Raw genomic sequence first — 111,635 nt, forward strand, 5'->3', positions numbered from 1 at the left:
GACTGATCCCGACGACATCCCCGGCAGTGGCGACCTCGCGGACGTCGCGGCGTCGTATCTGGACCGAGGGGGCGAGTTCCTCGTCGGCGTCCTCCCGGAGCCACTGGACAGTGAGGACTCGGCGGCGATTACGACCCACGACGGCTCCGTCGTCGCGATCGGCGGCTACCTGCCAAGCGAGGCGGGCTACGAGGACGAGCGCACGGTCCCCGGCGCGGCAGAGCTCCACCGCATGCGCGTCCATCCTGCCGCGCAGGGACGAGGGTACGCCCATGACCTCCTCACGGCACTCGAATCGCGGATCACGACGGCGGGATTCGACCCGATACTGGCGACGACCGCCCGCCGACAGCAAAAGGCAATCGCGTTCTATCCGAGCGCGGGGTACGAGCAGGTCGGCGAGTCGACGATGGGCGAGTACGAACTCGTCCACTTCGAGAAACGGATGCGGTGAGGGCTCCGGTTCGCGGGCCCCGTCGATCGTCACGAGGTTTTGACAAACGTTGCGCTGCCGTTCTGTCCGACAGTAATGCGGTACCCCTCGTAACTGAAATCGATCTCCATCTGCGCTTCAGGCGAGGGAGGATTCGAAAAGAGATTGACGAGCACACTGTCCACACAGCTCCAGATCGGAGTTAGCTCCGTCTGCTCCGTTCCCTCGACCTCGGCGACGGCTTCGACAACCTGTGTCGCCGGGTTTTCGACGTCGGTGTCGAACTCTCGATGGATGATTTCGCTCTCGGGGTCGTCTTCCATGATAGCTGTTTCCGCGGCGAGACGGATAACAGTGGCCAGAAGGTGATCTATCCGGACGCTACGTGGCAACGAAGTGCTAGCCGATCACTCGCCCGGCCCAACACTTAGCTCAGGTCGAACTTCTCGGCGGCGGTCTGCATATCTTTGTCGCCGCGGCCACAGAGGTTGACGAGGATCGTATCTTGGCGATCCTCCTCGGCGAGTTTGATCGCGAGCGCGATGGCGTGGCTCGGCTCCAGCGCGGGAATGATCCCCTCGCTCTCGCTGAGTTCCCGGAACGCGGCGAGTGCCTCTTCGTCCGAAACAGCGTGGTACTCCGCGCGCCCGAGCGCCTGCAAGGCGGCGTGTTCGGGGCCGACTGCAGGGTAGTCCAGCCCAGCGGAGACCGAGTGATTCTCGGTGTCCTCGTCGATCACCTTCGTCTTCATGCCCTGGAAGATCTCGGGCTCGTCCTTTCTCGTCTTCGAGAGCGGCGCGGAGTGGTGCGCGTCGTCGATGCCGCCCGGCTCTGCGCCGTAAAAGGCCACATCGTCGTCTTTGAACGCGTGCCAGAGGCCGATGGCGTTCGAGCCGCCGCCCACGCAGGCGACGCAGGCGTCGGGCAGGTCGCCGTGCAGCTCCTTGATCTGCTCGCGGGCCTCCTCGCCGATGACCGACTGGAACTCCCGGACCATCCGCGGGAACGGGTCGGGACCGACTGCGCTGCCGACGAGATAGTGAGTATCCTCGTAGCTCTCGATCAGGTCTTCGAGTGCCGCGTCAACCGCCTCGGCGAGCCCCTCGTTGCCGCGGGTGACCTCCTCGACGTCGGCCCCCATCAGGCGCATCCGGAAGACGTTCATCTCCTGGCGCTGGATGTCTTTCCGGCCCATGTAGACCGTGGTGTCGATATCGAGTAACGCGCCGACCATCGCCGTCGCGGTGCCGTGCTGTCCTGCGCCCGTCTCGGCGATCAGTCGCTCTTTGCCCGCACGCTTTGCGAGCAGCGCCTGTCCCAGCGTGTTGTTGAGCTTGTGCGCACCGCCGTGGAGCAGGTCCTCGTGTTTGAAGTAGATCTCCGCGTCGTAGCGCTCGCTCAGCGTCTCGGCGTAAAAGACCGGCGTGGGGCGACCCGCGAAGTGTTTCAGGTAGTAGGAGAGCTCGGACTGGAACTCCTCGTCGTCGACGAACCGATCGAAGGCGTCTGCCAGCCCCTGCAGGGGCTCTTCGAGCGGTTCCGGAACGTGTCGGCCACCGAACTCACCGAACTTGCCATCGGATGACATACCCCTCACTTGGCGTGGATTACCCTAAATCGTGCGGTAGTGACGCTCACCGGGATCGGTCGTCGAGACGCATTACCCGCCCTTGATCAGCCGTAACACGGTGACGTGCTCCGCCTCCACCGGCTGATCCTCCGGGACCGGGCGACCGTCGACCAGCACGGACGCCTCGTGCGGGCTGACGTCGACGCGCTCCAGGAGCTCCGCATAGGTTTCGTCCTCGACGTCGAGTTCAACCGTTTCCTCGCCCTTTACCTCGACGGTAACCTGCATACATCATGTTTACCCTGTCGAGGGCTTGAGGGTGTCGCCACAGTGGTCGGTTACAGTCTCGGACGTTTTATTGCGCCGAAGGACCGTACAGGGAGTATGAGCGACGCCGAATCCGAGTCAGTGGGGGGCCGCGAGGACGTCTGGACGGAGAAGTACCGGCCGCACACGCTCGAAGACGTAGTCGGCCACGACAATATCACCGACCGTCTCGCGAGCTACATCGAGCGCGACGACCTGCCACATCTTTTGTTTGCCGGACCCGCGGGGGTCGGCAAGACCGCGAGCGCCGTCGCCATCGTCAAGGAACTGTACGGCGACAACTGGGAGGAGAACTTCCTCGAACTGAACGCCTCCGACGAGCGCGGGATCGACGTGGTCCGCGAGAAAATCAAGAACTTCGCCAGCACCGACTGGAGCGGCCGCGCGGGCTCGAAGCCGAGCATCATCTTTCTGGACGAGGCCGACGCCCTGACTAGCGATGCCCAGTCCGCACTGCGCCGGACGATGGAGCAGTTCTCGAACAACACCCGCTTTATCCTCTCATGTAACTACTCCAGCAAGATCATCGACCCGATCCAGTCCCGGTGTGCCGTCTTCCGGTACGCGCCGCTTGGCGACGACGCCGTCGAGACACAGATCCGCAAGATCGCCGATGCGGAAGGGATCACGCTCACCCAGGACGGCGTCGACGCACTGATTTACGCCGCCGATGGCGACATGCGCAAGGCGATCAACGCCCTGCAGGCCGCCGCAGTGATGGGTGAGACCGTCGACGAGGAGACGGTCTTCAAGATCACGGCGACGGCCCGTCCCGAGGAAGTACAGGAGATGGTCCAGACGGCGATCGATGGCGATTTCGTCGCCGCGCGAAGCCAGCTCCGGGACCTGCTCGTCGACAAGGGGATCGCCGGCGGCGACATCATCGACCAGCTGCACCGGTCGGTCTGGGACCTGGAGATCGAAGAGGAGGCCGCCGTGCGGCTGATGGATCGCGTCGGCGAAGCGGACTATCGGATCACGCAGGGCGCAAACGAGCAGGTCCAGCTAGAGGCAATGCTGGCCTCGCTCGCGCTGGAGACTGGCGAGTAGTCCACCGGAAACGTCGCCAGCCGGTCAGCAGTGGCCGCCGTGTCCGGTATGGCGTTCGCCCTCGCCGTTCCCGGCGTGGCGCTCGCTATGCTGGTGACCGGTGTGCTGTTCCCGGGGTTCGTGCTCGGCGTGATGTTCACCGTGCTCGTGCTCGGCGTGGTGCGGACCGTGGGCATGTTCAGTGCCGTGCATTCCCGGGACATGCTCGGTTGCCATACTGTCCATCATCTCGCCGAACTGCCCGGGCGCGTGATCGGCCATCGTTCCGACGGGGCCGTTCGTCTGCGGACTCTGCTGGTTAGTCGCATCAGCACTGACGAAGCCGACGGCTCCGAACAGCGCGACGACGATCGCGAGTGCAACAACGATTGTGGTCAGTGTCTGTCTCATGGTGGGTCGTCCAGTTGTACAAAGTGGGGTCGAGTGGTTATGTCCACGGCCGTGAACTCATCTACGAGAACGTTTTAGAACGTTTTTACGCGGTTTTGAGGCGTTCCTTTCGAAGAGATCGTTCGTCCGGCCAGATATCGGGAGTGTAGCGCTACGGCTCGTCGAGCTCGTCCGACGGGTACACGCGATACGTCCGCCCTTGCGGTTCGCGGTAGAGCAGTCCGCGCTGTTCGAGGTCACTCACCGTCTGGCTCACTTTGCTCTTCGAGAAGTCCGCACGATCACGAAGTTCGATCTGGGTCAGCCCCGGCGAGTCGACGACCGGCTGGAGAATGCGGCGTTCGTCTTCGGGCAGGACGTCAAGCAGGGGGCGTGATGGACGGTCTGGCTCGTCGGCATCACTCGACTCGACAGTATCACCGGTTCCACCGTCGCCTGCCGTGTCCGCAGCCGAATCGACGCCAGCATCAGCCGCCACCGGGTCGTCGGCCATCACCGCACTCGTGGTCCCAGTAGCATCGTCCGCGACGAACTGATCGCGGACCGCGAGGTAGCCACCGCCCGCGAGGGCAACGGCGACGACGGTGCCGAGCAGGTACCATAGCGGGTGCGTGCCGTGCATCGCCGTCGCGCCCCCCATATGCCCGCCCATCTCTCCCAGCGCGAGCCACTGCTGGTAGGACTGCCAGGTGAACGCGAGGCCGAGGACGAACACGGTCCCGACGAGTGCGAGCGCGACGTAATCTGCCTGTCTTGCGTTCACGGTCTTGTGGTAATCTTGCACGCGAACGTATCAAAGCGTTCTGTTTTCACCGCTCACTTTTCCGGGGCCAGTGAACGATTGTATCGACTTCATCGAGATCCTGGAAGTCGGAATCGCCGGTATAGAGCCGATCACAGTCGAGAACGCTCGCGGTTGCCAGATGAATTGCGTCCGCATACGACAGTTCCCGCTCCCGCCGCTCGTAATATTTCGATCGGAGTTCGGACGCATAGATCGCGATCTCCGTCGAGACGGGGACGACGTGAATCGCCTCGAAGTCCTCGATCGCACTCGTCACGAAATCGGCCGTCTCAGGGTCAGTCTCACGCGTCAAAATATAATCGACTTCCGTGAGACCGATCGTGGAAAACGCTCCGCCCGCACGGCGTGCTTCGTCGATCGCATCGGCTGCCAGTTCCCACTGGTCATCCCTGAACCCGAACTCCAGCCAGACCCACGAATCGAGGTAGATCACCGTCCCCAGTCCCGGCGTTCGCGCTCAATCAGTTCGGACGCATCGAGATCGTACGGTGCAGCACGATCCTGTGCCGCTTCGAGACGTTCCATGGGATCACTGGGGACGGCGACGAGGCGAACACTGCCGTCCTCCTCGAACCGGAACAGGATCTTCTCACCCTGTTCGAGATTCAGCCGTTCTCGAACCGCTTTCGGGATCGTGACCTGCCCTTTGCTGGTGACGGTTGCTTCGTAAGACATTCTGTGTTTCTCCTTACAAAATATTTGGTCGCCTTACTCAAAAGCGTACTGCCAGCTCACGCACTCAACCGCCAGATCTCGAAATTCAGCACCGCGGCGAACGTGACCCATGCCAGATACGGCACCAGCAGGGCAGCCGCCCGTCGGTCAACCCGATCGAAGACGTAAATCGTCGCGACGATGGCCGTCCAGAGGACGCCGATGATCACGAGCCCCCAGCCGGGCTCCTGTTGCCCGAAGAATACCGGCGTCCACGTCACGTTGATCGCCATCTGGGCGGCGAAGACGCCAAATGCGAGCTTGACGTCACGTCGCCCGAACCCACGCCGCCAGAGGAGAAAGAGGGCGACGCCCATCAGGGTAAACAGGAGCGTCCAGACGATCGGGAACGCGATCTCCGGTGGATAGAACCAGGGCCGTTCGATCCATGAGGTATCTGCCCCCGCGAAGACGGCCGGCAGCGCGCCGACGACGTTGACGCCGACGATGAACCCGGCCAGGGCGAGTAGATCGCGCCCGTCGAGGTCGTCGAAGCGGCCCCTGATGTCCGCGGAGGTCGAGTGGCTCATGGGTGAATAAAGGAGGCGAAGGCTGGTAGCCGTTTGGGTCGGGCGAACCCTTTTAGTAGAATACGCACCATCTCGCAGATGTGCCAGAGTCCAACGGGTACATGCGCTTTTTCCCCTACGACGAGCCCTACGAGAACCAGCGAGAGGCGATGGACCGCATCTACAACGGGCTCTCCCGCGGGCAGGACGTCCTCTTCGAGGGGGCCTGCGGGACGGGAAAGACGCTCTCGGCGCTCGTGCCCGCACTGGAGTACGCCCGCGAGGCGGACAAAACGGTCGTCATCACAACGAACGTCCACCAGCAGATGCGTCAGTTCGTCCACGAGGCCCGCCAGATCACGAAACGGGAGTCGATCCGGGCGATCGTCTTCCGCGGGAAATCCTCGATGTGTCACATCGACGTCGACTACGAGGAGTGTCAGGTGCTGCGGGACAACACCTACGATCTGGTCGATGCAGAACGCGACAAAGAGCAGTTAGAACGGCGCGAACAGGAGCTGCTGGAAGCCAGTCAGGAGGGCGACGAGCGCGCCACGGAGGCCCGGAGCGCCGTGATGGACGAACTCGACGCGCTCGAAGAACAGGTCGAGAACCTGCAGGAACAGAACACCTGCGAGTACTACTACGAGAACCTCACTGCCGATACTGACGCCTTTTACAACTGGCTCTACGAGGACGTCCGGACGCCCGACGAGATCTACGAGCACGCCGGCGAGCAGGGCTTCTGTGGCTACGAACTCCTCAAGGAGGGGATCGAGGGCGTTGATCTGGTCGTCTGTAACTACCACCACCTGCTCGACCCGACCATCCGCGAACAGTTCTTCCGCTGGCTCGGTCGCGAGCCCGACGACGTCATCACCGTCTTCGACGAGGCCCACAACGTCGAGGGGTCGGCCCGCGAACACGCAACCAAGACGCTCACCGAGAACACGCTCGACGCCGCGCTGGACGAGCTAAAAGAGAGCGACGACCTGCGGGCCGAGCAGGCCGAGAACGTCATCCGAACGTTCAGAGACGCCCTCGTGGAGACGTACGAGGACTCCTTTGGTTTCGGCGGGCGCGACGGGGTCGACGAGAACTGGGAGGACGTCGCCATCGCCAACGAGGAGGGCCGGGACGACCTCACCAGAGCGTTCCTGCAGGGGTACACCGGGCGCGGGATCGACGACGACATCGAGTCGGCCCGAAAGCTGGGGCGCGAGCTTGAGGAGGAGTACGAGGAGGCCTACAAGAGCGGCGAGTCGAGCACGCGCCAGGAGTGTCAGACGATCGCCGCCGCACGGTTCCTGGAGTCGTGGATGGCCGACGGAACGGAACTCGGGAAGTATCCGGTCGTCTCGGTCCGACGTAACGAGGGAACCGGCGAGGTGTACGGCCGCGCGGAGCTGTACACCTGCATCCCCAGAGAGGTGACCGGCGAGCTGTTCGAGGAGGTCCACGCTGCCGTCCTGATGAGCGCAACCCTGCGCCCGTTCGACGTGTTCGAGGACGTTCTCGGACTGGAGAGCCCCGTCACGCTGGCCTACGGGCTGCAGTTCCCCCCGGAGAACCGCCGCACCTACGCCGTCGGGACGCCACCCCTATTCGCCAGCGACCGCGAGGATCCCGAAGTGCAGGGTGCCGTTGCGGACACGCTCGCCGACGCCGCCGAGTTCACGCCCGGGAACACGCTCGCGTTTTTCCCCAGCTATAGCGAGGCCGAGCGATACCACGGACACCTGCAGTCGGCCATTCCGACCGACAGCCTCTACCTCGATCAGGCCGGAACGAGCGCCGAGGAGCTCCGCCAGTCCTTCGTCGACGACGACGGCGGTGTCTTGCTGACCTCGCTGTGGGGGACCCTCTCGGAGGGGGTGAGCTTCGACGGTGACGACGCCCACACCGTCGCCGTCGTTGGGGTCCCGTACCCGCATCTCGACGACCGCTCCGAGGCGGTACAGGAGGCCTACGACGCCGCGTTCAGCGGACGGGCGGGCGTCGACGACGCCGGCTGGCGCTACGCCGTCGAGATCCCGACGATCCGGAAGACACGACAGGCACTCGGCCGGGTGCTTCGCTCGCCCGAGGACGTCGGCGTGCGGATCCTGCTGGATTCGCGCTATACCGCCGAGAAGGAGCGTGACCTCGGGAAGTACAGCGTCAGGGATGCGTTCCCCGCCGAGGAACGCGAGGAGATGCTTGACGTCGATCCGGAGAAACTCAAATTCGCCATGCTCAATTTCTACACCGATCACGACGCATACGATGGCGCGCCGCCGACGCCCTGACGGCCAGAACGGTTTTGTTCGACCGGCGTCCGTGTGCGGGTATGCATCGACGGCGTGTTCTACTCGGAATGGGGAGTCTCGTCGCGCTGGCTGGCTGTAACGGCCAGTCGGGCGACGACGGGAACGGCGAGGAAGAGGATGGAGACGAAAAGAACGGAGAGGAGGAGATCGACCCGACCTATCCCGCTGGCTTCGATGAATACGGCGTCACTGACGCCGACGAGGCCCTCGCAGGCCACGAGGCGGCAATCGCCGACAGGCCGGTTCATGGCCAGACCACGATCGAGCTGACAATCCCAACCGACGACGGCGAGGACCGTGTCCAGCAGCTGTCACTGACGACGCGAGCCGACGGCGCTGGCACGGAGTACTCCCGGATCGACCTGACCGAGAGCACCGCCGAGACCTACCGGGACGGCGACGGGCTCGTCTACACGCGGATCGACGACGGTGAGAACGTCCAGTACGAGGCCGACGAGATCGAGACGCCCGAGGCTGTCTCGCTTGGGACGTTCGGCCCGGCGCTCGCGGCCGCTGATCTCGAACTGGAGGATGTGTCCGACGACGATCCACGACGACTCACCTACAGCGGTTCCGGCGTACTCGACGAGAATACGACGTTCGGTGACGTCGAGGATGTCGAGACGCAGATCGTCGTCGACGAGGAGGGTGCGTTCCACTCCTTTAGCGTCTCCTACACCGTGCCCGACGGTGCGGACGTCGAGGCGAGTTTCGAGTTCACGTACGACGACGTTACTGTCGAGGAACCCGACTGGCTCGACGAGGCACGGGAGTAGCGGAACTCACTTCTCGACGTCCAGCAGCGCGACCCGCTCACGCACGAGCTCCGCGAGCGACGCGTCCGTCGCGGCCAGCTCCGCGGCACCGATATCGAAGAACTCCCGGAGCAGTTCCTCGTTGGCGTGCTCGGTCGCGAGCGTCGGGCTTGGCGTCAGATCGAGTCGCGATTCGAGCGCCGCGATCGCACCCGCTTCGTCGGCCGACTCCTCGTGCCCGTCGACGAGCACGACCGCTTCATTGTCGCCTGCTTCGAGCCCCATTTCGAGTGCCTTGTTGATCTGTCGCCGACCGGCGGCGTACAGCAGTATCTCCACGGACCGATCGCGTGCCACGTTCTCGCCACGCTCAATTGCCCGGTCGGCAAGGGCAAGGGCTCGTTCGAGATGCAGTCGGCCAGCGACGTACCGGCCGTCGAAGGCCTGGATCGTGCAGTCGTACTCATCGCCAATCGCTGCGAGCGTTTCGATGAACGCGTCGAGATCCCCGACGACGAGTTCCCCCTCGAGTAACTCCATTCAGAAATCACCCAGACTGGCCTGTCCGGCGTCCTCGGTTGCCTCGCCGTCCGAGCGGTCGCCGTTTGACTCCCCGTTCGAATCGCTACCGGGCCGAACGCTCTCGTCCGGACTCACCTCGTCCATCGAGTAGTCCTGCCGTCCGGCGTTTTCGAGGATGGTCTCGGCGGTCTTCGTGCGCCCCCGGAGCGCGCCGAGGACGACCGATTTGTCGGCCTCGCGAAGCTGTGATCGGTTCTGGACCCCCGCGTCGTAGAGCCGCCGGGCGCGTTTTCGCCCGACACTGCGGACGCCCGCGAGTTCGAGCAGCTCGTCGCTGACGCCGTACTCCACGCGCTTTCTGGCCTCGCGGATCGACGGCGTGACGTCCAGATCGAGATCGGAAGCAAGCTGTTCGGCCGCGTTGAGCAGCCACTCGGCGGTGTCGACCTTGCCACGAACGTCTCCCGGACCGACGCCGTACCGCTCGGTGATCCGGTCCTCGTCGACCTCCTCGGCCCAGTCTTCGAGCATTCGAGCTGTTTTGAGTGCCGACAGCCAGCTCTCGAAGCGGACGTCCTCGAACTCGCTTGGCATCGGGCCAAGGAACTCGGTCTCGCGCTCGTAGGCGAGTTCGGTGTACTCCTCGCGGTCGCCCGACTTGAGGTAGAGCTCGTACATGTCGGGCGTCCGCGAAACGAGATGGTAGAGCCCGAGCGGAGTCGGCTCTCCCTCGGCAGCGTCTAGCCCATCAACGATCTCGGCGGCGCTCATCGGGTCGAGGTAGAGCCGCGAGACGGTGTGGCCGAGACTGGTGGCGTCGAGGTCGTCGCCGTCACGACCAACGAACTCGTTGCGCTCCAGATACTCGATCACCGTATCGGCGACCTGTTCCAGGCGCTCGGGATCGTCGGCCTGACTGGCGTGCAAGGTTTCGGCGAGGAAGTCAAGCAACTCGTCGCGGGTGCGGGCAAAGCCGCTGGCGATAGTGGCCAGAACGTGGGTCCGCAGGGCGGGTTCGGCGGCGAGCTTCGAACGAACGGGTTCAGGATCGGCGTAGACGTACCGATCGAACAGCTCGTCGAGTTCGTCGTGGCTGCTCGCCAGCAGGACGGCCTCGCCGTACGGGTCCCGACCCGGACGACCCGCCCGCCCCATCATCTGGTGGACTTCGAGGACGTCGAGGGGCTGCATCCCGCCCGCGGTCCCGTCGTAGCGTCGCCAGTCGCGGACGATCACCCGGCGGCTCGGGGTGTTGACGCCAGCAGCCAGCGTCGGTGTCGCCGAAACGACCTTCAGCAGGCGATCCCTGAACGCGTCCTCGACGAGCGAGCGGTGTTCGGGCGCAAGCCCTGCGTGGTGAAAGGCCCCGCCGCGCTCGACGGCGTCCGCGAGGTCGTCGCTGGTCTCGGTGTCGGAGACGTCCCTGATTTCGGCGGCGATGTCGGCAAGCTCGGCCTGAGCGTCGGGCGAGAGCGTCGGTTCGACGACGTCCGCGAGGCGTCGTGCCGCCGCTTCGGCGTTGCGCCGGGAGTTGACGAACACGAGCGAGGAGCCCCCGTCGTCGAGGGTGTCCCGGACGATCGCGGCCGTCTGTTTCTGTCCGCGTTCGACCGGCAGTTCGCGCTGGGTACCATCGTCGAGATGGAGGGCGTTCCCGAAGTGGACGCCCTTCTTCAGATCGATCGGTCGCCACGTGGTGTCGACGAGTTCGGCGTCGAGCCAGTCGGCCATCTCGTCGGCGTTGCCGACCGTCGCCGAGAGCGCGATGGTCTGCAGGTCGGGGTTGAGCTGGCGGAGCTTCGCCATCGTCACTTCCAGGGTTGGCCCACGATTCGAGTCGTCGATCAGGTGGACTTCGTCGGCGACGACACAGTCGATGTCGTCGATCCAGCGCGCGCCGTTCCGAACAAGCGAGTCGACTTTCTCGCTGGTCGCAACGATGATGTCCCTGTCGGCGAGCCACTCCCCGTCGGCCTCGTAGTTGCCCGTCGAGACGCCGACCGAGACGCCGAAGGCCTCGAACGCCTCGAACTCGGCCTTCTTCTCGCTGGCGAGCGCCCGCAGTGGGACGATATAGAGCGCCCGCCCGGTCGACGCGCCGCCCGAGCCCCCGCGCTCGATGGCCGACAGCATTCCAAGCTGGGCGATCAGCGTCTTCCCGCTGGCGGTCGGTACGCTTGCGACGACGTTTTCGCCGTCCAGAATACCGGCCTCGACGGCCGCGGCCTGCGGTGGGTATAGCTCCTCGATCCCCTCCGCAGCGAGATACTCGATGAAGCCGGGAGGAAGACCCGATAGATCCGCCGTTTGCATTACTCACGCGTTGGCTCCTGTTCGGGTTTAAACTTGCGTCCCGCTCGGGCCGACATCTGCCACCTCCGTCACGACTTTATCCTCGTCGCGCGAACGCCGTGCCATGGAAGTCGAGTTCGATCGAGACACCTGTATCGGGATGTTCCAATGTGTCGTCGAGTGGGACGCCTTCGAGAAGGACGAGGACGCCGGGAAGGCAGTGCTCGCGGAGAGCGAGGAAGTCGAAGAAGACCTGTTCCGCCGTGAGATCCCCGACGACGCCGAACTGGACGCGAAGTTCGCCGCACGGACCTGTCCGGTCGATGCCATCGTGGTGTACGACGACGACGGCGAGCAGATCATTCCGTAGCTCAAATCGGGTACGGATCGTACGGCGACGAGTCATCGAGCGGTTTCCGGTAGCACAGTAGCTCGAACGGGCGGGCAAACCGGGTTACCTCGACTCGGCGAACCTCTCGAAACCCGTTCACGCGGTAGAAGTGCTGTGCGGCAGTCTGTCTGTGCGTGGTGTGGAGGACGAACTCCTCGTAGCTGTGGGCCCGGGCACGACGCTTCAGTTCCTCGTACAGCCGGGTGCCATGTCCCTCCCGCTGGTACTCGGGCAAGACGTTGAACCGCTCCAGCTGTGCGGTCGTATCATCCACGTCATGTAGCAACTCCCGTAGCAGGTCCCCCGGCTTCCGGTAGGCGATCGTCCCAACGATATCGCCGTCCAGCGTTCCGACGAGAAACTCACCATCGGAAAAGTACCCGTCGGCGATACTGTCGTGATCGTCAAGACCCGGGATCCACGCATCCGCATCTCGATGGGCAGCCTCCATCACCGCCTCGATCCGGGCTTTCTCACCGGGACGATACCGGCGGACGGTCAGTTCCCCGCTCACAGCAGCAGTTCATCGTCGAGCGTGTTAACAGTCTCGACAGCACGGCTGCCCCCCTGACTTCGAAAACTGTAGTAACAAGCTTCGAATTATGAAGTGTGCAAAGAGAACTGGCCCACGACCTCGAAGCCAGCGCATCGGTCACTGGGCTGTTCATCACTCGATGGGTATGAGAGAAACAATTATTGAAGATGCTGTGGCATCACCGCATGAGAATGGCTCCAGAGAGGTCACACATCTTCGAGTGGGCCGAGTTCGTTGACGCGGAGGTATCCGAGTCAGTACTGATCGACGAGCGCCGGAACCGCTCGGAACACGGGCCCGTGGAGAACTGAGAACGCCCGATCCCGATACGCCGACGCTACTCGATCTTCGCGTACTGCTCGGCGAGTTTGTCGGCCGCTTCGCCCAGCTGTTCGCGCTCGAAGCTGTCGAGTCCCCACTCGACGACCTCCTCAACCCCGTTCGAGCCGAGTCGGATCGGGACGCCGAGTGCGACGTCCTCGTGGCCGTACTCGCCGTCGAGCGGGATCGATCCGGGAAGGACTTCACCAGTGTCCCGGAGAACCGCCTCGACCATGTGCCCGACCCCGGTTGCAGGCCCCCACTCGGTCGCGCCTTTCTTTTCGATGACGTTCATCGCGCTCTCTTTCAGTTCGTCGAGGATCTCGCCTTTCTCGTCGTCGCTAAACTCCGGATCGCGGCCGTCGACGCGGACCTTCGAAAACACCGGTACCTGGGCGTCGCCGTGCTCGCCGAGTATCGTCGCCTCGACGTTCTGGACCGGCGTGTCGAAGCGCTCGGCGAGGACGTACCGGAAGCGCGCGGAGTCGAGCCGCCCGCCGAAGCCGATCACCTTCTCGCGGGCGCGCTCGCCCGTCTCGTAGAGGTGGCGGTTGAGCAGATCCACGGGATTCGAGGTCGTAATCGTCACGAAGTCGTCGTTGTGTTCTGCCAGCGATGAGCCGATATCCTCCATGATCGGCGCGTTGTCGCCCGCGAGATCGATCCGGGTCTGGCCGGGCTGGCGCGGAATCCCGGCCGTGATCACGACGACGTCCGACCCGGCGGTGTCGGCGTACGTTCCCTGCCGAACCGTCGTGTTCGAGTCGTACGCCGTGCCATGGTTGACGTCGGCCGCCTGTCCGATCGTCGTATCCTCCTGATCAGGGATGTCGACGAACACCAGTTCGTCACAGACGTCGCGAAGGGCGATATTGTATCCTGCTGCTGCCCCGACCGTCCCGGCTGCTCCGACCACGCTGACTTTACTCATACCACCTGTAACTGGTCAATCCATGATGAATAAACCTTCGGAACCGTCCAAAGCAGCGCTGTATGTCGGTTTTTACCCGCCAATCAGAGGTACTATTTAATTATACTCCGGCTATGCGTAGCGAGCGCCAGTCTGAGATGTGTTGACATACGTCCGTGATCCATCTACGTGTACAGATGGCAACGACAACCGACACCCGTTCGAATCTGATCGGCACCGTCGCAACGACCGAGCTCGCCGCCGGAGCCGCCGGTGGCTTCGTCGGCAGCGTCCTGTTCGGGCTGCTTATGCAGTTCGTGATTCCCGCGCCCATGCTGGAGATGGCGATTCCCGCGATGTACGGGATCGAGGGGCCGGCGCTCGCGGCCGGCTGGGCGATTCACCAGTTCCACGGTGTCGTCCTCGGTATCGCCTACGTCCTGCTGGTCGGCAACACCGGCCTCAGCGCCCGGGCGGGCACGCTACCCGACGCGATCCCCCTCGGCGTCGCGTACGGCATTCTGACCACCGTACTGCTTGCCGTGCTCGTGATGCCGCTCTGGCTCGGTGCGATGAACTTCGGCGGCGCGCCGCCGTTCCCGAACGTCGCGTTCCCCGCGACGCTGCTGAGTACCGTCGGCCACGTCATGTTCGCCGTACCCGTGGCCGTCGCCTACGCGCTGGCCGCTGGAGAGTAGAGAATTGAACTTGCTGGTTTTTTGTCCGTGCACGTCCTGCCTACTGACATGAGCGAGTTCGACAAGGAAGCCGAGCGCGAGAAGCTACGCGAGAAGTACGGCGAGGAACAGGCAGACCGCGAGGCCACCGAACACATGAGCGAACTGCTCCTGCAGGGCGCGACGATGACGAACAAACACTGTGACGCCTGCGGCGATCCGGTTTTCCGACAGAGCGGCCAGGAGTTCTGTCCCAGCTGCGGCCAGGCGGCCGATCAGGACGTCGCCGAGCGAACCGCCGCGGTCGAGACGGACTCCGGCGACGGGCAGCCAGCGCCGACCGACCGGCAGCCGACAGCCTCCGAGGAGTCGCCCCAGCGGGAAGTGTCGACCGGGCACCAGCAGCCACAGGCCCGCGCTCCCCCGGAGCCACAGGGCGGCGACACCGCCGAAGAGCCATCGACAACACCCACGCAACACGCCGGGACGCCGAGTGGCGACCTCGCGGAGGCCCAGGCCGCACTGGCCGATTCGATCACCCAACTGGCGCGACAGGCGGCCCAGGAGTCGGACCCACGACAGGCAAAAGAACGACTCGCCGCGGCCCGCGAGGCCGCCGAAGCGCTCGACGCCCTGCGTCGGTAGCTACTCCGCGAACTGTTTGCGGACTTTCTCTACTTTCGGCCCGGCGTGCATCCGGCAGTAAGCGTCCTGTGGGTTCTTCTCGAAGTAATCCTGGTGTTTCGCCTCGGCCCCGTAAAACGTCTCCAGGCGCTCGATCTCGGTGACGATCTCGTCGTCGTACGCGTCGGACTGGTCGAGCTCGTAGACGAAGTCCTCGACGAGCTCACGCTGTTTCTCGTCGTGATAGAGCACGATCGAGCGGTACTGCGAGCCCACGTCCGGCCCTTCCCTGTCTTTCGTGGTCGGGTTGTGGATCGTGAAAAACACTTCCAGTAGGTCGACGTAGCTGATCGTGTCGGGGTCGTACGCGATCTGGATAACTTCGGCGTGGCCGGTCGTCCCCTGACAGACCGCCCGGTAGCTCGGGTTCTCGACGTGGCCGCCGGCGTAGCCCGAGGTTACCGACTCGACGCCGTCGAGTTCCTTGAACGCCGCTTCGGTGCACCAGAAACAGCCCCCGCCCAGCGTTGCGTGGGCCAGTGAGTTATCAGTCATCGACTAGACGAAGGGGTGCGAGCGGCTTGTATTCGGTGGTCGTACACGTTCTCGGGACGGTGGGTCGGGGAGTGACCTCGCCCGCACGACTGGCTCTCCTTATACTACAAAATACGAAGTGTTTCACTTCGAATACTGTATCGTTGGGCGACCCCGAAACCCGGGCTCGCTACGCTCGCCGTGGGATCATCTCTACCGGTCCATCGGGTCGGAGCGTGAGCGACGGTGCGAAGGAGAGCTCGTCGACGGTCGACTCGACGGTCCAGTCCTGCAGCATGGTCGCGAGCACCAGTCGGGCCTCCATCATCGCAAAGCGGTCGCCGATACAGCGGCGCGGTCCGCCGCCGAAGGGGAAGTACGCGAACGCCGACAGTTCCCGCTCGAACCCGTCGGTCCAGCGCCCCGGACGGAACTCGAGCGGGTCGTCGTACAACCGGGGATCGCGGTGGAGCACCCACTGCTGGAAGGTAACCGAGGTCCCTTCGGGGATCCGATACCCTCCGATCACGTCCGGCTCGGCGGCCTCCCTGATCAGATCGTACACCGGCGGGTAGATCCGCATCCCCTCTTTGACGACCTGTTCGGTGTAGGGCAGGTCGGGGAGGTCGGCAACCGTCGGCCGGTCACCGCCGAGCACGTCGTCGAGTTCCGCCTGTAACGCTGCTCGTTGCCGTGGGTTCTCCGAGAGCAGGTGGAGGGTATAGGTTAGCGCGAGCGCGGTCGTCTCGTGGCCGGCAAGCAGGATCGTGACGACCTCGTCACGGATCTGCTCGCGGGAGGGCGGATCGTCCTTCGACTGCAACAGCGAGACGACGTCAATGCCGTTCCCGGTGCCCTCCTCGTGCTGGTCGATGATCCGGTCGGCGACGGCGTGGAGGTCGTCCATCGCCCGGTCGAACCGACGGTTCCCCGGCGTCGGGGCCCAGTCGGGGATGTCGATCGGCCGCCGGATCCGCTTTGTCGCCCGATCCATCACGGTCTCCAGGGCGTCCGCGATCGCCTCCTCTTCATCGCGGATATCGATATCGAACAGCGCCTCGGCGGCGATCTCCACGGTCAGGGACATCATATCGTCGTGGATATCGCGCTGGTGGCCGGCCGTCCACTCCGCACAGAGCCGTTCGGTCGCCTCGACCATCACGTCGCCGAACCCCTGGAGGGCATCGGGATGGAACGCCGGCTCGACGGCGTGGCGTTGCGAGCGCCAGAACGACCCCTCGCTGGTGAGCAGCCCGTTCCCCAGCGCTGGTCGGAGGGTGCTCTGAAAGCGTTCGCCCTTCGTGTACGCCTGATTGTTGCGTACCAGCACCTGCTGGACGTACTCGGGATCGCTCACCTGGAGGAACTCGTAGCGACCGATACTGTAGCGGGCGATCGGCCCGTGCGTACGTGCGACACGCGTGTAGAACCCGAGCTGGTCGTCGACGAACTCGGCGGTGTTGCCGAGCAGCGGGTCCCCCTCAGGGCCGGGGATGTCGGCAAACGGACGTGGCGACGACCCGGATGAGTCTGCTGTCGTCATCGTTGCTATGCTAGCAAAGAACGTCCGTCCCGAAGGATGTTCGGGCGATAACGACAACTTGACCCTCCGATCACAGTCCCGTATACTCGCCGCCGATAACCTCTCGGATCCGCTCGGCAGTGACCTTCCCGACGCCCTCGGCCTCCATCAGATCGTCCTCACGGGCGGTCATCACGGCCTCGACGGTGCCGAACTCCGAGAGCAGGGACCGAGCAGTGACGGGGCCGATGTCGGCGATCGACGCCACCACGTACTCTTGCTGTTCGGCCAGCGTCTTCGACTGTTTCTCGCCGTGCACCGAGACCTCGCGGTCCTCGTTTTCCTGTTCTCGCCCGGCGATCACCGCCAGTAGCTCCCGGGTTTCGTCCTCGTCTTCGGTCCGCAGGACGCTCGCGCCGAAATCGACCGCGAGGCTCGACAGGGCCCCCCGGATCGCGTTCGGGTGGACGTCCCGTTTCCCGTAGAGGTCGGCTCCCTCGATGATCACCACGGGCCGGGAGTAGTGGCGGGCGGCGTCGCCGACCTGCTCGAACATCGAGCGATCCCCGCCGGTCAGCGTATCGAGGAAGTCGTCGACGGTCTTTCGCTCGACGGCGACGCGATCCGAGAGGATGTAGTCGCCGACTGCGAGCGTCTCCAGTCGCGTCTGGACGTCTTCCCGTTTCGAGAGCTCCCGGGCGATGTTGGCGTCGAGTTCGCGCTGGTCGGCGACGATCTCGATCCGGTCGTCCTCGGTGTCCGGGGTGGCGACGACCGCGTCGTCGGCGTCTTCTTCGGTTGGTTCGGCATCCCCCTCATCGGCGTCGTCCTCGGGTTCGTCCCCCTCATCTCTATCCTCACCGTCTCCCGCGAACTCCTGTAACCCGGGCTGGACGTCCGACCCCGGATCGCTCGCGCTTGCCCCAGTACCACCGCCATCGGCGGACGCCGCCTCCGCCGAACCCCCGAAGTCACCGAGCTGTTGCTGGCTGTCGTCTAGCTCCTCGACGATCTCGTCGGTCGCGCTCTTTAGCTCCCGCAACTCGTCTTCCATCTGCTGTTCGCGCCGCCGCGAGATCCAGAAGTACGCCTCGTCGCGGGTGTCCTCGGCCAGGAGGACGACGACCCGGCCCTCGTCCTGTCGACCCGTTCGCCCCTTGCGCTGGATCGATCGAATCGCCGTCGGCACAGGTTCATAAAAGAGCACGAGATCGACCTCGGGGACATCCAGCCCTTCCTCGGCGACCGACGTGGAGACGAGCACCTCGAACTCGGCGTTGCGGAACGCGTCGAGCGTCTCCTGTTGTTCCTTCTGGGTCATCCCGTCGCTCCCTTCGCGGTCGCCCTGCCCGACAAAGCGGCGAGCGTCGAAGTTCTCGTTCAAAAAGTCGGTGAGGATTTCGGCTGTGTCCCGGGACTCGGTAAAGACGATGACGCGCTCGCCCTGCTCGATGCCCAGCGTCTCGGCGAGCAGGACGTGCATTCGCGAGAACTTGGGATGGATGTCGTCGTAGGCGTTGACGTCTTTCATCGCCTGCCGGATCCGCGGGTCCGAGACGAGCCGCTGGTCGGCCTTCGACGCCCCCGAAGAGCGGGCGGCGTTCCGAAGCCGGTCGAAGTACCGTTCCAGCGCCTCGACGCTCTGGGTCTCGACGTAGGTCACCGCAGTTTTGAGTTTGCGGATCTCCGCGTGCAGGGACATTCCCTTGTACCCCTCCGACTGGTCGTTGTTCATCAGCTTCTGGAGCTCGGCGCGCATCGACTGGAGATCGTTTTCGGAGAGATCGGCGCTTCGTTTCCCCGTGACACCGAGTTCCCGTAGCTTCTCCAGTCGATCCTCGATCACCTCGTTCAGGGCGTCACGGATCTCGGTGATCTCCTCTGGCAGTTCGATCCGCTCCCACTCGACATCGGTGTCGTGAGTGTACTCGGCCACATCGGCGTCCTCCTCGGTCATCACCTCGACGTCGCCGATTCCGAGGTTCTCACAGACCTCGAGGATCTCCTCCTCGTCGCCGCCGGGCGAGGCGCTCATCCCGGTGACGAGCGGATCGCTCGCGTCGGCGTGATAGCGCTCGGCGATGTAGTTGTACGCGTAGTCGCCGGTTGCGCGATGGCACTCGTCGAAGGTGAGGTGGGTGACGTCGCGGAGGCTGATCCGCCCGCCCACGAGGTCGTTCTCGATAACCTGCGGCGTCGCGATGATGATCGTCGAGCTCTCCCAGAGGGCTGCGCGGTCGTCGGGGCTCACGTCGCCCGTGAAGACGACGACCTCCTCGTCAGCGAGGTTCAGCGCCTCCCGGTAGAAGTCAGCGTGTTGCTGGACCAGCGGCTTTGTCGGCGCGAGAAAGAGCGCTTTGCCGCCGACCTCGTCGAGCCGCCGGGCGGTGACAAGCAGGCTCACCGTCGTCTTGCCGAGTCCAGTCGGGAGACAGACCAGCGTGTGACCCTCCGCCGCCGTTCCGGCGAGCTGGAGCTGGTAGAGCCGCCGCTCGATGAACGATGGGACGAGATTGGGGTGGTCCACGTACTGTGTGTCCGCATCCGTGGAGGCCATTTGCCGATCGTTCGGCGTCGGCGAGGTTAAGGGTTCCCGTACCGCGGTGAAAGTGGTCGAGCAAGAGTTAACACTCTCGCCCGGGTCGAAACGAGTATGCAGGCGCTCGCCGTCGGCGTCGTCGAAAGCGTTCAGGCCCTCTCCGTCTGGCGACAGGTAGCGGTCGTGATCCTCTTTGCGGCGGCGCTGGCGACGGCCGTTGAGATCGCCGCCCGGTGGTGGCTCAGCCGCCGATCACCAGATGACGCGCTCTCGATCGTCTTCGAGGTGTTACACGTCCCGCTGTATCTCTCGGTGATCCTCGCTGGGGCGTACACCGTCGTACAGCTACTCCAGCCACCACGGCTCGGCTTCGTCCTCGAGGCGGCAACGCTGTCGGTACTCGTCATCCTCTGGGCCTGGGGGATCCGACGGCTCGGCGGAGAATGGCTCGCTCGCCTCGACAAGACGAACCCGGTACACGATATCGCGCCCGTACTGAAGAACCTCTGGACGGCGACGATTGTCGCCGTTGCGGCGGGGCTGTTGCTGTCGGTCTGGGATATCGATCTGACGCCGCTGCTTGCTTCCGCCGGACTGTTCGGCATCATCATCGGCTTTGCCGCGCGGGACGCCATCGCCAACTTCGTCGGCGGGATTGCGCTGTTCGTCGACGACACGTACAAACCGGGCGACTTCGTCGTGCTCGAATCCGGCGACAAGGGTACTGTCATCGATATCAGCCTCCGGAGCACGACGATTCTGACCCGGGACCGCGTGATGGTGACGGTCCCGAACGCCGTGTTGAACTCGACGCAGGTCATCAACGAGTCCTCTCCGCACCGGTACAAACGCATGCGTGTCCCGGTCGGCGTCGAGTACGGAACCGATCCGGAGCGAGTCGAGGAGATATTCTACGAGGCGCTCGAAGCGGAATCGGATATCATGTCCTCACCACCGACCGAGGTCCGGTTCGTCGAGTTCGGCGACTCGGCGCTCCAGTTCGAACTGCGGGGATACATCCCCCACTCCACGCGGGAGTCACGGGCACGCCACGCGGTCAACAAGCGCGTCCACAGACGGCTCCGCGAGGAGGGGATCGAGATCCCGTTCCCACAGCGTACGCTGACCTACGGAGACGAAGCGCAGACCGAGTCCACAGAGACGTTCGACGTGACACCCCACGATCAGAAATGACCTGTAGATGCCGAACGACGGACAGCCAACTGTAACACCGATCACTACTGGGTGATGCGCCCGTAGCTTCCCGCTTTTTGTGGATGATTGTTTAATCTCGTTATTTTTAATCGGTGATATCAAACCAGATCTCCAATTATGGAATTCTGAAATTTACATCTGAACAGTTTCCAGAGAGTTTATATACTTATGTAGAAAACGATGGACTGAGACTGGACCAGCCGCAATTGGATGAGTCTATCCACTAAATAATGCCTGAAGAATTAGATCGAGATCTTGGACTCGCGTCGGTCGTAGCGATCAGTATGGGTGCGATGATCGGCAGTGGGATCTTTATTTTACCGGGACTGGCGATGGCCGAAGCGGGCCCGGCCGTAATCCTCGCGTTCGTCATCGCAGCAGTGCTCGTGCTCCCCGCGGCGGTCAGCATCGCCGAACTGGGGACGGCGATGCCCGAAGCGGGCGGGGATTACATTTTCATCGAGCGAGGGATGGGACCGGGCGCGGGGACGATCGCCGGACTCGGGACGTGGCTGATGCTGATGTTCAAGGGAGCGCTCGCGCTCGTTGGCGGAATGTTGTATCTCGGACCGATCTTCAGCAGACTCGGCGTCGACGTCTCCGGCGAACTGGTCGGCCCGGTTCCGATCGAAAACGCGGCGATCGGCCTCTCGTACGCGCTCGAAATTACGCACCTCGAACTGATCGCCGTGGTTATCGGAGCGTTGCTTATTACGATCAACGTCGTCGGCGTCAAACAGACCGGCGGCCTCCAGAAGATCCTCGTCCTCGTGATGTTGTTCATTCTCGGCGGGTTCGTCGCGCTTTCCGCGGGTAACATCGAGGGAGGGAGTTACGATGGCTTCTTCGCCGAGGGGTCGGTCGGCCTGTTCGCGGCGACCGCAATGGTGTTGATCTCGTACGGCGGCGTCACGAAAGTCGCAGCGGTTGCCGAGGAGATCGAAAACCCCGGCCGGAACCTCCCGCTCGGCCTGTTGCTCTCGCTCGGGCTCACGACCGGGCTGTACGCACTGATCGTGTTCGTCCTCGTCGGTACCGTCGACGCCGCAACCCTGGAGGGATCGGAGATTCCGATGGTCGACGGCGTCGAACCGTTCTTCGGATTCCTCGGGGTCATCCTGATCGTCGTTGCGGCTATGTTCGCCCTGATCAGCACGGCGAACGCGGGGATCCTCACGGCGTCGCGATATCCGTTCGCGCTGAGCCGTGACAACCTCCTGCCCGACGGGTTCGCGACAGTTAGCGACCGGTTCCACACGCCCGTCACGTCGATCCTGATCACCGGCGCGGCGATGCTGTTTATTATCGTGACGCTGCCGGTCGAGGAGATCGCCAAGACCGCGGGAGCGTTCCAGATCGTGGTGTACATCCTCGTCTGTCTCTCCCTGATCGCATTCCGTCGCCGGGATCCGGACTGGTACGATCCCGACTTCCGCTCGCCGCTGTACCCGTGGATACAGCTGTTCGGCGTGTTCGCAGGGCTGGGAATCCTCACGCAGATGGACCTGCTCCCACAGATCGGCGGTGTCGGGATCGCCCTGCTCGGCGCGCTGTGGTACTGGGTGTACGGTCGTCAACGGGTCGATCGTCGAGGGATCGTCGGAGAGGCGATCATCGACCAGGTCGAACCGACGACCGAGGCGTCGGAAACGCCGTACAGGATCGTCGTCCCGATCGCCGATCTCGACCGGGAGCGACACCATCTGCGCCTCGCCGCTGCGAGCGCGGCAAACCACGACGGCGAAGCCGAGCTCGTCGTGATGAACGTCATCACCGTTCCTGATCAGACCTCTCTGGCTCAGGAGGTCGGCTACGAGCAAGAACGGATCGACCGCCAGCACGTCCTGCTCGAAGAGGCGGAACATATTGCCGAAGAGCTGGAAATCGGCCTCCGGACACGCGCAATCGTCGGTCGTGACGTTGGCGACACGATCCTGCACGTCGTCGAGCAAGAGCAGGCGGACGACGTGTTGATGGGCTGGTCGGGATCACGCAAACGCCGCGAGCGTGTCCTGGGCACTCACATCGATCGGGTTATCGAGCAGGCGGAGTGTGAGGTCACGCTCGTGAGACATGACGGCGCGGACAACGTCGGTGACGTGGTCGCATTCGTTGGCGAGGGACCGTACTCCTCGGTCGCCGTTCGAAAGGCGGCAGCGTTCGTTCAGTCGGCCGACGACGCGACGCTGACGCTAGTGAACGTACAATCGGGCGATCCGAGCGAAGACACTGCCGACGCTATCGAACGAGGGCAGTCGATCATCGACGAAACGGCCCAGTCCGTCGGCCTCGACGAGTACGATTCCAACGTTGTCGTGACAGACGACATCGAATCCGAACTCGTCTCGATCGCCCAGGGCTACGACACGACCTGTCTCGGTGTGTCGCGAGCGGGGTCGGTCGAGCGCATCCTCTCCGGTGCGATTCCGGAGACGATCGGTGAGCAGGTATCCGGGACGATCGTGCTCGTCCGAAGCGGTGAAAGCACCGATCGATCGCTCCGCTCGGCAATCCTGCGACGCCTCACAGAGTCATAACGGCCCGGACGGCGGTGATCGAGGAATATCGACAGGTGGCTCGTTTCCCGGGTGTTTACGAACCGGGGTTGCTATTGGGCAACTATGGTAGTCCACGAGAGCGACCTTCCCGGGGTCGGCAAGAAGTTCGAGATCGATCTGAAAGGCGAGGAGAAACTCGTTATCGTCATCCACAACACCGGCAAGCGAGAGCTGTTCGTCCGAAAGACGCCCGACGCCGATTCGGAAAAGCTGTTCGAGCTATCGGACAAACTCGCCCGACAGGTCGGGACGATCATGGAAGGTGCGTACTTCCAGCCGATCAAGGACACCGACGTCAGCACCGCGCTGGGCGAGGACACGCTGATCGAGTGGGCAAAGGTGACAGCCGACGCCGAGATTGCCGGTGGGACGCTGGGTGATGCCGCGGTACGAAACAGGACTGGCGCGTCGATCATCGCGATCCAGCGCGGCGAGGAGACGATCGAGAGCCCGACCGCGGAAACGACGATCGAGAGCGGTGACACGCTCGTCGCGCTCGGCGATATGGCGAGCCACGAGCGACTCGAACGGCTCGCGGGAGGAGAACCGCTAGACGAGGAGCAGCTGAACGGCGACGAATAGATGGCGGAGCTAGAGCTGATTCACGTCGGCGTGATGTTCGCAGTGCTCGCCATCGCTGGCGGCCTCGCGAACAGGGTCGGACAGTCGGTGATCCCGTTCTATCTGGTCGCCGGGATCCTGATGGGTGAAGCGGTGCTCGGAAGCGTCGGAACCCTCTCGCTCGACGCGGTCGGACTGACGATCGCCGGGAGCGACCTCTGGCTCGATCCCGACTCGGAGTTCATCCATCTCGGGGCGGAGTTAGGAATCGTCTTCTTGCTCTTTTTCCTCGGGCTGGAGTTCAGCATGGAACGGCTCATCGAGAGCAAAGAGCGGATCGGGAAGGCCGGAACGATCGACCTGCTGAACTTCCTGCCCGGCATGCTGATCGGCTACCTCTTTTTCGGCGGGATCGTGGAGGCCGTCCTGCTGGGCGGGATCGTCTACATCTCCTCGTCGGCGATCATCACCAAGTCGCTGATCGATCTGGGCTGGATCGCCAACAACGAGAGTAGCCCGATGCTCGGCACGCTGGTCTACGAGGACATGGTGATCGCGCTGTATCTCGCCGTCGTCTCGGCACTCTTGCTCGGCGCGGGCGGGATCGAGGGTGCGACGACCGACATCCTGCTCGCCGTCGGCGTCCTGTTCGTGCTCGTCTTCGCCGTCTACTTCGGCACCGAGTACTTCCAGGAGTTCCTCGAGATCGACTCAATCGAGCTAACGGTGCTGCGAACGGTCGCGATCACGGTCTTCGTCGCCGGGGGCGCGCTCGCGCTCGGCGTCAGCGAAGCCGTCGCGGCCTTCTTCGTCGGGATGGGCTTTTCGAGCACCTCGCACGTCCACGAGATCGAGGAGCTGTTGATCCCCATCCGGGACGTCTTCGCCGCCGTCTTCTTCTTCTGGATCGGCCTGCTGACCGATCCCTTCGTCTTCCTCGATACGACCGTCGCTGGACTGATCCTTGCGGCAGTCGCTCTCTCGGGGCCGACGAAGTTCCTCACCGGCTATCTGGGCGGGCGCGTGTACGATCTCGACGAGCGCCGATCGTTCCGGGTCGCCTGCGGGATGACCACCCGCGGGGAGTTCTCCCTGATTATTGCGGCGATCGCCACGTCCGCGAGCGTGGACCAGTGGGGACAGGCCGTCACCGAGACGATCCCCTCGATCGCCGTCGGCTACGTGCTCGTGATGAGCGTCCTCGGAACGCTGGCGATGCAGTACGCCGACCGCCTGTGGCTCATCGCCGAGCCGATCCTCGTCGAGGACGAAGACGTGACACCGGCCGACTGACTGTTCACTCCTCGTCCGCCGGCGGGACCGGTTCCGTGACCGCCAGCACTGCAGCATCGTCAGCATTCGACAGTTCCCCGTCGATCGCGATCGACTGGACCGCGTTTGCTGCGTCCAGTTTGCGGAGCACGTCGGGGCGACCGATCGCGAACAGCTGTTCACCGACCTTGATCGTCCACTCGCGCGCGGGAATCGTCTCGACCTCGCCGCCCGCCGTCCGGACCGCGATGACGGTCACGTCGAGCGCGCTGATCGGAGTACCGACGAGCGGACTCCCAGCGCCGATTTCGACGACGCTCATCGTTTCCTCGCCACGACGGAGCATCCCCGCGAACTCCCGGTCCGGATGGGAGTCAGCCGACACTGTCATCAGCCGGTACTCCGCGGTCGGATCGAGCCGCTCGGCGACCGACTCCTCCGTCGCCAGCGTCGCCACCGGCCCAACGCTCGCGCGCAGCTCCGCCGTGCCGATGCGCGTTTCCTCGCCGTCGAGTACCTGCCACACCTGCACAGTATCGCCCGGCGTGGCACTAAAGGGCGGGTCGGCGCGAATGGCGACCGCCGCGGTCTTCGGGGCGAGCGTGGGGCCGATCCCCGCGACGCGACGGCCGACCGCGAAGTACTCGACCGTGCCGTCCGCCGTGAGATCGACGTCGACGTAGCCGATGTCGTGCTCCTCCTTGAGCCGCGTAATCAACCCGGTTTCGAGTTCGGCGAGCGTCAGGCCACGGGGGAAATCGAGCGACCGCCCGGCCAGAGCCGCTCTGGTCTCGTCCTCGACCGGATCGTACCCCTCGATATCCGCGATTTCGTCGGGGAGCGTGACGGTGATGTACCGCCCTGTTGCCCGGACCAGCGGGCTGAAATCCGGCTGGAGCCGTCCCCAGGAGAACCGCTCTGAGGCCCCGGCCCAGGTGCCGAGTCGGCGTCCGCCGTAGGATGCTACACCCGCCGCCACGAACACGGAGACGTTGAGCAGCGCCTCGGCAACGCTGAAGGGATCGCCCGTCTCGCCGACGAACTGGATGAACACTAGCCGGGTGTTGAGGTAGATCGCGACGACACCGAGGCCGATGATCAGCGTCGCACCCTCCGGCAGTTCCGCCCGTGCCCGGACGCGGTAGACGTACGTCACGAGCGTCGTCACCGCGGCGGCAAGCAGCGACAGTCCGACGATCCGGAGCCCCGCCTCGACCAGCGGGTTCGAGAGGACCGTCGCGAGCAGCGTCATTGGGCCACCTCCTCGAACGCCCGCAGCTGGCTCGGTCGCCCGACGATGATCAACGCGTCGCCCGGCGTCAGTTCGGCGTCGCCGTCTGGGGCGACGATCCGTTCCATCGAACGGCGGATCGCCAGCACGGCAACGCCGTAGGTATCACGAATCCGTTCAGAGCCGATCGTTCCCCCGGCAAGATTACTCGACGCCCCAATCGTCACCTTCCGGAAGCGGTTGCCGTGGGCTTTGAGCACGCCGATCGCCTCGTACTCGCGCTGTTTGCCGCGCGAGTGGACGATCACCGGCGCGAACTCGGCGCGGATAACACGCCGGGCGTCCTCTGCCGACAGGGCGATGGTGATGCGGCCCTCCCCGCCCGTCGTCGTCGGTGCGGGTGGCGTACTCGGCGGCACGTTGGCGCTTTCGTCCCCGCCCATCCCCGCAGTCTCTCCCGGCGACTCCTGTGTCGAGACCGTGTCGTCGCCCTCCGTCCGTGCGCTCACGACCGGACCGGTCACCGGCCCGTCGGGAAGCCGGATCGTCACCGAGTCCCCACGGGCGACCCCACTCGGCAGCAGCGTCCTGATCGAGACGGCGCGTTGTCCGGGCGGGACCCGGCGGGAGAGACCGGCAGCACTGGGCGCGGCGGCGACCTCGGCCCGCCCCTGCTCGTCGATCGCGACCGTGACGGCCGCCAGTTCGTACTCCGTGAGAAGTCGCTCTTCGAGCCGGGATTCCAGTTCCGCAAGCGAGAGGCTCGCGGGGAACTTCCAGGAGCCCTCATGAAGCGTCTCCCGGAGACTGTCCGGCAGCGGTGGATACCCCTCGACGTCGAGAATCTCGCCGACCGGTCTGATCTGTATCTGCCCGTACGAGTCGACGCGTTCGACGAGATCTGCTGACAGCCGGCTCTCTCGAATCGATTTGAGCGTGAGCTTTCGCGGGGTTGCCGCCCCGAGCTTGTCGCCCTGACCATGTGCCCACAGACAGGCCATCAGGATGACCAGCACGGCAGTGATACCGGTCCAGCTATCCGCCAGTTGCGGATCGACCAGCCCCATGAGACCGCCGGAAACGCCCGCGAGCGCCCCACCGAGCACGACGACACCGAGACCGGGCATGGTGACGTCCGTGAAGTACTTGAACCCAAAGCCGATCGAGAAGGCGATAAACGCCGGGAAGATCCCCGCGAGAAGCCCGAGATAGATGCCGACGAGAACGTCAGCAACCTGTGCCGAAGTCATTGCGCGTTGCGAGTCGCCCACGGAGTATAGAGGTGGCGTTTATACTCAGACTTCGAACATTATCCACGACGGAGAACGGGTAACGACACCGATGTTGCGCGCAGCTATCCACAACAAAGCGATGCGGAATACCCACGAGGGGCGTACACTCCCCACAACGCTTATATTTTCAAGCGGGAAAGTGGATGTCATGAACCGATCGGTCCGGGTGCTACACGTCGACGATGAGCCCCGATTTACCGGACTGACGACGACCCACCTGCAGCGGATCGACGACCGCTACGTGGTCGAAACAGCGGAGAGTGTAACAGAGGGGCTGGACCGACTGGCGGATGGACGATTCGACTGTGTCGTCTCCGACTACGATATGCCGGGGAAAAACGGCATCGACTTCCTCGAAGCGGTGCGGGAGTCAGATCCGAACCTCCCCTTTATTCTGTTCACCGGCAAGGGAAGCGAGGAGGTCGCCAGTGACGCCATCTCGGCAGGCGTCACGGACTACCTGCAGAAGGATACTGCCACCGAGCAGTTCGAGCTGCTCGCCAACCGGATCGAGAACGCCGTCTCACAGCACCGGACCGAACACGAACTCGAACAGCAACGGATCGTCCTCGAAACAGTGATCGAGAACCTGCCAGCCGGAATCCTCGTGGAGGACGAATCCCGGGAAGTGCTGACGGCAAACACGGAGCTCCTCGAACTGTTCGGCGACGACGTGAGCGTCGAGGAGTTCGTCGGCGCTGACTGTGCACAACTGGCATGGGAGCTCAAAGACGTCTTCGTCCGGAGCGAGGAGTTCCTGGCCTCGATCGAGGACCACCTCGACGCACGCGAGCCAGTCATCGGTGAGACCTTCGAGCTCGCCGACGGTCGGATCGTCGAGCGCGATTACATTCCGTACGAGCTGCCAAGCGGGGCGGCGAACCTCTGGATGTACCGGGACGTCACTGACGATCGGGAACAGACCAGACTTCTGGAGGGGCTGTTCGAGCAGTCGTTACACGGTATCAGTATCAAGGAGATCATCACGGACGAGGAGGGCACGCCGGTCGATTACGAGTATCTACATGTAAACGACCAGTTCGAGGAGTTGACCGGTCTTGACGGCGACGCGATCGTCGGGCGTCGTGCGACCGAGGCTATCGACGGGATCGAGGAGACGGGATTCATCGAAACGTTCGGGGAGGTGGCGCTGGGAGGCGAGCCGAAACGGTTCGAATCGTACTCCGAACCGCTGGATCGCCACTACGAGATCTCGGCGTTCGCCCCGAGCCACGGGCGGTTTATTACCATCTTCTCTAATATCACCGAGAGAAAAGCGAGGCAAAAAGAGCTCGAGAAGTTCAAGTTCTTCGTCGAGCACACGCCCGATTTCATGATCATTCTCGAGGAGGATCTCACCGTCCGATACCAGAGCCCGATCTCGCCCGCGGTCGAGTACGATCCACTGGTCGTCACGGCAGAGAACCCGATCCAGTACGTCCATCCCGACGATCAGAAAGCGGCCATCAACGGGTTCCAGCAGGCGCTAACGAGCCCCGACGAGGTCGTGACGAGCGAGTTCCGGGCGAAGGATGCCGAGGGTACGTGGCGGTGGTTCGAGACTCGCTCCCAGAACTTCATCGGCACCGAGCCGATCGACGGCGTGCTGGTGACGATCCGGGAAGTTACCGAGCGCAAGGAGAAAGAACGGAGGCTCCAGCGACAGAACGAGCGCCTCGATCAGTTCGCGAGCGTCGTCTCCCACGACCTGCGAAACCCGCTAAACGTCGCGGACGGACGCCTGGATCTACTCGCCGAGGACTGTGATAGCGAGCACGTAGCGGAGATCGAGTGGGCGCTCGACCGGATGGACCAGTTGATCGACGACGTGCTGACGCTTGCCCGCGACGGAGAAACGGTCGGCGAGACGGAGCCGATGACGCTGGATTCGATCGCCGTCCAGTGCTGGAGTAACGTGGCGACCGGGGAGGCGACGCTGACCTGCGAGACGTCGGGCGAGATCCGCGCTGATCGGAGCCGGCTCTCACAGTTGCTCGAAAACCTGTTCAGAAATTCGGTCGAACACAACGCCAGGCCGGTGACGATCACTGTCGGCGACCTGTCCGACGGGTTCTACATCGAGGACGACGGACGCGGGATCCCGGCAGCGGAACGCGAGGCGGTCTTCGAGGCCGGTCACTCCTCGACCGAGGACGGCACCGGCTTCGGACTGGCAATCGTCGCGGAGATAGCGTCGGCACACGGCTGGGAGGTCGACGTTACCGGAAGCACAGCAGGTGGGGCGCGCTTCGAGATTACCGGCGTCGAGCAGGTCGAGTGAATCACCGGCGTAAGTAGTAGACGACGACGCCGGGAACGGTCAATCCGACGAAGACGGAAAGCAGTGAGAGTTCGTAACCGAACACCAGGTACTCCTCGGAGAGCGTGCCGGTCCACGCACCGACCGAGAACACGACGGTGCCGTAACAGCCAGATGCGAGTCCTTTCGGACCACCAGCGATACCCAGGAGACGTTCCCACCTCGACCTCTCGACCCACGGGAGCGCGCTGTAGAGCCCCGACCCCAGTCGGCGAACGACACCGCCGATGGCCGGGAGCGCGATCAGCGAGGGGAGTCCGATTCCGATCCCGAACGCACCCAGCAGTCCATACCCCCCGAGCCGTTTCAGTTTCCCCAGCAGGTACTTGCCAAACGCCAGTGCGACCGCCCCGCCGACCAGCAAGACGCCGAGTTCCAGCACGGATAGTTCCCGACCGCCGATCCCGACCCGATACGCGAGGCTATCGGTGAACATACCGAGCGTCAAAAAGCCGAGTCCGGAACCAACAAGGAGCTTCCCACTCCGGCCGCGGGGCCGTTTCGTCCGGAGCGGCGTCGACCGAAGCGCGCTAGCGATCGTCGACATGACTGATGGTAGCAAGGTCGCACTGAAAATCCCACCGGCCGATGCGACCACGAGAGGATCCGGGACAATAGCCGTCAATCGACCATTACTTCAAGAATGATAGTATAATACTACAAATTCTGAAGTAAAGGCGAACACCAGACTCCACTGGTTCAGCCCGGGCCAGCGGATTTTATACGCCGTCGGAGCGATATGCCGGTATGGCAACCGACACCGCCGACGGAACGCTGCTGGTGCCCGTTTCCAACCCGGAGACGGTCGAGCGGCTGCTGGACACTGCCGTCGACATCGCGCGGGGCCGATCGTTACGCATCCTCGCGCTGCACGTCGTCGAGGTTCCGGCACAGATCCCGCTCTCGGAGGGCCACCAGCTCGTCGACGAGGACGGCGAGGAGCGAGCGGTGCTGGCCGACGCGGAGCGCCGGGCCACGGACGCCGACGTGGCCGTCGAGACGACGCTCCGGTACGCCCGCGACGTGGCGACTGGCATCGTCGGCGCGGTCGACGAACACGACGCCAACGGGCTCTTGCTCGGCTGGCACGGGCGTCCGCGTCGCCGGGATATCATTCTGGGGAGCTTCATCGATCGCGTGCTCGCAGAGGCGGACTGTGACGTCTTCGTCAAGCGGATCCGCCGTCCCGCCCGGCACGTCGACTCGATTCTCGTGCCGGTCGCGGACGGCCCCCACTCCGATCTCGCCGTCGAGCTCGCTGAAGCGCTCGCGACGGAACACGACGCCGATATTCGACTGGTCCACGTCATCGGGCCGGACGCGAACACTGCTGCGGTCGAGACCGCGGAATCATTGCTCGCGGAGAGCGCTGCCACGCTCCCGGACGACTGCGATGTCGGGACGGATCTGCTCCGGAGCGATCACGTGCCGGGTGCGATCAACGACGAGACCTCCTATCACGACCTGACGATCCTCGGCGCGACGCGGGACCCGTTCTTGCGCCGCAAGCTCGTCGGGTCGGTGGCGGAAGGCGTCGGGCGCTCCGCGGCGAGCGCCGTACTGCTGGTGCGGAGCGAACCGGAAGAGTAGGATCTACGCGAGTACAGACACGAGCGCGACCGCGACGTACGCCGCCCCACCGGCCACGAGCGGGATCGAGAGGTTATCGTCGACGACGAACTCGCCGATTCGGGGTTTGACGCCGTCGGCGACCATCGCCCCGAGCGCGGCGACCGCGGCGACCGCCGGGCTCAGGAACGGCCACGCGATCGCGAGGCTGATGACGAACATCGCCGCCAGCGAGCGTGGATGTTTGATCGTCCGGAGCTCGTCGGTGCCCAGGAGTCCGCTCACGGGATCACCGATCGTGAGCATCAGGATGGCTGGGACGGCGATCGCGGGCTCGAAGGCGAGTATGACTGCCGTCATGCTGAACGCACCCAGCGCGTAGCCCGCGACCGTCTCCTGTTCGTACTCGCGGGTGAGCTTCTCGAAGATCCACAGATCCAGCCCGGTCCGTAGTCGGAGCAGTTCGATACCGACGACTGCGGCGCTGGCCGCGAGCATGAGCGCGCCCAGTTGCGACCACGTCAGGACCTCGAGCAGGTAGAGCCCGGGGATGATCGAACTGCTCGCGTGGAACAGCCGCCGCTTGATCTCGTCGGCCATCTACGACAGTTCGTCGAACGACAGGTCGCCCGACCGGAGCGCCGTCAGCGTCTCGACGAGCTCGTCGAGGGCGACCCGGACCTGCTCGGTCGAGTCGCGTTCGCGGACCGTCACCGTCCCCTCTTCGAGCGCCTCGTAGTCCACGGTGACACAGAACGGCGTGCCGACCTCGTCCTGTCGGCGGTAGCGCCGCCCGATCGCACCGGAGTCGTCGTAGGCGACCGAGAGCCCGGCCTCACGCAGGTCGGTTGCGACCTCCCCGGCGAGCTCGCCCAGCCCCTCCTTGTCCATCAGCGGGAAGACGCCGACAAAGGTCGGGGCCACTTCGGGTTCGAGTTCGAGATAGGTCCGTTCCTCGCCGTCGACCTCGTCCTCGCGGTAGCTGTGGTCGAGGATGGTGTAGAGCACGCGGTCAATACCGAAAGATGGCTCGACGACGTGGGGCGTGATGTGTTCGCCCGCTTCGGTAACTTCCTCGACGGCGAAGCCGGTCTTCTCGACCGGGACAGTGTACTCCGCGCCGTCGACCTCGACGGTGACCTCGTCCCCCTCGAACGCGGATCGGTCCGTCTCGGCGAGCGCCGCGAGCGCGTCGGCGATCTCGCCCGCCGCGCCGCCGAACTCCGGCCCGAGATAGCTCATCTCCGGATCGACCGTCGCGCGCTCGACGGTCTTCGGTTCGTCGTACTGCCTGAAGATCGTGAACTCCTCGTCCGAGTACTCGCCGTGTTTGCTCAGGTCGTAGTCGCTCCGGTAGGCAAAGCCGGTGAGTTCTACCCAGTCGCCATCCAGTTCCGATTCGGCGTCCCAGCAGTCCACCGAGTAGTGAGCGAGTTCGCCGGGGAGATGCTGGCGGAAGCGAAAGCGGTCCATGTCGATACCGACGCGATCGTACCACTGCTGGGCGATGCCGAGGTAGTAGCCGATCCACGCGCTGGCGATGGTGCCGTCCTCTACTGCCTCGCCGATCGTCGTCGTGATCGGTTCGCCCTCGTCGGCCTGCTGTTCGGGGACGGGATACAGCGTCACCTCGATGTCCTCGACCCGCGCGAGGTCGGGCTCGTCCTCCTCGGGGTCGATAAACAGTTCGAGTTCGGCCTGCGTGAACTCCCGGGTGCGAATAACGGATTTTCGGGGGCTGATCTCGTTCCGGTAGGCCTTCCCGATCTGGGTGACGCCGAAGGGAAGCTGGTTGCGGGCGTACTCTTTGAGCTGGGGGAACTCGACGAAGATCCCCTGTGCGGTCTCGGGTCGGAGATAGCCCGGCGCGGAGTCGCCGGGACCGATGTTCGTGGCGAACATGAGGTTGAAGTCCTCGACCGGTTCGCCGGCGAGGGCGGCACCACAGGACGGACAGGCAAGGTCGTGCTCTTCGATAAGTCCCTCGACCTCCGCGATCGGGATCGCCTCGGCATCTTCGAGGTCGGTGTTGTCCTCGATCAGGTGATCCGCACGGTGACTTTCCCCACACTCGGCGCACTCGACAAGCATGTCGTCGAACGTGTCGAGGTGACCCGAAGCCTCGAAGACGGGTTCGGGCATGATCGTCGGCGCGTCGATCTCCTGGTTGCCCTCCTTGACGGCAAAGCGGTCCCGCCAGGCGTCCTCGACGTTTCCCTTGAGCGCCGCACCCTGTGGGCCGAACGTATAGAAGCCCGAAACACCGCCGTACGCGCCCGAGGCCTGCAGGAAGTAGCCCCGGCGCTTGGCGAGTTCGACGAGTTTCTGACTACTCATACAGCGCCTCCAGCAGGTCCATATCACGGACGACGCCGATGAGCTCGTCACCGGAGACCAGCGGGATCTGCTCGATGTCGTGGGTGATCATCTGCTGGGCCGTCTCCTTCGCAGTCTTTCGTTTCGAGACCGTCACGAGGTCCGATGTCATCAGGTCGCCGACAGTCTCGTCGGGGAGTTCGACGTTCCGGACCGTCATCGAGCGGCTCCCGACACCCTTGATTCCTTCCCACATCCAGTCGTTGTCCTGATCGGCGAAGCTGTTGCCCGTGCGCTCTTCTTCCTCGACAACGCGGGCCACGTCGAGGATATCGACCTCGGTCAACATGCCGGCGGGGTCGCCTTCCTCGTCGAGCACGACGGCGTAGGGGACGTTCGCGTAGAACAGCTCGCGCATTCCGACGAGCAGCGGTGCAGCCTCGTAGGTCGTGTTGATGTCGGTCGTCGCCAGCTCCTCGACGCTCGTCTCGGCGTCGACGTCACCGGTTGCAATCGCGCGGATCACGTCAGTGATCGTGATGATTCCCTCGAGTTCGCCATCGACGACCGGAATTCGGCGGGCGTTCTCGGTCGCCATCAGTTCGGCGAGTTCCTCGACGCTGGCGTCGCGCTCGACCGTCGGAACTTCGTCCATCAGCAAGGCGAGCTGGTCCTCGTCGGGCTGCTCGATCAGACTCTCGCGGGAGACGAGGCCGCGGTACTGCTCGCCCGCATCGGTTTCTTTGACGACCGGCACCGAGGAGAACTCCCGATCCTGCAGGTATTCGAGGGCGTCGTCCCGGCTACCGGGTATCGATACCGTGACGAGCTCCGAACGGGGTGTCATCGCGTCGGATACATTCATACACCGGCGTACGTGCAAAACCGCAATAAACTCCCTGCTTCACGTGCGCATCGAGACGTGACAGCCGAAAGCACTGTAGCTGGCCCAGAAGTGGACAAGCGTTCATATCAAATCCGACGGACTTATCTATGTATTAAAGATAGTTATAGATATGTCCACGTCAGGCTACAGCGAGTCGTTGGCGGACACGCGCGAGGTCGTTGGAACGATCGACGGCGACGGCCACGAGGGCGAGTACGTAATCGCGGATATCACCCGCGATGGGGCGTGGATTTCCACGGATCTCGCCGATGCGGTGGAGCCTGACGAGATGCGATAAGACCGGACGCACTCCGGATGGTCGATTTTTTGAACGATGGGGCCAAAGTCCCGAGCAATGCCGCCAGAGTCTACGGAGAACCCGTACGTCGAGGAGCCGCCGACGGAGTTCGAGCCGGTGGAATCGCTCGACGAGACCGAGGCCCGTGAACAGGCGGATCTCCTCCGGGAAGCGATCCGATATCACGACCGTCGGTACTACCGAAAGGCGGACCCAGTTATTTCCGACAGAGTCTACGACGCCCTGTTTGCCCGCCTCGAAACGCTCGAAGACCGGTTCGATATCGACAGTGCTGACAGCCCGACCCAGCGGGTGGGCGGCGAGCCGGTCGACGAGTTCGAAACCGTCGAGCACGTCGCGCCGATGCTCTCGATCGATAGCACCGAGGACGCCGACGAAGTGCGTAACTTTGCCGACCGGATCGAGCGCGAGTTCGACGGCGTGAGCTACGTCTGTGAGCCGAAGTTTGACGGTATCTCGATCGAGGTCGTCTACGAGGACGGCCAGCTCGTGCGTGGAGTCACCCGCGGTGACGGTCGCGAGGGTGACGACGTGACCGCAAACGTCCGGACGATCCGGTCGATCCCGCTCCAGCTCTCGGGGGACTATCCGGAGTTTCTGGCCGTGCGGGGCGAGATCTACATGCCACGGGACGCGTTTCAGGCGTACAACCGCGAGCTGGTCGAACGCGGCGAAGACCCCTTTGCGAACCCGCGGAACGCGACAGCAGGGACGATCCGTCAGCACGACCCAACCGTGGTCGCCGAGCGCCCGCTGGACTGTTTCTTTTTCGAGGTGCTCGACGCGAGCCGTGAGTGGGAGAGCCGCTACGCCGAGGACGAGACGCTGCCGGAGTTCGGCCTGCGCGTCAACGAACACACCACCCGCGTCGACGACATCGAGGCCGCAATTTCGTACCGCGACAACATCCTCGACCAGCGGGACGACCTGAACTACGAGATCGACGGTGTGGTGATCAAAGTCGACGGCCGGGCCGAGCGCGAGGCTCTCGGGTCGACCGCCCGACACTATCGGTGGGCGGTCGCCTACAAGTTCCCCGCACGCACCGAGGAGACGACGGTCCGCGATATCGCGGTGCAAGTGGGGCGAACGGGCCGCCTGACGCCAGTCGCACTGCTCGATCCGGTCGACGTCGGCGGGGTGACGGTCGCTCGGGCCAGCCTGCACAACCCCGACGAGATCGCCCGCCTCGGCGTCGACGTCGGCGACAGGGTGCGGATCGAGCGGGCGGGCGACGTGATCCCACAGGTCGCGGAGGTCATCGACGAGGACGGCGACGGTCACTTCACGTTTCCGGACACCTGCCCGGTCTGCGAGAGCGCGGTCGAGCGGGACGGCCCGATGGCCCACTGTACCGGGGGAATCGCCTGTGACGCCCAGCTACGGGAATCGCTGGTCTACTACGGGAGCGACGCCGGGCTCGATATCGACGGACTGGGTGAACGGACGATCCGCCAGCTGCTCGATACGGGGCTGATCGAGCGGCTGCCGGATCTCTACCGGCTCGACGCCGACGAACTGGCCGGGCTGGAGGGCTGGGGCGAGCGGAGTGCGCGGAACCTGATCGAGGCGATCGAGGCGACCGAAGAACCCCCGCTCGCTGACTTCCTCTCGGCACTCGGTGTCCCACACGTCGGCCCGGCGACCGCCCGGGAACTGGCCCGCGAGTTCGGCGACCTCGACAGCCTGATGGGGGCGAGCGTCGACGAGTTAGAATCGGTCGATGAGGTGGGTCAGGTCGTCGCCGAGGAGATCCACGAGTTCTTCGCCTCCGAAGCGAACCGGGCGGTGATCGAGGAGCTGCGTGCGGAAAGTGTCGAGCCACAGGCCGCCGAAACCACCGGCGGCGACGAACTCGATGGGCTGACGATCGTCTTCACCGGCAGTCTGGACGGCTACACGCGCAGCGAGGCCCAGGAACTCGTCGAGGCCCACGGTGGATCGGCGACGAGCAGCGTCTCCGGTAACACCGACTATCTCGTGACCGGCGAGAATCCGGGAACAACAAAGGTTGAGGACGCCGCGGAGGAAGGGGTGACGCGGCTCGGTGAGGCGGAGTTCGTGGACCTGCTGTCGGAGCGGGACGTGACACTCAGTACCGACTAGAGGTCCTGTCGCCGGAACAGCGCCGTTCCCACGGTGAGTGGAACGACGATCCACACGGCGAGGACGGCAAGGCCGGTCCAGCCGTTGATATACCACGCGCTCATGTACCGGGGCTGGGCCATGTCCGTGTAGACGAACCCGTGGAGAATCATCTGGTAGGCGTAGTGGGGATTGATCAGCGAGAGCGGGTACATCCACCAGTCGAACTGGAACGCGATCGTCCACTCACCCGTCTGCAGGCGGTTGACGACGGACTGGATTGCCATCAGGCCGGGCGTCCAGACGAACCGGAACAGGACGTAGAGTACGAACACCCCGACGGCAGAGAGCACCGAGGACGAGGCCACGCCCGAAAAGCCGATTGCAAGGCTCAGATACGCCATACCGATGAGCAAGACGCCGAGGACGAAGACCAGATAGTCGACGATCGAGAACGCATCGAACAGCGCGACAACAACGAGGAGTCCGGCGGCAAACGCCAGCAGGACCGGCACGGCAAGCACGACCGAGCGGCCAATGAACTTGCCGAGCATCACGTCGTCACGGGTGTGTGGCAGCGAGAGCGTCAGGCTGAGACTCCCGGACTGACGCTCCCCGACGACGGCTTTGTACCCGAGCAGAACGGCGATGATCGGAACGAACATCACGGCACTATTAAAAAACGAGACGAGGTTTTCGACCCTCAGTTCGCCCTCCGTGGCCCCGCCCAGCAGAGGAACGGACGCGTACAGCGCAGTCAGAAACAGGGCGAGGATAACGAATAGCCCGGAGAGGACGATGAGCGAGCGCGATCTGATCGAGTCCCGGATCTCCTTGCGGGCAATCGCTTCCCAGCTCATTGGTCCGTCCCCCTCGTGACCTGCTCGAACAGCTCTTCGAGCGACGCCTCTTCGATCGAGAAGTCAGTAACTTCGACACCTGTCTCCTCTACTGCTGCGATAACATCCGCCTTCACGTCGTTGGCACAGTCGACGAGCAAAGCATTTCCGTCGGTCCTGACCCCCGAGACGCCGGGAAGTGATCGCACAGCTTCGAGGGCGCGCTTGTCCGGTTGCGCGACGGTAACCCGTAGTTCGTCAACCGAGTTTGTCGATGCACGGAGCGCATCGATGCTGTCTTCCGCGACGAGTTCACCGCCAGTGAGGATGCCGACTCGGTCACAGACTGCGTCGACCTGCGAGAGGATATGGCTCGAAAAGAAGACGGTCGCGCCACGATCCCGTTCGGCCTCGATCAGCTCGCGCATCCGGCGCGCCCCGTTCGGATCGAGTCCGGTCGTCGGTTCGTCGAGAATCAGCAGGTCGGGATCGCCTGCGAGCGCCATTGCGAGAACCAGACGCTGTTTCATCCCTTTCGAGTAGTTGCTGGCCCGTCTCTCCGCGGAGTCGGTAAGGCCGACACGGTCGAGCAACGACTGCGGGTCGGTGTCGATGGCTTTCGATTCACAGGCGAACTCGAGGTGCTGGCGACCGGTGAGCCGATCGTAGACGCTGAAACCCTCGGGGAGGACGCCGATGCGCTCGCGCACGGCGAGCGGATCTTCCTGACAGTCGATACCGAACACTTCGGCGGTGCCGTCAGTCGGTCGGACGAAATCGAGGAGGACGTTGATCGTCGTGGACTTGCCGGAGCCGTTCGGTCCCAGAAAGCCATAGATCTCGCCGTCCTCGACCTGGAGGGAGAGATCACGAACGGCGGTCAGCGAGCCGTACTGTTTCGTGACCTCGTCGAGTTGGATGGCGGCCATATCCGCCATTCACGACCGCATTATATAATTTCTTTGTGAAACAGCGTGGAAAAGTGTCGGAGCGCACGGTCAATGCTCCCTCTCAGAGTGTGTCGTCAGGGTCGTGCTCGCTCGCCATCCGGTCGGCTTCGGCGGCGTAGCGCTCCCGGAGCGCGTCGTCGTCGACCGGCTGCAGGTCGCTCTCGGGGACCGACCGGGCCGCCGTCACGTCGAGTCGAAAGAGCATGTTCGCGGAGAGGTCGCGCTGGTGATATCGGCTCCCGTCGGGCGTCGCGTAGACGAACGAGACGAGGTTTTCGTCGCTATAAGAGCGTTCGACGAGCCAGCACTGCACCGAATTCTCGGACATACGACCGCGTAGCACGGCGGCCGATTTGTATCTGGCGCGAGACCGGTGTAGCAACGATGCAATCATTCATAATGTTTTTATACCTATAATCGAATCGTTTGCATATGAAACGTAGACAATACCTAGCAGGCATTGGCGCAATCAGCGCAGCAACCGTCGTGGGCGTCCCGTCCGTTGCGGGTGAAGAGGACGACGCGATCGCACACTGGGACGTGCCGGAGGGGACTGACGTCGGTCCCGGTAACTACACGTATCCGACGACCGACGAAATCCCGGAAGGGGAGTTCGATCTTGCCGGGTTCACGATTCGCTCCGAAGACGGTGAGTACCACTTCACACAGGAGTACCATCACGGTATCACGAACGAGTGGGGTGGCGACTACGGCTTCTCCCACCAGTTGATTCAGATTTACTTCCACAACCCGGACGCTGATGGAGGGACGATCGAAGCACGGGAGGGCATCAATGCGACGTTCGAGGCACCACATCATCATCGAGTCGTCGTCTCGCCGTTCGAGGACGATTTCGAGCCCGTCGTCGAGGACGCCGAGGGGAACGTCGTCGACGAGGACGTCGAGATCAATACCGAGGACGGCGACAAGATCACAGTTTCCGTTGACGAATCCACACTCGACTATCTGGAAGACGGTGCGGTCGCCGCGCTCTCTGTTGGCTTCGATGGCTACGCCGAGGGGATGGTCCGTCAGGTCACGGCAGACGGCGGCGAGTGGGAGTTCGGCGGCGCGGAGAACGACTACGCCCCACAGGTCATCGACCTCGTAACGCCCGATGACGTCAGTAACGAGGACGCGCTTGCGTACTCCGACGGCGAGTTCGCCGAGATCCCGCTCCTCCAGGTTGGCGATGAGGAGGTCGACGACGACCACGACGAGGAGGTCGACGATCCGAACGGCGACGATGATGACGCCAACGGCGATGATGACTACGACGACGATGACGCCAATGGCGACGACGATGTCAACGGTGACGACGACCCGAACGGCGACGATGATGACGACGACGAAGCCGACGACGACGGCTCGCCCGGCTTCGGCATCGGTGCGGCCATTGCTGGCGCGGCAGGTGGTGCGCTCGCGAAAAAACGTCTGAGTGACGACGAAGTCGAGGAATAACGGCTGAGATACCGCGATCAGTTCTTCCGATTTTATTGATACAGGAGTGAGCGGCTGGCAGAACGTACCGGGTACCGGTAGGTTCGGTTGACGTGTTCTGCAGGGAGTACTCTTGTAAGCCACCTACTCCGTCCGCTCGATGAGACTGACCGTGTCGTCCCCGCCCCGGATTTCGACGTCGTGACGCGTGTGCCGGGCATGCAACTCGGCCCAGCGTCGCACGCCGTGTTCGGCCAGTTGCTCCTCGCTTGCCGGACACTGTCGGCAGTTCGCCCGCCACGTCGCGACGTCGTCGGGGAAGTGGCCCGTGTGGCGCATGTGATCGAGCGCGAACTGTTCGACGGCCTGATTGCCGAGGCCCATGTCGTCAAGTTCGTAGGCGAGATCCCACTCCCGATCGCACCGCGAGCAGGCGATCGTCGGCGTGTCATCGATCTCGTGGGGCGCGTCGTCGGTCATTGGTCGTTGTTCTCGACCAACGCTTTTGAATCCCGCTGTCGAACACGACGGGTCTCGAAACGATTACGTCGGGGACGCGGCAACTCGAAGCTGTGTCCGACACGACATCGGCCGAGGTGCCGGAGTCCGGGAGTGACAGCCCTGTCGTCCTGGTTACCGGCGCTGGCTCGGGGATCGGCGCGGCGACAGCGCTTGCGTTCGCCGAGAAGGGCTGGACGGTGTACGCGACGGACGTCGAGACGCCGTTGTCCGAGGAGATTCAGGCACGCTGTCGGACGCGCGAGCTGGACGTCACCGACGACGAACAGTGTCGGGCAGTCGTTGCGGACGTACTCGCGGAGACAGGCCGACTCGACGTGCTGGTGAACAACGCGGGCTACGCCGTACCGGGGGCGATCGAGGAAGTGCCGGTCGATGAGACAAAAGCGGAGTTCGACGTGCTGGTTCACGGTCCACACCGGCTGATCAGGGAGGTGCTGCCCGCGATGCGCGAGCAGGGATCGGGGACTATCGTCAACGTCTCCAGCGTGCTCGGGCTGGCCGCCTATCAGGGGCTGGGCAGCTACGCGGCAGGAAAGGCCGCGATGGAGGCGCTGTCGGACTCGCTCCGGCTGGAGCTGCGCGGAACCGGGGTTGACGTCGTCCTCGTCGAGCCGCCGTGGGTCGAGACGCCCTTCGCCGACGACGCCCGGGCGGAGCTCGCCGGGCGCGAGCGCCACGAGAGCTACGCGGAGACGTACGCCGCGCTGGAGGACGGCTGGGCACTGGACGGCGGGCCGCTCGCGCTCTCCCCCGAGCGGGTAGCCGATACGATCGTCGCCGCGGCGACCGACCGCTCGCCACGGGCACGATATCCTGTCGGGATCGTGGCGACGTTCATCAGGTGGACGCGCTGGTTTCCGCCCGCGCTCCTCGATCCGATCCGGCGCGCGTTCGGGTGGGCAACGACCCGGATTGGACGGATTGACGCACGCCTGAGACGATGGCGGTAGTGGGACGGCACGCAACAACCTGAACGCCAACACGCAGGTTTTTGTTCGTGGGGAACGGCCAATTGGCTATGAACTATCGGGAGGTCACGACGACCGGGGAGTACCTCGCGAGCTTAGAGCACGGTGCGGACTGGCGCGAGGAGATCGAAGCCCTCGCGGGCGAGGTCGACGCCGACGCGGCGTGGTTCACGGCACTGGGGGCGGTCCAGGACGCCGAGGTGTGGTTCTACGATCAGGACACCACCGAGTACGAGTGCGTCTCCTTTGACGAACCGCTGGAAGTCGCAGGCTGTGTCGGGAACGTCTCCTTGCTCGATGGCGAGCGGTTCGCTCACACCCACGCCGTCCTCTCGCGGCCGAGCGGCGAGGCCCTCGCGGGGCATCTGGATGCCGCGACCGTCTGGGCGGGCGAGGTGTACATGCGGACCTTCGAAGAATCACTGGAACGGGACCACGACGAACGAACCGATCTGGATCTCTGGTTATAGATGCGAGACGAAGACGAACGCTACTTCGACCGGCTGGAAACGGAACTCGACGCCGCGATGGACGTCGCCAGCGAGGCGAAAGCACGCGGCGGCGACCCGAAGCCGGAGGTCGAGATCCCCATCGCCAGGGACATGGCCGACCGCGTCGAGAACATCCTCGGCATCGACGGCGTTGCCGAGCGCGTCCGCGAACTCGAAGGGGAGATGAGCCGCGAGGAGGCCGCACTCGAACTCGTGACTGACTTCGTCGAGGGGCGGGTCGGCGAGTACGACTCGCGCGACGGCAAGATCGAAGGCGCGGTCCGAACGGCGGTCGCCCTGCTGACCGAGGGCGTCGTCGCGGCACCGATCGAGGGGATCGACCGCGTCGAGATCAACGAGAACGACGACGGCACCGAGTTCGTCGCGGTCTACTACGCCGGGCCGATCCGTTCCGCGGGCGGGACCGCACAGGCGCTGTCGGTGCTGGTCGCCGACTACGCTCGCTCGCTGCTCGACGTCGACGAGTTCAAGCCCCGCGACGACGAGGTCGAGCGCTACGCCGAGGAGGTCGGCCTCTACGACAAGGAAACCGGCCTGCAGTACTCGCCCAAAGACAAGGAGACGAAGTTCATCACCCGAAACTGTCCGATCATGCTCGACGGCGAGGCGACCGGCGAGGAGGAAGTCTCGGGCTTCCGGGATCTCGAACGGATCGAGACGAACAGCGCCCGTGGCGGGATGTGTCTCGTCCTCGCCGAGGGGATCGCGCTGAAAGCCCCGAAGATCAAACGCTACACGCGGAATCTGGAGGAGGTCGACTGGCCCTGGCTTGACGACCTGATGGACGGTACGATCGGCAAGGACGACGGGGACGCCGACGAAGGCGACGAGGACGAGAGTGAGGACGAAGACGGCGGCGAGGCCGGGGCTGACAAAGCCGACGAACCGGCCGAGCGCGAGGGACCGCCGCGGGCCGAACCGAACGGCAAGTTCCTCCGGGACCTCATCGCCGGGAGGCCAGTCTTCTCACACCCGAGCGAGGAGGGCGGCTTCCGCCTTCACTACGGGCGGGCACGGAATCACGGCAACGCGACCGCCGGCGTCCATCCCGCGACGATGCATCTGGTCGATGACTTCCTCGCGACCGGCACCCAGATCAAGACCGAGCTGCCCGGCAAGGCCGCAGGCGTCGTGCCGGTCGACACCATCGAGGGGCCGACGGTCCGGCTGGCCAACGGCGAGGTCCGCCAGATCGACGACCCGGCGGAGGCCATCGAGATCAGAAACGGCGTCGAGAAAGTCCTCGACGTCGGCGAGTATCTGGTCAACTACGGCGAGTTCGTCGAGAACAACCACCAGCTCGTGCCCGCGGGCTACACCGTCGAGTGGTGGGTCCAGGAGTTCGAGGCGGCCGGAGCGGACGTCCAGGCGATGCGGGACGATCCGGGCGTCGATCTCGCGGACCCCGACCCCGAGGAGGCGCTCGACTGGGCCACCGAGTACGACGCGCCCCTGCACCCGAACCACACCTGTCTCTGGCACGACATCGACGTCGAGGCGTTCGAGGCGCTCGTCGCGGCCGTCGAGGACGGGACAGTCGACGCGGACGTTCCGGCGATCGAACACAAGAGCGTCGAGCCGTCGATCCTCGACGTGCTCGTACTGCCGCGTTCCGAGACCGTCCGGGAGGCCATCGAGGCGCTCTTGCTCGAACACACCCAGACTGACACGACACTGCGGATCCCCGTGTGGCGGCCGTTCGTGCGCTCGCTTGGCTTCGCAGTCGATGGCGAGGACCTCACGCGGACGTGGGACGAGCTGTCGGCCGACGCCCGGTCGTGGCCCAACGCCGTCGAAGCCGTAAACGAGGTCGCACCCTTCACTGTCCGGGAACGCTCGCCGACCCGTGTCGGAAACCGGATGGGCCGACCCGAAAAGTCCGAATCACGCGAGCTCAGCCCCGCCGTTCACACCCTCTTCCCGATCGGCGAGGCCGGGGGTACCCAGCGCAACGTCGCCGACGCGGCCAAACACGCCGACTCGATGACCGACACGCCCGGCGAGGTCGAAGTCGAGGTCGGCCGCCGTGAATGTGTCGACTGTGGCGAACACACGTTCAAAACCCGCTGTCCGGAGTGTAACGGCCATACGGAGCCACACTACGAGTGTCCCGACTGTGAAAGCCGGCTGTACCCCGACGAGTCGGGCCGGGTCTACTGCGACCACTGTGAGGTCGAGGGCACCAGCGTGGAGACGCGCGTCGTCGACGTCCACGCGGAGTACCGCAATGCGCTCGAATCCGTGGGCGAACGCGAGAACGCCTTCGAGATGCTCAAAGGCGTCAAGGGGCTGTCCTCGCACAACAAAACGCCCGAGCCGATGGAGAAAGGCGTCTTCCGTGCAAAACACGGCGTCTCCTCGTTCAAGGACGGCACCGTCCGGTACGACATGACCGACCTGCCGATCACGTCGGTCCGCGCGAGCGAACTGGACGTCACGGTCGACCAGCTACGCGGGCTGGGCTATCAGGAGGACATCCACGGCGAGGCGTTAACTCACGAGGACCAGCTCGTCGAGCTGAAAGTGCAGGACGTCGTTCTCTCCGACGGCGCGGCGGAACACATGCTCAAGACCGCGGACTTCGTCGACGACCTGCTGGAGAGCTACTACGGGCTCGACCCCTACTACGAGGTCGAGGACCGCGAGGAACTGGTCGGCGAGCTCGTCTTCGGGATGGCCCCCCACACCAGCGCGGCAACCGTCGGACGCGTAATCGGCTTTACGAGCGCAGCCGTGGGGTACGCGCATCCGTTCTTTCACGCGGCAAAACGCCGGAACTGCTTCCATCCCGAGACGGAGATCACATATCGCTCACCCGACGGAGAGTGGGAGCGAGTCGAGATCGAACAGTTCGTCGAGGAGCGCCTCGACGAGCCGAGAACGGATGACTTCGGGACACTGGTCGAAGAACTCGACCAGCCACTGTATGTCCCATCGATGGACGAAGACGGCCAGTCGACTGAGCAGCGGATCGCGACGATCTCGAAACACCCGTCGCCGAACCACCTGATAAAGATCCAGACAACCAGCGGGAAGCAGCTCCGGGTCACCCCGGACCATTCGATGCTTCGATGGGAAGACGGCGTACAGCGAGTGCCAGCCAGTCAGATAGAAGTCGGAGACTCCATTCCGACCCGTTCTACGGGACCCGCTGACCGAACCGCATCAACACAGGCAGTGTCCGCAGACGGTGGTCAAACGGATACCGAGACCGTCGAACGCGTCGAGATAAGCGAATCCGACGTAGAGCACACGTACTGCCTGACAGTTGAACAAACGAACACTCTTGAAGCGAATAAGTTGCTGTCTGGTCAGTGCGATGGCGACGAGGACTGTGTAATGTTGCTCATGGACGGGCTGTTGAACTTCAGTAAGACGTATCTCCCCGATCAACGCGGCGGAAGTGTCGCAGAGAACTCACGGCTCGTTGCTACTGATCCAACAGGAAACGTACGGTTTCTCACTTTTGAAGAGTTCTGGAACAGACTGGACTCGCCGATCGAATATGACGGCAAATTCCGAAAAAAGACCTGTCGCTCGGAAGGCTGGAAGACCTATGCGTTTGATAACAACCACGACGCATCACTGCAACCCATCGAGAAAGCCATCAGATACGAGACAGACGAAGAGCTGCTTCGGATCGAAACGCAATTCGGGCGATCACTGGAGTTGACGAAACACCACAGCCTGTTCCGCTACGGTGAGAACGGTATCGAAGAGATCGCTGGTGCCGAACTGTCGGAGGGCGATCTCGTTGTTGCGCCCCAACAGCTCGATATCGAACCGACCGAAACGACGATCGACGTAACTGAGTGTGTGGAAAAGCCGTACGTCGTAATCGATGACCACGTCGAGGATCTGCTCACCACGATCTGGGAAACGACCGAGAGGGGGGGTCCAGAACACAGGGCGTTCGACAGCGGGCTGTCGTACCGGCTCTCGAGACGAAAAATTTCGTGGGAACAATTTACGACGATTCTCGACACGGCTGGCTATGAGATCCCGACAGATCTAAAAATCGGGTTCGAGGGTTCGACAGATGGGATCGCACGCGAGATCGACATCGACGAGGACTTCGCCTGGCTGCTGGGACTGTATGTCGCTGAGGGGTCCCGTTCGAGTGTCTGTCCAACCATCCACAACTCGGACGAAGACGTGATCGATCATGCAGCCGATATAATCGAATCGACACTCGGTCACGAGCCCGAGCGACGGTGGTCGAACCGAAGTTACGAACTCCGGTTCCCAGCTGTCTTCCGTGCTGTGCTGACTGATCTCGGCCTCGGTGCACATGATAGCTACAGTTCCAGTGAAAAAACGGTCCCCGAGTGTATCCGCAACGCACCGCTGGACACTGCCCGAGCGTTTCTACGGGGATTCATCACGGGTGACGGAAGCGATAGTACGGACGATAACTGTACGACGGTTGCGTTCCATACGACCAGCGAAGATGTAAAAGATGGAATGGTCTTCCTGCTTCACCGGTTCGGACTTGTTGCGAACATCTCGTATCAGGAGAACCGCCCAGGGAATCGACAGCCGATCTATGCGGTTACCGTTTCAGGCGGAGCAACTGACAATCCCTTGCACCGCGTATTGAACGGCAAGCAACCGTATCAACCAAAAAGTCTCGTTGTGGCAATTCCTGAGGCGCTGCGGGAACTACGCGAAATGGAGATACGAGATATCAAAGAGATCATTCCAAAGTATCTCAAGCGTCGGTCGAACATCTCATTGGCCAAACTTACCGAGATATTCGAAGAGCTCAACAGCCGATCACTTCCGGCTGCTGCCGAATCAAAGATTGAGGATCTTCGCCCGCTGGTGAACGGTGATCTGTCATATCTGAAGATACAATCCGTTGATACTGTCGATTATAATGGATATCTGTATGACCTTCAGGTCGGAGGTGAGCCGATTTTCACAGCTAACTGGCTCTATGCGCACAACTCGATGGACGCCCCATTAGTAATGTCCTCCCGAATCGATCCCGCCGAGATCGACGACGAGGCTCACAACATCGACGTCGTCGACGAGTACCCCCTGGAGTTCTACGAGGCGGCCCGCGAGATGGTCGATCCAGAGGACGTCGACATCGAGATCGCCGAGGCGACGCTGGGGACCGATCGGGAGTACACCGACTTCGGGCACACCCACGACACCGCGAATATCGCGCTCGGGCCGGACCTGTCGGCGTACAAGACGCTCGGCTCGATGATGGATAAGATGGACGCCCAACTGGAGATATCGCGGAAACTGCGGGCGGTCGACGAGACCGACGTCGCAGAGCGCGTCATCGAGTATCACTTCCTGCCGGATCTGATCGGGAACCTGCGGGCCTTTTCGCGGCAGGAGACCCGCTGTCTGGACTGTGGGGAGAAGTACCGCCGGATGCCGCTGAGCCGGGAGTGCCGGGAGTGTGGCGGACGTGTGAACCTCACGGTTCACGAGGGATCGGTCAACAAGTACATGCAGACTGCGATCACGGTCGCCGACGAGTTCGGCTCGCGCGATTACACGAAACAGCGCCTCGAAGTGCTGGAGATGAAACTGGAGAGTATCTTCGAGGATGATACGAACAAACAGAGCGGGATCGCGGACTTCATGTGATAAGAGGGGGCGCCAGAGTGGTTTTTGGCCGGGGTTTTTATCCTGCGCGTCCAACCTACGGACAATGTCGCTACTCGGACGGTTCGTCGACTGGTTCGGCGAGCAGACCATGGGCGTGCAGGTCGGGACGACGACCCTGCTCTTTGCCGTCCTGTTCGTGATGGGTCTGTACACGCTTGGCATTCTTCCAGCGGTGATCCTCGTGGCAGTGCTACTCGAACACTGGTACAGAAGCGATATGGACGAGCTAGAGGGGTGGAACGAGTGAACACCGTCCCCGATCGACTACCGAACGGGGACGATGGGCATCAACCAAGTCCCAGCTCTCGGAGATCCAATCGAGCGGCGACGCCACGTTTTTATCGGGGCTTGCCCCTCGTTGGAGTGTGAACACGGCTGCCGACATCGACGAGCGAGCGAAGTCGCTGCTAGGGTACTCGCGCTGGTGGCAGGTCGCCGCCGCCGCGGTGATGATGGCACTCGTGAGCCCGTACCAGTACGTCTGGTCGTCTCTGGAAGGACCGCTCGCGGCCGAACTCGACGCCTCGCTGTCCGCGCTGGGCTTTGTCTTCACCCTGTACGTCGTTGCGATGTCGCTGATCCAGTTCCCGGCGGGCTGGTGGCGGGACCGCTACGGTCCGCGAGCGGTGACGTTCGTCGCAGGACTGCTCGCGGGCGGCGGCTATGTCGCGCTCGCCTTCGCCACCGAACTGTGGCAGGTATACGCCGCCTACGGGATCGGCGCGGTCGGCGTCGGGATGGTCTATACGGTTGCGGTCAACACCGCAGTCAAGTGGTTCCCAGACCAGCGCGGACTGACCACCGGAATTGGTACGATGGCCTTCGCCGCCGGGAGTGCGGCGTTCGTCCCGTTCGTTCGCTACATGGTCAACGTGGATGCACTGTCGACCGGCCTCTGGAGCATGGGCGTCCTCATCGCGGTCGGTATCGTCGTGGGGACCGTCGTACTCAGGGACCCGCCCGTGGGCTGGCACGAGGCGACGGACGAGGGATCGACCGACGGCGGGATCGAGCAACCGGAGACCAGCCGGGTCCAGTACACCTGGCGGGAGATGGTCCGGACCTGGCAGTTCTGGGTCATGTACTTCATGTTCATCGCGGTAAGCGCTGCGGGGCTGATGATCACCGCCCGGAGCATCCTCTACGCGGAGCAGGCCGGTCTGACGGCTGGCGTCGCAACGGTCGCCGCAACCGCACTGCCGATCGCCTCGGGGGGCGGCCGCCTCGTCGTCGGCGCGCTCTCCGATCGATTCGACCGCGAGCGCGTGACCGCACTCTCGTTTCTGGCCTGTGGCGTCGGAACGGTTGGAATCGTCGTCCTCGCCGGGATCGACAGCGGCGTCGGGTACGTACTGACCGTCTCCATCGCCGTCTTCTTCTGGAGCTCGCAGTTCTCGCTGTTTCCCAGTCTGGTCGGCGACTACTACGGGCCCAAACACTCCTCGACCAACTACTCGCTCGTCTACTCGGGGAAACTGTGGGGTGGCGTGTTCGGCGGCGGCGTCGTCGGGTGGCTCGTCGGCATCATCGGCTGGGATGCCACGTTCCTGGTCGGCGGCGCATTGGCTCTGGCTGCTGGTGTTGCCGGGATCTTCCTGCGTGCGCCGCAGTGAGCCATCTCATCCGGTACGGCGGCCGGTGACTCTCCGCCTGCACAGAAGTATCTCGAGTTCACAGCAGTGCAGTATCAATTCTATATAGCCACATATAGTTTACACCTGTATATCAGTCATACCCAGTTCACTCGTCTCAGCCGTCCGAGAGGCTCCCCTGCGGCGTTTATATCCGATCGTGTCGTACGGTCCCATATGAGCCAGCAAACGAAGTCCGACGTATCGCTTGGATCGGCGGTGTACAACGACGACGGAACCAAACTCGGCACCGTTCGCGGCTTCGACGAGAGCGGGTTCTACGTCAGACTCGATCCGGACGCCGAGGCCCAATCCGTCGACCATCTTCGGTCGGGACAGAGCTACGGCGAGATGGACCTGATGTGGCGGTGCTGGCAGTGCGGGGAAATGGGCCAGATAGAGGACATGCCCGAGGACTGTCCGGCCTGTGGTGCCGGCGGTGAAGAGCTATATTACTGGACGGAGGACTAGCTTTTTCGCCGCGCGACGTGCACGTCGGGTATGGAGATTGTCGTGTTCGGGGCGGGTAGCCTGGGGAGTCTACTGGGTGGACTCCTTGGCAGCGAACATCAAGTAACGCTTGTCGGTCGTGACCCTCACATCGCTGCAGTCCGTTCCGGTGGGTTGTCGATCACCGGGACGTTTGACCAGAAAGTACGCCCCGATGCGACGACCGACGGAACGGGGTTGACGGCGGATCTGGCCGTCGTCACTGTCAAGAGCTTCGATACGGAAGACGCCGCCCGGAGCCTCGCAACTGGGGAGTACGACGTCGCGTTATCGGTACAGAACGGGATCGGAAACGAGGAGACCCTGAGTGAGCATCTCGACTATCCCGTGCTGGCCGGGACGGCGACCTATGGCGCACGGCTCGACGAGCCGGGTCACGTCGACTGTACCGGGAAGGGAAAGGTGACGCTCGGCGCACGCAACGGTGGGACGTCATCCACCGCGGACGATATCGCCGCGACGTTCACCGCTGCAGGCATCGACGCCAGCGCAGTACCGGATATGCCGCGCCGACTCTGGGAGAAACTGGCAGTCAACGCGGGCATCAACCCGGTCACCGCACTCTCACGCGTCCGAAACGGTGCTCTCGGGGAGGAACCGCCAAGTGAGATAGCCCGTACCGCCGCAGTTGAGACGGCACGCGTCGCCAGAGCCGAAGGAGTTGATCTAGCCGACGAAACCGTCCGATCAAGAGTCGATACGGTGGTCGACGCGACGGCGAGAAACCACTCCTCGATGTATCAGGACGTGCTTTCCGGGCGGCGCACGGAAATAGAGGCGATCAACGGAGCAATCCTCGAGCGTGCGGAGGGTCACGGGATCGACGTGCCGGTGAACCGGACGTTGGCGGGGCTACTCGGGGCGTGGGAGCGCGAAAACACGAACAACGGGATACGTTAGAAGGGTGCCTGCGGGCCTTCGTCGGCGTCGGCGTCGTCGCTGCTGGATTCGCCTGGGAAGGATGGGCTCATGCCGCCGCCCCCACCGTGACCGCCGTCGTCGCCCGTTCCGGCGTGGACTTTCTCGATTTCGGGGATCTCCTTGACCATCCGGCTCTTGATCGCCTGAATCGTCATCGGGGAGATACCACAGCCGCTACACGCGCCGCCGAGCTGGATGTGGACCTCACCGGTCTCGCGGTCGATGTCCTGAATGGCCGCGCTACCGCCGTGCATCTGGATCTGTGGGAAGTTCCGTCGCAGGAAGTTCGCCACGCGCTCTTCCAGGTCGTCTCCCTCTGCCGTCTCGGTGCTCATATCCATTCGTACGTAGCCAGCGTCCTTAGACCTTTGGAGTCGGGCCTGCTGGCGACTACTCCGTCAGTCCGAACACGCGTTCGAGCTCTGCCTCGATCTCGTCGAGGTAGATGTCGAGCGTTTGCTCCAGTTTCTCGTCGTCGACGATGATCGCCGTCACGCGCTCGGTCGGATTCTCGGGAAGCTCGATCCGGAACTCGCCATCCTCGTAGAACGGTTCGCTCTCATTGAGGATCTGCTGGTCGATCGCATGGATCAGTTCGGAGTCGTACGCGTCGTTCATCGTCTCGAAGGCGTTCTTGTACGCGCGCTGGAGTTCGGGAAAGTAGTGGACGTACTTGTCCTCGAACTTCTCGGGGTCGAACTCGCTCATACTCGGCGTAAGGCCGTTCGTACACAAAAGCAAGCCGAAATCCCACTGTCTCGTTCTCTCCACAGCACGGGTGAGACGACCCCGTGCGAGCGATATATCCGCACGGCGCACTATATTGAGAGTATGACGGACACGGAGACGACACGGCGGCGAGTCCTCTCGGCGACCGGCGCGGCGCTCGTCGGGGGGCTCGCAGGGTGTGTGAATGCGCCGGAGTCCGAGGAGAGCGAAGCGGCGTCGTCCCCGCAGATAGAATCCGACGCGGAGAGCCCGTACGCGGCAGTCTACGAGGCGGTGATCGATTCCGTCGTACTCGTGCAGGTAACCGGATCGGAGTTCGGACAGGGAGAAGGGACTGGCTTCGTCTACGACGACGAGCACGTGATCACGAACGATCACGTCGTAGCGGGAGCCGACGTGATCGACGTCCAGTTCGAGGGCGGCGCGTGGCGATCGGCATCGATTGTCGGCACCGATCCGCACAGCGACCTCGCGGTGCTCGACGTCGATGAGAAGCCGGAATCAGCGACGCCGCTTCGCCTGTCGGAATCGGATGCTGTCGTCGGGCAGGAAGTCGTGGCGATCGGAAACCCGCTTGGGCTCGACGCCTCGGTCTCCCGTGGAATCGTGAGCGGCGTCGACCGATCGCTACCGAGCCCGACCGATTTCAACATCCCCGACGCGATCCAGACCGACGCCGCCGTAAATCCGGGCAACAGCGGCGGGCCGCTGGTAAACCTCGATGGCCATGTCGAGGGAGTCATCTTTGCGGGCGGGGGCGACAACATCGGCTTTGCCATCTCGGCGGGGCTCGCCCGCCGCGTGGTTCCCTCGCTTATCGAGACCGGCGAGTACGAACACTCGTACCTCGGTGTTCGGTTCGCACCAGTTACTCCAGAAATCGCAGAGGCGAACGACCTGGAGGAGGCCCGTGGCGTGCTGATCGCGGGTGTCGAATCGGGCGGACCAGTCGATGGCAGACTACAGACGAACGGAAATCCGGCGAGTCGCGAGGGTGATATCGTGGTTGGCATCGACGGTACCGAGATTCCCGACGGGAACGCGTTCTCGTCGTATCTCGCGCTCGAAACGAGTCCCGGACAGACGGTATCGATGACAGTGATCCGCGACGGCGTTGAGCAGTCCATATCGGTGACACTCGGGTCTCGAAACGACGCCTGACGGCGTTCTGGATTTCTGCGGTTCGATGGCCCTGACAACTGCTACCGCGACGAAACGTCCAGTAATAAATCACATGTCACGATATAAAATACAGATCACTCTGACGAACTGATCGGAGAGGACGGCGCGTCGCCGAGCCCCAGTTTGAGGAAGACAGGTAGCGTGACGAGGGCGATCAGGACTTCGAGTCCGCCGACGACGAGAAAGGCGAGCGGGTAGGTGTAGGCGTCGGCGATCGCGCCGCCGACCAGAAAGCCCGCGAGAAAGCCGACACTGCCGAAGAGGTTGAATCCGGCCATCGCCGTGCCACGGTCGATATCGCTGGCCACGTCAGTTACGAGCGCCATCGTGGCGGGCGCGAGCAGCGCACCGAGGACGCCGATGAGGACCATCCCCGCCCCGGCGAGTTCGACCGTCCCGGCGCGGCCGATGGCGACGATCCCGAGGCCGTACAGCGATGAGCCGAGGACGATGGGGATCGTCCGCCCGATCCGATCCGAGAGAGCGCCAAGCGGGTACTGCAGCAGGGCGAAGGGAGCGAAAAACAGCGCGAGCATGATCCCGCTCTCACCGGGCGAGAGATCGAAGGTCGCCTCGAAGTACGCGACGCCGACGAGCGCAAAAAACCCCGCCGTCATCCGGTCGATCATCCCGAAGGCGTAGGGGATCGACAGCGTCGGCGTCCGCCGGATCGTCGCGAGCGCTTCGCGCGTACTGCGTCGGCCCTGCGGTGCGCGATCCTCGACAAACGACACGAGCACGCCGACGAGTGCCAGCAGGACGGTCGCCGCATACAGCGGGGCTAGCGGGGAGAGTTCGGTTAGCTGTCCGCCGATTGGCGCACCCATGGCGGTGCCAAGGCCGATGGCAATTCCCGCCGCACCCATGTTGCGGCCGTGGCCCCCATCGAGATCCATCAGCATCGTGATCGCCAGCGAGAACGCGCCGATGGTCGCCGCGCCCTGCAGGACGCGCAAGAGGAGGACGGTCTCGAAGGTGGCAAGCGACAGCCATGGCAGAACGGCCAGCAGGCCGTAGCCGAGTGCGCCGCCGAGCGCGCCGAGGACGATCCAGGGGACCCGTCGCCCCGTCGCGTCGCTGATCGCCCCCCAGACCCCGACAAAGACGATGAACGCAGCGAACTCGGCACCGAGAAACCACATCCGGGGCTGGAGTTCGGTCGTCGCGCCTAGCGTCGCGACGAGCTGGCCGAGACCGGGGTACAGCAACACCTGCGCGAGCAAGACGACGTAGATGACCGCCGCGAGCAGGAGGCGTTCGCGTCGCGTCGAAGACACGCGATGGTATTAGTCTGCGATCAGGTTACCTGTTATGTTTCGCGTCGTGTCCGGCCCGAAATCGTACTCGTGTCACTTGGCGGGCGTTGTGGGACGCTGATCCACATCGGTATTCGTGTTCGCTGACGCGGACTGCTCGGTCCCGTTGTCGGGGTCGTCGTCTCCATCGCCAGCGTCGGCTCCCGTGCCGTGACCGCCGATGAACTGCTTCGTGCGCTCGTGGCTCGGATTCTCGAAGAACGACCGGACATCACCGCGCTCGATGACCTCCCCGAGGTACAGGAAAACAACCTCGTCGGCGATCCGTCTGGCCTGGTTCATGCTATGTGTCACCATGATGATTGTGTACTCGTCTTTCAGATCGACGAGAGTCTCCTCTACGCGCTCGGCCGAGATCGGATCGAGGGCCGAGGTTACTTCGTCACAGAGCAGGACCTCCGGCTCCACTGCGAGCGAGCGTGCGAGACAGAGCCGCTGAATCTGTCCCGTCGAGAGCGACGCCGCGGGCGTGTCCAGACGGTCGTGAACCTCCTCCCAGAGGTTTACCTTCTTCAGATACGTCTCGACGATCTCGTCGAGTTCCTCGCTCGATTCGTACTCGCCGTGGAGGCGAACGCCGTAGGCCACGTTCTCGTAGATCGAGAGCGGGAGCGGCGTCGGCGTCTGCGGGACGTAGCCGATCCGGCGGCGGATCTCCGGGGCCGGGTCGTCGGTATTGTAGATCGACTCCTCGCCGAGCAACACGTCGCCCTCTATCTCGACGTTGGGCTGGATCTCGTGGAGCCGGTTGAGCGACTTCAACAGCGTCGACTTACCACAGCCCGATGGGCCGATAATCGTGGTCAACTGGTTCTCCGGAAACGCGATGTTGACGCCTTTGACCGCCTCGACGTCCTCGTTTCCGGTGTACGTTACTGACAGGTTCTCCGTTCGAATCGCTGGGGGTCGAGTCATGCGTGTCTACCTCCGGGTACGTACTGTGCGAACCGTCCCGCGAGCAGGCGCGAGACGACGATCAGGCCAAGCACGACGACGATCAGGACAAACGACGCCGCGTACGCGTGTGCTCGTACTTCCTCGTTGAACGACATCGAGTTGTCGAAAATCAGGACCGGCAGCGTCGTCGCCGGTTCGAAGAGGCCGTTCGGCATATTGGTGCTGCGACCGGCGGTAAAGAGGACCGTCGCCGCGTCGCCGATGCCGCGGGCAAACCCCATGATGACGCCCGCGACGATGCCGGGCAGGGCCGCGCGTGCAGTCATCTTCGCGGTCTCGAACCGCGTCGCACCGAGCCCATAGGTCGACTCCCGAACGGTGTCGGGGGCCGACCGAAGCGCCTCGTCGATGTACCGGGTCATAATCGGATACTGGAAGACGGCGATAGCGATGATGCCGAAAAACAGGCTCGTCCGGGCACCGACCGCGATGACGATCGTCAGAACGAACACACCGTAGACGATCGGCGGCGTCGCCCAGAGGACGTTCAGGAACATGTTCACCGCGTCCGAGAACCGTTCGCTGGAGTAGTCGCTCTGGAGGTAGGTTGCGGTCGAGATTGCGAGTATCATCGACACGAGGGTCGCCGGGCCAACGATGAACGCGCTCCCGAGGACGGCGTGGAAGAACCCGCCCGTTCCTTCGAGGGCGTAGCGCGATCCCGGCGGGGAGACCACGATCGAGGGGTCGGCGAGCAGGACGCGGCCCCCGCGGAAGATCGTTACGCCGATCACGACCGCCATGACGAAGACGACGAGGCCGGCAGCGGCCCTGGCGAGCACGCCGAAGGCGCGCTGCTTCGCGTAGCGATCCATCAGTACTGCCACCTCCGTCGGAGGCGGCGCTGGAGCAACATCGCGCCGAAGTTGAAGATCCAGACGACGACGACCAGCATCAGCCCGACGAAGATCAGCGCAGACTGCGTAATCGGGATCGACATCAGTTCGCCGAAGTCGCTGACGATCAGCGTCGGCAGGGTCTGGCCCGTCGCGAACAGCGAGTCGGGGATCTGTGTCTGCCCGCCGATCAGCATCGCCGGGACGATCGTCGCGCCGAAGACTCGCCCGAAGCCGAGCAGGACCGCGGAGAAGATGCCGGGGCCTGCGGCACGCAAGAGCACCGACCGGATCGTCTCCCATTTGGTCGCGCCGACGCCAAGCGACGTTTCTCTGAGCTCGTCAGGAAGCGCTTCCAGCGACTCGACCGACAGCGAGATCATAAAGGGCGTAACGACAATCGCCATCACAAGGCTGACCGTCAGTATTCCTAACCCGGTGGCGCTGGCACCAAAGAGGGGCGCAAGGTAGTCACCGACGAGTGGCACCACGACGACCAGCGCAACGAGGCCGAAGATCACGCTCGGAATCGCCGCAAGAACGTCGATAAATGACGAGACGAGCGTCTTCATCCGGCCCTCGGCGTACTCTGCGATGTAGATCGCCGTCAGGATCGCGATCGGGGTCCCCATGAGCATCGACAGGACGGCGACGTAGACCGTACCCACGATCGCCGGGAGGAAGCCGAAGCTGTTCTGGGAGGGATCCCAGTCAGTCGAGGTCAGCATCTGGACCACCGAGTACTCCGAGAGCAGCGGCAGGGATCGGTGGACAAGCGTGAGCACGATCAGGGCGAACAGCGCGATCGCAAAGTAGCCTGCCATCCGGAGCCACAGCTCGCTGACGCGCTCGATTCGGAGTCGCTGTCCGAGTCGGGGTGTGTCAGTCGATTCGGCCATTCCGGATCACGGTCCCTCGTCGAGATTCGTCTGTGCTTCGTCGACTCGGTCCTCCTCCAGCGGGACGTAGCCGTTATCGGAGACGTACTGTTGGCCCTCGGAGAGGACCCACTCGACGAACTCGTAGGCCTCGTCCTCGAACTCGCCGTCAGAGGAGAGGAACATCTCCCGCGCTGGCGGCGCTGGGTAGATCCCGTCCTCGACAGCGGCGAGGAACTCCTCGCGGGTCTCGTAGAAATCCTCCTCCTCGGAGAGGGTGCCGTCCCCATCGAGATCGATCGGGACGGGTCGGATATCACCCTCGAGTTCGCCGCTTTCGAGATCGTAGACGTAGTTGATGTTGTTCAGCGAGATGGCCGACTCGTCGTTGCCGATGGCCTGCGCGACGCGCTGGTCGCCGTCGTGGTTACCGTCGGACCATTCTTCCATCTCGTTTTCCGTGTGAGCGTGGTCCTCACCGCCGAGGAAGTCGCCCCACTGCATGTACGCCGCGGAGGCGTCCGACCGCCCGTAGACGGTGATCTCCTCGTCGACATCGGTGTCGTAGAGCTCGCCCCAGTTGGTGATCTCGCGGGTGAAGATCGCTTCTAACTGTTCGCGGGAGAGCCCGTGTTCCTGAATCTCGTCGAGGACAGGATTGTTCTCGTTGACCGTCCCGACGACCGTATCGATGAGCATGGGTACCGCGAACAGCCCCTGCTCGATCTCGGCCTCGTCGGGCTGGCGGCCCATCATCGCGATGTCGACCTGCTCGTTGAGAACGTCCGAGACGCCGACACCGGTGCCGCCACCGCTGATGTCGAAGGAGACATCGTGGTCGTCCTCGTAGAGGTCCGCCCAGACTTCGACCATCGGCAGCGGGCCGACACCCCCGGAGATCCGCACCGCGGAGTCCGAGTCACCGAAACAGCCCGCAAGTCCGAGAGTAGCGCCAGTACCGAGAAGCCCCAGTGCGTCGCGACGAGAGTAGTCTCGTGTCATCGTTGAGAGTTCGTACAGGCTACACTCATGTATCCCCTCTCACTCCAGCAAATTCGGGCCGTTCATCGTAAAGCCGGAGAAAATTGCGATCCCTGTGAGAAAGACACATTCAGGATCCCGAAACGGAAGCAGATGGCGATAGATCGGCGCTACCCGAAAATGTCGGTGTAAAAACAGTCAGCTGTACAGTCGCTGTTCCTCAACCAGCTGCAGTATCACCTTGATCGGACCGAGTCCGGGCGATACACTGTCGCTAACGGCCGCCAACCCCATTTGGTAGTATTCGCCGGCTCTGCAGTCGGACCATTGCGTGAGGAGACTGCTAAACTGGAGTAAGCAGCCACAAAACAACGGTTTACATGAACTCTTGCCGACACAGGTAGAAGTAAGAATTTCTGGTTCCCAGCACGTAAAAACAGCATGGGTCATGCAAACAAGCGACAATATTTGCGAATATTGCCGTAACTGACAGTTATAGGAGTGTGGAGATATATGCACAGTACACATGACTAACCGGGATCTCTCGAAGTTTCGAACGCGGAGCCTCCACGCGGGGCAGTCGCCGGACCCGTCGACCCGTTCGCGCGCACCGCCGCTCTATCAGACGACCTCCTACGTCTTCGACGATGCCGACCACGCCGCGGAGCTGTACGCGCTGGATCGCGAGGAGGACATCTACTCGCGGATCAGCAATCCGACCGTCTCGATGCTGGAAGACCGACTGGCGTCGCTGGAAGGGGGAGCGGGTGCAGTGGCGACCGGTAGCGGGATGGCCGCGCTCGACGCGGCGACGCTCGTGCTCGCCGAAGTCGGCGACAACGTCGTCTGTTCGACTGACACCTACGGCGGCACCTCGGCGTACCTCTCACACACCGCGAAACGACGCGGCATCGAGGCCCGGTTCGTCCCGACGCTCGACATCGACGCCTACGAGGAGGCCATCGACGAGGACACGGCCTACGTTCACGTTGAGACGATCGGGAACCCCTCGCTGGTGACGCCGGACTTCGAGGCGGTCGCCGAGGTGGCCCACGCCCACGACGTCCCGCTGGTGGTCGACAACACGTTCGGGACGCCCGCGCTCTGTCGCCCGCTCGAACACGGTGCGGACGTGGTCTGGGAGTCGACCACGAAGTGGATCCACGGCTCCGGGACCACGGTCGGCGGCGTCCTCGTCGAGGACGGCGAGTTCGACTGGGCTGCGGGCGGCTACGAGGAGATCGCGGGCCAGAACGCGGCGTATCACGACACCGACTTCACGCGGGATTTCCCGGAGACACCCTTTACCGCTGCAGTCCGATACCGCTCGCTGCGCAGTCTCGGCAACCAGCAGAAGCCGTTCGACGCCTGGGAGACCCTGCAGGGCGTCGAGACGCTGCCGATCCGGATGGAGAAACACTGCGAGAACGCCGCGATTGTTGCGGAGTATCTCGCAGAGCACGACGACGTGGCGTGGGTATCCTACCCCGGTCTGGAGAGCCACGAGACCCACGACAACGCAACCAAGTACTTGGAGGGAGGATACGGTGGCATGGTTGCGTTCGGTCTCGAAAACGGCTACGACGGCGGGCGACGGTTCTGCGAGGCAACGGAGCTCGCGAGCTTCCTCGCGAACATCGGCGACGCCAAAACGCTCGTGATCCATCCCGCGAGCACGACCCACGGCCAGCTCACCCCCGAGGAACAGAAAGAAGCGGGCGTGACGCCCGATCTCGTGCGCCTGTCGGTCGGGATCGAGGACCCCGCGGACATCCTCGCGGATATCGAGGCGGCCATCGAGGAGGCGACCGCACAATGAGTGGGCGCACAGAACGGGAGGGATGCCGATGAACGCCGACGCCGGCGTCCTCTCGCTTGGCGAGTTCGAGTTCGAGTGCGGCGAGTCGATCCCGCAGCTAGAGGTCGCCTACGAGGCCTACGGCGAGTTCGACGGCGACAACGCCGTCCTCGTCTGTCACGCGCTGACGGGCAGCGCCCACGTCGGGCACCGGCGGCTGGACGACGAACCGGCGGAGGCCCAGCCCACGGGCGGGCAGGCCCACGCCTGGTGGTCGAACATCGTCGGGCCCGGCAAGGCAATCGACACGAAGGAGTACTACGTCGTCTGCGTGAACATCCCCGGCTCCTGTTATGGCACGACCGGCCCGGCGAGCACGAACCCCGAGACGGGCGAGCCGTACGGACCGGAGTTCCCGCCCGTAACTGTCGGCGACTGGACCCGCGCACAGCGGCAGGCGCTCGACGCGCTCGGCGTCGGCCGACTGCACGCCGTCGTCGGCGGCAGCGTCGGCGGCATGAACGTGCTCGACTGGGCCAAACAGTACCCCGACGACGTGCGGAGAGTGATCCCCATCGCGACCGCAGGGCGGGTCGATCCCCAGTGTCTCGCGCTCGATGCCATTGCCCGGCGGGCGATCCGGGCGGACCCGAACTGGAACGGGGGCTACTACTACGACGGCGAGCCGCCGTCGGATGGCCTCGCGCTCGCCCGACAGATCGGCCACGTCATGTACCTCTCGAAGGCCTCGATGAGCCAGAAGTTCGGCCGCCGTGCGGCGGGCCGGGACGCCGGCGGCGAGCCGTTTCCGACGGATGCCGCGGCCGCCTTCTTCCCCTACCGTGATGTCGAGTCGTATCTCGATTATCAGGCCGACAAGTTCGTGGACCGCTTCGACGCCAACAGCTATCTGTACCTGACTCGGGCGATGGATAACTACGACCTCGCCTCTGGCTACGAGAACGACGCCGACGCGCTCGCAGCCTACACCGGCGAGGCGCTCGTGATGAGCTTTACCGGCGACTGGCATTTCACGACCGAGCAGGCAGAGGCGCTCGCGGGAAGCTTCCGGGAGAGCGACGTCGACGTCGCCCACCACGTCGTCGAGTCGGATCATGGCCACGACGCCTTCCTCGTCGAACCGGACAGCGTCGGCCCGCCGGTCGCGGACTTCCTCGCGGCAGGCGTCGACGGGAAGGCCGTAACCGATACCGACGACGATGACCCGCGGGAGGAAAGCGAGTTCGCGCCGGTCCACACCAGCCTCTTTTCGGACTGAGCGCGGTCGGTCCCGAACCAGTTTTTACGGTCGATGGCCTGGTGTCGATATGAGCGTTCGCGAGGAGTTCGACGACTGGGCGAGCGAGGGACGCGATCGGGGGATGGAACAACGACACTGGCACACGGCGAGACACGTCCTCTCGCGGATGCCAGTCGAGGACGGCGAGACAGTACTGGATCTGGGCTGTGGGAGCGGCTACGCCGCCCGAGCGCTGCGCGATGCTGGCGGCGCGGGCCGGGCCTACGGCCTCGATGGCTCGCCCGAGATGGCACACAACGCCCGCGAGTACACCGACGACGACAGCGTCGGCTTCCTGATCGGTGACTTCGGGGATCTGCCGTTTGCGGACGACAGCGTGGATCACGTCTTCTCGATGGAGGCCTTCTACTACGCCGCCGATCCCGTCGAGACGCTCCGGGAGATCCGGCGGATCCTCCGGCCCGGCGGCACCTTCTACTGTGCAGTCAACTACTACGAGGAGAACGTTCACTCACACGAGTGGCAGGAGTTCATCGAAATCGAGATGACCCGGTGGGATCGCTCGGAGTATCGCGCGGCTTTCCGCGAGGCCGGGCTTCACGTCGCCGAGCAGGACACGGTTCCGGATCGTGAGACCGAGATCCCGCCCGCAAGCGAATTTCCGACCGAGGAGTGGGACAGTCGTGAGGCGATGGTCGAGCGATATCGTGAGTTCGGGACGCTGCTGACCGTCGGCATCGCGCCCTAGGAACCGTCTGGTTCTGTGTCGTCGGTGCGACTTCGGCCGGGTGTCGTGCTGGCTCGGTCTGGAGAACGTGATTGACACCACGTATCGGATGTCCCAGAAAGCCCTCGGGCCGCTGGCAGTCGCACAGCGACATATCGCCTCCGGCGATAGGGGGTCGCTGTGACGACCAGGTAAATGCCAGCGCCCCTCGCCCTTTCGATCCGCCAGGACAGCACCCACGCCTGCCCTTCCCCGGCTCGCGCGGCCCGACGGCACGCGCTCGCGGCCCCGCAGGGAGTGCGGTGCCGTGGCGGTTGCAGTGGCGCGCGCTGGCTGGCGCTCGTCGCCAGCCAACCTGTGCGAGGTCTTGGCGAGGGATCCGAGCAGAGGCTCGAAGGACGAGCACGTCGAGTCCTTCGGTGGATGTCGCGGAACGCAGTGGAGCGACGAGGGTGGGGAGGGTGAGGCTGTGTCGGGTGGATCGAAAGGGGCCGTGGCGCTCGGCGGGTCCGCGGCCAGCAAGCACCGCAGCGAAGCGAGGAGCGCACGGGCGCAGAGCCGCCGAGCGGCGCGGGGGCTTTCGGGGCGTCTGTACTTCACTCGGTGAGTCAACCGAATACGGAGACTGCGGCGAGGAATTTCGAGTATCGTCGACAACATCATCTCGGTCAGTTCCCGAAGCGAACAGGAGAGCAACCAAATGTGACGTTGTAAATAATGTTACAATGTTACGCCGCGCGCTCCGGCGACATGCGATCAGCGGTATATTGATTTTCGATCGCTCATCGTTCGTAGACCCATATTTTCTATTCATTCATAACAATATAAATGACAGGCCATGTATGTCACAGAGTATGAATAGAATGGTCACGGCGGCAGGATTAGTTGGACTTCTATTGATTTTGTCAACAAACTATTTGCTTCCAGCCGTTAACTATGAAGGGCTGTTCACCCACGCATTTCTTCCAGTAATAGGATCAATAATGGCAATTGGGTGTGGCCTATACCTTCTTGTATCCGCAGTATCTGATTACGCTTCTTGAGCTACCCACGACTAAACTCGTGGGGTTCAGCGTGGAAGCGGGAGAACCGTCACCGATCCTTCTCGCCCGCCGGAATCACGACATCCAGCCAGTTCTCCTCGGGCGGAAGCGGACAGGCAAACGTCTCGCTGTAGGCACAGAACGGCGAGTACGCCAGATTGAGATCGAGGACGATCTCATCGCCCGTCTCCAGTTCGCGGTCGCTCTCGAACTCGATGTACCGACCGCCCTCGTAGGTCTGCTGGCCGGTCGTCTTGTCGCGGAAGGGAACGAAGTAGCCCTCGTCGCCGTCCTGCTGGTAGGCGTGGAGATGCTGTTCGACGCCGTTGACCAGAAACGCGAGCGTCAACTCCCGCAGGTACCTGACCTCGGTTCCCGCGCTGGTGTCCATGGTCACGGGGGCAGGGTCCTCGTGGACGGTCACGGCGGCGTCGACGCGATACTCGGGGTCGGGATCGAAGTACTCCAGCCCGTCGAAGTCCTCGCGCTCCTCGGGGGGAATCGGCGACTGGCGGTGCTCGGCGAGAAAGCGGTCCTTCTCGGCGCGCTGGGCACGCAGCTCCTCCTCCCAGGCGTCGACGTCGAACTCGGTATCGCTCATACCCGGAGTACTCGGCCGAGGCCCAAAGGGACGTTGCCTGCAGCCGGGTCCACAGCCTTTTATTCGAGCGCACGCCGAGAAGAGTCTCGAAAAACAGGTAGACACAGTATCATCGAGCAGTTCAGCTCCGCCGAGAAGTATATCGAAAACCGTGACGAGACGCACTCAAACTCGCCATCAGAGCGGCCGCTGTGAAATCAACAATGTGCTACCCACGAGCGTTCTTTGATTGTGTCTGTACCCCTGAAGGAGTGGGTGCCCGCGCTACATCTGTCTGAAGATCGTATGCGCCGAAATGTATATATAGGCCAATCTTGTTACACGGTCACAGTATGGCTGATCCAAACAGGTACACCGAGATGGTACTCGACGGACAGGAGTACGAACTCATCCGGGCGAGACACGGACTCCTGAGCCGGTGGTCGATCGCACAGAAGGTCCGTGGCTGTAGCTACCTCCTGTTTGCGGGCTCGGCGACCGTACCAGTGATGGCGTTTCTGCCACAGTCGGTCACCGAGACGTACTTCACCGGGAATCCAGCCGTTACCGAGGTGGCGTTTTCCGCGTTGTTGCTGCTCAGCGTTGCGTGTCTACTCGTTGCAGCGGTCGGTCTGGGCGCGATCTCGGCGTATCAGTCGTCGCTCGAGGAGATCTCCGAGAGTCAGGCGTGGTCGCTGGTCGGCTTCGAGGACATCTTTTCTGGCTTTGGGTTCGTCACGGGGTTGCTCGGGATTACGGCGACGCTGGTGCTGGCGGGACTGGGCCATGCCGGTATCGGGACGCTCGAAAGTCTGGCGGCCTCGGGGGTTCACCCGTACCACGACGAGTTCTTCCTCAGCATGACGGTACTGACCGCGGGCGGGGTCGCTTTCTGTACTGGCACGAACATCTTCGTGGTGGGTACCTTCCTCGAACGGCTGGAGTGACGCGTTCGCCGGAGACCAAAACGGTATATCGGTTCGGCCAAGGGTAACGCACGAGTGACCCGAACCTACTCACAGGAGCGTTATCTCGCGGCGAAACGGACGATCGACGACCGGTCACTGAACCGGACCGTCCTCGACGAACTGGCGCCGATACTTGCGGATGCGTCCGACGTCGTCGAGATCGGCGCTGGGATCGGAACGATGTGCCAGCGCCTCCTCGACTGGGAGCTGTTACCCAACCAGTTGACGTACACGTTGGTCGATGTCGATGGGGATTCGATCGCTGCCGCGAAAGAACGGCTCTCCGACTGGGCGGCGTCGGAAGGCTATACTGTCACCCAGGACAGCGGGATTACCCTCCGCCGCGACGAGCAGGAAGTCAGGATCGAGACGGCGGTGGTGGACGCCGCCGACTATCTTGCGACCGAGACACCGGATCTGGTTATCGGATCGGCGTTTCTCGACCTGCTCGACTCCGCGGAGGTCGACGAGCTATTCGACCGTCTCCCAGCGGGCTGTCACTGTTATTTTCCGATCACCTTCGACGGCGGGACGACGTTCCAGCCGACTGTCTTCCCGGCGTTCGACGATCATGTCGTCGAGCGATACCACGAGGATATGATCCGCCGCGAGAACCCGGGAGATCCACACGCTGGCCGACACTTGCTTTCACGTGCGGCGAGCGATCACACGTTGATCGCCGCAGGGGCATCCGACTGGGTCGTCGCTCCCGGCGAAAACGGATACCAGGCAGATGAGGCGTATTTCCTGCATCACATTGTCGATACGGTGGCCGCGGCTCTCGCGGATGATCCGGCAGTCGACGGCGACCGGCTGGCGCGCTGGGACGATCACCGACACGAGCAGATCCTTCGCGACGAACTCGTCTACGTCGCTCACCAGCTAGACGTCTTGCTCACCGTCTGATTGCTTCCCGAGAAACGCCCGAATATCGCTCATCGATTCGCCCCACGTCGGATGCTGTCTCGCTGTCACGAGCGCACGTTCGCCCATCCGGGCAAGTCTCCCGCGCTGGTCGTCGAGTGCCTGCAAGTGTGCTGCGATCCCACCCTCGTCACCCGGCTCGACCACGAACCCGTTGTGGCCATGCTCGACGAACTCGCCTGCGCCGCCGACGCTCCCGGCAATCGGGACGACACCGTACTCCATGGCTTCCAGATAGACCATACCGAACGCCTCGTAGCGCGAGGGGACACAGCAGACGTGGCTCCGTTCGAGAATGGCCTCCAGCTCGGGTGTGTCGATTGCTCCGGTGAACGCCACCCGATCGTCGATTCCGTACTCAGTGGCAGCCGTGACGACCGATGGGGCGTAGTCGGGCTCAGCGTCGTGGCTCCCGACGACGGTCAGCTCCCAGTCCCGTTCCGGGTGACCGCGCGCGATGGCGGCCAGAAGCGTTTTTGGGTCCTTGCGGGGAACCACGTTCCCGACGTAGACGACACGGAGCGGCCCGGTTGTCGCTCGTTTCCTGACACGCTCCAGCGTGACCGCAGCCCCTTCGGTTCGCCCGGCCGGGGGCGCAACGAGAGTGGGCTTTCGGTCCAGTCCGGACGTCAGCTCGCACGCACGGGTCCGGGTGAACTGGCTCGTACTGATCGCAGCGTCGACTGATTCGAGATATCGCCGCTCGAACGGCCGAAACATCCGACCGAACCGTTCGGTCGGATCGTCCGATCGAAGGTGGTGGATGAGCGTGACGATCGCCCCTGGCTTCTCAAGTTGTCCGTTCTGTCGCCACAGGGACGGATGACAGAGACCGTCCTGGACGAGCACGTCGACTGGCCGGTCGAGTTTCGCCCGGATCGACGGGGTGACGCCGTCGAGGAGTCCACGCGGATACGAGCGCCACGGAAGCGAGATCACGTCGACGGTATCGCCCTGGTCCCGGAGATACGAGACGAGCTGTCGGTCGTACCGAAAGCCGCCAGAAGTCGCCCCCAGATCACCGTAGATCACCAGCCCGACGTGCATCGACGTGTCAGTGCTCACGCTCGTACTCAGAGCGTTCGCTCGTGAGTGACGGTCGCGATATCGTCTTCCTGCAAGGCTACCTCGAGGCGCGTCGCCGTCTCGGGCTGCAGCCGTGCGAGCAGGCTATCGCCGAAGATCCGGGCGAAGTGTTCGGCGCTCGGATTTCGCCCCTCGAACGCGGGTAGTTCGTTGAGTGTCTCGTCGCTAAACTCAGCTACTGTCGCCTCCAGAGCCTCGATGACGGCGTCGATATCGACGAGGTAGCCGTACTCGTTTAGCTCCGGCCCCTCGAACGTCACCTCCACGGTGAAGTGATGCGAATGGAGAGTTCCTTCCGGTCCGGGGTCGGGAACCGTCAGCCAGTGCTGGGCGACGAACGAGCGAGTGACGGAGACAGTGTACATGGTTTCCAGTTTGACTGCTGATTCATAAATTCGCCCCTTGTTGTCGTTACGGAAACTTCGAGGCGAAGCCTCGCGCTTTAGCGCGGGGAGGATGTCAATGCGAGCCTGCGAGTCGACCGGAGACGACGAGCCAGTCCCGTGTGAAGTTGAGCAAGAACGGGACCAGCAAAAGCCAGGCGAGTAGCCGGGATAGCGGCGGGGCAGGGATCGGCATAAGTGCCAGCCAGATAACGAGCATTGCGGCTCCGCCGAGTGCCCGACGGAGATTGCTCGGATCGAGTTCGTGGACGTCGCGACCACGGTACCGTCGGTACCTGATGCCTCCGACGAACGCATACCGAGCGACGCCGACCGCAATGAAAATGACCGGAGCGACGCCGTACTGGACTGCGAGCACAGCCCCCACGATGATCGTGAGGGCGTCGACTTCCACGTCGAGGCGCTCGCCTCGCTTCGATTCGCAGTCCAGCCAGCGGGCCACCGCTCCGTCGATGGCGTCTACCGCGGCGGCGAGTGCGAACAGGACGCCGGGCATCCAGGCGATCACGCCGTCTGGCTGTGGAACGACCAAGAACCCGACGAGCAACGCCAGTGCACCGCCTCTGGCGACCGTCACCCAGGTTGCGATCGTGATCCGTTCCGGACCGACCTCGGTTCGAGCAAGCTGAAAAGTCCGCCACGTCGTCGCCGATACCGCGGCAAACCCGGTGATAGCCCCCAGCAGGTATGGATGCGTTGGACCACTCTCCCATGCGAGCGCGATCCCGCTCCCGCCGATGAGCGTGAGCACCGCGATGACGCCGGCGGCAACCAGCCAATGGTGGCGATGGTCCGTCACTGTCCGTGGCTGCTCTGCCGTCATACTGCCTCCACTCCGTCGATGTCCTGCAGATCAGGATGGCCACTATACTCCTCGACAACGGCAACTTGGCCCCGTTCTCGGACTCGGTCCCGGACCCGTTGCCACTCCCGATGGCGACGCTGGACCACCACTGGCACTAGCTCTACGGCCAGCAGTTTCGCAATGGCGAGCCGATGCTGTCCGTAGGCTCGCCAGTAGATCGTCCCGTCCCGTCCGATATCGACGTTGATCTCGTCGGCCCGCAATCCCACTGTTTTCCCCTTATCTTGCAGTTCCGCTTGTTCCCGGTAACCGTCCCGCTGAATCGATTCGTACAGTTGCTCGATCTCCTGACAGCGCCGATCGAAGTCCGCGATTGTGGTGTACTCCCAGGCGTTACCGAACCGCTCTAGTTGGTCGACATACGCGTCGTACAGCGCCGTGTCCTCCCACGCTTTTCCCTCGTCGAACCGCTGTTCAAGTCCGCGCGGGACTCGACGGTCGTCAAACGGCTCCGACCGTTCGTCCCAGTCCCCGTCCACGACACGCCCCCACTGTGGTCGGTTCGGTGCGGTCTCAAGCAGGCTCCGCTCGATCCGTTCTGGAGCGATCCGCAGCACGGCGAGCGGATCGGCGTCGGTGTACCGCTGTGGCCTGACGCGCCGTCGTAGCCGGTGCCACTGACGCAGCGCAGAGAGCGGGATACGTCGGCGGATCGGGGTCGCCACACTGTGGCGAATCGCGACGACGATACGCCCGCGCAGTCGCTTACCGCGGGAGATGGGTTCACGTCTCACGTTGGTAGAGTACGATCAACACGCCGATCAGGACTACCTGTGCGACCTTGTCGACGATGTCTGCCGTCCCGAGCGCCGCCAGACTGTCGGGCTGGACCACCTGGTACCAGGCGATGATCTGTACCAGGGTAAACGGGATCCCGACGAGGTAAACGAGCGTCCGCCGGTAATCGATCAACACCAGCACGATAGCGCCGACGAACCCACCTGTGGCGAGGAGAAAGAGCACGCCCATGTAGTGTGGTAAAAAGCCGATTCCCAGCACGAGATGCACGAGCGCACTCACGAGCGCCATCGTGATACCGAGCCAGTGCAACGGCGTCAACGAGTCGAGCGCGAACGTCCGGTCCGTGGTACTCATTAGCTATGGCTTTGGCTGATACGACAAATCCCTTTGCATAGGGGAATCGAATATATCCCCCGACCGAGGTTCGGGATTCACGCTATCGCATCGTCCGTACGCTCGAACGTTACGTCCTCTAGCAGTTCGCGGAGCCGCCGTTCGCCCCCCTCCGGATCGTATCCTTCCTGTCTAAGATGGGCAATCGGAGCGACGTTCGGATTCAACTCCCAGTGACACCACACGTCGGTTTTTCCATCGGGGGTCGGGAACAGTCTCACGTGTAGCTGCCAGCGCCCAAACCTCCCACCGGGACGGTACGAGCAACTGGCGACCTCGTACAGCACCGTCCCCTCGCGCTCGTATGCGTGGAGATACGCCCGGATCATCTGGTTGAACCCGTGCTCCTCGACCAGCCGATCACGCGCGGTTTCGGGTGGGACGCTCCAGACGCCGACGTACTCGCTTTCCGGTGGGGGGAGGACCCGGAACGGCTTCGGAACGAGCCAGCCGGGGAACCGCCGCGAGAGGCGCGCCCCGTGTAGGCGCACCTGCCAGAAGGAGACGTAGGTGAGGGTGGCCCACGCGAGAATGCCGCCGAGCACGGAGAGCCCTGCGCGTGCAAGCAGGGAGCGCGTCGATCGTCCGGCGCTCATTCAGTAGGTCAACACCACCTGTATCGCCGATTCCGGGCGCTCGTCGAGTAGCTTGTAGGCTCCTTCGGCATCCTCGAAGGGGATCCGATGGGTGATGAGGGCGTCCGTGTCGATCCGTTCGAGCCAGTGCAGGGCCGTGTCCATGCGTCGGTCAGTGTCCCACCTGCCGCGGAGTTGGGGGGCGATGGTACTGACCTGACTGGAGACGAGCTCGATCCGGTGCCGGTGGAATCGCCCCCCGAGATCGATCGGAGCCCGCTTGGTCCCATACCAGGAGCCAACGACGACCCGACCGTCGTATCCGACGACATCGATGGCGTCGTCGAGCACATCGGGCTGTCCCGACAGTTCGACGGCGACGTCGACCTCGGTGACGTACTCGTCGAGTTGCTCCGGATGACAGACCGTCTCGGCTCCGAACTGCGCAGCGAGTGCCCGACGTGCTTCGATCGGATCAACGACGACGAGATCTGCCAGCGGAAACTCGGACAGCAGGCGCGTCGTACACAGTCCGACGACTCCGGCACCGAACACGACGACCTGCTCGTCCAGACGCGGGTCGGTATCGAGCGTCAGGTTCGTCGCCGTCTCGACGGTCGGCAACAGCGCAGCGCCATCTGCCGTGAGCTGTTGCGGGAGCTCGACTACGTCGCTCGGAGGGGCACTGAACCGCGTCTGGTGTGGATTGAACGCGAACACGCACTTGCCGATCCAGTCGGTGTCGACAGCAGGGCCAACGTCGATCACGTGGCCGACTGTCGCGTAGCCGTACTGCATGGGATACGAGAACTCCCCACCGAGGCTCTCGATAGTCTCGTCGACCGCGGTTTCGGGCGGCGTCTCGTCACGGTAGACGAGTAGCTCCGTGCCCGCGCTCACGGCCGAGAACTCGGTCTCGATCAGCAGTTCGTCCGGTCCGGGACCGTCCACTTCGACCTCGCGGGTCTCGACAGTCCGTTCGCCAGTGAAGTACAGTGCGCTTGCACTCATTGATCGATGGTCGCCCGGGGACCGAACAGATCGACCCGCCGCCCGGTTTCCCGGCACTCTTCGAGGGCCAGTTTCGCGCGATACCCCGCCTCGTGAGGTGTCTCTCCCTCACCAATCCCGACCTGTAGATCGATCCCGGTCGTCGTCTTTACGTGTTCTCTGGCCGCCTCGAACGCGCCCTCGTCGAGCGAGGGACAGAGGGCGATAATGTTGTCCCCGCCGACAAAGCGGGCGATTCCCTCGTGTTCCTCGCGCAAGTACGACGCCAGCGACACGGTGGCCCGCTGGATCGCGAGCGACGTTTCCCCGGCGGCTTTCCGGTCGGTAAACTCACCCGTCACGTCGACCACGTCGAAATGGGCGATGGTCAACGATCCGGTGGTCTCTCCGATCTCCCCGGCCGTCGCCAGTCGCTCCGTCCGCTCTGCGTCCTGTGCGCTGCCCTCCGCTTGCAACGCCTGTGATGCGGCCCCCAACGCGTCGGTCGGCGTCTCGCCGACGCCGACCCCGATACTGACCGTCACCGGGAACTGGTTTCTGATCTGCTCTTGAAACCGCTCGTGGTCCGCGACGGTCATCCCGTCAGTGACGGCGATCATATTGTCGAACCGATCGAAGAATGCGTAGCCGTCGTGGGCGCCGACGAAATCGGCGAGGGTCGCGTACAGTCGCGCCTGTAGCGCCTGCAGATCCGTCTCGCGACGTGGCGACGGCGTCACCGTCCACGGCCCGTAGTTGTCCAGTTGGACAAGCGAGATCTGGATCGACTCTCGTGTACTGGTCACAGCCCCATTCAGGATTCTCCTGTAATAACCGGTGGTGTTCCGGCAAAGGTCCTTTTCACCCACTGTCTGTGGTCGATTCGCAATGCCCAACGGCAAGATGGATATACGTTCACTCCAAGACCTCCGCAATGACCGACGAGGCTGGCGAGTCACGGCTCCGATCGCTCGTCTCGATCGCTCGTGGAGCGTCCCTCTATACCGTAGGAAAAATCCTCTCGGATGTTGGGGAGTTCGTGCTTCATCTGCTCGTCTCCCGTTTCCTCGGCGCCGGACTATACGGGCTGTTCGCGTACGGAAAGACCCTCGCCTTTACCGCCCTGCTCCTGACGAACCTCGGCTCGGATACGTCTATTCTCAAGTACATCCCGCAGTACGAAGACGAGCCGTCGAAACGCCGGTTTCTGCTTGGCCTCGCGTGGCTCACCTCGTTTCTGGGCGCGGTCGTTGTTTCGACGCTTTTGTTCGTATTTGCACCGACAGTAGCGTCGCTTACACTCGAGGAACCGGGATTCGTCGCCATTTTGCGCCTGTTCGCCGGCATCCTGTTTCTGGATACGCTCGCGAACCTGCTGTACGCGACGTTCCGTGCGGTCGAGCTGATCGAGTACGAGGTGCTCGCTGACCGAGTCATAAAACCCGTCCTCCGTGTCGTCGCCGTCGGGAGTGTACTGCTCGTCGGAGCCTCGGTGTACAGCGTCGTCGTGGCGATGGTCGTCGCGAGCGCGGTGACGCTCTTCGTTGCCATCGCTTTTTTCCTCAACCGGCTTTCGATCCGTCCAACGTTGCGTGGTCCACACGCGACACGGGAGACGGTCACCGAGTATTACAACTATTCGCTCCCGCTGACGGCCAAAGAAGCGGGGACGGTTATGCAAGGTCGGATCGACGTATTGATCGTTGGTATCTTCCTTTCCTCGACCGCTGTTGGCGTCTATAACGTGTCCGTGCTCGTGTCGAGCCTGCTTTACGTCCCATTGCTCGCGTTTAACCAGCTGTTCCCGCCGATCGCCGCCCGGCTGTACGCTAACGATGAGCGGGCCGATCTGGCTGCGATTTACAGAGCTACGACGCGCTGGATCTTCACCGTCAGCCTCGTGATCGGTATCTTCGCCGTTGTCTTCCGCGCCGAGATTCTGACGCTGTTCGGGCCCGAGTTCACCGCCGGCACGCTCGTGTTGACGCTCTTTGTCGTCAGCCAGCTGTTCAACTGCGCTACCGGGCCGAGCGACTCGCTGTTGATGATGACTGATCACCAGTACGTCGTGATGGCCAACGAGTGGGTGTTTGGAATCGCTAACGTCGTCCTCAACGTCGTGTTAATCCAGCAGTACGGGTTTATCGGCGCGGCAGTTGCCTCCGCCGGTGTGCTCGCCGTCCGCAACCTGACGAAAGTCGCCGAAGTGTGGCACTTCGAGCGTCTTCACCCGTACTCCCGATCCTTTCTCAAACCCCTGTTTGCGGGCGCGGTTGCGGCACTGGGAATGCTTGCTGTCGACGCGTTGCTCCCCTCGTTACCGGCTGTCGCTCTCGGCGCCGTTGTCGGCACCGTTGTGTACGCTGGCGTCCTGTTTTCGTTCGGTATTGAACCGGTTGACCGCCAGGCCTACGAAGAGGTTGCCGGAGCACGTGACTCAGCCGACTGAAGTACCGGGCGGCGTGGTAAAGTCCAAATAAGTAGTTACTCGTCTTTGCTCGGTAGCCATCGTCGGCCGGACTCAATGCCGACTCGCTCATCCGACGCCGGTTCCCGGTAGACCAGCCCAGCGTCCCGTAGTAGTCGCCTGCAGCTCTCCAGCGAGTAGTTACAGCCGTAGTTCGTCACGACGTGGCGTCTAACCAGCTCCGGTGTCCAGGTTTCGTGTCCGTGCCCAGCGCCGCGCGGCGGCGAGCGCAACTGCTCCAGCAGCTCCTCCCGGTCCCCCTCGCTTAGCTTCGATGGACGACCTGACCTGGGGGCGTTTCGAGCCGCTGTAATCGGGCTGTCGGGCCGCTCCTCGAACCGAACCAGCCAGTTGTGTATGGTTTTCCGGCTGACGCCGAACCAGTCGGCGAGCTCGGTCTGTGACACCCCGTGTTGGTATGCGATCACGGCGAGTAGGCGTATCGCTGGCTCGGCGTCGTCGACTGTCCAGAGCGCCTCTCGTAGTGTGTCGATGTTCAGTGACATACAGCCACTTCAGTGAGTAATTACTTCTGTGTTTTCTTAACACCTCGACCGATGCCGTTGCGCATCGGTTCTCCATGGAAAATCAATCGTAGACGAAAATCCAATAAAACACGCAGAAACGTTCACTCGCACATGTGTTCGTATCGTTTTCGTTTTTCTTCCTGTAATACCCGTCAATTCGGCCGATTATCGTGATCTGTTACCCGTCTCAATCAGATCATTACGTATGTACAACTGTAACGATACGGATCGTGCCGTTACTGTACTGTAATTATTTACAAATTTTACACTCAGATAAAATCAAACCCAGGACAGTTCCGTCACTCACCCTTCAAAATCCTGCAACAGTACACAACGATTTTATCAGTCCTCCACCAACTGATTCGGTATGGACCAGGAAGTACGAAAAGAGACGGCCGCAGCGATCGAGGACTGCCGCGAGTCGTTGCCCAATGAACTCGACGCCGAGTCCGTGGTGTTCGGTTTCGATGGCTTCGTCGACCGGGTTCGGCGAATGGTCGCCGAGCGACAGGACGAGGATACCTACGATTCCCTGACGACGCTCGAAGAACTTGGCGATCGAATCAGCACGTCCGCGGCCGCCGATAGCTCACTGTCGATCGAGTGGCTCAACACGGCAACCCGAACCGGGGGTCATACCGCACACCTCTCCCGGGCGTACGGTCACCTCGGATACGATCCGGTGATGATCGGCACCTACGGTAACCCCATCGAGGAGCCCTTCATCGAGGAGTTCGACGAGTTCGAGATGGTCTCCTTTGGCGATCCGGGATACACGGACGCCTGCGAGTTCGACGACGGGAAACTGATGCTGATGGAGATCAACAAGACTCGTGATCTCGACTGGGCGGAGATCGTCGAGAACACCGATCCAGCAGAACTCGCAAACCGTATTGACGGTGCAACGCTGTTCGGAATGGGCTATTTTGCCGACATGCCGAGCTTCCCGGACATCGTAGAGGGCCTACTCGATGACGTCTGGCCGTTGCTCGATGATCCGCCAGGCACCGTCATGGTCGATCCGGGCGACGTCCGAAAGCTTAGCGAGGCCGAACTACGGGAGGGGATGGACGTCATCACTCGTCTGGACGACGTTGCGACGCTGACCATCACCGCGAACAAGTTCGAGTCGACAGTCCTCGCGGAGACGCTCGTCGGCGGGGAGTACGACACGCTCGCCGAGGCGTCCGAGGCCGCCTACGAAGCACTCGGTGTGACACGGTTCGTTGGGCACGGCGCACACGAGTCGGTCGTCGTTACTGCGGATGGGTCGAGCCGCGTTGCCGTTCCACGCGTTGAAGAACCCGAAATCACGACGAGCGCCGGTGATCATTTCAACGCTGGACTCTCGCTTGGCCTGGTCAACGACGTTCCGGACCGTGCCGCGGTCGCGATCGGGAACGCCGTCGCCTCGTACTTCGTCGGGAGCGGCGATCAGCCGTCCTACGAGGAACTCAACGCATACTTCGACGAGTACGAGGCGTTCCTCGAAGAGTAATACTGGGCCCGGGCGAACAAGATACGATACCCAATCATGTTACCACGACAACGGCGGCGGACGATCGTCGAACTCGTCTCCGAACGTGATGGCTGTTCGGTGACAGCGTTGGCCGACGAGCTCGACGTCTCCGAGGCGACGATCCGGCGCGACCTCCAGACGCTCGAAGACGAACAGCTGATCGAGCGCTCCCACGGCGGTGCGCTTCCGGTCACCAGCGTGGGCAACGAGCAGGCGTTCGATCAAAAGGAGGTCCAGAATCTGGACGTCAAACGGACGATCGCAGATCACGCAATGGACGAACTGCAGGACGGACAGGTCGTCTTCTTCGATACTGGGACGACGACGATGGAAGTCGCGAAACGCGCACCGGCCGATGGCTCGATCGTGTCCGTCACTAACTCGCCGTTGCTCGCACTCGAACTCGGTGGCGGGGACAACGACGTCAAACTCACCGGCGGTCGGCTCCGGCAGAGCACACAGGCGCTTGTCGGCCCGTCCACCGAGGCGTTCATCGAACGGCTGCACTTCGATCTCCTCTATCTGGGGACAAACGCAATCGATCTCGAGACGGGGCTCACGACACCCAACGAGGCCGAAGCACAGGCCAAACGCAGTATGATCGACAACTCGACGCGTGTCGTGCTGGTCGCGGACGCGACGAAGTTCGACGAGCGGAGCTTCGTCCAGTTCGCCGACTTCGAGGAAATCGATCTCGTGATCACCGACGAACGGCTCTCCAAACAGTACCGAACCGCGTTCGACGACACCAACACCAGCTACATCGACGACATATGATCCTCACAGTCACGCTCAATCCGGCGATCGATCACACGCTAGCACTTTCGGAACCACTGGTCGACGGCGACGTCGCCCGCACCGGCGAGTACGAACTCAACTCCGGCGGGAAGGGCATCAACGTCTCCCAGTATCTGCGCCACCTCGGCGTCGAAACGACAACAACCGGGCTGCTCGGTGGGATGACCGGCGAGTTCATCCGCAACGAACTCGACGAGGACGGGATCGCCCACGACTTTGTCGAGGTGTCCGAACGTACCCGTCTGAACACGACGATCTCTGCTCCCGACGCGGAGTACAAGATCAATCACCACGGTCCAACCGTCGACGAGTCGGTGATCGACGAGCTGATCGACCTGATTTCCGACCACGACCCGGAGGTCGTCGTGATCGGCGGCTCGCTCCCGCCCGGACTCGACGTCGACGCCATTGACCGCCTCGCGGAAGGTGGCCCCTGGGAAACCGTCGTCGACGTCGGCGGCGAGTCACTCGCCGAACTCGACGCCCAGTACAGCCTTTGCAAACCGAACGAGGTCGAGCTCGCTGCGGCCACCGGCATGCCGTGTGAAACGATCGCGGAGTGTCGCGAGGCCGCACAGGCGCTTCGCGAGCAGGGCTTCGACCGCGTCGTCGCCTCGCTGGGCGCGGCGGGTGCGCTGTACGTTTCCGAGGACACCGTTCTGTTTGCCGAATCCCTCGACATCGATGTCGCTGATACGGTTGGCGCGGGCGACGCGTTGCTCTCGGGCGTCCTCGCTGCCTTACACACGGGCGAGTCGCCAGAGCGCGTGCTTAGCTACGGCGTTGCGGTCTCCGCCCGGCTTGTCACCACCGCGGGGACGGTGGTCGACCACCTCGACGATGTCCCGGAACTTGCCGATCGGGTTCGAATCGTCGAGGACCCGGACTGACCGGTTCTGCCGATCTCTAGCGGCTGACTCCCATCTCGTCGAGGAGAACGAGTGCAGCCTCGTGAGATGACGGCGGCCCACGGGCCGTGATGAGGTCGCCGTCGACAGTAACCGACGTGTCAGCGTCGAGTTCGGCGTCCCAGTTGCCACCGGCGGCGTTCAGTTCATCCTCGACCCAGTAGGGGAGTTTGCGACCGTCGGCCATTAGATCCTGCTCGTCGACGATCCCGTCCTCCCAGGCGTTCGGGAACCCGGTCACGTCCCGACCGGAGACGAGGAACTCCCCTTCGGAGTCGCGGGTAAAGGCGAGAATCCCGACCGCATGGCAGACGACAAGCGCCTTTGTCCCCTCGTTCTCGACAGCCGCTCGGAGTGCGGCCCGGGCGTGGCGGTCCTGGTTTATGTCCCACACGGTGCCGTGGCCCCCCGGAAACACGACCGCGTCATACGCGTCCGGGGTGACGTCCGCAAGGGCCGCTGGATTCTGCATCCGCTCGTCGGTTTCGTGGACCTCGGTTACGTGTGTCGCAGTCTCCTCACCGACTTCGTCAGGATCGACCGATCGCTCGTCGATCACCGGCGGGCCGCCGCTGGGCGTTGCCACCGTAATTTCGATACCGGCGTCCGACAGTGTTGTTAGCGGCTCAATACATTCTTCGCCCCAGTACCCCTCTTCGCTGACAATAAAGAGTGCGTTCGGCATCAGTAACATACTCGGGTCCCAGCAATGAAAAACCCACCATACGAACTACCTGCCACGCCTGTAGACTGGCAACGCTCTCGCTGGCTGGCGGCTCGATAAAAAACGCGTCGGTGACGATCTAGTCGAACTTACTCCGTCCTGCACTACCGGAGACCTCGGTCAGGTCGGCGTGGACGTCCGCGATGCGCTCGCGGATCTCCCGGCCGGTGACGCGGGGGTCGAAGTGATCCTTGTTCGGCGACCAGTCGGTGTCGTTGAAGAAGGTGTCACGCGAGTCCGGCACGCCCTCGGGCGGGAAGATGGCGTCGCGGTGCTCGTCGTAGTAGTCGAAGGCGGTCCGGGTGTACTCGTACTGGTAGCGGGTGTCCTTGTTGACCTTGCAGATGCCATGCTGGAGCATCTCCTGCAGCTGGTCGGGCTGGACGCCCGAGGAGCCGTGCAGGACGAGCGGGGTGTCGAGCCCGTGGTCACGCAGGGCCTGGCGGATGTCGCCCGCGAGATCGGGGCGAAGCTCCAGATCCTTTCCTTTGGCGACGCCGTGCTGGGTGCCCACCGAGATCGCCAGCAGGTCACAGCCCGTCCGGTCGACGAACTCGACGGCCTGCTCTGGATCGGTGTAGAAGGCGTCCTCGACGTCGATCTCGTCCTCGACGCCTTTGATCTGGCCCAGTTCGGCTTCGATGAGGATGTCGGCATCGTACTCGTCGACCATCTCGACGACCTTCTTGCTCTCGGCGATGTTCTCCTCGAACGGCTCGTGGGAGGCGTCGATCATCACCGAGGAGGGGATGTCGGTCTCCATCTGGTACTCGATGAAGTCCATGTCTGTCTGGTGGTCCATGTTGAGGAACACGCCGATATCGAACCCCTCGGCGAGCGCGTCGATGTAGCCACCGAGCGCTTCCAGTCCCGCTTTGGCGTCGCCGTTCCCGGCGAACCGGCAGGCACCGGCGGAGGCCTGCAACAACAGGTCCGAGTCGTTGCGCGCCGCCCCTTCCATCAGGCCGATCATCGTGTTCGGCTCCGCGATGTTCGAGGCGATCAGGCCGAATCCTTCCTCTAGCGCGTCGTCGTACACGGTCTCGAGTTCACTGCCGTCGTAGAATGACATGGGAGTAGTCTACCCTGCTTCGAATTTCAGACGCGCGGCTAATAATGTATTCGGAAACCGTTGCAATCGATCAGCCCCTGCCCAAATTACTTTATTCCGTCCACTGCAGTACCACGCATGGAATTTGGCATCCTCAGCACGGCGGCCATCGCCCGGGAATCGGTTATTCCCGCGATTCGAGCGACGGCTGCCAGTGTCGGTGCGATCGCCTCCCGTGATGACGACCGGGCGGCATCGGTCGCCGACGAACTATCGATCCCCCGGAGCTACGGATCCTACGACGCGTTGCTCAACGACTCTGACATCGACGCGGTCTACATCCCGGTCCCGAACGGCCTCCACGCCGAGTGGACGAAACGCGCGGCCGATGCCGGACTCGATGTCCTCTGTGAGAAACCGCTCACTGTCGACGCCGCGGAAGCCCGCGAGGTCGTCGATCACTGTGAGCGACGGGATGTCACGCTCATGGAGGCGTTCATGTACCGGTTTCACCCCCGGACCGAGCGGGCGATCGAACTCGCCGCCGACCGTCTCGACGACGTCCGATCGGTTTCGGCGTCGTTCAAGTTCCCGCTGTTCGGTGACCCCGATGACATCCGACTGAATCCCGGGCTCGCCGGTGGCAGCCTGATGGATGTCGGCGCGTACACCGTCTCGGCGGCGCGGCAGTTCCTCGGCGAACCGGATCGGGCGTACGCACACATGGATGACTCCCGTGAGTCGGGCGTCGACACTGAGGTCGCCGGTGTACTGGAGTACGCCGACGGCTCCTCGGCACGGATCGCATCGGGCTTCGACACCGAGACCGTCCAGCGCTACCGCGTTGAGGCCCGGAACGGCTGGATCGAGGTCGAGCACGCGTTCAGCCCGCCCGAAGACGAGGCGGCGACACTCCAGTACGAGATCGACAGCATTCGTGACAGCGAGCGATTCGACCCGGTCGATCAGTACCGGCTGCAGATCGAGCATTTCATTGACTGTGTCGAGTCGGGATCCCGACCGCGGACCGACGGTGCGGAAGCGATCGCGAACATGGCCGTTATCGACGCGCTGTACGAGAGCGCCGACCGCCATGCACCTGCTTCGGTCGATACCCGAAGATAACGCCATGACCGGAAACCAGTACCGCGACGACGACTGGCTCAAAAACGAGGTCGAACGGCTCCTCGAGTTCTACTACCCAAACTGTCTCGATGACGTCCACGGAGGGTACATCGCCCAGTTCGACGAAGCGTCCGGCGAGTGCTACGATCCCGATTCGAAGCATCTCGTGGCGACGGCCCGCTTTGTCACGAACTTCGCCGTCGCGGATCAGCTTGGCGGCCCGGAGTGGTGTCGTCCGGCGGCCGAGCGAGGCGTCGACTTCCTGCTCGACGTCCATCGTGACAGCGAGCACGGTGGCTTCCACTGGCTGCTCGATGGCACCGAGCCGGTCGACTCGCGCCGAGTCTGTTACGGTCATGCGTTCGTCCTGCTTGCACTCTCGCGTGCCGCGGAGATCGGTATCGGTCGGGCCCAGTCGGATCTCGGTTCAGTTTTAGACCTCATCGACGAGCGGTTCTGGGAAGCAGACTACGGTCTCTGCGCAAGCGAGTACGATCGGGAGTGGACGAGCACCGACTCCTACCGTGGCCAGAACGCCAACATGCACACCTGTGAGGCGATGATCGCCGCTTACGAGGCCACCAGCGACACCCGGTATCTCGACCGGGCGATGACTATCGCCGACTCGCTCACCCGTGACCTCACCGCCGAGACGGACGGACTTATCTGGGAGCATTATACCGCCAACTGGGAGCACGATTTTGAGTACAATCGCGATGACCCGACACACACGTTCCGCCCCTGGGGCTACCAGCCGGGCCACCAGATCGAGTGGGCGAAACTGCTCGCCATCCTCGACCGACACGCCGACGCATCGTGGCTTGTCCCGCGGGCCGAGGAACTGTTCGACGCCGCGATCGAGTACGGCTGGGACGACAATCGTGGTGGCTTCTATTACTCGTTTGACCTCGATGGCGAGCCGCTGGTCACCGACAAGTACTCCTGGGAAGTCGCAGAAGCGATCGGGGCTGCCACTGTGCTCGCAGGCCGAACCGATCGGGATCGATATCTCGAGTGGTACGACCGTTTCTGGGACTACGCCGACGAGTACATGATCGCACCCGGGGCTCGCAACTGGTACACGAAAGTCACCGAGACCAACGAGCCCGTACCCACGACCCAGGGCGTCGCCGTTGAGCCGGGGTACCACCCGATCGGAGTCTGTTTCGAGGGGGTCCGATCGTTCTCGTAGCCGTACCGCAGCCGCACAATAGTATTTTTACTGAAGATATCTCGAATGTATTTGAATTAATATGTTTTGTGGAGGTCAGAGAGGTATTTTCCCAAGGCGTCGGTATTATCGATCAGTGCTCAGAATTATCCCCGTCTACTCGCTCAGGTGTAACTTCGCTAATCAGACCAACTAACCTCGACGTAATAGCTCTGTGGCTATTGATTAGGTTTTATCATACCGCTACTCCCGATCGTAATTGACTTTCAGGTATATAATTTACAGCATACATCTGTCCATATGATAGCTCTCGCTCATCAAGCTCACCCTCCTCGCTCAAGGATGGGCCGCCCGTCACGCCACCAGACCCCAACCGCGACGAGCACGACAACCGCTTCCAGCCAGTACGTCGTAACTGTCACGCTCCCGAGTTCGCCGAGCACTTTCCGGCCCTGATACTCGGGCATCGACGTGATTGGCCAGAGCAAATAGCCGAGTTCGTCGTACGCGCCGACAAGCAGCGGCCAGAACGCATCGGAGACCAGATGGGAGAGATAGCCGACCGCGAAGCCAACGCCGAGACGTGCTCGTCCCCTGTGCTGGGCGACATACCACACCAGCAGGATCGTCGGCACGGCAACGAACAGCGAGTGGGCCAGCGAGCGCCCGACATGCCCGGCCAGCAGGATTCGTAGCGGCTGATCGACGAGGTCCGGTAACAGCGCACCGATCACGACTGCAACGGTTGGGCCAGCGGTGGGGACCTCACCATCGAGACGTCGATATGCGCTATAACAGAGGTACCCAAAGAACGGATGCACCAGCGGCCACATATTGCACCGTTACCGACCCTGGCAAGTAAGTCCCTGGGTGTGTCAATCACTTCCACCCTCCTTTGGCAAGGTTCTTAGGCGATGGGGCGCTAAGCCCGTGCAATGGCGACAGCGGAGAACACCGAACTCGTCGACGCCTTCGAGCAGTTCTACCGCAACTACTATCGCGAGGAGATCGGCGACCTCGCACAGAACTATCCCGGCGAAAAGCGCTCCCTGTATATCGACTGGGACGACCTCTACCGATACGACCCCGACCTCGCCGACGACTTTCTCTCACAGCCCGAACAGCTCCAGGAGTACGCCGAAGAGGCGCTCCGGATCTACGACCTCCCGGTCGACGTGAGCCTCGGTCGGGCGCACGTCCGCCCGTACAACCTTCCGGAGACGACCGGGATCCGCGACATCCGGTCTCGACACGTCGGCCAACTACTGTCGGTCTCCGGCATCGTCCGCAAGGCGACCGACGTCCGGCCGAAGATTGAGGAGGCGGCCTTCGAGTGCCAGCGCTGTGGCACGTTGAACTACATCCCCCAGTCCTCCGGCGACTTTCAGGAACCCCACGAGTGTCAGGGCTGTGAGCGACAGGGTCCCTTCAACGTCAACTTCGATCAGTCGGAGTTCGTCGACGCACAGAAACTCCGGGTACAGGAGAGTCCAGAGGGCCTACGCGGCGGCGAGACGCCCCAGGCCGTCGACCTCACCATCGAGGACGATATCACTGGCGAGGTGACCGCGGGCGATCACGTCACCGTCACCGGCATCCTGCATCTCCAGCAGCAGGGCAACCAGCAGGAGAAATCCCCGATCTTCGATATCTACATGGACGGCATCACCGTCGAGATCGAGGACGAGCAGTTCGAGGACATGGAGATCAGCGAGGACGAAAAAGCCGAGATCATCGAACTCTCCCAGTCGCCCGACATCTACGAGAAGATGATCGGCTCGATGGCGCCCTCAATCTACGGTTACGACCAGGAGAAACTCGCGATCATCCTCCAGTTGTTCTCCGGAGTCACCAAACACCTCCCCGATGGCTCGCGGATCCGCGGCGACCTGCATATGCTCCTGATCGGGGACCCGGGGACGGGTAAATGTGTTAAAGGAGATACGACTGTGACACTGGCTGATGGACGCGAACGGCCGATCAAAGAGATCGTCGAGGCGAATCTCACGGATCCATCTCCGGTCGACGACGGGGTATATGACTCTCTTGATCAGGATGTCGTCTCTCTGGGTTCTGATGGAACCTCCGAGCTCCGTACTGCGACGAAAGTGTGGAAACGGGAGGCTCCCGACAGGATGTATCAGATCAGGACCGCAAGCGGATACGAACTCGAAGTGACTCCGTCGCATCCGTTGTTCGTCAGCCATCCCAGCGGGTACGAAGCCCGTGTCGCTGAGGAACTCCGGGTGGGTGACTCAGTTGCCATCTCACCCGATCGTCCTGACAAACCGCTGGCGACAGATGGTGGGGCTGTATCGGAAGCGGCGACTGTGTCTCATATTGGCGAGCGATCCGTAGAGAAGGATCAGATCGAGTCTATCGACGCTGTAGACCCGGATTACGATTGGGTCTACGACTTAGAGGTCGAAGGAACTCATAGCTACCTATCGAATAACATATTCTCGCACAATTCTCAGCTCCTACAATACGTCCGAGAGATCTCCCCTCGCTCCGTGTACACGTCCGGTAAAGGATCTAGCGCTGCCGGGCTCTGTGTCACGGGTGACACGTTCGTTCATACGAAAGAGGGTATCCGCCAGATCCAGGATCTGGCGACCGACAAACACCCCGAACCGGTCGACGACGACGAGTCCGTACGCCATCACGAAGAAGTGTACACGTTCGACAGGGAGAGTGGCGAAATGGGGGTGCGAGAAAGCTCTCATGTCTGGCGAATGCCCGAAAAACCCTGTCGCCGTATCGAAACTGCACACGGCAAGGAACTCGAAACATCCGTCAATACGCCGGTTCTCGTGGCCGGAGACACCGGCATCGAGTGGCGGCAGATCGACGCGGTTGAACCAGGTGATCGAGTTGCTGTCCCGAGCTACGACACCGTGGAGTCGTCTTCCCCCTCAGTTCGGGAGTTCCTCGAATTAACGAACGAGAAATTGAAACCCACTGATGAGTCGATCGAATTCCTCAGATCACAGCTCTGTGAGACGTTCGGGACGCTCAGAGATGCCGCACGGGAACTCGATCTCTCGGAGGATTTCATTTACGACTCGCTGTCGAACAGGTTCATTCCGATCGACAGGCTCGACCGGCTGTTGGACGCGATCGACGCCGACCGGAGCGACGTCGAGTTCGATCGAGCGATGCTCCGTCACGGGGATCCGGTCGACCTACCTGATGAGTTCTCGCCGGACCTGCTGTACCTGATCGGTCTCGTATTCGGGGACGGCGACATCTCGCTTGCGCGACGGGGGGAGAATCGGGGAATGGTGCGTCTCTCCAACAGCGACGAGGCGCTGTTAGAGCGTGCGATCGACATCATCGAAGGTGAGTTCGGCAAGACGGTCGAGATCGAACGACAAGCCGATCGTGTGCCCTCTATTCGACTCAACAGCGCGACGGTCGCCCGCCTGTTCGCTAACGTCGGGATGCAGACGCCGAAAGCGGAGCTCTCGCTCGACCATCGACTGACGACAGCGGAACACGCCGATGCGTTCCTCAGGGGACTGTTCGACGCTGACGGCTGTGTCGTGGAACGCGACACAGGAAGCTCCACGATACAGTTTTCGACCATCAGTGAGACGCTGGCAGAGCAAGTCCAGCTTATGCTGGAAACGCTGGGTGTGCGAGCACGATCACGCGAACGCGATCGGCGTGGGACATCCGTCCGGGCAGACGGGTTCGAGATCGAATCCAAAGAGATTCAGACCCATCTGACGATTTACGGAGAAAACCGGGACCGTTTCGCCGAGTACGTCGGCTTCGGATCGGCCGCAAAAGCTGCCGCCCTCGACCGTATCATCGGTGAGTCGGACGCTCCGGCAGATACGGTTCCGGTCGGCGGGGCACTCGAATCGATCGAGGTATCGACCGACCAGCGATACGTGAATTTCAATTGCGGGGACGAAGTCGCACGGTCGACCGCGCGGTCGATGATAGCTACGGCAGAACCGGTCGTCGACACGACCCCCGCTGAGGAAGTCCTCGACGCCGAACTCGTATGGGACGAAGTCGTTGCGGCAGTCGATACCGGACAAAAAGAGGTGTTCGATCTCACCGTCCCAGATACCCACAATTTCATCGGTAATGGAATCGTCACACACAACACAGCTGCTGCGGTCCGCGATGATTTCGGAGACGGCCAGCAATGGACGCTAGAGGCCGGCGCAATGGTGTTGGCAGATAAAGGCGTCGCAGCAATCGACGAACTGGATAAAATGCGGTGTGTGACTGGTAACTCGCTGGTCCATACGCAAGACGGTATCAGACGTATTGACGACCTCGCGGCGGACGCAGCCGAAGACGGTGAGATTGAGACTCTAGAAAACGGACGGACCATCCGCGATGTTGATCTCACCGTCTGGACGCTCACGGACGATGAACGCCTGGTAAAACGACCGGTGTCGGCAGTCCACGAATATGACGCTCCCCAGGAACTGCTTGACGTGACGCTCGAAACGGGTGAATCGCTTGCCGTAACGCCGGATCACCCGTTTATTACGCTTCAGGATGGTGACCGATCTGAGGTGCCAGCAGGCGAACTGAGTGGCGAGGAGTGGGTGTATATTCCGGATAACGTACCGACGGCTGCGGCTGATGGCGGTATCGCTGCGCACAAATCACGAATGGATGTCACCACGGATCTCCAACGACTAACTCCGGAACACGGAGCTATACTTGGCTATCTCGCAGGGGACGGTAACGTGTTCTGTGACCGTGACGAAGGCGTCTACGGGATCCGTTTTATAAATGCCGAACAACAGCTGATAGAGGACTTCGAACGGGCCTGTCGTTTCGCATTCGACGCGGAGCCGGTTCGTCATCCGAGTGACCAGCGTAACGGCGTCATGGTGACCAGGCTGCACGGCAAGGAGTACCTTCAGACCGTTCTCGACGCCGGTATGAACTTGGATGTGTACGACGGCAAATGCTTGCCGGAGGCAGTTACGCGTAGTAGCTCCGACACGAAGGCTGCGTTTGTTCGCGCCCTCGCTGATTTGGACGGCTCGGTTGGAGAGCGTTGCGTGAAAATCCACTCCTCGAGCTATGATCTCCTGCTTGGGGTCAAGATGCTGCTTACCGAGTTTGGCATCACGAGCCAGATTCAGCACCGACCCAACGAGGGGAAGCGGGACATGTACCTTCTCGTGATCACCTCCGATGCATCGCTTCGCCGGTACAACCGCCGAATCGGATTTACGCTCGACCGCAAGCAAGCGGCGCTCGAACAGGCCTGTGACCGAACAACGGGTGATCGGACGATCGTCGATGTGCTTCCGGATATCGGCAGCTATCTGGAGTCGATGCGTGACTCATTGCGTCTTTACGTCTCCGAATGTGGTCTGGACGACGCCACATACTGCAATTTCGAGAACAGCGACGCAAACGTCTCGTTCGATTGTGCCGAACAAATCCTTGCAGCGTTCGAGGAACGCCGTGGGACCGCAGAGAACGATCACGAGCGCCTCTCCGAGGAGTTGTCCTGGGGAGAGCTCGAAGAACTCACGGAACGATATCATGTTTCCCAGTCGGAACTGGCTGCTGAAACTGAGTATTCACAACCACAGATCTCTCGGTACTGGGCCACCGACGATGCGCTGCGACGAATCGTTCAGTCACGGCTCTCTTCGATCGTCGAGTCAATAGCGACGACCGATCTCTCCCGTCTCCGGCAACTGGCCAGTGGAGACGTGAAGTGGCGTCGCGTCGAGAGTGTTTCCCGTGTCTCTCGGGATGACAAAAACGGCAACACGGATGTCTTGCGGGGCCAACTTGCAGATCTCGTAAATGCCTCCCCTGAGGATGCACGTTCGACTGCACAGGCGCTTTTGCAAGAGGAACCGACCCTCGAATCGGGCGACGAGATCGCTGCTGCACTGGATCGCTATGGGATACCACAATGGCGTGTTGCCGAACATCTCGATGTCGATCAGGCGACTGTCTCCCGATGGATCCGGGATCAGACACCCCACGACAGCGAGCGACTCCGAGCGGCCTGTATCGAACTCATCAACCAGCGGAAGTCCCAGCTCCGATCCCAGGTAACAGCGATCGAGTGTCGTCAAGAAACCAAGGTGTACGACCTCACTGTCGAGGAGACGCATAATTTCCTTGCTAACGGGATGGTCGTACACAATTCGGAAGACCGATCCGCTATGCACGAAGCACTAGAGCAGCAGTCCATTAGTATAAGTAAAGCTGGGATCAACGCCACCCTCAAATCCCGCTGTTCGCTCCTCGGTGCAGCCAACCCCAAGTACGGCCGCTTCGATCAGTACGAGTCGATCGGCGAGCAGATCGATCTCGAACCGGCGCTGATCTCACGATTCGACCTGATCTTCACGGTCACCGATCAGCCGGACGAGGAAGAGGACTCCCGGCTGGCCGAACACATCTTGCAGACGAACTTTGCGGGGGAGTTGAACACCCAGCGCGAGGAGCTGAGCGCGCCAAACGTCACGCGTGAGCAGGTCGAGAGCCAGACCGAGGAGGTCGAACCCGTGATCGACGCCGAGTTGCTCCGCAAATACGTCGCGCACGCGAAATCGAACGTCTATCCGACGATGAGCGATGAGGCAAAAGAGGCGATCCGGGATTTCTACGTCGACCTGCGCTCGAAGGGGACCGACGAGGATGCTCCCGTCCCGGTCACCGCCCGAAAGCTGGAGGCGCTGGTCCGGCTTGCGGAGGCCAGCGCGCGAGTGCGGCTCTCCGATACCGTCGAGATCGAGGACGCAGAACGCGTCATCGAGATCGTCCGCTCGTGTCTCCAGGACATCGGCGTCGATCCCGAGACGGGTCAGTACGACGCTGACGTCGTCGAGACGGGGACCAGCAAGTCCCAGCGCGACCGGATCAAGAACATCAAACAGTTGATCGCGGACGTCGAGGAGGATTACGAGGATGGCGCGCCGATCGACGTGGTGCTCGACCGGGCCGACGAGATCGGGATGGACCAGTCGAAAGCCGAGCGAGAGATCGAGAAGCTCAAACAGAAAGGCGAGGTGTACGAGCCGAACCTCGACCACCTGCGGACCGCATAGATGGATCGCATCTCCGCCATCCGGAACGTCGAGGACGCGCTGGCGGCGTTCGAAGACGGCGAGGTCGATCTTGAAACGACCGAGGAGCGCGTACTGGCGACCGTCCGGACCTACGCGACGGACTACGAGGGCGAGATCACTGCGGTATATCGCGTCCAGCCGATCAGTCGCCGGGAGCCGATCATCGTGGTTGCGGCGTCGCCCGACGACGCGGTCGAACGGGCAACGTCCATTCTGGAAGAGAACGTCGTTGCCGAATCCATCGAACGCATTTGACTTCCTCTATCGCGTTAATTTTATACTATATTCTGTACAACAACTAGCCGTGATACTGGTGGTTACCTACTCGATCGGGGCACGACAGACGCTCCGGAACGTCTGCTCGGCCCACGAGGAAACGATCGCACGCCGACTGGGTCGGGCGGTGCTGTTCGAGGAGACGGAACTGGGGGCCTTTCTCGCCCTTCGACTCCGCGAGAAACACGGCTGTGACGTGCAGGTCGAACGGACCCGACCGTTCAACGAGTTCTCGCTGGTCCCCGAGTCAGTCAGGGAGGCTGCACAGGCCTACGAAGCGCGCTCTACCCCAAGCACGTCCTACGCGAAGTTCCAGTCGGGGACGGAGCATCCCCATCCGCGTGATCTTCACGGGCAAGAGCTGACCGAATGACCGCGCAGCGAGAGCCACACGGAGGACAACCGGGCAGCAGGGTAGCGACGGCACCGGATGCGGAGCAATCCTCGCGCCTCACAGTGACGATAGACGGAACCACGCTTCGCGGCGTTGCGGTCGACCTCCGATCGTGGTCGATCGATGCCGAGGACGCCGCGGCGGCGATCCGCGGGCGTACTGGTACGTGCACCGTCGCGTGTCCACATCCTGGATCGCTGTTCGACGCCGTCGGGGTCGTCGAGCCCTCGCTCAACGTATCGCTTCGGCGGGTCCTCGCTGCGGTCGCACGTCGACGCGGCTATCGGGCCGACGTCGTGGACGAACTCCGCTCGGTCAGTGCCGAACTCGCGACACTCTCCCCACCGGACTGTGACCGATCCGAGCAACGGCGACAGGTTGCCGCGGCCGGTACCGACGAGGCCAAACTGGCCGAACGGGTCGCGACGATTCGCGGCGAACTGCAGGCCCGGCGTGACGCCGGTGTGGATGTCAGTGCCACCGAGAAACGGCTCTCGGATGCGGTTGCGGCGCTGACGGACGCCCGGACTGAACGGTTGTCTGCTGAACAGGCGCTCGACCGGGCTCGCGAGGACAGTAGGCCTCCCCGTGACCGACGGGACCGACGCCTCCGGTTGCAGGACCGCAAACGGAACCTCGAACGGGCAATTCGTCGTGAGCTTGCCGATGCAGTCTATAACGAGTTCACGGCTGCAGTTTGGCGCGTTCCTGGTGAGTCCGACCCGGGGCGTTCAGTCGTCGAGTACGAGGGAGACGGCGTGACGGCTGCTCTCGCCGTTCTCCGGATGCTCCGCACGGCGACGCCAGCGGTTCTCGCAGTGGACCGGTTTGACGGGCCGGAACGGGCTGCACACGAACTCGGTGTCCCCATCCTGCGGGTCTGATACTGTCGGCTGTAAGTTCGTAAAGAGATTCGGTACACTGGGGTACCGAATACTTTCGAAATGTTACAGCCGACAGTATGAGCGGGCGGGAGTTCAAGTACGATCGGGCGGCCATCATCTCCATGCCCGAACTGTCGTGGACCCAGCGGCGAGAGAACGGTGTGACGCTCGTCGAAGCGGTAATCGAGAGCACGTCTCCGAACGGCGAGGCGGCAATAGAGCTTCGGAGTACGCTCTCTGGCCCTGTCTGGCCCCCGCGCTCGCAGGGAGTGCCGGTGGCTGGCTGGGATGGCGATCGGTACGAGACGACCGTCGAGAGCGGCTGTCGGGTCGCTGTCGGCTTCGCCTCTCCCGGAGAGCCGTGTGAGCCGCCGATCGAGATCGTCGAGCACGAACCGGTTGCGCGCGTCGATGACGACGAGGACGATGCTGTCGACGCTGCCGACGTGCTCCGGGCGCTCGGCGATCCCACACCACCCCGGAGAGCTATCCCGGCCTCGGTTCCCGATACCTCTGGTCCTGATACCTCGTTGCCAGACGAGTGGCATCTTGCGGAAGACGAACTGGATGTCGAGACGGAACGTGAGCGATGATTCTGGCAGTGACAGGGGGGAAAGGTGGTGTCGGGAAGTCGACAGTCGCACTGAACGTCGCTGCCGAACTCGACGCCGTGGTCGTTGACGCGGATCTCGGGATGGCCGATCTGCCCGATCGGCGTGGGCCCGACCTGCACGACGTCCTCGCCGGGCGTGCTGATCCGATCGAGGCTGTTGACGAGAGCGGACCCATCGACTTGCTTCCCTGTGGCCGATCACTTCATGGGTTGAACGCCGCCGACCCGCCCCGGCTCGTCGAGGCAGTCGAAACCGTCGAGCGAGAGTACGATCGCGTCGTCGTCGACTGTCCAGCGGGGATGTCCGCCGACGCCGGGCTCCCGCTGCACGTCGCCCAGCGCTGTCTGCTGGTCACCTGTGCCGACGAGTTCGCCCTCCCCGACGCCATCCGTGCTCGGGCACTGGCGCGGGTTCTCGACGCGGGGATCGAACGACTGGTGCTCAACATGGCGGGCGAATCGCCACCCGTTGATCGGGTTCGGTCGGTATTCGGGACACCGGTCGCGACCGTCCCGCGCTCTGATGCCGTCGCTCGTGCCCAGCGAAACGGTTGTCCGGTTTCGGCGGTTGCTCCCGGTGACAGAGCCACAACACAGTTCGAATCGCTGGCGGCGAGTCTACACTCTACCTGACAACTCAGTCCATCTCACAAAGCGCCTGAAACACCGATCGGAGCGTGACCGGCGAGACGTCCGCAACGCCCGACGCTTCTTTCTGCGTGAGATCGTTGTCCAGCTCACACGCCGCGGTGTACAGACAGCCTGCGGCGACGCCGCTTGGATCCCGGCCCCCGAAGACGTTCGCGTCGCGGCCCTCGCTCGCCAGTTCGCGTGCGCGCCGCTCGACCGCGCTCCCGAGATCCAGTTTGCTAGCAAACCGGGGCAGATACTCGCGCGGATCGATCGGACCAACTGGGAGTCCGAGCTCCCTGTTGAGCGCGCCGTAAGCGGCTTTGAACTCGTCTCGATCCGCGCGGGCGACCGACCCGATCTCGTCGATGGTTCGTGACACTTCGTTTACACGGCAGGCGGCGTAGGTAGTTGCCGCGGCGAACCCCTCCAGCGAGCGCCCGCGAAGCAGATCCTCCTTCTGCGCTGAGCGAAAGAGCGAGCAGGCACCATCCCGCACCGACTGGGGTAGCGAGAGCGCGGACACCAGCCGCCGGATCTCGGTGAAGCCGTACACCTGATTGCGCTCGACTTTGGTCGAGATCTGTGAGCGGTTGTGCTCCCGTCGCATCCGTGCGACCTGTCGTCGTTTGCGGCCGGTAAGCCGACTCCTGGAACCGGATCCGATCTCGGTTGACAGTCCTCTGTCGTGACGCGAACGAGTTAGCGGCGCGCCGGTCCGCTTTCGGTTCCGGTCGTCGTCCTCGAACGAGCGCCATTCGGGACCGCGGTCGATCCGATCCGCACCGACGACCAGCCCACAGTCCGAACAGAGCGTCTCGTCGCCGTCCGCAGTCAATCCACCACCACACTCGGGACACGCGTTCGCCGTCGTACTGCCACTCATACAGTTGGATCTTGGTCCCGATCAAGTATTTAAAGAAGGGATAGATGCGGAATAAACCGCTGGGTCGTCCGAGTCGAACGTACCGGTTACCGGTACGCTATAGTTCGTTTCAGGAACTTATTTGTGATACCATCGTCAACGAAGAACGATGCTTTCGGAGATCGCCGACGGTATCGAACTCACCGAACGTCAGCACGACCGGGGGATCGCTACCGTGGACGAAACGGACGAAACACTGGCTGAGGGGCTTGTCGAGCACGCCGACGAGCTACCCTGTCAGCCAGCGACAGCCGCGACGATCGTCGATAGCTACACCGCTGGACGGAGCGTCGGCGATGTGGCTCGCGAGGCGGGCGTCACACCGATGACCGCGACCAAGACGCTCCACCTGCTCGGCGTTGACGGGCTGTCGCCGCTCGCCCCGCGCGCAAGAGAGATTGTCCGGGACTGGCAACGTGGCGAGCTCTCACGTACCGACGCGGAGACGCTCGTCCAGGCAAGCGAGACGGAGTTCGCACTGGCCGCATTCATCGAAGCCCACGATCCAATAACGGGGATCTCAGAGATCACCGAGACTGCACTCGCCGAGCACGGCGATGCGGCGGTCGACAAGCGTGATCGGCTGGCCGAGACAATGAGCGGCGTCGGCGAGCTTCGCTGATCAGGGTCGGAGCCGTTCTGCCAGCCCCGGCTCCTCGTATGCGAGATCTAGTGAGCGGTCGAACAACCCCTCCGCCACCGCCACAATCGCCGGTGCAAACTCCGGATCCAGCGCCGTGACGGTCGGTGTGTCGGTCACTGCCGTCAGTTCGCTTTCCGGCACTGCGATGTCGATCGACCCGTCCGGCACTTCCCCGGTCCGGTTCGCGACTGCCAGATCATCGGTCGTTCCCACGTCGGTCAGGCGGGCCCGCGTCCGCTGGAGCGCGTCGACGCCGCGGGTCGTTCCCGGCGCGACCAGTCCGACTCGATCTGCCGCGGTGACCGCCGCCACCGCGGGATTCGTCGCTACTGGCGGCGTGTCCACGAGCACGTAATCAAACTCGGTCGCTAGCTGATCGAGCACGTTCTCGAACGTCGTCGCTGCACCGGCAGTCTTGGCGCGGGCGAGTGCTCCGAACGAGGCACGAGACGGAAGGCATTCCAGTCGTCCCTCGGTGTCGATCGGTAGCTCCTGCGTCGCTGCGAGGGGCTGTGGGTCCTCACCGGTTACGAGCGTCACGATGTCGTCGTCGATCCGGCCCGGGACGTAATCGGAGAGTCCCTGTGTGCCGAACGCGACATCGGTCAGCGCGACATTCGCGCCGTCCATCGCGAGTGCGGTGCCCACTTCCACCGTCATTCGTGTTGCCCCTGCACCGCCGGTGACGCCTCCGACTGCGGCCGTGGTAGGTGCCGTTTCCATGAAATATTGTTTATTTCTCTTCGAGCAAAAATATGTTCAAATATGTCTGGTGCCCTACTCGATAGCGACCGCACACCCCACGACTCCGCCGACGCCGAGGTGCTGGTGTCGCCAGCCGTCGCTGGCTTCGAGGAGGAGTGTTCCCTCTGCGGTCACGACGGAGGTTCGGTCCCCGTATGCGATATCGACCGGTGTCTCGTCGATCGGGAGTTCGACCGGTGCCCACCGGTCGCCGTCCGGGCTGGCCGTGTAGAGTGTACCGTCGATCACGGCGTGACGCTGCCCGCCGCCGTCGCTCGTGACGGCCGTCGCGTCGCCCTCGCGGAGCGCCATCCAGCCGTTGCCAAGTTGGTACAGTCCCTTTGCCGTAGCCGCGAGCGGTGTTCCCGTCGCGTCAATGTCTCGAACGTGATCGAGTCCGGCGGCGACGAGCCCCCCGTCGACGATGCGATAGACGCCGTCCTCGGTTCCGACGAGCGCGCCGTCGATGGCCGTGACCGCGCCCTCCGCGGAGCAAATCTCCTCGACGCCGTCCGCGCTCACCCGTGCGACACGCCCCTCCTCGGTGCCAGCGATCACGTCCTCACCGTCGAACCCGACCGCGCTCGCCGGGCCGACTCCGAGGTCGACCGGGCTCTCGCCCAGCAGCGTGACGTCCTCGTCGGTCGCTACGACGATCCGGCCCGGTGCGCCCGCGATATCTCGGACCGGCGTGCGGTACTCCAGCCCGAACTCGCCGACGCGCGGGCCCGAGAGCGAGGCGACGACGACTCCCAACTCCGTCCCGACGAACAATCGGGTCCGGCCTTCCTTGCCCCCGAAGATCCGTTTCTCCCTGATGTCGTCCATACGAGAGGCCACGGCGCGGTGTCCCGAAAGGATTCCGACCCGACGTTCAAAACTCCGGATCCGACTCTACCGGCACGCCCTCGTCGCCGTCGAGATCGAACTCCTGTCGAAGCTCCCGGATTCGGTCGCGGATATCGGCGGCGAGCTCGAATTCCAGGTTCTCGGCGGCCTCGTTCATCCGCCGTTCGAGCTCCTGGATCTGACGAGCGGCGTCGTCCTCGTCGCTTGGTCCCTCGCCGGAAACGCTGCTGGTGTCGGTCTTGCTGCCGGGCAAGTTCGTCTCGCCGATCTCCTTTTCGATCGTTGTCGGCTCGAAGCCGTGTTCGGCGTTGTACTCTCTCTGAATCTCCCGACGGCGCTGGGTTTCGTCGATCGCTGCGGCCATTGAGTCGGTCACCTCGTCGGCGTAGAGCACGACCTCGCCCTCGACGTTTCGGGCGGCCCGACCCATCGTCTGGACGAGGGTGGTTTCGGATCGGAGAAAGCCTTCCTGATCTGCGTCGAGGATGGCGACCAGCGATACCTCGGGGATGTCAAGCCCCTCCCGGAGCAGGTTGATCCCGACGAGCACGTCGATCTCGCCGAGTCGAAGCGACCGGATCAGTTCGTGGCGCTCCAGCGTGTCCGTTTCGTCGTGCATGTAGGCCACGTCGATGCCCGCCTCTTCGAGATACTCGGTAAGATCCTCGGCCATCCGCTTGGTGAGGGTCGTTACGAGCGTCCGGTCGCCTGCCTCGATCTGGGCGTCGATGCGCTCCATGAGGTCCTCGACCTGCCCGGTGGCGTCTTCTATCTCGACTTTTGGGTCGACCAGATGCGTCGGGCGAACGATCTGCTCGACGATCTGTCCCGAGTGCTCGCGCTCGTAGTCGCTCGGCGTCGCGCTGACGTACATGGTCCGGTCGGTCTTTTCCTCGAACTCCTCGAAGGTGAGCGGGCGGTTGTCAAAGGCCGTGGGCAGCCGAAAACCGTTCTCGACCAGCGACTCCTTGCGCGATTTGTCGCCCGCGAACTGCCCTTTGATCTGTGGGATCGTCTGGTGGGACTCGTCGATCACCGTCAGAAAGTCGTCGGGGAAGTAATCCATCAGCGTGTAGGGCGCTTCGCCGGACTCCCGATCTGCGAGGTAGACCGAGTAGTTCTCGATCCCCGAGCAGTAGCCCGCCTCGCGCATCATTTCGAGGTCGAAGGTAGTGCGCTCCTCGATGCGCTGGGCGGCGAGCATGTCGCCCGTACGCTCGAAGTAGGCGATCCGGTCTTCGAGGTCCGATTCGATCTGGGCGATGGCCTCTTCCATCGTGTCGTCGTCGACCGAGTAGTGCTCCGCTGGGTGAAAGAGAACCGCTGGCTCGTCACTTTCGACTGTCCCCTCCAGCGGATCGACCTTGATCATCCGATCGATCTCGTCGCCCCACAGCTCGACACGGACGGCATAGCGGCCGTACATCGGGTAGATCTCGACGGTGTCGCCGCGCACCCGGAACGTGCCCTGCGTGAAATCGACGTCGTTGCGCTCGTAGTTCAGATCGACCAGCCGCTTGAGCAGTTCCTCGCGGCCGATCTGCTGGCCGACTTCGAGCCGCAGGGACATCCCCTCGTAGTTCGCCGGATCGCCGAGCCCGTAGATCGCCGAGACCGAGGCGACGACGATCACGTCGTCTCGCGTAAGCAGGGAGCGCGTCGCCGAGTGACGCAGTTTGTCGATCTCGTCGTTGATCGAGGCGTCCTTGTCAATGTACGTGTCGGTCTGCTCGACGTAGGCCTCGGGTTGATAGTAGTCGTAGTAGGAGACGAAGTACTCGACGGCGTTGTTCGGGAACAGATTCCTGAACTCCTCGTAGAGCTGTGCCGCCAGCGTCTTGTTGTGGGCGATCACCAGCGTCGGCGTCTGGATCTCCTCGACGGCCCACGAGACGGTGTTGGTCTTTCCCGACCCCGTCACGCCGAGCAGGGTCTGTTCGTCCATCCCCGACCGGTACCCCTCGGCGAGTTGCTGGATCGCCTCGGGCTGGTCGCCCGCGGGATCGAACGGCGCGTCCACCGCGAAGGGGCGCTCCCCCTCCGGCCGGTCGGGCGAGAGCGGCCCGGAGTTCGTCTCACTCATTGCCGGAAACAGGTGCGCGAGGCACTTGAGACGCTCGGCTGTCGAGGCTTTGTACGGTCGCCGGCACACTTTTTCGTACAGACACCCATACACTACACATGAGCAAGAACATCTCCATCTCGGACGACGTGTACCGAGAACTCAAGCGGGAGAAAGGTGATCGGAGTTTCAGCGAAGTGATCAGAGACTCCATCGAGGGTGGCACCCGACTTGCGGACGTGACGGGAGCCGGTGTGCTTGATCCGGACGCTCATGAGGACGTCAAAGCCGACATTGAACGGATGAGCAACGGGACTCTCGATCGGGTCGACGATGAAACTCTGTGATACGTCCGTTCTCGTCGATATCGACCGGGGCGATGTCGCCGACCGTGTCGAACGGCTCGACGACGAAGGTCGGCATGCGATCAGCAGCGTTACCGTCACCGAACTGCGCCTTGAACTCAACAACCGGTACGGTGACGACGAGCCGCCGTCCGACGTCGTTACTGGCCTCGAACGGTTGATCGCACGATTCGAGATTATCGACGTGAGCCGTCCGATCTCGGTCGCTGCCGCGGATATCGTTTCCGAACTCGAACGCAAGGGACAACCGCTCCACGATCTCCATGACGTCTACATCGCTGCCACGGCACAGACACAGCAACTGTCCGTTCTCACCTCGAACGTCGACCATTTCGAGCGGATCGATAGTATCGACGTCGTTGATTGGCGGCGGTTCTAGCGTTTGTCTCTGATCAACGCCCGTAGTACAGATACGAGAACAGCACGAACGCCAGTACAGCGCCGACAATCCCGCCGACGAACGCGAAGGGGAGTTCGAGCGCCCAGAGGGCCCCCCAGCCGGCTCCACCACCAGCGAGCACAATAACGGCGATCAACAGCCCCACTTTCCATCCTTCCCCCGACTCGCCGCTCTGTGTTCCTGCCATGTGTCTACTATCATAGCCGAGATGTAAGGATTCTTTCCTTCGCCAGCGTTTTGGCGGCCGAATTCCTTCTCTCGGACGATGGATCTCTCGCTGTCCGACGTCTCCGAAAGCCAGGCCGCGATGGGTCTCGGCGCGCTCCTTGTTCTTGCCGGATCGGCGCTGCCGTGGTGGGTGACGCCGGTCGAGTCGAGCACCGGGCTGGCAGGCGATGGCGTCTTTACCATGCTCTTTGGCGCAGTCGTGCTTGGCATCCTCGTCTTTCAGGAGGCCAACGAGCGCACCGGCATCGTCGTCGCTGGCTTCGGCGCGCTGACTGCGGTCGTCGCCGGGTGGTTCTGGTACGGGACGGCGACGGATCCGACTCTGGCGGCCGGAACTGGCGTCTACCTGACGTTGCTCGGTGCGGCCACGCTGCTCGCTGGCGGATGGATGAGCCACCGCGAGACGCAGGGCTGACGCACACTGTCGGGAGAACGATTTTGTTCCTCCTCGGCGAACGCTCGTGTATGTCAGACGAACTCGCAGACGCGAGCGACGTGCTCCGGGAAGCGAGCGAGCTCGCCGACCAGCACCGTGAACGACTGTACGAGCGCTCGAACGCGCTTGCCGAACTGGCCGCCGGTGACGCACAGGTCGATCACGGGCGGCTGGCCCGCGAGACGAACAAACTCCACGAGATCGAGGGCGACCTCGCCGACGAGTCTGCGGAACTCGTCGGACAGGCGCGTGAGCTGATCGCGACGTATCGGGAGGACCTGGAGGGCGTCTAGCTCGGCATGCGATCCGCCAGCCGCTCGTAGGTTTCGGTCGGCATCGCGACGCCGGGCGGTCCCGACGCGTTTTCGGCGAACTCCAGACGCAGGTAGGTTATCGACCCAAGCGGGATCGGCTGGACCGACTCGACCGCGGTCAGATCGATTTCCCGACCTTCGAAGGTGATCTGTTCGGCATCGGGATCGTACTGTCCCTCGCCCTCCAGCAGCGCACGGGCGGGGAAGACGACCACTGCGAGAACGAGCACGACCCCCGCCACCGCACCGTTGATCGTGAGTATCGTCGCGCCGAGGAAGTACGCGAGCAGGAGTTGCGCAGCGACGATGTCGGCGACGAGCAGGCCGTCCTTGCGCCCCCAGTCGCGGCCCGACCGGTCGCTCGCGCTGGCACCGAGACGGCTCCGATTGACGATCGGCAGGAGGACGTGCAGGGCGAGCGCGACGCTCACCAGGGCGACGGCACCGTAGAGGGCTGCGGACAGCAGGTTGGCAAAGGGCGTCGCCACGAACGGGTAGACGAGCACGACGGCGAGCAAGGAGCCGCCGATGTAGGCGACAACGCCTGCGGTGAACCACCGCAACAGCGGGGTTTCCGTTAGTACGGACCACTCCACCGGCGCTTCGTCTGTCGGCATCGACTGACCGTTGCCGACGCGCTGCCGAAAAGCTGACTATCCACGTCAGGGGCTCCCTCGCCTTCGATCAGCAGACCGGTTTCGGGTTCACACCCATCGCTTCGAGCCGGTCAGTGTACTCGTCGTAGGCTGCCTGGATCGCCGCGCTGGCGGCGTCTTCCGCGGCCTGCCAGTCACCGTCGTCCGCACAGACCTCGTCGAGCAGGTCCAGTAGGCGCTCCTCGCGCTCGTCCAGCACGTCGCCGTAGCCGCGGAACGTCGACGCCGTGGTGGGATCGGCCTCGCCGACGAAGAAGCCGGTGCGCTGTTCGGTGAGCTTTCCGGCGACGAGCGTTGCGCCGACGAGCCCGCCCAGCCGCTCGACCGTCGCTTCGGCCTCTCGAAGCTCCTGCTGTGCTGGCGGGACCGCCCCCGGTTCGTGGCCACCAAGTTTGTCGAGCAGGTCCTCGTAGTGGCTAGCCTCCTCGCTTGCGATCTCGTCGTACGCCGCTGTGGCTGCCCCGTCGCTCTCCTGTGGGACCCAGCTGGCGACTGTCTCGCTGGCCGCGTGGAGCCGGTTGGCCGCGCTGGTCAGGACTGCCGTTTCGGTCATCTCGCCCTCGGTGTTGGCATACAGGGCTTTCGAGGAGCCGAGCCGCGAGAGCGCCGTCTCGTTCGCGTCGCGGACGCGCTCGTCGAAGTCGTCGTCGGTCATGCTCGTTCGTACGGCGTTCGGTCGCTTGTAACCACCGACTGCGTCGTCGTGCGGCGACAGCCTGCCGTCTCCGGTGTTACATTGTAACTTTGTATACAATGTTACACAGCATGGATCCGATCACACCTCAGTCGGCCCCCTCGATTGCCTCCGCACCGACGAACTCGACCTCCGACTCAAACCGATACCAGCCACAGGCGAGCGCGGCCCCCACGGCGTTGGCGACCATGTCAAGGACGTCGTAGCGCCGGTAGGGGACAGAGGCCTGTGCAACCTCGATGCCGACCCCGTACAGCGTCGCGACGCCGAAGACGAGCAACGCTTTCGTCCGCACAGAGAGGTTGGCTCCGACCAGCGCGTAGGCCAGCAGGAGTCCAAAGCCCAGATACGTCGCGGCATGCCAGAGCTTGTCGAAGCCGATCGCGCCCGTGTCCGGCGTCTCTGGCGGCACGACGAGCAGGGAGGCGGCCGCGATCGCTGCGGCCGCGACGGCGACGGCGCTCCAGCGAAGCCAGCGCGGGACGAGCGGGAGTCGAGGCATCGGCTGTTCGGTAGTGCTATCGGAATAAAAACGTGCAGATGTGTTTCACGGCTCGCAACCGCGCTCGCCGTTCCGCTTCGAGATTCTCGCTCCCGTGGGTCGCTCCGAATCTCGCTACTCGCCCTGTTCCGCGGCTCGCAACCGCGCTCGCCGCTTCACTACGAGGTCGACTCCCTCGCTACGCTTAGTCGTCGCCCTCGCCCTTCTCGATCGGCGCACCAACCAGATTACCCCACTCGGTCCAGGAGCCGTCGTAGTTGATGGTGTCCTCGTAACCGAGCAATTCGTGGAGCGCGAACCACGCAACGGAGGAGCGCTCGCCGATCCGGCAGTACGCGACCGTCGTCGAGTCGCCCTCGATGTCGTAGTCGGCGTACAGCTCCTGCAGCTCGTCGAAGTCCTTGAACGTCCCGTCGTCGTTGGTGACGGCCGCCCAGGAGATGTTCTCCGCGCCGGGGATGTGGCCGCCGCGCTGGGCGGTCTCTTGCAGTCCCGGAGGTGCGAGGATCTCGCCGGAGTACTCCTCGGGCGAGCGGACGTCCACGAGCGGGAGGCCGCGGTCGATCGCGTTCTCGACGTCCTCGCGATACGCGCGGATACTCTCGCGCGGGCCGGACGCGTTGTACTCGACGGCCGAGAACTCGGGGACCTCGTCGGTCGTGGGATAGTCGTTCTCGATCCAGTACTCGCGGCCACCGTCGAGGAGGCGCACGTCGTCGTGGCCGTAGTACTTGAACTGCCAGTAGGTGTAGGCGGCAAACCAGTTGGCGTTGTCGCCGTAGAGGACGACCGTCGAGTCCTCGGTGATGCCGTGGCTGCCCAGCAGATCCTCGAAGTCCTCCTTGGTCAGGATGTCACGGGTCGTCTGATCCTGGAGCTGGCTCTCCCAGTTGAACCCGATCGCGCCGGGCGCGTGGGACTCCTCGTAGGCTTCGGTGTCGACGTCGACTTCCACCAGTCGGTGGGCGGGGTCGTCGCTCTCGAACTCGTCGAGGTTGTCCTCGACCCAGTCGGCCGAGACCAGTACATCGTTTGCGTACTCAGTGTCCGTCATACACCAATTCGTACGATAGCCAGGGTTAAAGGCGCTCTACCCCCGGCAGCAACCGCCCCTCGTGGCGCGTCCGGGCAACCATTGCCGTCACCTCGGAGCGCATTTGCTCATGTACGACGGCCCGGACCCGACACCCACCATACGATGGGTATCGATGACCCCAACACCGGTAGTACTGTCCGGTGGCGACGAGTAACGGTCACGGCTGGCAGTTTCCACGAGTTAATACCGTCCGCCGCCGTACCGGTGTCCATGATCGAATTCGTTTCGGCGGACTGGCTCGCCGACCGGCACGACGAGGTGCAGGTCGTCGACGTCAGGGACGACTGGGAGTACTCCGGGATCGGGCATATCCCCGGTGCGGTCTCGATCCCCTTCGACCGCTTCCGCGCCGAGGACGGCGACGAGGGAATGTTACCTGGCGCGGACGTCTTCGCGGGCCTGCTCTCGGCGGCCGGTATCGAGCCCGGCGATCCCATCGTCGCGTACGACGACACCCACGGCGTCTTCGCGGCGCGCTTTCTCGTCACGGCGCTATGTTACGGCCACGAACCACTCTACCTGCTCGACGGCGATTACAGTGCGTGGAACCGCGAACACCAGACGACGACCGACGAACCGTCGGTCGAGTCGACGGAGTACACGGTTACGCTGCCCGAAACGACGCCGCTGGTCGAGTACGATACTGTGGAGGCCGCAATCGACGACCCGGACGCCGTGCTGGTCGATACCCGTGACGAAAGCGAGTTCGACGAGGGCCACATCCCGGGGGCCGTCCTGCTCAACTGGAAGGACCTGGTAGACGACGAGAGCCGCGGGCTCAGGCCCGAGGCCGAACTCCGTGCCCTGCTCGACGAGCACGGGATCACGCCGGATCGTCGAATCATCCTCTACTGTAACACCGCCCGTCGGATCAGCCACACGTACGCAGTACTGTTGTATCTCGGCTACGAGGATGTCGACTTCTACGAGGGGAGTCTCACCGAGTGGACTGCCGCAGGGGGGTCGATCGAGATCGTCGAGTGAGCGGCAGTTCCGTCGAAAACCTACTGCCGGCTGTTGAATCTCCAGTTGAAACAAAGGGGTATCAGCGAGGCTATCGGATAGTTGCGGATCTGGTAGTTGTTAGACACTGAATATAATACCTTTGGTTTCCTCCAGGAGGCCACCGGAACGATCGTCTACAGCTCCGGGACCAGAACCGATTCAGTCCGAATTCGACCATATCCGAGCTGACGGGGTGGACCTCGTCGGGGCTGCGGATAATAAGGGAGTACGGTGAAAGTAGTCACGTGTCCCAAAATTTCCCGAACTGAGATGTCAAAAAGTCCGGCTTCATCCTCACAAACTCGTCGCGTTCGGTTTCCGGGAAGAACTCGTACACAGAATGCAGAGCGTCAGGAACGAATCGCTCTCCGACGACGATTCGCACACCGCGTTCGTCCGGTCCCCGAATGACTCGTCCGAATGCTTGTCGGATTTGTCGAACGGCGGGAATCGTCAGCGCGTAGGTGAATGAGTTTTCTTGCCCAAACCGGTTACCGTACGCGTATTCGACGGCCTTGACTCTGGGTGATCCGATGTTTACCAATGGGATCCCGAACACAGCGCACGTGTGCAACTCATCTCCTTCGTAATCGACGCCTTCAGTTAACGTGCCACGAGTACTCGTGACGAGGACTTTCGGCTCTCCGTGGACGAATTCGCGTTTCAGTTCTCTGGTCTCCTCGTGGCTGGAGGACTGGTCAAGCAGGACTGGTTTCTCGATCTCCTCTCGAAGCCGGTTCGCCGCCCATTCAGCTTCGGAATAATTTGGCCATGCGAGAAGGATGTTCCCGTGACTGCATGCGATTTCCCGTGCGACGTAGGCGTAGCGCTCTCGTGTCCTGTTTGTGTTGTCAAGAGTTGCTTTACCTCGATTCCGCTTTTTGAACGCTTCAACATCGACGATCCAACTGGCACGGTTCTCCGCAGGAAACGTCAGATCATACGTACGTGAGGAGACAACCCGCGGTTCTTCCTCATCAGTCGCCAGCTCTTCTAACCCGGCCACTTCTTCAAAGATCGAGAGCGGCTCAAGTGTCGCACTCATGAGGACGCCGCCGCCGAATTCATCAAGGATCCCCTTGATTTTCTCCGACGGCATGCAGTTGTACATGACAAGCGACGCGTTGTAGTAGTTCAGCCATGGCTGTTCGACATCACGGGCGTCTGTCTCCGAGTACTCCAGTTCGATCTCACGGAAGTACTCGACGTGGTCTCGCTCCCACCACTGCCCGAACAACGCTCCGACAGCGGTACAGACACAATCCCTGTCGTTCCCCATTTGTTCTAAGGCGTCTTCGACGGCGAGGCCGACCTTGCTCAACATCCGGAACGTGTCCCCTCCGTGACCTGCCTGTTCAGCCCAGCGTGTAAACCCGTCCGGGGAAGCGTCGCCCGGATCACGGAGCGGGATCTCGACATCGTCCTCTGGCACCGCGTTCCATGACAACCCCGACCCGTACTGTTCAAATCGGTCCTGAAGCTCGTCGTCAACACGAGTCTCGAACCACTGTATCACATCGTCGTAGAATTTTTCTGCGGTCTCAACAGCTTCAAATGGGACTTCTTGCGCTGCGAGTCGTGTTTCGATATCACGCTTGTTCTGCGGGCTTTGCCGTGCTGGCCGGAGGATCTGTTCGAGATCGTTCTTTGCGCGTTTGACGGTGTGATAGCCGATCGTGTCTGTGAGGAGATCTCGGACGCGTTCTTCCATCCGGTGTGCTTCGTCGACGATGACGAGCGTCTGCGTATCGAGAATTGGGGCGGTGAGTTGACGGCTGGAAGTGTCGAAGACGTGATTGTAATTCCCGATCACGATATCGGCATTCTGCATGAGCACTGTCATTGCCCGGTGCGGGCACGTACCCGCATCGACGGCGTTCGGGAGGAGTTCCTCAGTGGTAACGACGTGATTGGTGCCTGATTCGAACGGTACCGCCGATGCTTTGTCACGACTGTACCAGTCCGCCTCGAACGGGCAGTACAACTCGCTATTCTCAGATTCCATCATCTCCGGCGTCGTCGAGGGTTGACTCCGTGGGTAGGGCGCAGTTTTCCCGGCAGTGTGAAGCGGATCACTGTCTTCGTTGAGCGGGTCTCGTTGCGCGTTCTCGACCAGCACCCGGCCTTTCGCTGGGTCCCACCATTTGTCCTCTTCAGGAATCGGTGATGAGTCCAGCGTCGCGTCTGTCTCGAATTGCTGGTCCACTTTGAGGGCGCTGTCTTCGGTAACGAGAGTAGCAGTTGCGTCTCTCAGGTCCTCACATCGTTCCTGAACGCTGCTCCCCTCAGGGAACACCTCTTCGCGCCCGTACGGGCATAGATCTCGTTTCCCGACGAGTGCCACGCCAGCAAGCGGGTCTTCCAACTGGTCATTGATCACTCGGAGATCCTCAACGAACTGTTGGCGCTGTTGCTTGACTGGCGTGACGACCATCGCGTTGTCAAACTGGTCAGTCTCTCGGATGAGATAGCTCGCTGCAGTCAGCGAGGCCATCGTTTTGCCCGTCCCGCACGGACCTTCCATCGCCAAATACCCAGAGTCTTTGGCTGTCTCGATGATATTCTCGATGACATCGCTTTGATTCTCGTACGTATCGCTAAAGCCGAAATACGTTTGCCACGACACCTCAGAACTCTCAGACACGGGTTAGTGATATCTGCGTCCCGATGCGATAAAAACCGTTCCACTCACCACTAGCTCGTGTTCAGTTAAGCATGAAGAGTGAGGCGAACCGATTTACAGCAGTTCCGAGATGAAAGCCCACTGATTAAGCGGAGGGATGAAGGCGACAACTGGGAATCGTTCTACGCTCGTAGTAAGTCGGGTGAAGCCTAGGCCGGGATTTGAACCCGGGCTCTCGTCCTTACCAAGGACGCGCTTTACCGCTAAGCTACCCAGGCGCGGGTGCATCCATCGATTGTCGGGATCCGACTTTATGCGTTTCGATTCCCGGGCACTGCGGGACGCCGTACCGATCAGTGATCGGTCGCCGACTGCTGGACGTGATCGTCTGTGCCATCGGACGAGCGCGATCCAAGCATGGTGTCGAGGTCGGTGGGTAATAGCTCTGCTGCAGGGGGAAGCGGGGTATCGGCCGCCCCAAGTTCGCCTGCGAGGTCAAGCAGCCTCGTCGGGACCAGACCTGCCTCTGCAGTCGGCCACGGGCTATCGCCCGCAGTCGCGCCCGCGATCACTGCCAGCTCGAAGACGTTCCGTTCGAGCGAGCGATCTAGGGAGGCGGCGGCGTCAGCGCTTTCGGCGCTTCGGCGGAGCGTCTGATCGCGGCCGAACGCTCGGACGGTCTCGACGGCCTTGTCGGCGGCTTCGGTGCGGGCAAGCAGATAAAACCCCCGTGAGACGAGGACGTCGGCGGCGAGGATTTCGAGATTCGGTTCGGTGTGATCGGCCGGGTCGCGTGTGGCCCATGGCTGTTCCTGGGCGAGCGTCCGGGTCAGGCGCAGCCCCTCGTAGATCAACTGGACGCCGGCACCGCGTTCGGCGACGGAGTCAGCTGTCGCCGAGCCATCAATCGACCGTGCACTGGACAGGGTGAGCGCTCCAGGGGCCATGGAGGCGTCGTCGAGACGGTCGTCGAGAAGTTTGCGGAGGGTAGTCGGCTCGATATCCGCGACTGCGTCGTGTGCTGCCTGCCGAGTCCGCACGGCCTCATCCATCACGCCGGACTAGGGAGAGGAAGGGCAAAGACCTTTGGAAAGTCCGCCTGCGAGTGATTGTGAGAGATCGCATGCAGGCCCGGCGTTAGATGACGAGAGCGAGCAGAGCAAACAGGAGGAGACCGACAACGAGGACAGCGGCTCCGGCGAGTACGGGATTCTCCATCGCTTTGCGGTAAAACGGCATCGCGTCGTACTCGGCACGGAACCGTTCGAGGTTCTCGCGGTTGTAGAAATACTTCGTATTGAACAGGAACGATTCGGTGACCGCACAGCCAGTACAGACCGGTTCACCCTCTACCCGTTCCGTCTCGATGTGATCGGCGCAGTTGATACTACCGCAGTTGGTACAGTAGGTGAGCGGTCCATCCCCGCCACAGTGAACACAGTCGTCGAACGCCCCGTTTGCGACGACAGAGCCACGGGTCCCAGTGAAATATCCGTGTTCGTAGGCGTACTCGCCGAGTTCGAGCCGTGCATCGATCCCCGGAACGTAGACAGGGCGGAGCGAGTCAATCGAAACGTCCGACTCCCGGGGACGACAGCTCTTCGTGTACGTGACGTTGTTATCGCCAGTATACCGAACCGTCGTCTCGAACCGATCACACTGCAGTTCCGTGATCCAGTCGCGGTACTCCGCTTCGGTGCGGCCGAACCGCTCCGTATCGACTGCGTCAAACCGGTCTCGGTATCGGTCGAGGGCAACAGTCTCGGTATGATCGGCATTTTGGGCGACGAGCAGCCTGACGTCGTCGTCAAGCGGATGCGGTCCGTCCCGATCTGCGAGGATGGAAACAGCATCGCGTTCGTCAACCCGGTGGACAACCCCAACCGAGGTCTCAAAGACGGCGTCGACGTGCGTATCGGCGTAGACGACCGGAAGCAAGGTTAGCTCGACCGATGAGGCAGTGACAAGCGACGGGTCGAGGTTGTCAACGTCCCGCGCTGCGGTGCGGAGCTGTTCGGCGACCGCATCCCGATCCCGCGGTGGTGAGAGCGTCTCGTCGCAGACGATTTCGATCCGGCCGCTGTAGAGATCCATCCCGATCTCCTCGCCGACCTCGCGGAGTTTCGCACCGCCGAACAGTTCGATCGCCGTCGATCCGGATTCGCGGCCGACACGTGCGGCGTACTCCTCGGCGGGTCGGGTGAACCGTCCCGTCGTCGCGACCATCCCGCGTTTCGGTCCCGGATGATCGTACGTCTGGACCGCGGAGTGGAGTTTCTGGACGACCGGCCGCCCCACGGTGTCGGTGTGTTTGCACTCGACGACGACCGCAGTCGGCGACCCGTTCTCCCGCGGTTCTTCCATCAGGATGTCACGCCCTTTGTCGGCGACGCGTTCGGCCTGCCGAACGTTCCGGTAGCCCATCTTCCGGAAGACCTCGACCATCACGTCCTCGAACTCGAAGCCGGAAAGGTCGTCGAGTACCGTTGCGTCCGCGTCCATTGCTGTCAGATCTGTCTCCCGAACCCACAAGGAGTTTGTGCCCATCGTGCGGGCCATGGCGGCAGAACTTACAGGCAGGCTGACTACACTCAGTACATGATCGAGCAGCGCGTCGACGACCGGGTTCGAGTAGTGACGTTGTCGCGCCCAGACCGGCGTAATGCGTTGACACCTGATGGTCTCGACCAGCTCGAAACCGCGATCGTGGATGCTGATGAGCCAGTGGTCTACCTCCACGGTGCAGGCACGGCGTTCTGTGCGGGGGCCGATCTCGATGCAGTCGACGCGCTGGACGATGCCGATGCGGCGCGGGACTTTGCCGCACACGGCCAGCGGGTCGCACAGGCGATCGAGACAGCGGATGCGATCGTCGTCGCCGGGATCGACGGCGCGGCTCGTGGCGGCGGCGTCGAACTCGCGCTCGCATGTGACGTCCGGATCGCGACACCCGCAGCCACGTTCGGGGAACCAGGCGTCACCTTCGGACTATTCGGAGCGTGGGGAGGGACGGCTCGCTTGCCCGAGATTGTCGGCCTCGGGGATGCGATGGAGTTCTCGGTGACCGGCCGCGAACTCTCCGCCGAAGAAGCGCGTCGGATCGGACTCGTCTCGCGGATCGTCGAACGACCCGAAACGGTCGCCCACGAGATTGCGAACAATGATCCGGGAGCGCTCGCAGTGCTCAAAGAACGACTTCGAGACACTGCAAGCAAGGCCGAACAGGAGCGTCGAGAGACGGACGCCTTCGCGGAGCTGGTGATGGAGCGTAAACGAAGAAACGAAGACGGGAGCTGAGACGGCTCAGTCGAGGGCGGGCGGCGCGGGCGGCATCGAGCGCTTGTGTGCACTCCGTTCGTACATTTCCCGCACCCTTTCGACAGTGTCGAGATCGACATCGAGCGTCGCCGCGGTCGCGCTTGCCGACAGCGGGCCGCCGATATGCAGCGCGAGGATCGGATCGAGCGTATCGTAGGCGATACCCATCTCGTCCTCGTCGGTCTGCTCGCTCCAGAGGCCTGCCGTAGGCGTCTTCTCGACGAGATCGTCAGGGACGCCGAGCTCGCGAGCAAGCTGTCGAACCTGCACCTTGTATAGGTTGCCGATCGGGTTGCAGTCGACCGCCTGATCACCGTATTTCGTGTAGTACCCTACCTGCGCCTCGCTCCGGTTCCCCGTCCCCAGCACGAGCCGATTCTCGTGGTTTCCGACCAGATAGTTCAGGACGCCGCGAGTCCGGGCGCGGGCGTTACCGACCGCGAGGTCGTCGCCCTCGGCGTCGGGATACCCCGCGACGAACTGCTCGATGATCGGCTGGATCTCGATGACCTCGTACTCGATATCGAGCATCTCGGCGACCCGTTCGGCGTCGCTCATGTTGTCCTCGCGACTGACCTCGCCGGGCATCACGAGTCCCTTCAGCCCGCCGGTGCCGAGCGCTTCCACGGCGAGATGTGCGACCGTCGTGCTGTCGATTCCCCCTGACAGTCCCAGCACGGCTCCGTCCGCCGCCGCATCTGCGACCGTCTCCTCGATGAACGCCGTGATATGCTCTCTCCGTTCCGTGAGCTCGACATCCGAAAACCGAAGATCGACCATGGTATACTATTTGTTCACACGTGTAAGAATCACTCGGTTCGTGCAACCTCTGGGATAGATTCTGCCCGAAATGTCGACAATTGGGGGCGCTGCGTCCGGTTCAGTAGACGATAGAGGGAGAGAACTAGTGGTTCTCCTTGTACGCGTTGACTAGTTCCTGCATCGAGGCTTTGGCGTCGCCAAACAGCATGCTCGTGTTGTCCTTTGCGAACAGCGGGTTCGGGATCCCGGAGAAACCGGGGCTAAGACTTCGCTTGTTCACGATCACCGATCGTGCATCCGAGACGTTGAGGACGGGCATCCCGGCGATCGGGCTCGATTCGTCGGTGTTTGCCTTCGGATTGACGACGTCGTTCGCGCCGGTCACGATGACGACGTCAGTCTGGGAGAAGGTCGGATTGACCTCCTCGAGCTCCCGCATCTTGTCGTACGGGACGTCAGCTTCCGCCAGTAGCGCGTTCATGTGGCCGGGCATCCGCCCCGCGACCGGATGAATGCCGAACTCGACATCCACGTCGTTCTCGTCGAGCAGTTCGGCCAGTTCCGCGACCGCGTGCTGGGCCTGCGCGACTGCCATCCCGTAGCCGGGAACGATGACGACCCGCTGGGCGGTATCCAGCAACATCTCGACCTCCTCGGGGGACGTCTCGGTGATGTTGCCGTCGTAGATGTCATCCATCGCTTCCTGGTCCGGTTCCTCGCCGAACCCGCCAAACAGGACGTTCGTGAGCGAGCGGTTCATCGACTCGCACATGATCACGGTGAGGATCATCCCTGCCGCGCCGACGAGCGTCCCGGCGATGATCAGGGCGCTGTTGTCCAGTACGAAGCCGGTCCCGGCGGCGGCGAGCCCGGAGTAAGCGTTCAGCAACGCGATGACGACCGGCATATCAGCGCCGCCGATCGGGACCACGAGGAGGATCCCGAGCACGGCGGCAGCGAGCACCAGCAGCCAGTACGGTGGTATCCAGTCGGCCTGGAGTTGCGCGGCGAACAGGTCAGGCGTCGCGACGAGATAGCCGCCAAACGCCAGTGCGACGAGCAAGACGAGGACTTTCATCACCTGCTCACCATCGTATCGGATCGCAGAGGTAGTGATGAGCCCGTGGAGCTTTCCGGCCGCGACCAGGCTACCAAAGAGGGTAACCGAGCCGACGATACCGGAGAAGACTGCTGCGACACCGACATCAGCCGGAATCGCCTCGACAGAGCCGAGTTCGACGAGCTCCGCGCCGGCAACCACCGCCGACGCACCCCCGCCGAACCCGTTAAACAGGCCGACGAGCTGTGGCATTTCGGTCCGCTCGACTCTGACGGCGAGGATCGTTCCGACAGCGGTCCCGACGAGCAGGGCGCTGAACAGTACCAGCGGATCGATGATCTCGAACCACAGGACGGTGACGACGACGGCAACGAACATCCCACCAGCGGAGATGAGGTTGCCACGCATCGCCGTCCGGGGATGGGTCATATCACGCAGGCCCTGAATGAACAGTATCGAAGCGAACAGATAGGCGAGCGCGAGTGTCGATTCTGGCAACGCAGCAAGCATCATCGGCCACCCCCACGGAAGTCAGCGAGCATGAAGTGGCTAACCAGATAACCACCGACGACGTTGATCGTTGCCATAACGACTGCAACGAAGCCAAGCGCCGTCGCCAGCATCGTATCGCCGGAGCCGGCCACGACCACCGCACCGACCAGCGTGATCCCGGTAATCGCGTTCGCACCGGACATCAGCGGCGTATGAAGATTGGTCGGTATCTTGTTGATAATCTCGTACCCGAGGAACGCCGCCAGCACGAACAGCGTCAGGTTCTGGATCAGCGACATCGTCAGGCATCACCCCCGCTGGATGCGTCGGCATCCTCGTCGCTCTGTTCGTCCGAGTCGTCCGCGTCCTCGCGATGCGGCGCTCGAACCTCGCCGTCGTGGGTCAGCAGCGTTGCGTCGATAATCTCGTCGTCGAGGTCGATTGCCAGCCCCTCCTCGTCCGCAAGCAAACCGAGGAAGTTCCGCAGGTTGTTCGCGTACAGTTTGCTCGCGGTCTGGGGGACAGTCGCGGCCAGGTTGGTCGGTCCGTAGATCTCGACGCCGTCGTGAACGACGGTTTCATCGGCCCGAGAGGGCTCGCAGTTACCGCCGCTCTCCGCAGCAAGATCGACAACGACGGAGCCCGGATCCATCCGCTCGATCATCTCGGTCGAGATCGGCTGTGGGGCCGGTCGGCCGGGAATCGCTGCCGTCGTAATGAGCACGTCCGAATCGGGGACAACGCTCATGAGTGTCTCTTTTTGTTGCTGGGCAAAGTCCTTCTCCTGTTCCGTCGCGTATCCGTCTTCGTCGGACATCGACTCGGTCTCGGCGCCGACCTCGACGAACTCCGCACCGAGGCTCTCGACTTCCTCGCGAACCTCCGGTCGGACATCGTTCGCCGTCGCGTTGGCGCCGAGCCGCTCGGCGGTCGAAATCGCCTTCAGCCCCGCAACGCCAGCCCCGAGTACGAATACCTCCGCAGGCTGGATGGTTCCGGCGGCGGTCATCTCCATCGGGAACAGCTTCGGCAGGGCCTCGGCGGCGATCATCGTCGCCTTGTACCCGCTGACGCTATCCATCGAGGAGACGGCGTCCATACTCTGTGCTCGGCTGATGCGCGGGATCAGCTCGAGAGCGAACACGTCGACTCCCCGGGAGGCTAGCTCGTCGAGTTCCGCGTCGAGTTCGTACGGACCGAGCAACCCGATCACCACCTGCCCCTCCCGGTACGGTGGGAGCTCGTTGTCGGGCGTCGCCCCGAGCCCGCGGACGTGGAACACGACATCCGATCGCTCGTACACGTCCTCGTCGTCGACAACGTCACAACCGACCGCTCGATACGACTCGTCACTCCAGCCGGCCCCAGTGCCGACTCCGGCGCTGATCAGCACATCGTGGCCGTCATCCACGAGTGCGTCGGCTACCGGCGGAATAAGGGCCGCCCGCGTTTCGTCTGCAACTGACTCGTTCGGTACCCCGAGTATCATACGGTGAACAACTGCTTTGAGAATCGTTGTCAGTTAACTGTGTCGAAAATAGACGGATGTTCAGCGAAGAGCGTTTAGAACCATTATATCCGGGCCGAAACAACAATAATTACAAACTCAGATCGACATTTGTCGAATATCCCTGCTGGCAAGCAGAGCACAATGACGGGAGCTGAATCAGCAGCGTTTATGAATCATCGTCGCATAAATCGGGGTACAGCAATCCGGACGCGCCGGTGGTCTAGTGGTAGGACATGAGCTTCCCAAGCTCATAGCCCGGGTTCAATTCCCGGCC

General features: G+C 62.9%; 109 protein-coding genes and 2 tRNA genes (2 of these 111 running past the window's edge). 49 read left to right on the forward strand and 62 right to left on the reverse strand.

Annotated features, from left to right (window positions below; all coding sequences use genetic code 11):
- Positions 1-454 carry the 3' portion of a GNAT family N-acetyltransferase gene (locus AArcSt11_RS00270; protein ID WP_250593620.1) on the forward strand. 86 nt of this gene lie to the left of the window's left edge, so 454 of the gene's 540 nt are visible here — the last part of the coding sequence; the start codon falls outside the window, past its left edge; the stop codon is at positions 452-454.
- Between the two features lie 29 nt (positions 455-483).
- Here the strand turns inward: AArcSt11_RS00270 and AArcSt11_RS00275 are convergent, their stop codons facing one another.
- From AArcSt11_RS00275 to samp2, 3 genes are all read right to left on the reverse strand, one after another.
- Positions 484-756, reverse strand: a complete 273-nt coding sequence (locus AArcSt11_RS00275) for a HalOD1 output domain-containing protein (protein WP_250593621.1) — start codon at positions 754-756, stop codon at positions 484-486.
- A gap of 104 nt (positions 757-860) precedes the next feature.
- Positions 861-2,021: a tryptophan synthase subunit beta gene (trpB, locus tag AArcSt11_RS00280; protein ID WP_250593622.1), complete on the reverse strand. Its 1,161-nt coding sequence runs from the start codon at positions 2,019-2,021 to the stop codon at positions 861-863.
- A 72-nt stretch (positions 2,022-2,093) separates the two neighbouring features.
- Positions 2,094-2,291: a ubiquitin-like small modifier protein SAMP2 gene (gene samp2 / locus AArcSt11_RS00285; RefSeq protein ID WP_250593623.1), complete on the reverse strand. Its 198-nt coding sequence runs from the start codon at positions 2,289-2,291 to the stop codon at positions 2,094-2,096.
- Positions 2,292-2,387: 96 nt separating this feature from the next.
- On the opposite strand from samp2, the gene AArcSt11_RS00290 reads away from it, so the two are divergent.
- Positions 2,388-3,380, forward strand: coding sequence for a replication factor C small subunit (locus tag AArcSt11_RS00290; RefSeq protein ID WP_250593624.1), 993 nt, complete (start codon positions 2,388-2,390; stop codon positions 3,378-3,380).
- Positions 3,381-3,404: 24 nt separating this feature from the next.
- Here AArcSt11_RS00290 and AArcSt11_RS00295 read toward each other — a convergent pair whose 3' ends face one another.
- From AArcSt11_RS00295 to AArcSt11_RS00315, 5 genes are all read right to left on the reverse strand, one after another.
- Positions 3,405-3,770 (reverse strand): hypothetical protein, encoded by a 366-nt coding sequence (locus AArcSt11_RS00295; protein WP_250593625.1) that lies wholly within the window; start codon positions 3,768-3,770, stop codon positions 3,405-3,407.
- A 151-nt stretch (positions 3,771-3,921) separates the two neighbouring features.
- Positions 3,922-4,533: a helix-turn-helix transcriptional regulator gene (locus tag AArcSt11_RS00300; protein WP_250593626.1), complete on the reverse strand. Its 612-nt coding sequence runs from the start codon at positions 4,531-4,533 to the stop codon at positions 3,922-3,924.
- Positions 4,534-4,579: 46 nt separating this feature from the next.
- Complete coding sequence (locus AArcSt11_RS00305; RefSeq protein WP_250593627.1) at positions 4,580-5,008, reverse strand: type II toxin-antitoxin system VapC family toxin; 429 nt, start codon at positions 5,006-5,008, stop codon at positions 4,580-4,582.
- The gene (locus tag AArcSt11_RS00310; protein WP_250593628.1) at positions 5,005-5,250 is read right to left on the reverse strand and encodes an AbrB/MazE/SpoVT family DNA-binding domain-containing protein; all 246 of its coding nucleotides are present in this window, start codon (positions 5,248-5,250) and stop codon (positions 5,005-5,007) included. The genes AArcSt11_RS00305 and AArcSt11_RS00310 overlap by 4 nt, the downstream gene beginning before the upstream one ends.
- 56 nt (positions 5,251-5,306) lie before the next feature.
- Positions 5,307-5,819, reverse strand: coding sequence for a TspO/MBR family protein (locus tag AArcSt11_RS00315; RefSeq protein ID WP_250593629.1), 513 nt, complete (start codon positions 5,817-5,819; stop codon positions 5,307-5,309).
- 80 nt (positions 5,820-5,899) lie between these two features.
- Here AArcSt11_RS00315 and AArcSt11_RS00320 point away from each other — a divergent pair, with 80 nt between their 5' ends.
- Both AArcSt11_RS00320 and AArcSt11_RS00325 read left to right on the forward strand, forming a co-directional pair.
- The gene (locus AArcSt11_RS00320; protein ID WP_353617652.1) at positions 5,900-8,086 is read left to right on the forward strand and encodes an ATP-dependent DNA helicase; all 2,187 of its coding nucleotides are present in this window, start codon (positions 5,900-5,902) and stop codon (positions 8,084-8,086) included.
- A gap of 41 nt (positions 8,087-8,127) precedes the next feature.
- Positions 8,128-8,883, forward strand: a complete 756-nt coding sequence (locus AArcSt11_RS00325; RefSeq protein ID WP_250593630.1) for a DUF7537 family lipoprotein — start codon at positions 8,128-8,130, stop codon at positions 8,881-8,883.
- Positions 8,884-8,889: 6 nt separating this feature from the next.
- Here AArcSt11_RS00325 and cgi121 read toward each other — a convergent pair whose 3' ends face one another.
- Positions 8,890-9,402 carry a KEOPS complex subunit Cgi121 gene (gene cgi121 / locus AArcSt11_RS00330; protein WP_250593631.1) on the reverse strand — a complete coding sequence of 171 codons (513 nt, stop codon included), beginning with the start codon at positions 9,400-9,402 and terminating at the stop codon, positions 8,890-8,892.
- Complete coding sequence (locus AArcSt11_RS00335; RefSeq protein ID WP_250593632.1) at positions 9,403-11,697, reverse strand: ATP-dependent DNA helicase; 2,295 nt, start codon at positions 11,695-11,697, stop codon at positions 9,403-9,405.
- Between the two features lie 103 nt (positions 11,698-11,800).
- On the opposite strand from AArcSt11_RS00335, the gene AArcSt11_RS00340 reads away from it, so the two are divergent.
- Complete coding sequence (locus tag AArcSt11_RS00340) at positions 11,801-12,046, forward strand: ferredoxin (RefSeq protein WP_250593633.1); 246 nt, start codon at positions 11,801-11,803, stop codon at positions 12,044-12,046.
- A gap of 1 nt (position 12,047) precedes the next feature.
- Here AArcSt11_RS00340 and AArcSt11_RS00345 read toward each other — a convergent pair whose 3' ends face one another.
- Positions 12,048-12,581, reverse strand: coding sequence for a GNAT family N-acetyltransferase (locus AArcSt11_RS00345; RefSeq protein WP_250593634.1), 534 nt, complete (start codon positions 12,579-12,581; stop codon positions 12,048-12,050).
- 358 nt (positions 12,582-12,939) lie between these two features.
- A complete protein-coding gene (mdh, locus tag AArcSt11_RS00350; protein ID WP_250593635.1) occupies positions 12,940-13,854 on the reverse strand; it encodes a malate dehydrogenase in 915 nt (304 codons plus the stop codon).
- Between the two features lie 176 nt (positions 13,855-14,030).
- Here mdh and AArcSt11_RS00355 point away from each other — a divergent pair, with 176 nt between their 5' ends.
- Together AArcSt11_RS00355 and AArcSt11_RS00360 are read left to right on the forward strand one after the other, a co-directional pair.
- Positions 14,031-14,531 (forward strand): histidine kinase, encoded by a 501-nt coding sequence (locus tag AArcSt11_RS00355; RefSeq protein ID WP_250593636.1) that lies wholly within the window; start codon positions 14,031-14,033, stop codon positions 14,529-14,531.
- Between the two features lie 48 nt (positions 14,532-14,579).
- A complete protein-coding gene (locus AArcSt11_RS00360; RefSeq protein WP_250593637.1) occupies positions 14,580-15,155 on the forward strand; it encodes an Sjogren's syndrome/scleroderma autoantigen 1 family protein in 576 nt (191 codons plus the stop codon).
- Here AArcSt11_RS00360 and msrA read toward each other — a convergent pair whose 3' ends face one another.
- The 3 genes from msrA to AArcSt11_RS00375 form a co-directional block, all read right to left on the reverse strand.
- The gene (gene msrA, locus AArcSt11_RS00365) at positions 15,156-15,689 is read right to left on the reverse strand and encodes a peptide-methionine (S)-S-oxide reductase MsrA (protein ID WP_250593638.1); all 534 of its coding nucleotides are present in this window, start codon (positions 15,687-15,689) and stop codon (positions 15,156-15,158) included.
- Between the two features lie 169 nt (positions 15,690-15,858).
- Entirely contained in the window at positions 15,859-17,211 is a 1,353-nt protein-coding gene (locus AArcSt11_RS00370; protein ID WP_250593639.1) for a cytochrome P450, read from the reverse strand.
- A gap of 70 nt (positions 17,212-17,281) precedes the next feature.
- A complete protein-coding gene (locus AArcSt11_RS00375) occupies positions 17,282-19,747 on the reverse strand; it encodes a DEAD/DEAH box helicase (protein ID WP_250593640.1) in 2,466 nt (821 codons plus the stop codon).
- A gap of 96 nt (positions 19,748-19,843) precedes the next feature.
- Between AArcSt11_RS00375 and AArcSt11_RS00380 the strand changes: the two genes are divergently transcribed.
- From AArcSt11_RS00380 to AArcSt11_RS00395, 4 genes are all read left to right on the forward strand, one after another.
- Entirely contained in the window at positions 19,844-20,923 is a 1,080-nt protein-coding gene (locus AArcSt11_RS00380; RefSeq protein ID WP_250593641.1) for a mechanosensitive ion channel family protein, read from the forward strand.
- A gap of 251 nt (positions 20,924-21,174) precedes the next feature.
- Positions 21,175-23,481 (forward strand): amino acid permease, encoded by a 2,307-nt coding sequence (locus tag AArcSt11_RS00385; RefSeq protein WP_250593642.1) that lies wholly within the window; start codon positions 21,175-21,177, stop codon positions 23,479-23,481.
- Positions 23,482-23,565: 84 nt separating this feature from the next.
- Positions 23,566-24,084 carry a cation:proton antiporter regulatory subunit gene (locus tag AArcSt11_RS00390; protein ID WP_250593643.1) on the forward strand — a complete coding sequence of 173 codons (519 nt, stop codon included), beginning with the start codon at positions 23,566-23,568 and terminating at the stop codon, positions 24,082-24,084.
- Positions 24,085-25,356, forward strand: a complete 1,272-nt coding sequence (locus AArcSt11_RS00395; RefSeq protein ID WP_250593644.1) for a cation:proton antiporter — start codon at positions 24,085-24,087, stop codon at positions 25,354-25,356.
- 4 nt (positions 25,357-25,360) lie between these two features.
- On the opposite strand, the gene AArcSt11_RS00400 is transcribed toward AArcSt11_RS00395, so the two are convergent.
- Positions 25,361-26,587: a TrkA C-terminal domain-containing protein gene (locus tag AArcSt11_RS00400; protein WP_250593645.1), complete on the reverse strand. Its 1,227-nt coding sequence runs from the start codon at positions 26,585-26,587 to the stop codon at positions 25,361-25,363.
- Positions 26,584-27,816, reverse strand: coding sequence for a cation:proton antiporter regulatory subunit (locus AArcSt11_RS00405; RefSeq protein ID WP_250593646.1), 1,233 nt, complete (start codon positions 27,814-27,816; stop codon positions 26,584-26,586). Before AArcSt11_RS00405 ends, AArcSt11_RS00400 begins: the two co-directional genes overlap by 4 nt.
- A gap of 190 nt (positions 27,817-28,006) precedes the next feature.
- Between AArcSt11_RS00405 and AArcSt11_RS00410 the strand changes: the two genes are divergently transcribed.
- Positions 28,007-30,139, forward strand: a complete 2,133-nt coding sequence (locus tag AArcSt11_RS00410; RefSeq protein ID WP_250593647.1) for a response regulator — start codon at positions 28,007-28,009, stop codon at positions 30,137-30,139.
- 1 nt (position 30,140) lies between these two features.
- Here the strand turns inward: AArcSt11_RS00410 and AArcSt11_RS00415 are convergent, their stop codons facing one another.
- Positions 30,141-30,725 carry a hypothetical protein gene (locus AArcSt11_RS00415; RefSeq protein ID WP_250593648.1) on the reverse strand — a complete coding sequence of 195 codons (585 nt, stop codon included), beginning with the start codon at positions 30,723-30,725 and terminating at the stop codon, positions 30,141-30,143.
- A gap of 200 nt (positions 30,726-30,925) precedes the next feature.
- Here AArcSt11_RS00415 and AArcSt11_RS00420 point away from each other — a divergent pair, with 200 nt between their 5' ends.
- A complete protein-coding gene (locus AArcSt11_RS00420) occupies positions 30,926-31,768 on the forward strand; it encodes a universal stress protein (RefSeq protein WP_250593649.1) in 843 nt (280 codons plus the stop codon).
- A gap of 3 nt (positions 31,769-31,771) precedes the next feature.
- Here the strand turns inward: AArcSt11_RS00420 and AArcSt11_RS00425 are convergent, their stop codons facing one another.
- The 3 genes from AArcSt11_RS00425 to AArcSt11_RS00435 are packed head-to-tail and all read right to left on the reverse strand — an operon-like array spanning position 31,772 to position 34,928.
- Entirely contained in the window at positions 31,772-32,347 is a 576-nt protein-coding gene (locus tag AArcSt11_RS00425) for a diacylglycerol/polyprenol kinase family protein (protein ID WP_250593650.1), read from the reverse strand.
- Complete coding sequence (gene glyS, locus AArcSt11_RS00430; RefSeq protein WP_250593651.1) at positions 32,348-34,084, reverse strand: glycine--tRNA ligase; 1,737 nt, start codon at positions 34,082-34,084, stop codon at positions 32,348-32,350.
- Entirely contained in the window at positions 34,077-34,928 is an 852-nt protein-coding gene (locus tag AArcSt11_RS00435) for a CBS domain-containing protein (protein ID WP_250593652.1), read from the reverse strand. The genes glyS and AArcSt11_RS00435 overlap by 8 nt, the downstream gene beginning before the upstream one ends.
- A 151-nt stretch (positions 34,929-35,079) precedes the next feature.
- Here AArcSt11_RS00435 and AArcSt11_RS00440 point away from each other — a divergent pair, with 151 nt between their 5' ends.
- Positions 35,080-35,247 (forward strand): DUF7556 family protein, encoded by a 168-nt coding sequence (locus AArcSt11_RS00440; protein ID WP_250593653.1) that lies wholly within the window; start codon positions 35,080-35,082, stop codon positions 35,245-35,247.
- Between the two features lie 57 nt (positions 35,248-35,304).
- A complete protein-coding gene (gene ligA, locus AArcSt11_RS00445) occupies positions 35,305-37,374 on the forward strand; it encodes an NAD-dependent DNA ligase LigA (RefSeq protein WP_250593654.1) in 2,070 nt (689 codons plus the stop codon).
- On the opposite strand, the gene AArcSt11_RS00450 is transcribed toward ligA, so the two are convergent.
- The 3 genes from AArcSt11_RS00450 to AArcSt11_RS00460 all read right to left on the reverse strand — a co-directional run bounded on the left by AArcSt11_RS00450 (position 37,371) and on the right by AArcSt11_RS00460 (position 39,470).
- Positions 37,371-38,213 carry an ABC transporter permease subunit gene (locus AArcSt11_RS00450; RefSeq protein WP_250593655.1) on the reverse strand — a complete coding sequence of 281 codons (843 nt, stop codon included), beginning with the start codon at positions 38,211-38,213 and terminating at the stop codon, positions 37,371-37,373. The two genes, ligA and AArcSt11_RS00450, sit on opposite strands and share 4 nt — an antisense overlap.
- Entirely contained in the window at positions 38,210-39,121 is a 912-nt protein-coding gene (locus AArcSt11_RS00455; RefSeq protein WP_250593656.1) for an ABC transporter ATP-binding protein, read from the reverse strand. The genes AArcSt11_RS00450 and AArcSt11_RS00455 overlap by 4 nt, the downstream gene beginning before the upstream one ends.
- An 82-nt stretch (positions 39,122-39,203) precedes the next feature.
- Positions 39,204-39,470, reverse strand: a complete 267-nt coding sequence (locus AArcSt11_RS00460; protein WP_250593657.1) for a DUF7967 family protein — start codon at positions 39,468-39,470, stop codon at positions 39,204-39,206.
- A 104-nt stretch (positions 39,471-39,574) separates the two neighbouring features.
- Between AArcSt11_RS00460 and AArcSt11_RS00465 the strand changes: the two genes are divergently transcribed.
- On the forward strand, positions 39,575-40,603 hold the full coding sequence (locus AArcSt11_RS00465; protein ID WP_250593658.1) for a glucodextranase DOMON-like domain-containing protein: 1,029 nt from the start codon (positions 39,575-39,577) through the stop codon (positions 40,601-40,603).
- A 123-nt stretch (positions 40,604-40,726) separates the two neighbouring features.
- Here the strand turns inward: AArcSt11_RS00465 and AArcSt11_RS00470 are convergent, their stop codons facing one another.
- The gene (locus tag AArcSt11_RS00470; RefSeq protein ID WP_250593659.1) at positions 40,727-41,062 is read right to left on the reverse strand and encodes a DUF8062 family protein; all 336 of its coding nucleotides are present in this window, start codon (positions 41,060-41,062) and stop codon (positions 40,727-40,729) included.
- Positions 41,063-41,154: 92 nt separating this feature from the next.
- Between AArcSt11_RS00470 and AArcSt11_RS00475 the strand changes: the two genes are divergently transcribed.
- The 7 genes from AArcSt11_RS00475 to AArcSt11_RS00505 all read left to right on the forward strand — a co-directional run bounded on the left by AArcSt11_RS00475 (position 41,155) and on the right by AArcSt11_RS00505 (position 51,256).
- Entirely contained in the window at positions 41,155-42,054 is a 900-nt protein-coding gene (locus AArcSt11_RS00475) for an SDR family oxidoreductase (protein ID WP_250593660.1), read from the forward strand.
- Between the two features lie 68 nt (positions 42,055-42,122).
- Entirely contained in the window at positions 42,123-42,542 is a 420-nt protein-coding gene (locus AArcSt11_RS00480) for a PPC domain-containing DNA-binding protein (RefSeq protein WP_250593661.1), read from the forward strand.
- Positions 42,543-48,194: a DNA polymerase II large subunit gene (polC, locus tag AArcSt11_RS00485; protein ID WP_250593662.1), complete on the forward strand. Its 5,652-nt coding sequence runs from the start codon at positions 42,543-42,545 to the stop codon at positions 48,192-48,194.
- A 64-nt stretch (positions 48,195-48,258) separates the two neighbouring features.
- The gene (locus tag AArcSt11_RS00490; protein WP_250593663.1) at positions 48,259-48,462 is read left to right on the forward strand and encodes a hypothetical protein; all 204 of its coding nucleotides are present in this window, start codon (positions 48,259-48,261) and stop codon (positions 48,460-48,462) included.
- A 118-nt stretch (positions 48,463-48,580) separates the two neighbouring features.
- Positions 48,581-49,828 (forward strand): OFA family MFS transporter, encoded by a 1,248-nt coding sequence (locus tag AArcSt11_RS00495; RefSeq protein WP_434803484.1) that lies wholly within the window; start codon positions 48,581-48,583, stop codon positions 49,826-49,828.
- Positions 49,829-50,023: 195 nt separating this feature from the next.
- On the forward strand, positions 50,024-50,317 hold the full coding sequence (locus tag AArcSt11_RS00500) for a hydrogenase maturation nickel metallochaperone HypA (RefSeq protein ID WP_250593664.1): 294 nt from the start codon (positions 50,024-50,026) through the stop codon (positions 50,315-50,317).
- A gap of 30 nt (positions 50,318-50,347) precedes the next feature.
- Positions 50,348-51,256 (forward strand): ketopantoate reductase family protein, encoded by a 909-nt coding sequence (locus tag AArcSt11_RS00505; RefSeq protein WP_250593665.1) that lies wholly within the window; start codon positions 50,348-50,350, stop codon positions 51,254-51,256.
- On the opposite strand, the gene AArcSt11_RS00510 is transcribed toward AArcSt11_RS00505, so the two are convergent.
- Complete coding sequence (locus tag AArcSt11_RS00510; protein ID WP_250593666.1) at positions 51,253-51,612, reverse strand: NifU family protein; 360 nt, start codon at positions 51,610-51,612, stop codon at positions 51,253-51,255. The two genes, AArcSt11_RS00505 and AArcSt11_RS00510, sit on opposite strands and share 4 nt — an antisense overlap.
- Positions 51,613-51,667: 55 nt before the next feature.
- Positions 51,668-51,985, reverse strand: coding sequence for a DUF5783 family protein (locus AArcSt11_RS00515; RefSeq protein WP_250593667.1), 318 nt, complete (start codon positions 51,983-51,985; stop codon positions 51,668-51,670).
- 123 nt (positions 51,986-52,108) lie between these two features.
- Here AArcSt11_RS00515 and AArcSt11_RS00520 point away from each other — a divergent pair, with 123 nt between their 5' ends.
- Complete coding sequence (locus AArcSt11_RS00520) at positions 52,109-53,167, forward strand: S1C family serine protease (RefSeq protein WP_250593668.1); 1,059 nt, start codon at positions 52,109-52,111, stop codon at positions 53,165-53,167.
- A 95-nt stretch (positions 53,168-53,262) separates the two neighbouring features.
- Here AArcSt11_RS00520 and AArcSt11_RS00525 read toward each other — a convergent pair whose 3' ends face one another.
- The 5 genes from AArcSt11_RS00525 to AArcSt11_RS00545 all read right to left on the reverse strand — a co-directional run bounded on the left by AArcSt11_RS00525 (position 53,263) and on the right by AArcSt11_RS00545 (position 58,177).
- A complete protein-coding gene (locus AArcSt11_RS00525; RefSeq protein ID WP_250593669.1) occupies positions 53,263-54,465 on the reverse strand; it encodes an MFS transporter in 1,203 nt (400 codons plus the stop codon).
- 72 nt (positions 54,466-54,537) lie between these two features.
- Positions 54,538-55,419, reverse strand: coding sequence for a phosphate ABC transporter ATP-binding protein (locus AArcSt11_RS00530; RefSeq protein WP_250593670.1), 882 nt, complete (start codon positions 55,417-55,419; stop codon positions 54,538-54,540).
- A complete protein-coding gene (locus AArcSt11_RS00535; RefSeq protein ID WP_250593671.1) occupies positions 55,416-56,276 on the reverse strand; it encodes a PstA family ABC transporter permease in 861 nt (286 codons plus the stop codon). Before AArcSt11_RS00535 ends, AArcSt11_RS00530 begins: the two co-directional genes overlap by 4 nt.
- Entirely contained in the window at positions 56,276-57,196 is a 921-nt protein-coding gene (gene pstC, locus AArcSt11_RS00540) for a phosphate ABC transporter permease subunit PstC (protein WP_250593672.1), read from the reverse strand. Before pstC ends, AArcSt11_RS00535 begins: the two co-directional genes overlap by 1 nt.
- A 6-nt stretch (positions 57,197-57,202) precedes the next feature.
- Entirely contained in the window at positions 57,203-58,177 is a 975-nt protein-coding gene (locus tag AArcSt11_RS00545) for a PstS family phosphate ABC transporter substrate-binding protein (protein ID WP_250593673.1), read from the reverse strand.
- 505 nt (positions 58,178-58,682) lie between these two features.
- Between AArcSt11_RS00545 and AArcSt11_RS00550 the strand changes: the two genes are divergently transcribed.
- The 3 genes from AArcSt11_RS00550 to AArcSt11_RS00560 are packed head-to-tail and all read left to right on the forward strand — an operon-like array spanning position 58,683 to position 61,963.
- The gene (locus AArcSt11_RS00550) at positions 58,683-59,975 is read left to right on the forward strand and encodes an O-acetylhomoserine aminocarboxypropyltransferase/cysteine synthase family protein (RefSeq protein ID WP_250593674.1); all 1,293 of its coding nucleotides are present in this window, start codon (positions 58,683-58,685) and stop codon (positions 59,973-59,975) included.
- A 28-nt stretch (positions 59,976-60,003) separates the two neighbouring features.
- On the forward strand, positions 60,004-61,233 hold the full coding sequence (metX, locus tag AArcSt11_RS00555; RefSeq protein WP_250593675.1) for a homoserine O-acetyltransferase MetX: 1,230 nt from the start codon (positions 60,004-60,006) through the stop codon (positions 61,231-61,233).
- A 49-nt stretch (positions 61,234-61,282) separates the two neighbouring features.
- Positions 61,283-61,963 (forward strand): class I SAM-dependent methyltransferase, encoded by a 681-nt coding sequence (locus tag AArcSt11_RS00560; RefSeq protein WP_250593676.1) that lies wholly within the window; start codon positions 61,283-61,285, stop codon positions 61,961-61,963.
- Positions 61,964-63,034: 1,071 nt separating this feature from the next.
- Here AArcSt11_RS00560 and AArcSt11_RS00565 read toward each other — a convergent pair.
- Entirely contained in the window at positions 63,035-63,586 is a 552-nt protein-coding gene (locus AArcSt11_RS00565; RefSeq protein ID WP_250593677.1) for a DUF1684 domain-containing protein, read from the reverse strand.
- Positions 63,587-63,918: 332 nt separating this feature from the next.
- Between AArcSt11_RS00565 and AArcSt11_RS00570 the strand changes: the two genes are divergently transcribed.
- Both AArcSt11_RS00570 and AArcSt11_RS00575 read left to right on the forward strand, forming a co-directional pair.
- Complete coding sequence (locus tag AArcSt11_RS00570; protein ID WP_250593678.1) at positions 63,919-64,512, forward strand: hypothetical protein; 594 nt, start codon at positions 63,919-63,921, stop codon at positions 64,510-64,512.
- A gap of 54 nt (positions 64,513-64,566) precedes the next feature.
- Positions 64,567-65,439, forward strand: coding sequence for a class I SAM-dependent methyltransferase (locus tag AArcSt11_RS00575; RefSeq protein ID WP_250593679.1), 873 nt, complete (start codon positions 64,567-64,569; stop codon positions 65,437-65,439).
- Here the strand turns inward: AArcSt11_RS00575 and AArcSt11_RS00580 are convergent.
- The 8 genes from AArcSt11_RS00580 to AArcSt11_RS00615 all read right to left on the reverse strand — a co-directional run bounded on the left by AArcSt11_RS00580 (position 65,416) and on the right by AArcSt11_RS00615 (position 71,290).
- Positions 65,416-66,522 carry a glycosyltransferase family 4 protein gene (locus AArcSt11_RS00580; protein WP_250593680.1) on the reverse strand — a complete coding sequence of 369 codons (1,107 nt, stop codon included), beginning with the start codon at positions 66,520-66,522 and terminating at the stop codon, positions 65,416-65,418. The genes AArcSt11_RS00575 and AArcSt11_RS00580 overlap by 24 nt on opposite strands.
- A gap of 8 nt (positions 66,523-66,530) precedes the next feature.
- Complete coding sequence (locus AArcSt11_RS00585; RefSeq protein ID WP_250593681.1) at positions 66,531-66,908, reverse strand: 6-pyruvoyl trahydropterin synthase family protein; 378 nt, start codon at positions 66,906-66,908, stop codon at positions 66,531-66,533.
- Between the two features lie 94 nt (positions 66,909-67,002).
- Complete coding sequence (locus tag AArcSt11_RS00590; RefSeq protein WP_250593682.1) at positions 67,003-67,770, reverse strand: CDP-alcohol phosphatidyltransferase family protein; 768 nt, start codon at positions 67,768-67,770, stop codon at positions 67,003-67,005.
- On the reverse strand, positions 67,767-68,477 hold the full coding sequence (locus AArcSt11_RS00595; RefSeq protein WP_250593683.1) for a hypothetical protein: 711 nt from the start codon (positions 68,475-68,477) through the stop codon (positions 67,767-67,769). The genes AArcSt11_RS00590 and AArcSt11_RS00595 overlap by 4 nt, the downstream gene beginning before the upstream one ends.
- A gap of 58 nt (positions 68,478-68,535) precedes the next feature.
- On the reverse strand, positions 68,536-68,907 hold the full coding sequence (locus tag AArcSt11_RS00600) for a DUF7475 family protein (protein ID WP_250593684.1): 372 nt from the start codon (positions 68,905-68,907) through the stop codon (positions 68,536-68,538).
- Positions 68,908-68,984: 77 nt separating this feature from the next.
- Complete coding sequence (locus tag AArcSt11_RS00605) at positions 68,985-69,542, reverse strand: hypothetical protein (RefSeq protein ID WP_250593685.1); 558 nt, start codon at positions 69,540-69,542, stop codon at positions 68,985-68,987.
- Entirely contained in the window at positions 69,543-70,532 is a 990-nt protein-coding gene (locus AArcSt11_RS00610) for a zinc-dependent alcohol dehydrogenase (protein ID WP_250593686.1), read from the reverse strand.
- Positions 70,529-71,290: a GTP cyclohydrolase IIa gene (locus AArcSt11_RS00615; RefSeq protein ID WP_250594946.1), complete on the reverse strand. Its 762-nt coding sequence runs from the start codon at positions 71,288-71,290 to the stop codon at positions 70,529-70,531. The genes AArcSt11_RS00610 and AArcSt11_RS00615 overlap by 4 nt, the downstream gene beginning before the upstream one ends.
- 155 nt (positions 71,291-71,445) lie before the next feature.
- Between AArcSt11_RS00615 and AArcSt11_RS00620 the strand changes: the two genes are divergently transcribed.
- Entirely contained in the window at positions 71,446-72,960 is a 1,515-nt protein-coding gene (locus tag AArcSt11_RS00620) for an oligosaccharide flippase family protein (RefSeq protein ID WP_250593687.1), read from the forward strand.
- 35 nt (positions 72,961-72,995) lie between these two features.
- Here AArcSt11_RS00620 and AArcSt11_RS00625 read toward each other — a convergent pair whose 3' ends face one another.
- On the reverse strand, positions 72,996-73,484 hold the full coding sequence (locus tag AArcSt11_RS00625; protein WP_250593688.1) for a helix-turn-helix domain-containing protein: 489 nt from the start codon (positions 73,482-73,484) through the stop codon (positions 72,996-72,998).
- Positions 73,485-73,872: 388 nt separating this feature from the next.
- On the opposite strand from AArcSt11_RS00625, the gene AArcSt11_RS00630 reads away from it, so the two are divergent.
- From AArcSt11_RS00630 to pfkB, 3 genes are read left to right on the forward strand one after another with little or no spacing between them, the layout of a single operon-like run.
- Positions 73,873-75,003 (forward strand): PfkB family carbohydrate kinase, encoded by a 1,131-nt coding sequence (locus AArcSt11_RS00630; RefSeq protein WP_250593689.1) that lies wholly within the window; start codon positions 73,873-73,875, stop codon positions 75,001-75,003.
- A 36-nt stretch (positions 75,004-75,039) separates the two neighbouring features.
- Entirely contained in the window at positions 75,040-75,801 is a 762-nt protein-coding gene (gene glpR, locus AArcSt11_RS00635) for an HTH-type transcriptional regulator GlpR (protein ID WP_289622695.1), read from the forward strand.
- Positions 75,798-76,712, forward strand: a complete 915-nt coding sequence (gene pfkB, locus AArcSt11_RS00640; RefSeq protein ID WP_250593690.1) for a 1-phosphofructokinase — start codon at positions 75,798-75,800, stop codon at positions 76,710-76,712. Before glpR ends, pfkB begins: the two co-directional genes overlap by 4 nt.
- A 16-nt stretch (positions 76,713-76,728) precedes the next feature.
- On the opposite strand, the gene AArcSt11_RS00645 is transcribed toward pfkB, so the two are convergent.
- Together AArcSt11_RS00645 and fba are read right to left on the reverse strand one after the other, a co-directional pair.
- Positions 76,729-77,415, reverse strand: a complete 687-nt coding sequence (locus tag AArcSt11_RS00645) for a type 1 glutamine amidotransferase domain-containing protein (protein ID WP_250593691.1) — start codon at positions 77,413-77,415, stop codon at positions 76,729-76,731.
- A 118-nt stretch (positions 77,416-77,533) separates the two neighbouring features.
- Positions 77,534-78,526: a class II fructose-bisphosphate aldolase gene (gene fba / locus AArcSt11_RS00650; protein WP_250593692.1), complete on the reverse strand. Its 993-nt coding sequence runs from the start codon at positions 78,524-78,526 to the stop codon at positions 77,534-77,536.
- 117 nt (positions 78,527-78,643) lie between these two features.
- On the opposite strand from fba, the gene AArcSt11_RS00655 reads away from it, so the two are divergent.
- Together AArcSt11_RS00655 and AArcSt11_RS00660 are read left to right on the forward strand one after the other, a co-directional pair.
- Positions 78,644-79,630, forward strand: coding sequence for a Gfo/Idh/MocA family protein (locus tag AArcSt11_RS00655; RefSeq protein ID WP_250593693.1), 987 nt, complete (start codon positions 78,644-78,646; stop codon positions 79,628-79,630).
- Positions 79,631-79,634: 4 nt separating this feature from the next.
- Complete coding sequence (locus AArcSt11_RS00660; protein WP_250593694.1) at positions 79,635-80,822, forward strand: AGE family epimerase/isomerase; 1,188 nt, start codon at positions 79,635-79,637, stop codon at positions 80,820-80,822.
- Positions 80,823-81,124: 302 nt separating this feature from the next.
- Here AArcSt11_RS00660 and AArcSt11_RS00665 read toward each other — a convergent pair whose 3' ends face one another.
- The gene (locus AArcSt11_RS00665; RefSeq protein ID WP_250593695.1) at positions 81,125-81,634 is read right to left on the reverse strand and encodes a metal-dependent hydrolase; all 510 of its coding nucleotides are present in this window, start codon (positions 81,632-81,634) and stop codon (positions 81,125-81,127) included.
- A 102-nt stretch (positions 81,635-81,736) separates the two neighbouring features.
- Here AArcSt11_RS00665 and AArcSt11_RS00670 point away from each other — a divergent pair, with 102 nt between their 5' ends.
- The 6 genes from AArcSt11_RS00670 (at position 81,737) to AArcSt11_RS00695 (ending at position 90,680) form a co-directional block, all read left to right on the forward strand.
- Positions 81,737-87,859, forward strand: coding sequence for an LAGLIDADG family homing endonuclease (locus AArcSt11_RS00670; protein WP_250593696.1), 6,123 nt, complete (start codon positions 81,737-81,739; stop codon positions 87,857-87,859).
- Positions 87,860-88,135 (forward strand): DUF7854 family protein, encoded by a 276-nt coding sequence (locus AArcSt11_RS00675; RefSeq protein WP_250593697.1) that lies wholly within the window; start codon positions 87,860-87,862, stop codon positions 88,133-88,135. It begins immediately after the preceding gene.
- A gap of 49 nt (positions 88,136-88,184) precedes the next feature.
- Positions 88,185-88,529, forward strand: a complete 345-nt coding sequence (locus tag AArcSt11_RS00680) for a DUF7855 family protein (RefSeq protein WP_250593698.1) — start codon at positions 88,185-88,187, stop codon at positions 88,527-88,529.
- The gene (locus AArcSt11_RS00685; protein WP_250593699.1) at positions 88,526-89,434 is read left to right on the forward strand and encodes a DUF7856 family protein; all 909 of its coding nucleotides are present in this window, start codon (positions 88,526-88,528) and stop codon (positions 89,432-89,434) included. Before AArcSt11_RS00680 ends, AArcSt11_RS00685 begins: the two co-directional genes overlap by 4 nt.
- Positions 89,435-89,511: 77 nt before the next feature.
- Positions 89,512-90,027, forward strand: a complete 516-nt coding sequence (locus tag AArcSt11_RS00690; RefSeq protein WP_250593700.1) for a DUF7857 domain-containing protein — start codon at positions 89,512-89,514, stop codon at positions 90,025-90,027.
- Positions 90,024-90,680 carry a MinD/ParA family ATP-binding protein gene (locus AArcSt11_RS00695; RefSeq protein WP_250593701.1) on the forward strand — a complete coding sequence of 219 codons (657 nt, stop codon included), beginning with the start codon at positions 90,024-90,026 and terminating at the stop codon, positions 90,678-90,680. Before AArcSt11_RS00690 ends, AArcSt11_RS00695 begins: the two co-directional genes overlap by 4 nt.
- Positions 90,681-90,684: 4 nt before the next feature.
- Here AArcSt11_RS00695 and AArcSt11_RS00700 read toward each other — a convergent pair whose 3' ends face one another.
- Entirely contained in the window at positions 90,685-91,563 is an 879-nt protein-coding gene (locus AArcSt11_RS00700) for a transcription initiation factor IIB (RefSeq protein WP_250593702.1), read from the reverse strand.
- Positions 91,564-91,711: 148 nt separating this feature from the next.
- On the opposite strand from AArcSt11_RS00700, the gene AArcSt11_RS00705 reads away from it, so the two are divergent.
- A complete protein-coding gene (locus AArcSt11_RS00705; RefSeq protein ID WP_250593703.1) occupies positions 91,712-92,224 on the forward strand; it encodes a DUF7858 family protein in 513 nt (170 codons plus the stop codon).
- Here the strand turns inward: AArcSt11_RS00705 and AArcSt11_RS00710 are convergent, their stop codons facing one another.
- The 3 genes from AArcSt11_RS00710 to uvrB are packed head-to-tail and all read right to left on the reverse strand — an operon-like array spanning position 92,225 to position 95,921.
- Positions 92,225-92,968 carry a MinD/ParA family ATP-binding protein gene (locus AArcSt11_RS00710; protein ID WP_250593704.1) on the reverse strand — a complete coding sequence of 248 codons (744 nt, stop codon included), beginning with the start codon at positions 92,966-92,968 and terminating at the stop codon, positions 92,225-92,227.
- A 54-nt stretch (positions 92,969-93,022) separates the two neighbouring features.
- A complete protein-coding gene (locus tag AArcSt11_RS00715; RefSeq protein WP_250593705.1) occupies positions 93,023-93,817 on the reverse strand; it encodes an HVO_0234 family beta-propeller protein in 795 nt (264 codons plus the stop codon).
- Positions 93,818-93,863: 46 nt separating this feature from the next.
- Entirely contained in the window at positions 93,864-95,921 is a 2,058-nt protein-coding gene (gene uvrB / locus AArcSt11_RS00720; protein ID WP_250593706.1) for an excinuclease ABC subunit UvrB, read from the reverse strand.
- 98 nt (positions 95,922-96,019) lie between these two features.
- Here uvrB and AArcSt11_RS00725 point away from each other — a divergent pair, with 98 nt between their 5' ends.
- Entirely contained in the window at positions 96,020-96,247 is a 228-nt protein-coding gene (locus AArcSt11_RS00725) for an antitoxin VapB family protein (protein ID WP_250593707.1), read from the forward strand.
- Positions 96,234-96,644, forward strand: a complete 411-nt coding sequence (locus tag AArcSt11_RS00730; protein ID WP_250593708.1) for a type II toxin-antitoxin system VapC family toxin — start codon at positions 96,234-96,236, stop codon at positions 96,642-96,644. Before AArcSt11_RS00725 ends, AArcSt11_RS00730 begins: the two co-directional genes overlap by 14 nt.
- A 13-nt stretch (positions 96,645-96,657) precedes the next feature.
- Here the strand turns inward: AArcSt11_RS00730 and AArcSt11_RS00735 are convergent, their stop codons facing one another.
- Positions 96,658-96,852, reverse strand: coding sequence for a DUF8144 family membrane protein (locus AArcSt11_RS00735; protein WP_250593709.1), 195 nt, complete (start codon positions 96,850-96,852; stop codon positions 96,658-96,660).
- 78 nt (positions 96,853-96,930) lie between these two features.
- On the opposite strand from AArcSt11_RS00735, the gene AArcSt11_RS00740 reads away from it, so the two are divergent.
- Both AArcSt11_RS00740 and AArcSt11_RS00745 read left to right on the forward strand, forming a co-directional pair.
- Positions 96,931-97,308, forward strand: coding sequence for a hypothetical protein (locus AArcSt11_RS00740; RefSeq protein WP_250593710.1), 378 nt, complete (start codon positions 96,931-96,933; stop codon positions 97,306-97,308).
- Positions 97,309-97,358: 50 nt separating this feature from the next.
- Complete coding sequence (locus AArcSt11_RS00745; protein ID WP_250593711.1) at positions 97,359-97,622, forward strand: DUF7553 family protein; 264 nt, start codon at positions 97,359-97,361, stop codon at positions 97,620-97,622.
- Here the strand turns inward: AArcSt11_RS00745 and AArcSt11_RS00750 are convergent.
- The 4 genes from AArcSt11_RS00750 to AArcSt11_RS00765 form a co-directional block, all read right to left on the reverse strand.
- Positions 97,619-98,260 (reverse strand): hypothetical protein, encoded by a 642-nt coding sequence (locus AArcSt11_RS00750; RefSeq protein WP_250593712.1) that lies wholly within the window; start codon positions 98,258-98,260, stop codon positions 97,619-97,621. The two genes, AArcSt11_RS00745 and AArcSt11_RS00750, sit on opposite strands and share 4 nt — an antisense overlap.
- A gap of 67 nt (positions 98,261-98,327) precedes the next feature.
- A complete protein-coding gene (locus AArcSt11_RS00755; protein ID WP_250593713.1) occupies positions 98,328-98,954 on the reverse strand; it encodes a rubrerythrin family protein in 627 nt (208 codons plus the stop codon).
- 127 nt (positions 98,955-99,081) lie between these two features.
- Positions 99,082-99,495 carry a VanZ family protein gene (locus AArcSt11_RS00760; protein WP_250593714.1) on the reverse strand — a complete coding sequence of 138 codons (414 nt, stop codon included), beginning with the start codon at positions 99,493-99,495 and terminating at the stop codon, positions 99,082-99,084.
- A 184-nt stretch (positions 99,496-99,679) separates the two neighbouring features.
- Positions 99,680-100,549 carry a sulfurtransferase gene (locus tag AArcSt11_RS00765; RefSeq protein WP_250593715.1) on the reverse strand — a complete coding sequence of 290 codons (870 nt, stop codon included), beginning with the start codon at positions 100,547-100,549 and terminating at the stop codon, positions 99,680-99,682.
- 252 nt (positions 100,550-100,801) lie between these two features.
- On the opposite strand from AArcSt11_RS00765, the gene AArcSt11_RS00770 reads away from it, so the two are divergent.
- Positions 100,802-101,575, forward strand: coding sequence for a sulfurtransferase (locus tag AArcSt11_RS00770; RefSeq protein WP_250593716.1), 774 nt, complete (start codon positions 100,802-100,804; stop codon positions 101,573-101,575).
- A gap of 262 nt (positions 101,576-101,837) precedes the next feature.
- Here AArcSt11_RS00770 and AArcSt11_RS00775 read toward each other — a convergent pair whose 3' ends face one another.
- The 4 genes from AArcSt11_RS00775 to AArcSt11_RS00790 form a co-directional block, all read right to left on the reverse strand.
- Positions 101,838-104,240 (reverse strand): ATP-dependent DNA helicase, encoded by a 2,403-nt coding sequence (locus tag AArcSt11_RS00775; RefSeq protein ID WP_250593717.1) that lies wholly within the window; start codon positions 104,238-104,240, stop codon positions 101,838-101,840.
- Positions 104,241-104,425: 185 nt separating this feature from the next.
- Positions 104,426-104,497 (reverse strand) — tRNA-Thr (locus AArcSt11_RS00780).
- Between the two features lie 75 nt (positions 104,498-104,572).
- Positions 104,573-105,271: a DUF7114 family protein gene (locus AArcSt11_RS00785; protein WP_250593718.1), complete on the reverse strand. Its 699-nt coding sequence runs from the start codon at positions 105,269-105,271 to the stop codon at positions 104,573-104,575.
- A gap of 85 nt (positions 105,272-105,356) precedes the next feature.
- Positions 105,357-106,721, reverse strand: a complete 1,365-nt coding sequence (locus AArcSt11_RS00790; protein ID WP_250593719.1) for a restriction endonuclease — start codon at positions 106,719-106,721, stop codon at positions 105,357-105,359.
- A gap of 96 nt (positions 106,722-106,817) precedes the next feature.
- On the opposite strand from AArcSt11_RS00790, the gene AArcSt11_RS00795 reads away from it, so the two are divergent.
- Positions 106,818-107,516 carry an enoyl-CoA hydratase/isomerase family protein gene (locus tag AArcSt11_RS00795; RefSeq protein WP_250593720.1) on the forward strand — a complete coding sequence of 233 codons (699 nt, stop codon included), beginning with the start codon at positions 106,818-106,820 and terminating at the stop codon, positions 107,514-107,516.
- 6 nt (positions 107,517-107,522) lie between these two features.
- Here AArcSt11_RS00795 and AArcSt11_RS00800 read toward each other — a convergent pair whose 3' ends face one another.
- From AArcSt11_RS00800 to AArcSt11_RS00815, 4 genes are all read right to left on the reverse strand, one after another.
- A complete protein-coding gene (locus AArcSt11_RS00800) occupies positions 107,523-108,317 on the reverse strand; it encodes an NAD+ synthase (RefSeq protein ID WP_250593721.1) in 795 nt (264 codons plus the stop codon).
- Positions 108,318-108,441: 124 nt separating this feature from the next.
- Positions 108,442-109,872 carry an NAD(P)(+) transhydrogenase (Re/Si-specific) subunit beta gene (locus AArcSt11_RS00805; RefSeq protein ID WP_250593722.1) on the reverse strand — a complete coding sequence of 477 codons (1,431 nt, stop codon included), beginning with the start codon at positions 109,870-109,872 and terminating at the stop codon, positions 108,442-108,444.
- Positions 109,869-110,150, reverse strand: a complete 282-nt coding sequence (locus tag AArcSt11_RS00810; RefSeq protein WP_250593723.1) for an NAD(P) transhydrogenase subunit alpha part 2 — start codon at positions 110,148-110,150, stop codon at positions 109,869-109,871. Before AArcSt11_RS00810 ends, AArcSt11_RS00805 begins: the two co-directional genes overlap by 4 nt.
- A 2-nt stretch (positions 110,151-110,152) precedes the next feature.
- Complete coding sequence (locus AArcSt11_RS00815; protein WP_250593724.1) at positions 110,153-111,340, reverse strand: NAD(P) transhydrogenase subunit alpha; 1,188 nt, start codon at positions 111,338-111,340, stop codon at positions 110,153-110,155.
- A 230-nt stretch (positions 111,341-111,570) separates the two neighbouring features.
- On the opposite strand from AArcSt11_RS00815, the gene AArcSt11_RS00820 reads away from it, so the two are divergent.
- A tRNA-Gly gene (locus tag AArcSt11_RS00820) sits at positions 111,571-111,635 on the forward strand (it continues 6 nt past the right edge of the window).

It is taken from the genome of Natranaeroarchaeum aerophilus (assembly GCF_023638055.1).
GTDB classification, from domain to species: Archaea; Halobacteriota; Halobacteria; order Halobacteriales; family Natronoarchaeaceae; genus Natranaeroarchaeum; species Natranaeroarchaeum aerophilum.

What these genes read in the sequence shown, in the direction of transcription:
- AArcSt11_RS00275 (WP_250593621.1), bottom strand. Translation starts at nt 756, where the DNA reads ATGGAAGACGACCCCGAGAGCGAAATCATCCATCGAGAGTTCGACACC.
- trpB (WP_250593622.1), bottom strand. Translation starts at nt 2,021, where the DNA reads ATGTCATCCGATGGCAAGTTCGGTGAGTTCGGTGGCCGACACGTTCCG.
- samp2 (WP_250593623.1), bottom strand. Translation starts at nt 2,291, where the DNA reads ATGCAGGTTACCGTCGAGGTAAAGGGCGAGGAAACGGTTGAACTCGAC.
- AArcSt11_RS00290 (WP_250593624.1), top strand. Translation starts at nt 2,388, where the DNA reads ATGAGCGACGCCGAATCCGAGTCAGTGGGGGGCCGCGAGGACGTCTGG.
- AArcSt11_RS00295 (WP_250593625.1), bottom strand. Translation starts at nt 3,770, where the DNA reads ATGAGACAGACACTGACCACAATCGTTGTTGCACTCGCGATCGTCGTC.
- AArcSt11_RS00310 (WP_250593628.1), bottom strand. Translation starts at nt 5,250, where the DNA reads ATGTCTTACGAAGCAACCGTCACCAGCAAAGGGCAGGTCACGATCCCG.
- AArcSt11_RS00315 (WP_250593629.1), bottom strand. Translation starts at nt 5,819, where the DNA reads ATGAGCCACTCGACCTCCGCGGACATCAGGGGCCGCTTCGACGACCTC.
- AArcSt11_RS00325 (WP_250593630.1), top strand. Translation starts at nt 8,128, where the DNA reads ATGCATCGACGGCGTGTTCTACTCGGAATGGGGAGTCTCGTCGCGCTG.
- cgi121 (WP_250593631.1), bottom strand. Translation starts at nt 9,402, where the DNA reads ATGGAGTTACTCGAGGGGGAACTCGTCGTCGGGGATCTCGACGCGTTC.
- AArcSt11_RS00335 (WP_250593632.1), bottom strand. Translation starts at nt 11,697, where the DNA reads ATGCAAACGGCGGATCTATCGGGTCTTCCTCCCGGCTTCATCGAGTAT.
- AArcSt11_RS00340 (WP_250593633.1), top strand. Translation starts at nt 11,801, where the DNA reads ATGGAAGTCGAGTTCGATCGAGACACCTGTATCGGGATGTTCCAATGT.
- mdh (WP_250593635.1), bottom strand. Translation starts at nt 13,854, where the DNA reads ATGAGTAAAGTCAGCGTGGTCGGAGCAGCCGGGACGGTCGGGGCAGCA.
- AArcSt11_RS00355 (WP_250593636.1), top strand. Translation starts at nt 14,031, where the DNA reads ATGGCAACGACAACCGACACCCGTTCGAATCTGATCGGCACCGTCGCA.
- AArcSt11_RS00360 (WP_250593637.1), top strand. Translation starts at nt 14,580, where the DNA reads ATGAGCGAGTTCGACAAGGAAGCCGAGCGCGAGAAGCTACGCGAGAAG.
- msrA (WP_250593638.1), bottom strand. Translation starts at nt 15,689, where the DNA reads ATGACTGATAACTCACTGGCCCACGCAACGCTGGGCGGGGGCTGTTTC.
- AArcSt11_RS00370 (WP_250593639.1), bottom strand. Translation starts at nt 17,211, where the DNA reads ATGACGACAGCAGACTCATCCGGGTCGTCGCCACGTCCGTTTGCCGAC.
- AArcSt11_RS00375 (WP_250593640.1), bottom strand. Translation starts at nt 19,747, where the DNA reads ATGGCCTCCACGGATGCGGACACACAGTACGTGGACCACCCCAATCTC.
- AArcSt11_RS00380 (WP_250593641.1), top strand. Translation starts at nt 19,844, where the DNA reads ATGCAGGCGCTCGCCGTCGGCGTCGTCGAAAGCGTTCAGGCCCTCTCC.
- AArcSt11_RS00385 (WP_250593642.1), top strand. Translation starts at nt 21,175, where the DNA reads ATGCCTGAAGAATTAGATCGAGATCTTGGACTCGCGTCGGTCGTAGCG.
- AArcSt11_RS00390 (WP_250593643.1), top strand. Translation starts at nt 23,566, where the DNA reads ATGGTAGTCCACGAGAGCGACCTTCCCGGGGTCGGCAAGAAGTTCGAG.
- AArcSt11_RS00395 (WP_250593644.1), top strand. Translation starts at nt 24,085, where the DNA reads ATGGCGGAGCTAGAGCTGATTCACGTCGGCGTGATGTTCGCAGTGCTC.
- AArcSt11_RS00400 (WP_250593645.1), bottom strand. Translation starts at nt 26,587, where the DNA reads ATGACGCTGCTCGCGACGGTCCTCTCGAACCCGCTGGTCGAGGCGGGG.
- AArcSt11_RS00405 (WP_250593646.1), bottom strand. Translation starts at nt 27,816, where the DNA reads ATGACTTCGGCACAGGTTGCTGACGTTCTCGTCGGCATCTATCTCGGG.
- AArcSt11_RS00410 (WP_250593647.1), top strand. Translation starts at nt 28,007, where the DNA reads ATGAACCGATCGGTCCGGGTGCTACACGTCGACGATGAGCCCCGATTT.
- AArcSt11_RS00415 (WP_250593648.1), bottom strand. Translation starts at nt 30,725, where the DNA reads ATGTCGACGATCGCTAGCGCGCTTCGGTCGACGCCGCTCCGGACGAAA.
- AArcSt11_RS00420 (WP_250593649.1), top strand. Translation starts at nt 30,926, where the DNA reads ATGGCAACCGACACCGCCGACGGAACGCTGCTGGTGCCCGTTTCCAAC.
- AArcSt11_RS00425 (WP_250593650.1), bottom strand. Translation starts at nt 32,347, where the DNA reads ATGGCCGACGAGATCAAGCGGCGGCTGTTCCACGCGAGCAGTTCGATC.
- glyS (WP_250593651.1), bottom strand. Translation starts at nt 34,084, where the DNA reads ATGAGTAGTCAGAAACTCGTCGAACTCGCCAAGCGCCGGGGCTACTTC.
- AArcSt11_RS00435 (WP_250593652.1), bottom strand. Translation starts at nt 34,928, where the DNA reads ATGAATGTATCCGACGCGATGACACCCCGTTCGGAGCTCGTCACGGTA.
- AArcSt11_RS00440 (WP_250593653.1), top strand. Translation starts at nt 35,080, where the DNA reads ATGTCCACGTCAGGCTACAGCGAGTCGTTGGCGGACACGCGCGAGGTC.
- ligA (WP_250593654.1), top strand. Translation starts at nt 35,305, where the DNA reads ATGCCGCCAGAGTCTACGGAGAACCCGTACGTCGAGGAGCCGCCGACG.
- AArcSt11_RS00450 (WP_250593655.1), bottom strand. Translation starts at nt 38,213, where the DNA reads ATGAGCTGGGAAGCGATTGCCCGCAAGGAGATCCGGGACTCGATCAGA.
- AArcSt11_RS00455 (WP_250593656.1), bottom strand. Translation starts at nt 39,121, where the DNA reads ATGGCCGCCATCCAACTCGACGAGGTCACGAAACAGTACGGCTCGCTG.
- AArcSt11_RS00460 (WP_250593657.1), bottom strand. Translation starts at nt 39,470, where the DNA reads ATGTCCGAGAATTCGGTGCAGTGCTGGCTCGTCGAACGCTCTTATAGC.
- AArcSt11_RS00465 (WP_250593658.1), top strand. Translation starts at nt 39,575, where the DNA reads ATGAAACGTAGACAATACCTAGCAGGCATTGGCGCAATCAGCGCAGCA.
- AArcSt11_RS00470 (WP_250593659.1), bottom strand. Translation starts at nt 41,062, where the DNA reads ATGACCGACGACGCGCCCCACGAGATCGATGACACGCCGACGATCGCC.
- AArcSt11_RS00480 (WP_250593661.1), top strand. Translation starts at nt 42,123, where the DNA reads ATGAACTATCGGGAGGTCACGACGACCGGGGAGTACCTCGCGAGCTTA.
- polC (WP_250593662.1), top strand. Translation starts at nt 42,543, where the DNA reads ATGCGAGACGAAGACGAACGCTACTTCGACCGGCTGGAAACGGAACTC.
- AArcSt11_RS00490 (WP_250593663.1), top strand. Translation starts at nt 48,259, where the DNA reads ATGTCGCTACTCGGACGGTTCGTCGACTGGTTCGGCGAGCAGACCATG.
- AArcSt11_RS00500 (WP_250593664.1), top strand. Translation starts at nt 50,024, where the DNA reads ATGAGCCAGCAAACGAAGTCCGACGTATCGCTTGGATCGGCGGTGTAC.
- AArcSt11_RS00505 (WP_250593665.1), top strand. Translation starts at nt 50,348, where the DNA reads ATGGAGATTGTCGTGTTCGGGGCGGGTAGCCTGGGGAGTCTACTGGGT.
- AArcSt11_RS00510 (WP_250593666.1), bottom strand. Translation starts at nt 51,612, where the DNA reads ATGAGCACCGAGACGGCAGAGGGAGACGACCTGGAAGAGCGCGTGGCG.
- AArcSt11_RS00515 (WP_250593667.1), bottom strand. Translation starts at nt 51,985, where the DNA reads ATGAGCGAGTTCGACCCCGAGAAGTTCGAGGACAAGTACGTCCACTAC.
- AArcSt11_RS00520 (WP_250593668.1), top strand. Translation starts at nt 52,109, where the DNA reads ATGACGGACACGGAGACGACACGGCGGCGAGTCCTCTCGGCGACCGGC.
- AArcSt11_RS00530 (WP_250593670.1), bottom strand. Translation starts at nt 55,419, where the DNA reads ATGACTCGACCCCCAGCGATTCGAACGGAGAACCTGTCAGTAACGTAC.
- AArcSt11_RS00535 (WP_250593671.1), bottom strand. Translation starts at nt 56,276, where the DNA reads ATGGATCGCTACGCGAAGCAGCGCGCCTTCGGCGTGCTCGCCAGGGCC.
- pstC (WP_250593672.1), bottom strand. Translation starts at nt 57,196, where the DNA reads ATGGCCGAATCGACTGACACACCCCGACTCGGACAGCGACTCCGAATC.
- AArcSt11_RS00545 (WP_250593673.1), bottom strand. Translation starts at nt 58,177, where the DNA reads ATGACACGAGACTACTCTCGTCGCGACGCACTGGGGCTTCTCGGTACT.
- AArcSt11_RS00550 (WP_250593674.1), top strand. Translation starts at nt 58,683, where the DNA reads ATGACTAACCGGGATCTCTCGAAGTTTCGAACGCGGAGCCTCCACGCG.
- metX (WP_250593675.1), top strand. Translation starts at nt 60,004, where the DNA reads ATGAACGCCGACGCCGGCGTCCTCTCGCTTGGCGAGTTCGAGTTCGAG.
- AArcSt11_RS00560 (WP_250593676.1), top strand. Translation starts at nt 61,283, where the DNA reads ATGAGCGTTCGCGAGGAGTTCGACGACTGGGCGAGCGAGGGACGCGAT.
- AArcSt11_RS00565 (WP_250593677.1), bottom strand. Translation starts at nt 63,586, where the DNA reads ATGAGCGATACCGAGTTCGACGTCGACGCCTGGGAGGAGGAGCTGCGT.
- AArcSt11_RS00570 (WP_250593678.1), top strand. Translation starts at nt 63,919, where the DNA reads ATGGCTGATCCAAACAGGTACACCGAGATGGTACTCGACGGACAGGAG.
- AArcSt11_RS00585 (WP_250593681.1), bottom strand. Translation starts at nt 66,908, where the DNA reads ATGTACACTGTCTCCGTCACTCGCTCGTTCGTCGCCCAGCACTGGCTG.
- AArcSt11_RS00590 (WP_250593682.1), bottom strand. Translation starts at nt 67,770, where the DNA reads ATGACGGCAGAGCAGCCACGGACAGTGACGGACCATCGCCACCATTGG.
- AArcSt11_RS00600 (WP_250593684.1), bottom strand. Translation starts at nt 68,907, where the DNA reads ATGAGTACCACGGACCGGACGTTCGCGCTCGACTCGTTGACGCCGTTG.
- AArcSt11_RS00605 (WP_250593685.1), bottom strand. Translation starts at nt 69,542, where the DNA reads ATGAGCGCCGGACGATCGACGCGCTCCCTGCTTGCACGCGCAGGGCTC.
- AArcSt11_RS00610 (WP_250593686.1), bottom strand. Translation starts at nt 70,532, where the DNA reads ATGAGTGCAAGCGCACTGTACTTCACTGGCGAACGGACTGTCGAGACC.
- AArcSt11_RS00620 (WP_250593687.1), top strand. Translation starts at nt 71,446, where the DNA reads ATGACCGACGAGGCTGGCGAGTCACGGCTCCGATCGCTCGTCTCGATC.
- AArcSt11_RS00625 (WP_250593688.1), bottom strand. Translation starts at nt 73,484, where the DNA reads ATGTCACTGAACATCGACACACTACGAGAGGCGCTCTGGACAGTCGAC.
- AArcSt11_RS00630 (WP_250593689.1), top strand. Translation starts at nt 73,873, where the DNA reads ATGGACCAGGAAGTACGAAAAGAGACGGCCGCAGCGATCGAGGACTGC.
- glpR (WP_289622695.1), top strand. Translation starts at nt 75,040, where the DNA reads ATGTTACCACGACAACGGCGGCGGACGATCGTCGAACTCGTCTCCGAA.
- pfkB (WP_250593690.1), top strand. Translation starts at nt 75,798, where the DNA reads ATGATCCTCACAGTCACGCTCAATCCGGCGATCGATCACACGCTAGCA.
- AArcSt11_RS00645 (WP_250593691.1), bottom strand. Translation starts at nt 77,415, where the DNA reads ATGCCGAACGCACTCTTTATTGTCAGCGAAGAGGGGTACTGGGGCGAA.
- fba (WP_250593692.1), bottom strand. Translation starts at nt 78,526, where the DNA reads ATGTCATTCTACGACGGCAGTGAACTCGAGACCGTGTACGACGACGCG.
- AArcSt11_RS00655 (WP_250593693.1), top strand. Translation starts at nt 78,644, where the DNA reads ATGGAATTTGGCATCCTCAGCACGGCGGCCATCGCCCGGGAATCGGTT.
- AArcSt11_RS00660 (WP_250593694.1), top strand. Translation starts at nt 79,635, where the DNA reads ATGACCGGAAACCAGTACCGCGACGACGACTGGCTCAAAAACGAGGTC.
- AArcSt11_RS00665 (WP_250593695.1), bottom strand. Translation starts at nt 81,634, where the DNA reads ATGTGGCCGCTGGTGCATCCGTTCTTTGGGTACCTCTGTTATAGCGCA.
- AArcSt11_RS00670 (WP_250593696.1), top strand. Translation starts at nt 81,737, where the DNA reads ATGGCGACAGCGGAGAACACCGAACTCGTCGACGCCTTCGAGCAGTTC.
- AArcSt11_RS00675 (WP_250593697.1), top strand. Translation starts at nt 87,860, where the DNA reads ATGGATCGCATCTCCGCCATCCGGAACGTCGAGGACGCGCTGGCGGCG.
- AArcSt11_RS00685 (WP_250593699.1), top strand. Translation starts at nt 88,526, where the DNA reads ATGACCGCGCAGCGAGAGCCACACGGAGGACAACCGGGCAGCAGGGTA.
- AArcSt11_RS00690 (WP_250593700.1), top strand. Translation starts at nt 89,512, where the DNA reads ATGAGCGGGCGGGAGTTCAAGTACGATCGGGCGGCCATCATCTCCATG.
- AArcSt11_RS00695 (WP_250593701.1), top strand. Translation starts at nt 90,024, where the DNA reads ATGATTCTGGCAGTGACAGGGGGGAAAGGTGGTGTCGGGAAGTCGACA.
- AArcSt11_RS00700 (WP_250593702.1), bottom strand. Translation starts at nt 91,563, where the DNA reads ATGAGTGGCAGTACGACGGCGAACGCGTGTCCCGAGTGTGGTGGTGGA.
- AArcSt11_RS00705 (WP_250593703.1), top strand. Translation starts at nt 91,712, where the DNA reads ATGCTTTCGGAGATCGCCGACGGTATCGAACTCACCGAACGTCAGCAC.
- AArcSt11_RS00710 (WP_250593704.1), bottom strand. Translation starts at nt 92,968, where the DNA reads ATGGAAACGGCACCTACCACGGCCGCAGTCGGAGGCGTCACCGGCGGT.
- AArcSt11_RS00715 (WP_250593705.1), bottom strand. Translation starts at nt 93,817, where the DNA reads ATGGACGACATCAGGGAGAAACGGATCTTCGGGGGCAAGGAAGGCCGG.
- uvrB (WP_250593706.1), bottom strand. Translation starts at nt 95,921, where the DNA reads ATGAGTGAGACGAACTCCGGGCCGCTCTCGCCCGACCGGCCGGAGGGG.
- AArcSt11_RS00725 (WP_250593707.1), top strand. Translation starts at nt 96,020, where the DNA reads ATGAGCAAGAACATCTCCATCTCGGACGACGTGTACCGAGAACTCAAG.
- AArcSt11_RS00730 (WP_250593708.1), top strand. Translation starts at nt 96,234, where the DNA reads ATGAAACTCTGTGATACGTCCGTTCTCGTCGATATCGACCGGGGCGAT.
- AArcSt11_RS00735 (WP_250593709.1), bottom strand. Translation starts at nt 96,852, where the DNA reads ATGGCAGGAACACAGAGCGGCGAGTCGGGGGAAGGATGGAAAGTGGGG.
- AArcSt11_RS00740 (WP_250593710.1), top strand. Translation starts at nt 96,931, where the DNA reads ATGGATCTCTCGCTGTCCGACGTCTCCGAAAGCCAGGCCGCGATGGGT.
- AArcSt11_RS00745 (WP_250593711.1), top strand. Translation starts at nt 97,359, where the DNA reads ATGTCAGACGAACTCGCAGACGCGAGCGACGTGCTCCGGGAAGCGAGC.
- AArcSt11_RS00750 (WP_250593712.1), bottom strand. Translation starts at nt 98,260, where the DNA reads ATGCCGACAGACGAAGCGCCGGTGGAGTGGTCCGTACTAACGGAAACC.
- AArcSt11_RS00755 (WP_250593713.1), bottom strand. Translation starts at nt 98,954, where the DNA reads ATGACCGACGACGACTTCGACGAGCGCGTCCGCGACGCGAACGAGACG.
- AArcSt11_RS00760 (WP_250593714.1), bottom strand. Translation starts at nt 99,495, where the DNA reads ATGCCTCGACTCCCGCTCGTCCCGCGCTGGCTTCGCTGGAGCGCCGTC.
- AArcSt11_RS00765 (WP_250593715.1), bottom strand. Translation starts at nt 100,549, where the DNA reads ATGACGGACACTGAGTACGCAAACGATGTACTGGTCTCGGCCGACTGG.
- AArcSt11_RS00770 (WP_250593716.1), top strand. Translation starts at nt 100,802, where the DNA reads ATGATCGAATTCGTTTCGGCGGACTGGCTCGCCGACCGGCACGACGAG.
- AArcSt11_RS00785 (WP_250593718.1), bottom strand. Translation starts at nt 105,271, where the DNA reads ATGGATGAGGCCGTGCGGACTCGGCAGGCAGCACACGACGCAGTCGCG.
- AArcSt11_RS00790 (WP_250593719.1), bottom strand. Translation starts at nt 106,721, where the DNA reads ATGGACGCGGACGCAACGGTACTCGACGACCTTTCCGGCTTCGAGTTC.
- AArcSt11_RS00795 (WP_250593720.1), top strand. Translation starts at nt 106,818, where the DNA reads ATGATCGAGCAGCGCGTCGACGACCGGGTTCGAGTAGTGACGTTGTCG.
- AArcSt11_RS00800 (WP_250593721.1), bottom strand. Translation starts at nt 108,317, where the DNA reads ATGGTCGATCTTCGGTTTTCGGATGTCGAGCTCACGGAACGGAGAGAG.
- AArcSt11_RS00805 (WP_250593722.1), bottom strand. Translation starts at nt 109,872, where the DNA reads ATGATGCTTGCTGCGTTGCCAGAATCGACACTCGCGCTCGCCTATCTG.
- AArcSt11_RS00810 (WP_250593723.1), bottom strand. Translation starts at nt 110,150, where the DNA reads ATGTCGCTGATCCAGAACCTGACGCTGTTCGTGCTGGCGGCGTTCCTC.
- AArcSt11_RS00815 (WP_250593724.1), bottom strand. Translation starts at nt 111,340, where the DNA reads ATGATACTCGGGGTACCGAACGAGTCAGTTGCAGACGAAACGCGGGCG.